105 protein-coding genes and 1 riboswitch (1 of these 106 only partly in view) are annotated in these 115,343 nt (G+C 38.2%); of the genes, 55 read left to right on the forward strand and 50 right to left on the reverse strand.

Annotated elements, in window-relative coordinates; all coding sequences use genetic code 11:
- Positions 1-115 precede the first annotated feature (115 nt).
- A complete protein-coding gene (locus tag JET18_RS04450; RefSeq protein WP_202089403.1) occupies positions 116-1,450 on the reverse strand; it encodes a peptide-N-glycosidase F-related protein in 1,335 nt (444 codons plus the stop codon).
- A gap of 281 nt (positions 1,451-1,731) precedes the next feature.
- Here JET18_RS04450 and JET18_RS04455 point away from each other — a divergent pair, with 281 nt between their 5' ends.
- The 11 genes from JET18_RS04455 to JET18_RS04505 all read left to right on the forward strand — a co-directional run bounded on the left by JET18_RS04455 (position 1,732) and on the right by JET18_RS04505 (position 12,179).
- Positions 1,732-3,027, forward strand: coding sequence for a hypothetical protein (locus JET18_RS04455; RefSeq protein WP_202089404.1), 1,296 nt, complete (start codon positions 1,732-1,734; stop codon positions 3,025-3,027).
- A gap of 347 nt (positions 3,028-3,374) precedes the next feature.
- Complete coding sequence (locus JET18_RS04460) at positions 3,375-4,379, forward strand: AAA family ATPase (RefSeq protein ID WP_202089405.1); 1,005 nt, start codon at positions 3,375-3,377, stop codon at positions 4,377-4,379.
- The gene (locus JET18_RS04465; RefSeq protein ID WP_202089406.1) at positions 4,379-4,837 is read left to right on the forward strand and encodes a GNAT family N-acetyltransferase; all 459 of its coding nucleotides are present in this window, start codon (positions 4,379-4,381) and stop codon (positions 4,835-4,837) included. The genes JET18_RS04460 and JET18_RS04465 overlap by 1 nt, the downstream gene beginning before the upstream one ends.
- Positions 4,838-4,946: 109 nt before the next feature.
- On the forward strand, positions 4,947-5,810 hold the full coding sequence (locus JET18_RS04470; protein WP_202089407.1) for a DUF58 domain-containing protein: 864 nt from the start codon (positions 4,947-4,949) through the stop codon (positions 5,808-5,810).
- A gap of 43 nt (positions 5,811-5,853) precedes the next feature.
- Complete coding sequence (locus JET18_RS04475; RefSeq protein WP_202089408.1) at positions 5,854-6,750, forward strand: BatD family protein; 897 nt, start codon at positions 5,854-5,856, stop codon at positions 6,748-6,750.
- Entirely contained in the window at positions 6,743-7,735 is a 993-nt protein-coding gene (locus JET18_RS04480) for a VWA domain-containing protein (protein ID WP_202089409.1), read from the forward strand. The genes JET18_RS04475 and JET18_RS04480 overlap by 8 nt, the downstream gene beginning before the upstream one ends.
- Positions 7,735-8,742: a vWA domain-containing protein gene (locus JET18_RS04485; protein ID WP_202089410.1), complete on the forward strand. Its 1,008-nt coding sequence runs from the start codon at positions 7,735-7,737 to the stop codon at positions 8,740-8,742. The genes JET18_RS04480 and JET18_RS04485 overlap by 1 nt, the downstream gene beginning before the upstream one ends.
- A gap of 101 nt (positions 8,743-8,843) precedes the next feature.
- Positions 8,844-9,593: a tetratricopeptide repeat protein gene (locus tag JET18_RS04490; RefSeq protein ID WP_202089411.1), complete on the forward strand. Its 750-nt coding sequence runs from the start codon at positions 8,844-8,846 to the stop codon at positions 9,591-9,593.
- Positions 9,593-11,332, forward strand: coding sequence for a BatD family protein (locus tag JET18_RS04495; protein WP_202089412.1), 1,740 nt, complete (start codon positions 9,593-9,595; stop codon positions 11,330-11,332). Before JET18_RS04490 ends, JET18_RS04495 begins: the two co-directional genes overlap by 1 nt.
- 44 nt (positions 11,333-11,376) lie before the next feature.
- Complete coding sequence (locus tag JET18_RS04500) at positions 11,377-11,979, forward strand: MarC family protein (RefSeq protein ID WP_202089413.1); 603 nt, start codon at positions 11,377-11,379, stop codon at positions 11,977-11,979.
- 5 nt (positions 11,980-11,984) lie between these two features.
- Positions 11,985-12,179, forward strand: a complete 195-nt coding sequence (locus JET18_RS04505) for a hypothetical protein (RefSeq protein ID WP_034728849.1) — start codon at positions 11,985-11,987, stop codon at positions 12,177-12,179.
- 256 nt (positions 12,180-12,435) lie between these two features.
- Here JET18_RS04505 and JET18_RS04510 read toward each other — a convergent pair whose 3' ends face one another.
- From JET18_RS04510 to JET18_RS04550, 9 genes are all read right to left on the reverse strand, one after another.
- Positions 12,436-13,398, reverse strand: a complete 963-nt coding sequence (locus tag JET18_RS04510; RefSeq protein WP_202089414.1) for a chorismate-binding protein — start codon at positions 13,396-13,398, stop codon at positions 12,436-12,438.
- A gap of 23 nt (positions 13,399-13,421) precedes the next feature.
- Positions 13,422-14,312: an outer membrane beta-barrel protein gene (locus JET18_RS04515; RefSeq protein ID WP_202089415.1), complete on the reverse strand. Its 891-nt coding sequence runs from the start codon at positions 14,310-14,312 to the stop codon at positions 13,422-13,424.
- A gap of 7 nt (positions 14,313-14,319) precedes the next feature.
- Complete coding sequence (locus JET18_RS04520) at positions 14,320-15,396, reverse strand: RNA polymerase sigma factor (protein ID WP_202089416.1); 1,077 nt, start codon at positions 15,394-15,396, stop codon at positions 14,320-14,322.
- On the reverse strand, positions 15,396-16,391 hold the full coding sequence (locus tag JET18_RS04525) for a hypothetical protein (protein ID WP_202089417.1): 996 nt from the start codon (positions 16,389-16,391) through the stop codon (positions 15,396-15,398). Before JET18_RS04525 ends, JET18_RS04520 begins: the two co-directional genes overlap by 1 nt.
- 100 nt (positions 16,392-16,491) lie before the next feature.
- Positions 16,492-16,923, reverse strand: a complete 432-nt coding sequence (locus JET18_RS04530) for a PaaI family thioesterase (RefSeq protein ID WP_202089418.1) — start codon at positions 16,921-16,923, stop codon at positions 16,492-16,494.
- Between the two features lie 54 nt (positions 16,924-16,977).
- Positions 16,978-17,586 carry a 1-acyl-sn-glycerol-3-phosphate acyltransferase gene (locus JET18_RS04535; RefSeq protein ID WP_202089419.1) on the reverse strand — a complete coding sequence of 203 codons (609 nt, stop codon included), beginning with the start codon at positions 17,584-17,586 and terminating at the stop codon, positions 16,978-16,980.
- A gap of 318 nt (positions 17,587-17,904) precedes the next feature.
- Positions 17,905-19,311 (reverse strand): amidohydrolase family protein, encoded by a 1,407-nt coding sequence (locus JET18_RS04540; protein WP_202089420.1) that lies wholly within the window; start codon positions 19,309-19,311, stop codon positions 17,905-17,907.
- 132 nt (positions 19,312-19,443) lie between these two features.
- The gene (locus tag JET18_RS04545) at positions 19,444-21,162 is read right to left on the reverse strand and encodes a PspC domain-containing protein (RefSeq protein WP_202089421.1); all 1,719 of its coding nucleotides are present in this window, start codon (positions 21,160-21,162) and stop codon (positions 19,444-19,446) included.
- A gap of 11 nt (positions 21,163-21,173) precedes the next feature.
- Positions 21,174-21,503 carry a PadR family transcriptional regulator gene (locus tag JET18_RS04550; RefSeq protein ID WP_202089422.1) on the reverse strand — a complete coding sequence of 110 codons (330 nt, stop codon included), beginning with the start codon at positions 21,501-21,503 and terminating at the stop codon, positions 21,174-21,176.
- Positions 21,504-21,799: 296 nt separating this feature from the next.
- Here JET18_RS04550 and JET18_RS04555 point away from each other — a divergent pair, with 296 nt between their 5' ends.
- Together JET18_RS04555 and JET18_RS04560 are read left to right on the forward strand one after the other, a co-directional pair.
- The gene (locus JET18_RS04555; protein WP_202089423.1) at positions 21,800-22,483 is read left to right on the forward strand and encodes an XAC2610-related protein; all 684 of its coding nucleotides are present in this window, start codon (positions 21,800-21,802) and stop codon (positions 22,481-22,483) included.
- A gap of 11 nt (positions 22,484-22,494) precedes the next feature.
- Positions 22,495-23,085, forward strand: coding sequence for an HD domain-containing protein (locus JET18_RS04560; protein ID WP_202089424.1), 591 nt, complete (start codon positions 22,495-22,497; stop codon positions 23,083-23,085).
- A gap of 688 nt (positions 23,086-23,773) precedes the next feature.
- On the opposite strand, the gene JET18_RS04565 is transcribed toward JET18_RS04560, so the two are convergent.
- From JET18_RS04565 to JET18_RS04585, 5 genes are all read right to left on the reverse strand, one after another.
- Positions 23,774-26,035, reverse strand: a complete 2,262-nt coding sequence (locus JET18_RS04565; protein ID WP_202089425.1) for a glycoside hydrolase family 3 C-terminal domain-containing protein — start codon at positions 26,033-26,035, stop codon at positions 23,774-23,776.
- Between the two features lie 322 nt (positions 26,036-26,357).
- The gene (metQ, locus tag JET18_RS04570) at positions 26,358-27,176 is read right to left on the reverse strand and encodes a methionine ABC transporter substrate-binding lipoprotein MetQ (protein ID WP_202089426.1); all 819 of its coding nucleotides are present in this window, start codon (positions 27,174-27,176) and stop codon (positions 26,358-26,360) included.
- Positions 27,177-27,255: 79 nt separating this feature from the next.
- Positions 27,256-27,912, reverse strand: a complete 657-nt coding sequence (locus JET18_RS04575) for a methionine ABC transporter permease MetI (protein WP_202089427.1) — start codon at positions 27,910-27,912, stop codon at positions 27,256-27,258.
- The gene (locus tag JET18_RS04580; RefSeq protein WP_202089428.1) at positions 27,905-28,933 is read right to left on the reverse strand and encodes a methionine ABC transporter ATP-binding protein; all 1,029 of its coding nucleotides are present in this window, start codon (positions 28,931-28,933) and stop codon (positions 27,905-27,907) included. Before JET18_RS04580 ends, JET18_RS04575 begins: the two co-directional genes overlap by 8 nt.
- 20 nt (positions 28,934-28,953) lie before the next feature.
- Complete coding sequence (locus JET18_RS04585) at positions 28,954-29,949, reverse strand: EamA family transporter (protein ID WP_202089429.1); 996 nt, start codon at positions 29,947-29,949, stop codon at positions 28,954-28,956.
- A gap of 511 nt (positions 29,950-30,460) precedes the next feature.
- Between JET18_RS04585 and JET18_RS04590 the strand changes: the two genes are divergently transcribed.
- The 4 genes from JET18_RS04590 (at position 30,461) to JET18_RS04605 (ending at position 33,469) form a co-directional block, all read left to right on the forward strand.
- Positions 30,461-30,763: a GNAT family N-acetyltransferase gene (locus JET18_RS04590; protein WP_202089430.1), complete on the forward strand. Its 303-nt coding sequence runs from the start codon at positions 30,461-30,463 to the stop codon at positions 30,761-30,763.
- Between the two features lie 121 nt (positions 30,764-30,884).
- Positions 30,885-32,495, forward strand: coding sequence for a Na+/H+ antiporter (locus tag JET18_RS04595; protein ID WP_202089431.1), 1,611 nt, complete (start codon positions 30,885-30,887; stop codon positions 32,493-32,495).
- A 66-nt stretch (positions 32,496-32,561) separates the two neighbouring features.
- Positions 32,562-32,873 carry a hypothetical protein gene (locus tag JET18_RS04600; RefSeq protein WP_202089432.1) on the forward strand — a complete coding sequence of 104 codons (312 nt, stop codon included), beginning with the start codon at positions 32,562-32,564 and terminating at the stop codon, positions 32,871-32,873.
- Positions 32,874-32,884: 11 nt separating this feature from the next.
- Positions 32,885-33,469 (forward strand): Crp/Fnr family transcriptional regulator, encoded by a 585-nt coding sequence (locus JET18_RS04605; RefSeq protein WP_202089434.1) that lies wholly within the window; start codon positions 32,885-32,887, stop codon positions 33,467-33,469.
- Positions 33,470-33,513: 44 nt separating this feature from the next.
- Here JET18_RS04605 and JET18_RS04610 read toward each other — a convergent pair whose 3' ends face one another.
- Both JET18_RS04610 and JET18_RS04615 read right to left on the reverse strand, forming a co-directional pair.
- Complete coding sequence (locus tag JET18_RS04610; RefSeq protein WP_202089435.1) at positions 33,514-33,897, reverse strand: acyl-CoA thioesterase; 384 nt, start codon at positions 33,895-33,897, stop codon at positions 33,514-33,516.
- Positions 33,898-34,013: 116 nt separating this feature from the next.
- A riboswitch (cobalamin riboswitch) is annotated at positions 34,014-34,192 on the reverse strand.
- A gap of 53 nt (positions 34,193-34,245) precedes the next feature.
- The gene (locus JET18_RS04615) at positions 34,246-35,043 is read right to left on the reverse strand and encodes a hypothetical protein (RefSeq protein ID WP_202089437.1); all 798 of its coding nucleotides are present in this window, start codon (positions 35,041-35,043) and stop codon (positions 34,246-34,248) included.
- Between the two features lie 393 nt (positions 35,044-35,436).
- On the opposite strand from JET18_RS04615, the gene JET18_RS04620 reads away from it, so the two are divergent.
- Entirely contained in the window at positions 35,437-36,507 is a 1,071-nt protein-coding gene (locus tag JET18_RS04620; protein WP_202089442.1) for a GEVED domain-containing protein, read from the forward strand.
- 149 nt (positions 36,508-36,656) lie between these two features.
- Here JET18_RS04620 and JET18_RS04625 read toward each other — a convergent pair whose 3' ends face one another.
- Complete coding sequence (locus tag JET18_RS04625; protein WP_202089444.1) at positions 36,657-38,804, reverse strand: endonuclease MutS2; 2,148 nt, start codon at positions 38,802-38,804, stop codon at positions 36,657-36,659.
- 97 nt (positions 38,805-38,901) lie between these two features.
- On the opposite strand from JET18_RS04625, the gene JET18_RS04630 reads away from it, so the two are divergent.
- From JET18_RS04630 to JET18_RS04640, 3 genes are all read left to right on the forward strand, one after another.
- Entirely contained in the window at positions 38,902-39,411 is a 510-nt protein-coding gene (locus tag JET18_RS04630; RefSeq protein WP_202089445.1) for a GNAT family N-acetyltransferase, read from the forward strand.
- 46 nt (positions 39,412-39,457) lie between these two features.
- On the forward strand, positions 39,458-40,459 hold the full coding sequence (locus JET18_RS04635) for an acyltransferase family protein (protein ID WP_202089446.1): 1,002 nt from the start codon (positions 39,458-39,460) through the stop codon (positions 40,457-40,459).
- Positions 40,460-40,640: 181 nt separating this feature from the next.
- A complete protein-coding gene (locus JET18_RS04640) occupies positions 40,641-41,282 on the forward strand; it encodes a uracil-DNA glycosylase (RefSeq protein WP_202089447.1) in 642 nt (213 codons plus the stop codon).
- Here JET18_RS04640 and JET18_RS04645 read toward each other — a convergent pair.
- Positions 41,269-41,784 (reverse strand): hypothetical protein, encoded by a 516-nt coding sequence (locus JET18_RS04645; protein WP_202089448.1) that lies wholly within the window; start codon positions 41,782-41,784, stop codon positions 41,269-41,271. The two genes, JET18_RS04640 and JET18_RS04645, sit on opposite strands and share 14 nt — an antisense overlap.
- A gap of 238 nt (positions 41,785-42,022) precedes the next feature.
- Complete coding sequence (locus tag JET18_RS04650; protein ID WP_202089449.1) at positions 42,023-42,514, reverse strand: DUF456 domain-containing protein; 492 nt, start codon at positions 42,512-42,514, stop codon at positions 42,023-42,025.
- Between the two features lie 123 nt (positions 42,515-42,637).
- Between JET18_RS04650 and JET18_RS04655 the strand changes: the two genes are divergently transcribed.
- The 11 genes from JET18_RS04655 (at position 42,638) to JET18_RS04705 (ending at position 53,219) form a co-directional block, all read left to right on the forward strand.
- Positions 42,638-43,906 carry a mechanosensitive ion channel family protein gene (locus tag JET18_RS04655; protein WP_202089450.1) on the forward strand — a complete coding sequence of 423 codons (1,269 nt, stop codon included), beginning with the start codon at positions 42,638-42,640 and terminating at the stop codon, positions 43,904-43,906.
- 143 nt (positions 43,907-44,049) lie between these two features.
- On the forward strand, positions 44,050-44,769 hold the full coding sequence (locus JET18_RS04660; protein ID WP_202089451.1) for a pyridoxine 5'-phosphate synthase: 720 nt from the start codon (positions 44,050-44,052) through the stop codon (positions 44,767-44,769).
- A 122-nt stretch (positions 44,770-44,891) separates the two neighbouring features.
- Entirely contained in the window at positions 44,892-45,671 is a 780-nt protein-coding gene (locus JET18_RS04665; protein ID WP_202089452.1) for an alpha/beta fold hydrolase, read from the forward strand.
- A 116-nt stretch (positions 45,672-45,787) separates the two neighbouring features.
- Positions 45,788-46,033, forward strand: coding sequence for a microviridin/marinostatin family tricyclic proteinase inhibitor (locus JET18_RS04670; protein ID WP_202089453.1), 246 nt, complete (start codon positions 45,788-45,790; stop codon positions 46,031-46,033).
- Between the two features lie 41 nt (positions 46,034-46,074).
- A complete protein-coding gene (locus tag JET18_RS04675; protein WP_202089454.1) occupies positions 46,075-46,311 on the forward strand; it encodes a microviridin/marinostatin family tricyclic proteinase inhibitor in 237 nt (78 codons plus the stop codon).
- A 49-nt stretch (positions 46,312-46,360) separates the two neighbouring features.
- Complete coding sequence (locus JET18_RS04680) at positions 46,361-46,591, forward strand: microviridin/marinostatin family tricyclic proteinase inhibitor (RefSeq protein WP_202089455.1); 231 nt, start codon at positions 46,361-46,363, stop codon at positions 46,589-46,591.
- Between the two features lie 83 nt (positions 46,592-46,674).
- Entirely contained in the window at positions 46,675-47,631 is a 957-nt protein-coding gene (locus tag JET18_RS04685; protein WP_202089456.1) for an MvdC/MvdD family ATP grasp protein, read from the forward strand.
- Positions 47,624-48,628: an MvdD family ATP-grasp ribosomal peptide maturase gene (locus tag JET18_RS04690; protein WP_202089457.1), complete on the forward strand. Its 1,005-nt coding sequence runs from the start codon at positions 47,624-47,626 to the stop codon at positions 48,626-48,628. The genes JET18_RS04685 and JET18_RS04690 overlap by 8 nt, the downstream gene beginning before the upstream one ends.
- A 519-nt stretch (positions 48,629-49,147) precedes the next feature.
- The gene (locus JET18_RS04695; RefSeq protein ID WP_202089458.1) at positions 49,148-50,161 is read left to right on the forward strand and encodes an NAD-dependent epimerase/dehydratase family protein; all 1,014 of its coding nucleotides are present in this window, start codon (positions 49,148-49,150) and stop codon (positions 50,159-50,161) included.
- Positions 50,158-51,927, forward strand: a complete 1,770-nt coding sequence (locus JET18_RS04700; RefSeq protein ID WP_202089459.1) for an AMP-dependent synthetase/ligase — start codon at positions 50,158-50,160, stop codon at positions 51,925-51,927. The genes JET18_RS04695 and JET18_RS04700 overlap by 4 nt, the downstream gene beginning before the upstream one ends.
- Positions 51,928-52,160: 233 nt before the next feature.
- On the forward strand, positions 52,161-53,219 hold the full coding sequence (locus JET18_RS04705; protein ID WP_202089460.1) for a diphosphomevalonate/mevalonate 3,5-bisphosphate decarboxylase family protein: 1,059 nt from the start codon (positions 52,161-52,163) through the stop codon (positions 53,217-53,219).
- A gap of 546 nt (positions 53,220-53,765) precedes the next feature.
- On the opposite strand, the gene JET18_RS04710 is transcribed toward JET18_RS04705, so the two are convergent.
- Positions 53,766-54,428, reverse strand: coding sequence for a DUF2461 domain-containing protein (locus JET18_RS04710; RefSeq protein WP_202089461.1), 663 nt, complete (start codon positions 54,426-54,428; stop codon positions 53,766-53,768).
- Between the two features lie 749 nt (positions 54,429-55,177).
- Here JET18_RS04710 and JET18_RS04715 point away from each other — a divergent pair.
- From JET18_RS04715 to JET18_RS04755, 9 genes are all read left to right on the forward strand, one after another.
- Entirely contained in the window at positions 55,178-56,872 is a 1,695-nt protein-coding gene (locus JET18_RS04715; protein ID WP_202089462.1) for a DEAD/DEAH box helicase, read from the forward strand.
- Between the two features lie 150 nt (positions 56,873-57,022).
- Entirely contained in the window at positions 57,023-57,661 is a 639-nt protein-coding gene (locus JET18_RS04720; protein WP_040998750.1) for a DUF47 domain-containing protein, read from the forward strand.
- Between the two features lie 20 nt (positions 57,662-57,681).
- Positions 57,682-58,824, forward strand: a complete 1,143-nt coding sequence (locus JET18_RS04725; protein WP_202089463.1) for an inorganic phosphate transporter — start codon at positions 57,682-57,684, stop codon at positions 58,822-58,824.
- 103 nt (positions 58,825-58,927) lie between these two features.
- A complete protein-coding gene (locus JET18_RS04730; RefSeq protein ID WP_202089464.1) occupies positions 58,928-59,899 on the forward strand; it encodes a polyprenyl synthetase family protein in 972 nt (323 codons plus the stop codon).
- A 78-nt stretch (positions 59,900-59,977) separates the two neighbouring features.
- Positions 59,978-60,937 (forward strand): GSCFA domain-containing protein, encoded by a 960-nt coding sequence (locus JET18_RS04735; protein WP_202089465.1) that lies wholly within the window; start codon positions 59,978-59,980, stop codon positions 60,935-60,937.
- Positions 60,930-61,457, forward strand: a complete 528-nt coding sequence (locus JET18_RS04740; protein WP_202089466.1) for a DUF4269 domain-containing protein — start codon at positions 60,930-60,932, stop codon at positions 61,455-61,457. Before JET18_RS04735 ends, JET18_RS04740 begins: the two co-directional genes overlap by 8 nt.
- Before the next feature lie 4 nt (positions 61,458-61,461).
- Positions 61,462-62,226, forward strand: a complete 765-nt coding sequence (locus JET18_RS04745) for a TatD family hydrolase (RefSeq protein ID WP_202089467.1) — start codon at positions 61,462-61,464, stop codon at positions 62,224-62,226.
- A gap of 9 nt (positions 62,227-62,235) precedes the next feature.
- Complete coding sequence (locus JET18_RS04750) at positions 62,236-63,411, forward strand: hypothetical protein (protein ID WP_202089468.1); 1,176 nt, start codon at positions 62,236-62,238, stop codon at positions 63,409-63,411.
- A 446-nt stretch (positions 63,412-63,857) separates the two neighbouring features.
- Positions 63,858-65,792, forward strand: a complete 1,935-nt coding sequence (locus JET18_RS04755) for a S8 family serine peptidase (protein WP_202089469.1) — start codon at positions 63,858-63,860, stop codon at positions 65,790-65,792.
- A gap of 78 nt (positions 65,793-65,870) precedes the next feature.
- Here the strand turns inward: JET18_RS04755 and JET18_RS04760 are convergent, their stop codons facing one another.
- The 6 genes from JET18_RS04760 to JET18_RS04785 form a co-directional block, all read right to left on the reverse strand.
- A complete protein-coding gene (locus JET18_RS04760; RefSeq protein ID WP_202089470.1) occupies positions 65,871-67,169 on the reverse strand; it encodes a DEAD/DEAH box helicase in 1,299 nt (432 codons plus the stop codon).
- Between the two features lie 86 nt (positions 67,170-67,255).
- Positions 67,256-67,744 carry a DUF6438 domain-containing protein gene (locus JET18_RS04765; RefSeq protein ID WP_202089471.1) on the reverse strand — a complete coding sequence of 163 codons (489 nt, stop codon included), beginning with the start codon at positions 67,742-67,744 and terminating at the stop codon, positions 67,256-67,258.
- 64 nt (positions 67,745-67,808) lie between these two features.
- Entirely contained in the window at positions 67,809-68,597 is a 789-nt protein-coding gene (locus JET18_RS04770) for a hypothetical protein (RefSeq protein ID WP_202089472.1), read from the reverse strand.
- 3 nt (positions 68,598-68,600) lie between these two features.
- Positions 68,601-69,584 (reverse strand): GTPase ObgE, encoded by a 984-nt coding sequence (gene obgE, locus JET18_RS04775; RefSeq protein WP_202089473.1) that lies wholly within the window; start codon positions 69,582-69,584, stop codon positions 68,601-68,603.
- A gap of 64 nt (positions 69,585-69,648) precedes the next feature.
- Positions 69,649-70,227: an adenylate kinase gene (locus tag JET18_RS04780; RefSeq protein WP_202089474.1), complete on the reverse strand. Its 579-nt coding sequence runs from the start codon at positions 70,225-70,227 to the stop codon at positions 69,649-69,651.
- Between the two features lie 156 nt (positions 70,228-70,383).
- Entirely contained in the window at positions 70,384-70,938 is a 555-nt protein-coding gene (locus JET18_RS04785) for a phosphoribosyltransferase (protein WP_202089475.1), read from the reverse strand.
- Positions 70,939-71,355: 417 nt separating this feature from the next.
- Here JET18_RS04785 and JET18_RS04790 point away from each other — a divergent pair, with 417 nt between their 5' ends.
- Positions 71,356-72,954, forward strand: a complete 1,599-nt coding sequence (locus tag JET18_RS04790) for an ABC-F family ATP-binding cassette domain-containing protein (protein ID WP_202089476.1) — start codon at positions 71,356-71,358, stop codon at positions 72,952-72,954.
- A gap of 353 nt (positions 72,955-73,307) precedes the next feature.
- Here the strand turns inward: JET18_RS04790 and JET18_RS04795 are convergent, their stop codons facing one another.
- From JET18_RS04795 to JET18_RS04810, 4 genes are all read right to left on the reverse strand, one after another.
- Positions 73,308-74,240, reverse strand: coding sequence for an alpha/beta fold hydrolase (locus tag JET18_RS04795; protein WP_202089477.1), 933 nt, complete (start codon positions 74,238-74,240; stop codon positions 73,308-73,310).
- A gap of 123 nt (positions 74,241-74,363) precedes the next feature.
- The gene (locus JET18_RS04800; RefSeq protein ID WP_202089478.1) at positions 74,364-75,440 is read right to left on the reverse strand and encodes a reverse transcriptase family protein; all 1,077 of its coding nucleotides are present in this window, start codon (positions 75,438-75,440) and stop codon (positions 74,364-74,366) included.
- A 169-nt stretch (positions 75,441-75,609) separates the two neighbouring features.
- Positions 75,610-75,936 (reverse strand): hypothetical protein, encoded by a 327-nt coding sequence (locus JET18_RS04805; protein WP_202089479.1) that lies wholly within the window; start codon positions 75,934-75,936, stop codon positions 75,610-75,612.
- On the reverse strand, positions 75,923-76,777 hold the full coding sequence (locus JET18_RS04810; RefSeq protein ID WP_202089480.1) for a phosphoribosyltransferase-like protein: 855 nt from the start codon (positions 76,775-76,777) through the stop codon (positions 75,923-75,925). The genes JET18_RS04805 and JET18_RS04810 overlap by 14 nt, the downstream gene beginning before the upstream one ends.
- 156 nt (positions 76,778-76,933) lie before the next feature.
- Here JET18_RS04810 and JET18_RS04815 point away from each other — a divergent pair, with 156 nt between their 5' ends.
- Positions 76,934-78,220 (forward strand): adenylosuccinate synthase, encoded by a 1,287-nt coding sequence (locus JET18_RS04815; RefSeq protein WP_202089481.1) that lies wholly within the window; start codon positions 76,934-76,936, stop codon positions 78,218-78,220.
- 373 nt (positions 78,221-78,593) lie between these two features.
- Here the strand turns inward: JET18_RS04815 and JET18_RS04820 are convergent, their stop codons facing one another.
- Positions 78,594-79,676 carry an endonuclease/exonuclease/phosphatase family protein gene (locus tag JET18_RS04820; RefSeq protein ID WP_202089482.1) on the reverse strand — a complete coding sequence of 361 codons (1,083 nt, stop codon included), beginning with the start codon at positions 79,674-79,676 and terminating at the stop codon, positions 78,594-78,596.
- Between the two features lie 130 nt (positions 79,677-79,806).
- Between JET18_RS04820 and JET18_RS04825 the strand changes: the two genes are divergently transcribed.
- The gene (locus JET18_RS04825; RefSeq protein WP_202089483.1) at positions 79,807-80,247 is read left to right on the forward strand and encodes a nuclear transport factor 2 family protein; all 441 of its coding nucleotides are present in this window, start codon (positions 79,807-79,809) and stop codon (positions 80,245-80,247) included.
- Between the two features lie 68 nt (positions 80,248-80,315).
- Entirely contained in the window at positions 80,316-80,693 is a 378-nt protein-coding gene (gloA2, locus tag JET18_RS04830) for an SMU1112c/YaeR family gloxylase I-like metalloprotein (protein ID WP_202089484.1), read from the forward strand.
- A 2-nt stretch (positions 80,694-80,695) separates the two neighbouring features.
- Here gloA2 and JET18_RS04835 read toward each other — a convergent pair whose 3' ends face one another.
- Positions 80,696-81,079: a DUF1634 domain-containing protein gene (locus tag JET18_RS04835; RefSeq protein WP_202089485.1), complete on the reverse strand. Its 384-nt coding sequence runs from the start codon at positions 81,077-81,079 to the stop codon at positions 80,696-80,698.
- On the reverse strand, positions 81,079-81,909 hold the full coding sequence (locus JET18_RS04840) for a sulfite exporter TauE/SafE family protein (protein WP_202089486.1): 831 nt from the start codon (positions 81,907-81,909) through the stop codon (positions 81,079-81,081). Before JET18_RS04840 ends, JET18_RS04835 begins: the two co-directional genes overlap by 1 nt.
- 73 nt (positions 81,910-81,982) lie before the next feature.
- Here JET18_RS04840 and JET18_RS04845 point away from each other — a divergent pair, with 73 nt between their 5' ends.
- The 3 genes from JET18_RS04845 to JET18_RS04855 all read left to right on the forward strand — a co-directional run bounded on the left by JET18_RS04845 (position 81,983) and on the right by JET18_RS04855 (position 84,227).
- On the forward strand, positions 81,983-82,546 hold the full coding sequence (locus JET18_RS04845; protein ID WP_228728484.1) for a DUF1543 domain-containing protein: 564 nt from the start codon (positions 81,983-81,985) through the stop codon (positions 82,544-82,546).
- Between the two features lie 45 nt (positions 82,547-82,591).
- Positions 82,592-83,704, forward strand: coding sequence for a 5-(carboxyamino)imidazole ribonucleotide synthase (locus JET18_RS04850; RefSeq protein ID WP_202089487.1), 1,113 nt, complete (start codon positions 82,592-82,594; stop codon positions 83,702-83,704).
- 328 nt (positions 83,705-84,032) lie between these two features.
- Entirely contained in the window at positions 84,033-84,227 is a 195-nt protein-coding gene (locus JET18_RS04855) for a bacteriocin-like protein (RefSeq protein ID WP_202089488.1), read from the forward strand.
- Positions 84,228-84,277: 50 nt separating this feature from the next.
- On the opposite strand, the gene JET18_RS04860 is transcribed toward JET18_RS04855, so the two are convergent.
- The 5 genes from JET18_RS04860 to JET18_RS04880 all read right to left on the reverse strand — a co-directional run bounded on the left by JET18_RS04860 (position 84,278) and on the right by JET18_RS04880 (position 91,450).
- The gene (locus JET18_RS04860; RefSeq protein ID WP_202089489.1) at positions 84,278-84,913 is read right to left on the reverse strand and encodes a hypothetical protein; all 636 of its coding nucleotides are present in this window, start codon (positions 84,911-84,913) and stop codon (positions 84,278-84,280) included.
- A gap of 24 nt (positions 84,914-84,937) precedes the next feature.
- Positions 84,938-85,648, reverse strand: coding sequence for an SH3 domain-containing protein (locus JET18_RS04865; protein ID WP_202089490.1), 711 nt, complete (start codon positions 85,646-85,648; stop codon positions 84,938-84,940).
- 32 nt (positions 85,649-85,680) lie between these two features.
- Complete coding sequence (locus JET18_RS04870) at positions 85,681-87,804, reverse strand: cation:proton antiporter (RefSeq protein ID WP_202089491.1); 2,124 nt, start codon at positions 87,802-87,804, stop codon at positions 85,681-85,683.
- Positions 87,805-87,812: 8 nt separating this feature from the next.
- Entirely contained in the window at positions 87,813-88,379 is a 567-nt protein-coding gene (locus tag JET18_RS04875; RefSeq protein WP_202089492.1) for a hypothetical protein, read from the reverse strand.
- Positions 88,380-90,544: 2,165 nt separating this feature from the next.
- A complete protein-coding gene (locus tag JET18_RS04880; RefSeq protein ID WP_202089493.1) occupies positions 90,545-91,450 on the reverse strand; it encodes a DMT family transporter in 906 nt (301 codons plus the stop codon).
- A 245-nt stretch (positions 91,451-91,695) separates the two neighbouring features.
- Between JET18_RS04880 and purE the strand changes: the two genes are divergently transcribed.
- Positions 91,696-92,199: a 5-(carboxyamino)imidazole ribonucleotide mutase gene (gene purE, locus JET18_RS04885; RefSeq protein WP_202089494.1), complete on the forward strand. Its 504-nt coding sequence runs from the start codon at positions 91,696-91,698 to the stop codon at positions 92,197-92,199.
- Positions 92,200-92,256: 57 nt separating this feature from the next.
- Here purE and JET18_RS04890 read toward each other — a convergent pair whose 3' ends face one another.
- The 4 genes from JET18_RS04890 to ahcY form a co-directional block, all read right to left on the reverse strand.
- On the reverse strand, positions 92,257-93,783 hold the full coding sequence (locus tag JET18_RS04890) for a BspA family leucine-rich repeat surface protein (protein ID WP_202089495.1): 1,527 nt from the start codon (positions 93,781-93,783) through the stop codon (positions 92,257-92,259).
- Positions 93,784-93,909: 126 nt separating this feature from the next.
- Positions 93,910-94,302, reverse strand: coding sequence for an inner membrane protein YiaA (gene yiaA, locus JET18_RS04895; protein ID WP_202089496.1), 393 nt, complete (start codon positions 94,300-94,302; stop codon positions 93,910-93,912).
- 752 nt (positions 94,303-95,054) lie between these two features.
- The gene (locus JET18_RS04900) at positions 95,055-95,852 is read right to left on the reverse strand and encodes a hypothetical protein (protein WP_202089497.1); all 798 of its coding nucleotides are present in this window, start codon (positions 95,850-95,852) and stop codon (positions 95,055-95,057) included.
- A 102-nt stretch (positions 95,853-95,954) separates the two neighbouring features.
- Complete coding sequence (gene ahcY / locus JET18_RS04905; protein WP_202089498.1) at positions 95,955-97,268, reverse strand: adenosylhomocysteinase; 1,314 nt, start codon at positions 97,266-97,268, stop codon at positions 95,955-95,957.
- 166 nt (positions 97,269-97,434) lie between these two features.
- On the opposite strand from ahcY, the gene JET18_RS04910 reads away from it, so the two are divergent.
- Complete coding sequence (locus JET18_RS04910) at positions 97,435-97,965, forward strand: HugZ family pyridoxamine 5'-phosphate oxidase (RefSeq protein WP_202089499.1); 531 nt, start codon at positions 97,435-97,437, stop codon at positions 97,963-97,965.
- A gap of 418 nt (positions 97,966-98,383) precedes the next feature.
- A complete protein-coding gene (locus tag JET18_RS04915) occupies positions 98,384-98,998 on the forward strand; it encodes a 4'-phosphopantetheinyl transferase family protein (RefSeq protein ID WP_202089500.1) in 615 nt (204 codons plus the stop codon).
- On the opposite strand, the gene JET18_RS04920 is transcribed toward JET18_RS04915, so the two are convergent.
- Entirely contained in the window at positions 98,979-101,243 is a 2,265-nt protein-coding gene (locus JET18_RS04920) for an FUSC family protein (protein WP_202089501.1), read from the reverse strand. The genes JET18_RS04915 and JET18_RS04920 overlap by 20 nt on opposite strands.
- A gap of 636 nt (positions 101,244-101,879) precedes the next feature.
- On the opposite strand from JET18_RS04920, the gene blaCHM reads away from it, so the two are divergent.
- On the forward strand, positions 101,880-102,638 hold the full coding sequence (gene blaCHM, locus JET18_RS04925; protein ID WP_228728485.1) for a CHM family subclass B1 metallo-beta-lactamase: 759 nt from the start codon (positions 101,880-101,882) through the stop codon (positions 102,636-102,638).
- Between the two features lie 376 nt (positions 102,639-103,014).
- Here blaCHM and porV read toward each other — a convergent pair whose 3' ends face one another.
- Positions 103,015-104,178 carry a type IX secretion system outer membrane channel protein PorV gene (gene porV, locus JET18_RS04930; protein ID WP_202089502.1) on the reverse strand — a complete coding sequence of 388 codons (1,164 nt, stop codon included), beginning with the start codon at positions 104,176-104,178 and terminating at the stop codon, positions 103,015-103,017.
- A gap of 60 nt (positions 104,179-104,238) precedes the next feature.
- Complete coding sequence (gene porU, locus JET18_RS04935; protein ID WP_202089503.1) at positions 104,239-108,138, reverse strand: type IX secretion system sortase PorU; 3,900 nt, start codon at positions 108,136-108,138, stop codon at positions 104,239-104,241.
- 164 nt (positions 108,139-108,302) lie between these two features.
- Here porU and gldJ point away from each other — a divergent pair, with 164 nt between their 5' ends.
- Positions 108,303-109,904: a gliding motility lipoprotein GldJ gene (gene gldJ, locus JET18_RS04940; RefSeq protein ID WP_202089504.1), complete on the forward strand. Its 1,602-nt coding sequence runs from the start codon at positions 108,303-108,305 to the stop codon at positions 109,902-109,904.
- Between the two features lie 62 nt (positions 109,905-109,966).
- The gene (locus JET18_RS04945; protein WP_202089505.1) at positions 109,967-111,238 is read left to right on the forward strand and encodes a UDP-N-acetylmuramoyl-tripeptide--D-alanyl-D-alanine ligase; all 1,272 of its coding nucleotides are present in this window, start codon (positions 109,967-109,969) and stop codon (positions 111,236-111,238) included.
- Between the two features lie 95 nt (positions 111,239-111,333).
- Here the strand turns inward: JET18_RS04945 and JET18_RS04950 are convergent, their stop codons facing one another.
- Entirely contained in the window at positions 111,334-111,939 is a 606-nt protein-coding gene (locus JET18_RS04950) for an NUDIX hydrolase (protein WP_202089506.1), read from the reverse strand.
- A 36-nt stretch (positions 111,940-111,975) separates the two neighbouring features.
- On the opposite strand from JET18_RS04950, the gene JET18_RS04955 reads away from it, so the two are divergent.
- Positions 111,976-112,365 (forward strand): SRPBCC family protein, encoded by a 390-nt coding sequence (locus JET18_RS04955; protein ID WP_202089507.1) that lies wholly within the window; start codon positions 111,976-111,978, stop codon positions 112,363-112,365.
- Between the two features lie 232 nt (positions 112,366-112,597).
- Here JET18_RS04955 and JET18_RS04960 read toward each other — a convergent pair whose 3' ends face one another.
- The 3 genes in view from JET18_RS04960 to JET18_RS04970 are tightly spaced (at most 1 nt apart) and all read right to left on the reverse strand, a layout consistent with a single transcriptional unit that may run on beyond the window.
- Positions 112,598-113,641, reverse strand: coding sequence for an anhydro-N-acetylmuramic acid kinase (locus JET18_RS04960; RefSeq protein ID WP_202089508.1), 1,044 nt, complete (start codon positions 113,639-113,641; stop codon positions 112,598-112,600).
- A 1-nt stretch (position 113,642) separates the two neighbouring features.
- The gene (lptC, locus tag JET18_RS04965; protein WP_202089509.1) at positions 113,643-114,239 is read right to left on the reverse strand and encodes an LPS export ABC transporter periplasmic protein LptC; all 597 of its coding nucleotides are present in this window, start codon (positions 114,237-114,239) and stop codon (positions 113,643-113,645) included.
- A 1-nt stretch (position 114,240) separates the two neighbouring features.
- Positions 114,241-115,343, reverse strand: the 3' portion of a protein-coding gene (locus JET18_RS04970; protein WP_202089510.1) for a hypothetical protein. It continues 223 nt past the right edge of the window; the window shows 1,103 of its 1,326 coding nt (coding positions 224-1,326); its start codon lies off the right edge, out of view; its stop codon occupies positions 114,241-114,243.

Consider the following 115,343-nt stretch of genomic DNA (forward strand, 5'->3'; position numbering starts at 1 on the left):
AAGCTAAGAGGCAGAGCTGGAAAATCTTTGTGTTAAAAAATATAACAAAATAAGCCCTTCCTATGAATAATCAAAGAAAGGGCTTGTATAGTTTTCAGATCAGAAGATTAAAATTTTACTTTTTAATGATTTTATGTTTAAAAGTTATTCCATCCTTCAGAACAATATTTAAAAAGTAAACACCTGGCGTATATGGCGAAAGATCTATTCCGTTTTTGCCATAGTTTTCGGATAATTTTCTTCCGTCGATCCCGAAAAGACTGATTGAAACCACATCTGCCTTCGATTTTACATTAACGAAATCAGCCGTAGGATTTGGATAAATGCTTACATCCACTGTTTTTACATCCTTTACCCCCAAAGCTGCATTGCTTTTACCCTGCATATAAACGGAAAGATAAACATCTCCCTGCTGCTGGTTGAAAACAGCCGTTGGTATGGTATGTTTCAAAGTGTGATTTCCCGCTGCTATTGTTGGCATACTGAATCCTCTGATAGGAACAGAATTTCCTGGACACCAGTTGTTCCATGAAGTCCATCCCGCAAGTGTTCTAGGAGTGGCACCGTAAATTCCATTACCCTGTGTGTTATACACTCTGAAGGGTTCGCATGAAATTCCTCCCGGCGTATACGTCAGCATCTGTACATCATCTATATAGGTATAATTTTGTCTTCTTACATATTCTTCACCGCCGCTGTTGGCGCCATGAGGAGTAGAAATTACATAGAAACGGGCATTGGTAACAGCATTAGGCAGATTGAAGCTGACAATCCTTACTGTTTCTCCCGTAACATCGGTGCTGTTATAGTTATTTAGTTTATTATAGGTTAAGATAGGTGCCAGCGTGTTGAAATCTGTTGCCGTTGCTCCTGAATCTGTGGAGAAGAAGTTCAGGGTTCCTGCAAACACATCGTTTCTGCCGCTGCATCCTGCCACCTCATTCTGTGCAGCATAAGGAACACCGAAAACATCCAGTTCCATATACATATCATGGGTGGTACGCAAAGCTGTATCATGAAATATGCTGTACAAATTGCTTAAATCATAGGTGAAGGGAACTTCCAGCGGTGAACGGTTTTTGTTCATAAACGGAGTGATATACCTGCCTACTTCGATTCTCTTTACATCGGCATCATTGACCGTATAAGTGGGTTGGTTTTTGGGAACCATCGCCAGAAACACACTTCCCAGACGGTCATAGTTATCACACAAAGCTCCGATAGTTACCCTCATGGCAATTTTTGCTTTAAAAGAGTTGAGCTCCGCATCAGTAAGTTTCCTTGCGTATCTGGTATTGGAAAGCCGGATTAAACCAGGAGGAACAGGATGGGATACTGTGGGTGCATAACCGTCATAATAAACAGCCTGTGAAATCACGTCGATCCTGTTGGTCTGTGATTTAAAGAGTCCTGCAAAAAGAATACTCAGAAAAAATAGCTTTTTGTACATATTACTAGCATTTGATACAAATATATTAAAATATATGGTTTAATTTGATTTTGTGTATTATATTTTTAAAATAAACCTTTGTTTGTTGTTGATTATGTAAAATTAATTGAAATTAAAGTGTATTTTTTTAATGTAAAATGACAAAATTGATTATTTTTATACATTACTTGTTAATTTTTGATTTAAACCATTAATATCTGTAATTAATTCATCAGATTTGTTATAAAAGTTAAATTTTTATATTTAAATTAGCAACGCATTCTGCATTGAATTTATTGATTATGAAAAAAACTCTACTTCTATCTTTGTTATTGATCATATCGGTGTTTAACGCCCAAATACACATTAACACTTCAAGTACAAGTGTTGGAACCGCACCCATAAGCAGTTTCTTTTCCTATTCTTATGTTCAGCAGATCTACCTTAAACAGGAGCTTAATGCCAATGCTGCAGGAAATATTACAGGTTTATCCTTTTATGTAGATCCTTCGGCAACCATTACCGAATCTTCAAACTGGAACGTTTATCTCGGGCATACCACAAAAACAGCATTTACATCCGGTACAGACTGGGTTCCTGCTGCTCAGCTGACTCAGGTTTTTTCAGGAAATGTAACGGTGAGCAACGGGAAAGTTGATGTTACTTTTACAACACCGTTTGCTTATAATAATACAGATAACTTAGTCATAGCCGCAAAAGAAAATTCTCCAAGTATTGATATCAATAACTTTGATGAAGCTTTTCGCGTATATAATCACCTTCCAAATTCTACCTTGTTCTATAAAGGGGATCTTGCTGTTGTGGACCCTGCAACGCCTCCGGGAGGAATCAGAGCAGATTACAAATCAGCGGTTAGTGTTTTGGGATTGGCACCTAAGCCGACGCCTGCATGTCCTTTTGTGACGTATCCGCTGAACAATGCAGACTTCATTGTTTTAAACCCGAATTTTAAATGGCTTGCCGCTTCAGGAGCAGACTCCTATAAAGTTTCTTTAGGCACCACAGCAGGAGGTACAGATATTGTTAACCAGCAGGTGGTAACAGGAACTAATTTTACTCCACCAGCCGCCTTGAATAACAATACAACATATTACCTCAGGGTTTCTTCAGTTTCAGGAAGCATCGAATCTTCAGGCTGTTCGGATATTATGTTCAAAACAATTCCTCCGGTACCTGCCAATGACGCATGTTCAGGAGCTTTTGCTGCTTCAGCTTTTCCTTATACCTATACCCAGACTGACGCCATGTCTGCAACCAACAATGCCGGATTTATTACCTCATGTGCTGATGCAATGAATGACGGAACCTGGTTTAAGTTTACCGGAGATGGAGGCCAGTTTACAGTGAAAATAACAATGCCTACCGGAAGCACTTACGATCCTCAGATGGATATATACAGTGGCGCATGCGGTAGTTTTACCTGTGTAAAAGCCATGGATAACGGTGGCGGAGGTGCAGCTGAAACATACACCTTTACAACCACCGCAGGAACGGAATATTTCATTAATGTTGGAGCTTACGAAGAAACGGTTGATATGCCGGAAAATGTATTTACCATTACAATTACCAAACTTTAGATGGTGAATTGTCAATCGTCAATAGTGAATTTTTATAAGAACATATATTCACAATTGACCTGCACAGCAGAATTGACATTTGACCATTCACTTGCGTAGCAAAATTGACAATTGACTTCATAATTCACCTGCGCAGCAGAATTGATATTTGACTCAAAATTCACAGCAGATTATCGCTGCAACATTCTGTCTTTTAATTATTTTATTCAATATAAGTCCGGTTGTATTCAGCCGGACTCATTATTGATATGGGAATATTTAACAAACTTTAACTCAAAAATGGCATTCATTATGTTGATTAATGCCAGTATTTATCAGAAATTTACCACTTATTTTTAATTAAAGTTATGTCAGATACATATCAAGCCGAAGATATCCGCCAGTTGACGGAAAAAGTAAAAGAAAAAAACTACTTGTTTTCCCTTCTGAGGCAGGAAATCAACAAAGTGATCATTGGACAGGAATATATGATAGACCGCCTTTTGGTAGGCCTTTTGGGGAACGGACACGTTCTTCTGGAAGGAGTTCCGGGACTGGCAAAGACTTTAGCGATCAAAACCCTGGCTGAAGCCGTTCACGGTGAGTTCTCCAGGATACAGTTTACACCCGATCTGCTTCCTGCAGATGTGGTGGGAACCATGATCTTCAATATTAAAGACAATGATTTTTCTATAAAAAAAGGTCCTGTTTTTGCCAATTTTGTACTGGCGGATGAGATCAACCGTGCCCCTGCAAAAGTACAGTCAGCTTTGCTGGAAGTGATGCAGGAAAAACAGGTAACGATTGGTGATGAAACCATGAAACTTCCGAAACCGTTTCTGGTATTGGCTACCCAAAACCCGATTGATCAGGAAGGAACTTATCTGCTGCCGGAAGCTCAGAGTGACCGTTTCATGCTGAAATGCAAAATAGATTATCCTAATTTCGAAGATGAAAGAACCGTGATGAGAATGGTTTCCACTTCCCATCAGCCTGTCATCAAACCGGTGATATCTCTGCAGGATATTGTGGATGCCAAAGAACTGATCAATCAGATTTATCTCGATGAAAAGATCGAAAAATACATCCTGGATATGGTTTTTGCGACGCGTTATCCTGAAAATTATGGACTTTCTGATCTTAAAAACTATATCGGATTCGGAGCTTCTCCAAGAGCATCCATAAACCTGGCGATTGCATCCAGAACGTATGCATTTCTGAAGGGAAGAGCTTTTGTGATCCCTGAAGATGTGAAAGCTCTGGCGCAGGATGTGTTGAGACACAGAATCGGGCTTACTTTCGAAGCTGAAGCAGAAGAAATTTCCGCAGAAGAGATTGTCAGCAGAATTTTAGCAAAAATCCAGGCACCGTAATGAGTGAAGTAGTGATCAGAAAAGCGGTTCAGGAAGACTGTGCTCCTATGCTGGAGCTGATCCGTGAACTGGCAGAATATGAAAAAGCACTTCATGAAGTGACTTTAACTTTAGACGAATTTATCGAAGACGGCTTTGGGAAATCTCCGGTATGGGGAGCTTTTGTAGCTGAACTGAACAACGAAATTGTAGGAATTTCCTTATATTATGACAGATTTTCAACCTGGAAAGGAAGAAGACTGTATCTTGAAGATCTTGTCGTAACTGAAAAAATGAGAGGAAAACAGATCGGAAAGTTACTTTTTGAGGCCACTCTGGAATACGGAAAATCCAATACATACAGCGGCATGGTGTTCCAGGTATTGCACTGGAATGAGCCGGCTATTAATTTTTATAAGAAATACAGCCCGAAATTTGATAACGAATGGCTGAATGTTTCAATTGAAATGAGGGAGTAGAAGTTAGAGGTTAGAAATTAGAAATTAGAAGTTAGAGGATGGAAGCGTAATTCACCACGCCACCCGGACACGAACCTCGTAACCAGCAACCCGAACTCCGCAACACACTATGGAAATAAAAGATATTGTAAAAAAAGTAAAGCAGATAGAAATCCGTACCAGAAAGAAGACGGAAGCTTCACTTATGGGGCAGTATCACAGTGCTTTTAAAGGGCAGGGGATGACTTTTTCAGAAGTCCGCCCGTACCAGTTCGGAGATGAGATCCGAAGAATCGACTGGAACAAAACCGCCCGTTTCCGCGAACCTTTTGTGAAAGTAATGGAAGAAGAAAGAGAGCTGACCATGATGATTCTGGTAGATATCTCAGCTTCCATGGATTACGGGACCAAAGGCCAGCTTAAAAGAGAATATGTGGCAGAAATTGCTGCAAGTCTCGGATTTTCGGCTGCAGGAAATAATGATAAAGTAGGTTTGATTCTGTTTGCAGATAAAGTATATAAAGTTATTCCGCCGCAGAAAGGAAGGAAGCATATTCTTTCCATTATCAGCAATATCCTGACCGCGGATTATGTCCCGGCCGTATCGAAGGTTGATAAGGCAATGGAATACATGATGGGGATTTTCAAAAGAAAGTCTCTGGTTTTTCTGTTTTCGGATTTTGAAGATACCTATGATTCAAAAATGCTCCGTGTGGCTTCCAAAAAGCATCAGCTGCTGGGCATGAGGATTTATGATGAAAAAGACAACGAAATTCCTGATGTAGGCTATGCTCTTTTATATGATGCCGAAACAGGAAAAGAGGTTTGGGCCAATACTTCCAGCGCAAGATGGAGATATACATTTGCCGAAGCCCAGAAGCAGAAAGTCCGTGCTCTGGAGGAAGATTTTGCCAACAGCTCGGCCAGTTTTATGAATATGAGCACCGGTGCGGATTATTCAAAAATGCTGTATAATTATTTTCAGAAGAAGTAAAATTTAAATAACAAAGGCCAGGCCTTAACTCTATTATTTGAAATTGAAAAAAATACTATTCATACTTTCTTTTTTAATCTGTGGAACCGCTTTTTCGCAGATCCTGTCTTCCAATCTTGAGAAGAAAACCCTCGCATTGGGTGAAGTGAACCGTTTGGTTATTAAAATTGATAATGTTCATGAGCTGCAGGTGGTTTCTGCACCTAAAAACGAATTGCTGCCTTTCCATTTTGAGGAGATTAAAGACAGCATCGGACAGAACCAGAATTTATACGAGAGAAAAATTGAATTTTCAGTGTATGAAGAAGGGAAATTCACTATTCCTGAGCTGGAATTCAATGTAGGCGGGAAAATTCTGAAAACCATTCCTTACGAGATTGATGTGATCAATACGGCCCAAAAGGCAGACCAGATCAATGATATCATGAACAATAAGGAAGTAAAACTTGAAACAAAGGATTACTGGGAACTGTATAAATTTTATATTCTTGCAGCCTTAGCGGTTATCGCACTCATTATTGCAGTCATTATGTTTATCAAATGGGGCAGGAAATCAAAGAGCTCACCGGTGGTGGCTACCAACCAGACCTTAAAAGAACTGGATTCCCTGAAAAAGAAAAAATACATCGAAGGCGGGAATTTCCGTTCGTTCTATGTTGAATTAATAGAAATATCGCGAACATTTATTGCGAAACAATACCATCTTCCGGCGGATGTTCTGCTTACGGACGACCTTATCGACGTCATGAAAAAGAACAATACCATTTCTCAGGAGAACGAGAAAATAGTGGAAGAAGTATTTTTAAGGGGAGACCTGGTGAAATTTGCCAAAACCTTCCCCGATCAGACGACTATGGAAAAAGATTTTGCAGATATCCGGGATTTTGTGAAAAGATCATCAAAGGATTTAGAATTTGAAAACTTAAGAAAGGATGTTTAATTTTGAATTTTACAGTCCGTGGTTCCTGCTGCTTTTTCTGTTGTTCATCCCGCTTCTGGTTAAAGATGCAGGAGGAAAGAAAAAGAAGGGAATTAAAGTTCCTACTGTCCAGAATATGGCAGACAGCGGGGGAATTCTTGCTGTGCTGGCTTTGCTTAAAGTCTCGAAATACATCATTCTTTCTGCGCTGATTATCGCCATGGCGAGACCGAGAACCTTCACGGTTTCCCAGGACAGGGATGATACCAAAGGCGTTGATATTATGCTTTCCATTGACGTATCCCTGAGTATGCTGGCTAAAGACCTTACTCCCGACAGAATCACCGCATTGAAAGATATTGCCGTGAAATTTGTCCAGAAACGCCCGAACGACAGGATCGGGGTGGTGGCCTATGCTGCGGAAGCATTTACGAAAGTGCCGGTAACTTCGGATCATCAGGTCGTGATAGACGAAATTAAAAACCTTAATTCTGCAGGTCTTGAACCCGGAACAGCTATTGGTGAAGGACTTTCCGTAGCCGTTAATCATCTTATTAAAAGTAAAGCTAAAAGTAAGGTGGTGATTTTGATGACGGACGGGGTAAGCAATATTCAGAATGCCATCCCGCCGCAGCTTGCTGCAGAACTGGCCAAGAACAACAATATAAAAGTATATTCCATCGGGATAGGAACCAATGGTTTTGCCCTGATGCCTACTTCACAGGATATTTTCGGAGATCTTATTTTCACTGAAACAGCAGTGACTATTGATGAAAATACGTTAAGAGAAGTAGCTCAGCTTACAGGCGGAAGATACTTCAGAGCGACTTCCAACAGCAGCCTGGAGGAAGTATATGACGAGATCAATCAGCTGGAAAAATCTGATATCAAGGTTTCCAAGCTGTATAATTATGACGAATATTTTAAAATCTTCCTTTGGATCGCACTGGGAATGCTGTTCTTTGATGCGTTGCTGCGATGGGTAATCTATAAATTTTTAAGCTGATGAGTTGGTCCCTGGGAAATTACTGGTATTTACTTTTGCTGCTGCTGTTGCCGCTGCTTTCATTCTTTCTGATCCGTTTTCTGAGATGGAAAAAGAAAAGAAGGGAAATTTTTGCAGACAGCCGCTTTCATGATCAATTATTTGAAAACAGGTCAGGATTTGTAAAATTCTTTCCTGCATTATATCTTTTGGGAACTCTTTTCCTGATCTTTTCCATCATCGATCTGTTGAACGGTTCGGAGGAGGTGAAAACCAACCAGAAACTGAACAATGTGATCTTTATGCTGGATGTTTCCAATTCTATGAATGCGGAAGACGTTGAACCCAGCCGACTTTTAGAAGCCAAGAATCTGATGATCCAGACAATGCAGAAGATGAAGAATGATAAGATCGGAATTGTGATTTTTGCGGGTGAAGCGGTTTCCATTATGCCGCTTACTACAGATTACGGCTCTGCGGAAACCTATATCAGTGCTGTGGAAACCAATTCCATGAAAGTTCAGGGAACTGATTTTTTAAAGGGAATGCAGGCTGCTGCGGAAAAGTTTAAAAATGTAAACAAAGGTTCAAGGAAAATCATTCTGCTGAGTGACGGCGAGGATAATGAAGGGAACGACAATGCTGCCATCAGACTGGCTAATAAAGAAGGAATATCCATCACATCCGTAGGCATTGGGACAGATGAGGGAGCACCCGTACCTGAATATGTGTTCGGACAGCTGATGGGCTACAAGACCGATATGGATGGCGGAACGGTAATCTCAAAAAGACAGACGGAAGCCCTTAAAAAAATGGCGGAATCCACGGGAGGAGATTATATCGACGGAAATAACATCAATGAAGCTCCGGATAAGATCATTGATGCGATGAATAAAAAATCATCCTCTGCACAGACTTTGGTGAGATCTCAGAACGCCAATCATTATTATCAATATTTTTTAATTGTATCTATTTTCTTTTTCTTTTTAATTTATATATTGAACCCGAAAAAAGATCTCAATGTATAGATTTTTATCTATTGTTTATCAAGAATTTAAATAATACTTTAACCGAACTTTAACAAATAAAAGTCTGTTTATTAACATATAAACGAATAATTTTGCAGTTAATGAATACTAAAATCATTTTTTTATCGTTTCTTATTGCTTTCTGCTTCTCAAACGTCATGTCTGGGCAGGAAAACTACAGAACTTTGGTTTATGAAGGCAATCAGAAATTCAATGGTAAAGACTATGACGGAGCGTCTTCTAAATACATGGAAGCTTTAAAAACCAATGAAAAGGATTTTACAGCTCACTATAATCTGGGGAATGCATTGTATAAAAGCAAGAAATACGAAGAAGCTAAAGCAGAATTTGACAAGGCACAGAAGCTTTCTCAGACACTGCCGGATAAAACTGCGGCTCTTCATAACCTTGGGAATACCTACATGCAGATGAACCAGCCGGAAAAAGCAGCTGACTATTATAAGCAGGCCCTGAAACAGGATCCTTATAACGAAGCCACCCGGAAAAATTATGAAATTGCCAAGCTGAAAGAAAAAGAAAAACAGCAGCAACAGAAAAACGAACAGAATAACTCAGGAAAAGGCGGCGGCGGAAATGATCAGAATAAAAATGACGATCAGAAAGGCGACCAGAAAGATCAAAAGCAGGATCAGGGAAGCGGCCAGCAGAATGAAGGGAAAAGTGACAAAGGAGATACTCCTAAAGACAACCAGAATGATGAAGGGAAAATGCCGAAAAACCTTGAAAACGCCATATTAGATAAAGTAAGCGAAAAAGAAAAAGAAACCGCCAGAAAAATCTTAAACAAGAATTCTTATTCGGTGCCGCAGAGCAACGAAAAAGATTGGTGATGCAGCAGAAACTGATTTACATATTATTTATTTTTGCATCCGTAATTTCTTACGGACAGGTTAACCTTTACATGGAATCTGATAAAGCAGAATACAACGGAAAGGATATTGTAAATCTTACCATTGTTCTTGAACTTAACGGGATAGACCTTGAACCGCAGACCCGTTTTCAGCTTCCGGATCTTTCCAAATTCAATATTATTGGAAGCGGATCCGTAACCAATACGGTCATTGATCCAGCTACCAACACGCTTATTACCCAGAAAGTATCCAGAATTGCTCTTGAGCCTAAGAAAAAAGGGAAAATCAAGATCGGTTCGGTATTGGTAACGCTTAATAACAGAATCTATAAAACAGAGCCTTTTGACGTTAACATCAAGGATATTATTGACAGAAGATCTCTGGCAAGCAATGTTTCCAATGAGGTGTATCTGAATATGGAAATTGAAGACCGCGAGGTGTATCAGGATCAGCCCACAGTAGCTGTATTGAGAGTATATTCTAAAAGCATGGACAACTTCAGAAAAGTGAAGGACGTTCGTCTTCCGAGTCAGGAAAATATCAATGTACACACTATAAGCCTTAATAAATCTGAAATTGATCCTACGGGAGCCGGAAATATGGCTTCCCAGATTGTAGCGGTATTTATGGTATTCCCGAATGAAGCAGGGTATGTGGAAGTTCCGTCCGTATCTGCATCGGTAAGCTCTTATTCCAATAAAAACAAAATTGTTTCCAATAAAGTAAAGCTAAATGTAAAGAAACTTCCGGAAGGATCCCCTGAATGCTTTAAAAATGCAGTGGGGAATTTCAGCGTGAATGTATATAATGCTTCAAAGGAAAAAGTAGAGGTTAAAAAGCCTATTCATGTGATTGTAAAAGTTTCGGGAGAAGGAAACCTTCCTGATATGTACCTTCCGAAGATTGTTTCATCTCCGGATTATGAAGTTTTCAGCCCGAAAATCACGACCAACGTAGCTCCCGGAACTACAGGGATGAAAGGAGAGATCTTCGCCAATTATGTGGTGGTTCCTAAAAAACCGGGTGCCATTTCCATCCAGACCGAACAGTTTGCTTTCTTTGATCCGGCCAGCCGTGAGTATGTAGACCTTGGGCAGAAAACCCTTGCATTGAATGCATTCTCCCATGACCAGATCCTGGAATCCCGTACAACGGTTGAAAAAGTAAACGAATACACGAACACGCTTTTAGAAACGGTAGATACACCGGTTCTGAAAACGACTACCCTTAAAGTAAAAGAAAAAAGCAAATTCCACTGGAATATACTTTTAACCAATATTGCAATTCTGATAGGGCTTGTTATTGTCTATCTTCTATTTAAGACTTGGCAAAAAAAACGAGCGCTAGTTAGAGAAACGGCATCTCCGAAACCTCTTGGTTCTGTGGCTGAAACGGAAAGAGAGATCAGAGAAAAATTAAAGACAGACATAAACGATTATTTCAGTTATCTTGAAAATTTAAAGGATAACGGAGATTATACCCGGTTCTTCGATACTTTGGAAGAGATGGATCTGGATCTGAGAAAGCAGTATAATCAGACTTCTTCAGAGGATTTCAGAGGATTTCTGGAAACCCAGAAAGGTTCTTCAGTTGCGGAGGAATACAGAAATTTATCCCAGAGAATTCAGATAGAGAAATATTCACCATTAAAATCAGCAGAAGGGATAGACGAACTTTTAAAGGCTGTTGTTAATTTGTATTCACGTATTAGCAAATAATCATTTATTTTTCATATTTTTGCGAAATTATTAATTACAAAGAGATGGAAATATTCAATGATTTCTCTATTAAAGAGATCTTTACATGCTTTATGGTTCTGTTTGCCGTAATCGATATTATCGGCTCCGTTCCTATTGTGGTAAGTCTTCAGCAGAAATTCGGACAGATTGAAGCGGGAAAGGCCTCCCTTACTGCAGGAGCCATTATGATTGTTTTTCTTTTTGTAGGAAATAAAATCCTTAAACTTATCGGGGTAGATGTGAACTCGTTTGCGATTGCCGGAGCTTTTGTGATTTTTATCATAGCCCTTGAGATGATTCTCGGAATTGAGATCAATAAAACTACTGAAGCAAAGGCTGCATCCATTGTCCCTATTGCATTTCCTCTGGTAGCAGGAGCAGGAACTCTTACAACGACCTTATCCCTGAGAGCTGAATTTCATGATATTAATATTATTTTAGGAATTGTTCTCAATACAATTTTCGTATATTTGGTGCTGAAATCAGCGAAGTGGCTGGAAAACAAAATGGGGGAGGCTACCTTGTCTATTCTTCAGAAGGTTTTCGGGATTATCCTTTTAGCGATTTCAATAAAATTATTCACCGCTAACTTTGCCCAATTGGTGCAGAACTATATTAATTTTTAAGAATCATGCAGAAGTTTTATAAAGTATTTCTAGTTGTGTTTATCGTCTTTATCGCCATCAATCTTTATGCATTGGACTGGCAGACGGATCTTTTATCAGAAGATAACCTGAAGTTTGTATTTTCAATCGCTTCAGCAGTTCTTGGTCTTATTTTGCTGTTTGTACTGGATACATGGAGCAGAATCGGAGTGAAGAAATAATTTAAGAATCACATTATTCTATATATAACCTCTTTCAAGTGAAGGAGGTTTTTTTGTTGGTGAATGGTGGCTTCGGTTGCCTCAGCCACCAACCATTTTCCCTGCATTATTTACAACTGACTAAAGCAGATAATGCGCGAATATTACTGGGTGGCTGAGGCTCCCGAAGCCACCAGTGCAGCGTATAAAATCTTAGTATCAATTTAAAAATAAAACGAAGAATAGTCTTGGGGAGGCTCCCGAAGCCACCGCCGCCCTAAAAAACCAGATTTTTTAAAATCGCTTCAGATTTCAGTTCCGTCTCCGTCCATTCTTTTTCCGGATTGCTTTGTGCTGTGATTCCGCCACCTGCAAACACGTGTACAGAATCCCGGTATAATCTTGCGCATCTGAGGTTCACAAAATACATAACGCTTTCCTCTGTTTCCACTTTACTATAACCCGCATAGAACTCTCGCGGGAATTTTTCAAGTTCTTGGATGTTCTTTTTGCAGAAGTCTTTTGGAATACCACATACCGCCGGAGTAGGGTGAAGGTCATTGATCAGGCTGTCGAGGTCTTCAGGCTGTATTTTAGCTTTAAAATCTGTGCGGAGATGCTTGATGTTGCCTGAAATATGATCATATGTTTCCGACTGCTCTATATTTTCTGAATAATTCCCGAGAATGTCTTTGATGTATGAGGTTACAGGTTTCTGTTCCTCAATTTCTTTTTCAGTCCATTCCTCAGGAACCGGAAGTGTACCTGCAAGGCTCATGGTTTCAAACTGATGGGTCGTTTTATTGAATTTTCCCAAAGTCTCTGAAAAAGCACCCATCCAGGCGTTCTGCCCATCATTGAAAATGTATCTGAATGCATTGGGATACGAAGCACACAGCTTTTTAAAACTTTCCTTACAATCGATTCCGTTAAAGCCGGTGAATATTTTCCTTCTTGAGTAGACGAGTTTAGGAAGGTCATGATCTTTAATGACATCAATGACCTGATGAAGCGTCTCTATATATTCGTCTTTGGTTTCTTCTTTGAAATGACTTTCATCTTTCAGCAGATTTTCATTCGTAATGGTATCGTGCTCAAACTGCGCGGAAGCATTGATGATATTACCTTCAAAAATAATCTGCCTCAAGAGATCAAAAGACTGAAAACTCACGGATTCTTTGTCTTGTTGCAGATCAGTTGAATATACTATTTCGTCGAAAGGAAGTTTGAAATAAATCATTAATTATAGATAGGTTTTGAAAATCACCAGCTGGAAATGGTATAGGAAATTCCCAGGTTGATTTTCCTTTCAGCAAAGGTATTATTAGTCTTAAAAATGTCAAAATTAAAAGCAGAGTTTTTTAACGAAATATTCCTCATTTTGTATTCCTGATACTCTAAAGACAGAAGAAATTTGCGCATGATCCGGTATTGGATTCCAAAAGAATATCCGAAGTTGATTTCTTTGGACTTAAAATCATCCAGCTTGTTCAGAACATTATTTTCAGGGACCATAAACTGCATCTTGTAGACATTCTGATTGGCCAAAATACCTATAAAAGGTCTGAATTTTTTCCATTCGTAGAATAATTTCAGCTGTAATGCATATTCCAAATGTTTATCATTGAATTTTTGGAATAGAAGCGGCTGCCTGTCTTCTGTAAAATAATATCCGTCCAGCCAGGTTTCTGCTTTGTTGGTATCAAGGCTAAAAGTAGAATTCCAGTAATAAATATGGGCAGAAAGCATCAGCGAAAATCGTTTATAAATACTTCCTGAAATCCAGATTCCTGCATTGAACCCAGTCTGCTGGCTCTTTTCAGATGATTCTTTAGCCCAGCTGCTGTTTTTTAAACCCATTCCGGTCTCCGCACCAAACTCGAATTTTTGTGCTTTAATCTTTAATCCTTTTGTTGTGTCTGTGATTGTAATATACTCAAATTTTGGTACCTCAGGAACCGTATTCATATCAGAAATCACCAAAGGTTCGGAATGGATACCAGCCGGTTTTATTTTTAAGGCTTTTTCTAAATAAACGGTATCATAAACAATGACTTTCTCGTACACATAAAGCGTATCTGTCTTTTTTCTCTGGGCATTAAGCGGATACAGAATAAGAAAGAAAATGATGAGGATTAATTTTTTTACAGCCATAATGGGTTTATCTCTCAATATAAATAGTGTCTCTCTGAATAATTTTTTTCACTACAATCACTTTATGAGAAGCGGACTCAGCAGAATCCTTTTTTATTATAGTTTTTGAAGATACTAAGTTTTTTGTTTTGAAAGTTGAGGAATTATTTGTTTTTATATCTTTCCTGGTTTCTGAATTTGATTTCTGAGAGATTGTGCTATGTTTTAAAGCTTCTTCCGGATCTGTTTTAGTTTCATTGGCTGAGGAATATTTTTCTTTTGATTCAGGAGCTGAGATCTTGGAATGGAGTGCTCTCATTAAAGACCTTTTTGGATTAAATAATAAAACAGATCCAATGATAATAATGAAGAGAGTAGATCCGATAACAATTTTTTGTTTCCAAAAGTTGTTTGATGAAAATGAGATCGTATGAAGCGGAATATCTGAAGGAATTTCAAAATTTTTGGATGGTGAAATTGCAAAATCTGAAAACTTACTTTTAAAAGTCTGTGCCCACAACAGCCCTCCAAATCCCAGGAAAATTAAAAGCTGCGAAGTTTTGTTTTTTTGAGTTTCACTGGTGATAAAATGAGTCGTCAAATAATTCTGAACAAATTTTTTTGCTCTCATTAAATGTGACTTTGAGGTGTTGACAGGAATTTTCAATACGCTTGAAATCTCCGCATGTGAATAGTTTTCAATATAATATAGGTTGAAAACCGATTTGTGATGAGGTGGCAGGCTGTCTATAGATTTTAAGAGTTCTTCTCTTGTAAAATTGTAAGCTAAAATGTGATTTGTTTCGTCAATTACAGAGGATGCAAGCATTTCGGTAGAGGTATCTGAGATTTCTGATAGTTCGCTGGTAAGGAAAATTTCTTTACTGGATTTCCGGAGATATTGTAAAGCATTATTGACTACAATTTTTTTAAGCCATGCAAATAGAGTCTTTTCATCTTTAAGCTGATGATTTTTCTGTATGGCAGTAATGAAGCTATCCTGCACAATATCTTCAGCCGTGCCAATATCCTGTACATATCTACGGCAAATCCCCAAGAGTTTTGGGGAATTTTCACGATATATTTTTTGCCAGTTGAACTGCATCAGTTTTGTACCACAAAAATAGAGGTAAAAGCATTTCCCGAAGGAACATTATTAGCGGTGTGTACTATATGTTGTGTTTCTATTCCATTTATGAAAATCTTCTGGGCAATATTAAGCGAACCTACCTGAGAAAGCATTTGACAAATCATATATGTATTACCTGCCAGTACCTTTAAATCTGTTATATCATTATATCCGTTAGGATTATTTATTGGAATCGTATTTCCATTCTTATAATAAGCCTGTCCAAAAAAAGAATAGATATCATTATTGTCTAGCACTATATTTACCCGGCCTCCGGAAGATGGATAATGATTGGTATTAGTAAGCAGGTTTTTATAGTAAGAAGTATGGGCATTGGTATCATGGATAACCATAAATATACCGTTTGTATTAGATTCTATACCATGTGCCAATGAATTATTTTGTATAATGGATGTATAATTATTATTTTTATAGTAACCAATTTCCGAATTATTAGGAGCCGGATATTTTATGACAGGAACATAAACATCACTGTTATGGACCGTGATATCAGTAAGGTATCCACCGGTATTAGAGTTTGTCTCTGTGAATAACACATTTTTTACTCCATTTTTCCAGTAACAATGCTCAATGGGATATATAGTGGTTCCTCTTATATTTCCTACTATATAGATGTCATTATTTATCACATAAAAATTTCTAATCCGTATTGTACTGTTAGGAGGTGCTCCTAAATATGTGGAAAAATCATATTTTGTATTATTCTTCCAGAAACTTCCGTCTGCAAAAACGTACACATTGTTATTTTCAACAATTATCTTTTTTGGATCTATATTATTGCCATTTACCAGATCTACTTTAACATTATTTTTCCAATAACAAGCTTTATTATTTTCTCTGCCTGCGACATAAACATCAAATGATGCCACATTTTTTTGCACGGGATCAGGATCAGTATCCTGGCAAGAAATCAGAAAAGTAAGTAACAATAGTAAAAATAAGTTTTTCATAATCTTTTTTCTTATAAGATGCAAGAAAAGAAAAAGGTTGCAGTTATGATACAAAAAAAGCTCAAAAAAATTGAGCTTTGTATTGTATGGTGTTTAAAACTTATCTGTTGATGATATTATTCGTCATCGTGGTATGATTGATGAGGGCTCCTTTTTCATCCCTGATCTCAATTTCAGAAACATGCATGGTTTTTCCTTTTCTGATGAAACGTGCCGTAGCCGTTATGATGCCGTCTTTTTTACTTTTAAGGTGATTGGAATTGATATTCGTTCCTACCCCGTAATATTTACTCCCGTCGATGAACAGATTAGACAGGCTTGACCCTAAAGTTTCTGCCAGTACACAGCTTGCTCCTCCGTGCAGGATTCCGAAAGGCTGATGAACCTTTGGCTGTACAGGCATAGTGGCTGTTAATGTTTCATTTTCTACATCTACATCGATGAACTGTATTTCAAGCGTCTTTGCTAATGTTACACCCTCGCCCCAGCTGTTTAAGAAGGTAAGGAGTTCTTCTTTGGTTTGCCCTTTCATTTTTTATAATTGATAAGTGATGATTAATAATTGTATGAGAAAAAGTAATTTTTCCTAGCTTCTAGCTTCTGTTTCCTCCTCATTTCCGGATCCCATAATATTAGGGTTCCAGTTGGCAGGAATTTTAGGGACGATGTCGTTTTTCACATAATAATCCTGAATCTCGTTCATGATCTCAGAAAAAGGAACGGAAGCAATTCTTTCATACGGAATGGTATAACCCAGATATACAATGTTTCTTTTGAAATCTCCGGCAGCAAGAACAATAGGAACTTTGGCAGCCAGTGCCATGTGGTAAAATCCTTTTCTCCATTTCGGAACCCAGCTTCTGGTCCCTTCCGGTGTGATAACAAGACTGAAATCTTCTTTTTCAAACTGTTTGGCAACGAAATTCACCAGATCATTCTTCTGGCTTCTGTCGATCCCGATGCCTCCCAATCCTTTTACCACGCTACCGTACCATGCTTTGGTATGGGCATCTTTAATGATGATTTTCAATGGCTTTTCTAAAGACCAGTACGCAAGATTTCCCAATAGGTATTCCATGTTATGGGTATGGGGTGCTACCACAAGGATACAGCGGTTAAGGCTACTGGCATCACCTTGCAGGACTACTTTCCAGCCCAGCATTTTTAACATTAATTTACCTATCAGTTTTCTCATATATCTTTAGATTAAAAACAAAAAAGTATAACCAATCTGGTTATACTTTACAAATATATTGAAATATTATCGCTCTTAAAACAAACCGCTGATTAAATCTGCGATCTTCATTACAATTTCTAGTGCAACTTGTACCATGGTTAAAGGGTTTTTAAATGATTTGGTTAATTAATTTTTAACTATACGAAGGTATAATAAATTTTTAACATGAAGAATAAAATAATCTCTTTTTTTATTCCACCTAAGAGAAGAAGAGTATGACTTTCAAACGATTGTCCAGATTTCTTATTCTCATTATTAGCGATGACTCTTTATTTTTTAAAGTTCTTTTCTTTTTTTCCAGTCGTACTTATTAATATTTTTAAGGTTACGTTTGGCCAGATCGGAAAGCATCTTATCGGTTTTTCTTTTATCAATCCATTTACCATCAAAGAAAACCCCGGAAATTTTTCTTGTATTCTGTATGTTATCGAGAGGATTATCGTCCAGTAAAATAAGGTCTGCATATTTTCCGACTTCTACTGTGCCTATTTTATCGCCAATGCCCAGCCAGCTTGCGGATATCCTGGTAGCAGAATTCAATGCTTCCAGAGGGGTTAATCCCGCTTTCACCAAAAGCTCGATTTCATCATGAAGAGAATATCCCCAAACAACACCGGAGCATCCTGCATCTGTACCGGCAACAATAGGAATCCCTGCTTCCTTAAACGCTTTTACCAGCCGGTTGTTAAATTGTATCATTCTTTCAAGATAAGCTATAAATTCAGGGCTTGTACGATTGTGATATTGGTTTGATGTTAACCATTTATTCTGCATGAGCGGATGAATATAGCGGAACCCCTGGAGCTTTTTAATATTTTCTAAGGAGCGGGCCTGGTCAGCTATCCTTTCAATTACAATTAAAGTTGGTGAGAACCATGTACCATTTTCTTTTGAAAGCCGTACAAACTTCTGAATATCCTGATCACTATAATTTTCAGATTGTTTGGCGAATTCTTCGGCATGTACAATCATATTAAAATTAGGAATAAAAGCTTCTTCTGTTTTACCTTTAAAAGCATCAGGAATATGACCTAAAACCTTCATATTTTGCTTTCCTGCTTCTTCTGTTATTGCTTTGAAGGTTTCGATATTAAGATCCGAATATACTTTAATAAATTCATATCCTTCTGCTTTGGCTAACCGAACTGTTTGCCGCCCATCGGATGGTGTATTTGCAATCCTGCCGGAGCCATTTCCACCGTTGATTAATGCGGCCAGAGCTATCCGGGGGCCAATTACTTTTCCTTTTATGATTTCGTTTCTTTGGGCAAAGTTTTCTGTTCTTGCATTGAGGTCAAATATTGTAGTAACTCCATTGGCTATATAAGGAAGCATAGCATCTTGATGATCAACAAGGAATGTGGCTCCCTGTGTAGGATAAGCTGATCCGTAGTTAATATCCGCAAACCCATGGATATGCATGTCAATTAAGCCGGGAATAAGCCATTTTCCTTTGCCATTAATAATTTTGGCAGAACCGGGAATTACTCCGTTTATGGCAGTTATTTTTTTGCCTTTAATGAGAATATTTGCATTTTTAATGATTTTATTTTCTAAAGTCATTGTGATAATATTCACATTTTTTACGACAATGGTAGTTTCCTCAATTTTTTCCTGTGCTTTTAAAATGATACCAACAGACAATAACAGTACTATAAATAAGTATTTTAAAGATGTATGCATGATCTGTTTATTTAAAAGATTAGAAAGTATGGAATAAATAGTAGCGCTTTCCCTATTTCATTCTGAGAGAAGAAGAGTGTGAATTTCAAACGGTTGCCCTACATTCACACCTTCTGCACTCTCTGAAGTTAATTATTTAGTTTGTATGGAAATTTCGTCTTTACCGTCCTTGATTTTGATGTCTACATTTTTGTTCATCTTTTTGATGCTGGACTTCATAGAATCAATAACTACATCAGCCTGGTCTTTTGGAACTTTTTTCCCGTTGATGATAAGGCTGTCTTTATCATCAGAGTTATATTCAATCGTAGAACCGTTTACAGAAATCTTGTTCTTTTCGATTCTGATTTTTCCGTTCTCGTCTTTATCCTGGTCGTCATCGTTGATCCCGTCACCGTTCAGGTCTCCGTCAAAATCAATTCTGTCATGTTTTGAAGGAAGTACCACTGTTTTTATTGGAACTACCAATTCATAATTGATGCTGTAATCTCTGAATCTGTGCTCGTAAGGATATTTTACGTAGTTCGGAAGAATTATTTTGTTGTTTACAATTTCTACAGGAACGCTTACATTCAATGGAAGGTTGTATCCTTTAGCTTCTTTTTTAATAATTAAATAAGGAGTTTTGATATCTGCCTTTCTTGTTACGTCTACATGAATCCAGTCTTTTTCGAATACAGAGACTTTATCAGAATAAAGATCGTCGTCATAAGCTTTGAAGTTCTGAGGAATCGTTACCTGCTTCACATCTACGTAGATACTGTCTGATTGTGTATTGATTGCCACTTCTTCCGTATCTTCTTTATGACCTTTTAAGAACATTTCTTTTTTCGCCATGCTTACTCCGAAATAAGTTCCAAGTCCGATTAACAGAAGGAAAAGTCCTCCGATAACCCATCCGATATTTCTAAGTTTGGTTTTTGGTGAAAATATCTTGATGCTCAATAAGCTGAATAGGATAGTAGGGATTAAACATCCGATGATCATGATGGCCACCAAAACTTTATCCAGACCGTTATCATCCATATAGAATCTCATTTCATTGGCACCCGGAAAATCTGCATCCAACCCGAATAATCCGAAGATCACAAATATACCGATGATGCTTCCTATAGCCATTAGTACGAAGATTCCTCCTACAAAGTATTTCAAAATATTCCATACTCCGCTGCCTGCATTGTTGATATAAGGCTTGGTTTCGTTGTACATTTCTCCGACCCTCTGAGTAGATTCATTGGCAAACTGTACCAATTTATTAGACTCATTCTTAAGATTGTCGAAGTTCATAGGCTTTCCCTTCATTTTCAGGTAATCTGCAGCTGTTTCTGCTTTTGGAAGTACGATCCAAAGAATCACATAAAGAAGGCCGATCAGTGAAGAAGAAATCGCTGCCGTGAAGATACCCAGTACGAATATTCCCAGCCAGATGGCTCTCATAGCAGTAATATCCATTCCTACATAGTGGGCAAGACCTGCACATACTCCGGCAACCTTTTGTCTTTCAGGATCACGGAACAGTTGTTTTTTGTCTGTATATTCAGCACCTGCCTGATGCGTTTTTTTGGTGTTCTTTTCAGAATAGTAAGCCTCTTCCTGTTCTTCGATTTTTTCCGGAGTCCCGATCTGTGCAATTACTTTTTCTACGTCTGTATCGTTGATCACTTCACGTTTTCCTAAAGAATCTCTGAAGATCTCTACCATTCTGATTTCTATATCATGCATTACCTCCTCCTCCTCTGAAGCGTCCAATGAGCTTCTCAGTGCATTCAGGTAATCGCTGAGCTTTATATATGCGTGTTCTTCTATGGTAAAAGAAAAACCTGCGAGTCCTATTGAGAGTGTCTTGTTCATAGCTTTGTTTTTTAAATTTTTTGAGTGATTTGGTTTACTGAATCTGTTAGCTCAGCCCATGTATTTTGAAGTTCGCCCAAGAAAAGTTTTCCTTTTTCTGTGATCTGGTAGTATTTTCTTGGTGGTCCTCCTGTAGATTCTTCCCATCTGTAGGAAAGGAACTCGCCATTTTTCAGTCTTGTAAGGAGAGGATAGAGGGTTCCTTCCACTACATCCAGTTTTCCTTTTTTAAGTTCATCTATTAAGTCGGAAACATACATTTCACGATGATTGATGAGACTTAAAATACAGAATTCCAGAATTCCTTTACGCATTTGCGCTTTGGTATTTTCAGTATTCATCTTTAATAAGTTTTGTTAATTAGTTATAGGGTTCAGAATAATGTTCCTAGCTAGTTGAACCTATTCTTATTTTACATTACAAAGATATGTAATTAAAATGGTATTATGCAATACAAAGTAGTGAATTTTTTTATTAAAAATGATTAATGTGTTGATTTTCAGTTAAATAATTTTTAATGCAAAATTGATCGACAATTAATTTAACTTAAAATAAGGCTGAAAAACTTCAATTTCGGAGTCTGATTTCGTATTTTTGTTGTGAACTTTTCTGAAATATCAAATTAATATTCTGAATAATGACCAATATTTCTATATTTTACAGGACTTTATCTGCCTTACTGCTGCTGGGACCGCTGTGTTTCGGGCAATACCGCTTTAAGATCAATGATGCATCCAAAAAATACAATGCAGACATTACGGTTGAAGAATGCCAGACGGACGCCTGCCGGAATAAAGCAGAGATTGTATTGTCCGGTAAAAGCGGCGAGAAACTCCAAACGCTTGCTTCCGAAGATTTTGTCATGTATTTTAAAGAAGGATTAAAACCGTCAAATACCGGTACAGTAATCTTAACCCACGAAATGATTCATGATCAGCCTGTGGTTTTTGGAGATTTTAATTTTGACGGAACGGAAGATGTCGCGATAAGAAATGGCAGCGGTGGAAACTATGGCAGTGCTTCCTTTGATGTCTATGTTTTTAATTCCACAAGAAAACAGTTTGTTCCCAGTGCCGAACTTACTGATATTGCAAGTTCCTATCAGGGAATGTTTGATGTGGATGCCAAGCGGAAACGTTTGATCACCTACGCAAGATCAGGAGCTTCCCTCCATTATACCTACGAATATCAGGTGATTCCCAATAAAGGAATAGATATGGTCTACGAGAAAATCAGTGATTTCAATGATGAAAAAACAAAAGTGACCGTAAAAGAAAAGATTAACAACAAATGGATCGTTAAAAAATCATCCAAAAAATAAAATAAAAGGAAATGAAGATACAGAAGGAGATCGATTTTATCCTGGCAGTAGATGCCCTGAAAAACGTACAGAGAAGAAATTACAATGCCGATGATTCCAGAAGGGAAAACACAGCAGAACATTCATGGCAGATCATTATTCTAGCCCAGATCCTGTTTCCCTATGCTAAAAACCGTGCGGATATCGATCTTTTAAGAGTGATAAGAATGCTTTCCATTCACGATCTGGTAGAAATAGAAGCCGGAGATACCTTCCTCTTTGATGAAAAAGCCATGGTGGGAAAGTTTGAAAGAGAGAAAATTTCAGCCCAGAAGATCTTCGGAATCCTGGATGAACCTTTGCGTACTGAGTTTTTTGAGCTGTGGCTTGAATTTGAGGAAGAGAAAACTCCCGATGCTATTTTTGCCTGCTCTATTGACAGAATTATGCCGTTTATTCTGAACTCCCACACCTCAGGAAAAAGCTGGACGGAAGCCGGTGTTACTGAAAAGCAGATCAGAAATATGCTGGAAAATGCCATTACAAGAGCTTCAGATGAGATGGGAGAGGCGTTTGAAATGCTGCTGAACAGAAGTCTGGATACGGAGAAGGTTGTGAGATAAAACTGATAGAGGTTTAACACTTTGTATTTCCTTGCTAAGCACTTGTGCCTTTGTTTATCTTATCTTTAAAGAAATAAAAATGAATTCTTAGTTTTTCCTTGTGTTTAATAATCGCAAGGGCAAACAAAGTTTTTGAATTAGAAAATTTTAAATAAGATAAACAAAGGCATTTCATTTAAAAAAGTAAAACAAAAATATACGCTCGCTTTCAAAATGGAAAATGTGTCGTAATAGAATAGTTTCGGGCGGCCGGAGGCCGCCCGAAACCTCTAAACTCTTTGTATTTTCTTGCTAAGCACTTATGCCTTTGTTTATCTTATCTTTAAAGAAATAAAAATGAATTCTTAGTTTTTTCTTGTGCTTAATAATCGCAAGGGTAAACAAAGTTTTTGAAGCAGGAAATTTTAAATAAGATAAACAAAGGCATTTCACTTAAAAGAGTAAAACAAAAGTATACGCTCGCTTTCAAAATGGAGAATGTGTCGTAATAGAATAGTTCCGGGCGGCCGCAGGCCGCCCGAAACCTTCAACTCTTTGTATTTCCTTGTTAAGCACTTGCGCTTTTGTTTATCTTAAAAATCAAAGTTCAGCTACTAAAAAACTTTGTATAGCTTTGTGTTTAAAATAAATTTCAAAAGAAAAAGCAGGTTCACCGAACCTGCTTTTATATTATCATTATTTACAAAAATTATTTCAGCGTAAACTTCACCTTAGTTTTAATCGCATCCGAAGAATTCCCGATCTGCGCTTCAAAATCTCCCGGCTCAGCAGTCCACTCATGCTTCTCTGCGTCAAAATAGCTTAACGCTGTTTTATCGATCGTAAAACTCACTTCCTTTTGCTCACCGGGATTTAAATATACTTTTTCAAAACCTTTCAATTCCTTGGCAGGACGGGGTACAGAAGCTTTCAGGTCACTGATGTACAGTTGTGCGACTTCAGCACCGGTCTTTTTTCCAGTATTTTTTACACTGACCGTGAAGGTGATGGTATCACCTGCAGAAATTACCGTTTTATCGGCTTTTGCTTTTCCAAATTCAAAAGTGGTATAGCTCAGACCATGTCCAAAACTGAATAGTGGCTTGATTTTTTTCGTATCATGCCAGCGGTAGCCCACAAAAATACTTTCGTTATACGTAATATTAATAGGGTTTTTCTGGTCTTTTCCTTTTCCGGCTGCCAGTTCATCTTTCTGGCCCGGATATTCTCCCAACTGATGCGCTGAATTATCTTCAAGCTTTACAGGGAAGGTAAACGGAAGCTTTCCTGATGGATTGGCATCACCCGCAAGAACTGAAGCAATAGAATTTCCAGCTTCAGAACCAAGATACCATGACTGAAGAACAGACGGAACCTCTTTGATCCACGGCATAGCCACTGCATTTCCCGAAACAAGAACTACAGCAAGATTTTTATTTGCTTTTGCCAATGCAGAGATCACATGGTCCTGGTTATAAGGAAGTCCATAGCTTTTTCTGTCGTTGCCTTCGCTGTCCTGGAAATCCGATTTATTCAGTCCGCCTACAAAAATAACGTAGTCAGAGTTTTTGGCTAATGTTACAGCTTCATTCAGTAACTCATCTGCAGAACGCTCATCCTTTAAATTCTGTCCGGATTTTACCCCGTTGTATTCTCCTCCGATATCACCTACATATCCTCTTGCATACTGCACATCAGCCTGTTTTCCAAATCTCGCTTTGATACCATCCAATGGAAGGGTTTCATATTTTACTTTTAAAGAAGACGAACCGCCTCCTACAGTCATAATTTTAATGGCATTTTCACCGATAACCGCAATCTTTTTTGCTTTATTCAGATCAATAGGAAGAATGTTCCCCTGATTTTTAAGCAATACAATTCCTTCCTCGCCAATTTCTTTTGCCACAGCTTTATGTTCCTCAGAAGCTATATTTCCGAAAGGTTTATTCCTGTTCATCGTGGTTTTATATGCCAGACGAAGCAGTCTTGTCACCTTGTCATCAAGTTCCTGTGTCCCGACTTTTCCAGCTTTGATAAGGTCCAGATAAGGTTTGGCTAAATAATAATTGTCATAGGCATTTTTCGTTCCTGCAGAAAGACCGTTGGTCCAGCTTCCAAATTCCAGATCCAGTCCGTTATGAATGGCCTGCTCTGTATTATTGACAGCGCCCCAGTCGGAAACAACAACCCCTTTATAATTCCATTCTTTTTTCAGAATATCATTCAAAAGATATTGATTCTGGCTGGCATACTGGTTTTTGTACATATCATAGGCACCCATGATCGTCCATGAATCCCCTTCAGTCACAGCGGCTTTGAAAGGAGGAAGATAAATTTCGTAAAGAGCCCTGTCATCAACATTCACATTGCTGGTATGGCGGAACATTTCCTGATTGTTTAAAGCAAAATGCTTCACAGAAGTAGCTACACCATTAGACTGTACCCCTTTGATATAAGGAACCACCATTTTTGAAGTCAGGTAAGGGTCTTCACCCATATATTCGAAATTTCTTCCGTTCAGTGGAGTTCTGTAGATATTAACGCCGGGTCCCAGAAGAATATCTTTTTTCCGGTACCGGGCTTCCTCTCCTAAAGCTTTTCCGTAATTCCAGGACATTTTTTTGTTCCATGTTGCAGAAAGAGCCGTCAGGGCAGGGTAGGCGATGATAGAGTCATTCGTCCATCCGGCCTGGTCCCATTCATCCCACATCACTTCAGGACGTACCCCGTGAGGACCGTCTGTAGTCCAGAATTCAGGAATTCCAAGTCTTGGAACACCCGGTGAACTGAATTTTGACTGGGCATGAAGCATAGCCACTTTTTCTTCCAGGGTCATTCTGGAAAGAGCATCCTGAATACGCTGCTCTACAGGTTTTGATTCATCTAAATAAACAGGTTGAGTATGATTCTGAGCCATATACGAAGCAGCAATAAAAGTGAATAAACTTACAATGGCGGTTTTCTTTAACATAAAATGCCTTTTTATTGATTAACAACAAAAGTAAGTAAAATTTTTATTATCTCAAATTGAGAAAATAAATTTTAATCAATAAATTTTGTTTGGATTCGGGGTCCGGGTTCCGAGTTGCGGGATGCGGGTTTAAAAGTTGTGGAGCAAATTGTAATTTTATACAGTCTGAACTAAAAAACTCATATTTAGTATTTTGAAACCATTACTCTGAAATTTTGTCTCTGCAACCCCCCGAACCCCGAACCCCGTATCTCGAAACCTCGGAACCTTGAAACTTTGTATCCGGAACACTCATCACTCATCACTTATAACTTATCACTCATCATTTCGGGTCCTCCCATCCCTTCACCGCGCCGCCTTTGAAGATCTCCTCCGCTTTTTTTACTACTTCCGCAGATTGGTAAGCTTTTACAAAGTTTTTTACTTTATCAGAGTTTTTATTGTCATGTCTTGCTACGATAACATTGACGTAGGGAGAGTCTTTATCTTCACTGAAAACGCCCTGTTTTTCTGCATTCAAACCTGCCTGTGAGGCAAAATTATTATTGATCACCGCAATGGCAACTTCTTTGTCATCCAGTACTCTTGGGAGCTGTGGAGCTTCAATTTCCAGGATTCTCAATTGCTTCGGGTTTCCAATAATGTCTGTAACTTTTGGCAGCAACCCGATTCCTTCTTTTAATTTCAAAAGACCATTTTTCTGAAGCAGTAGGAGTGATCGTCCGCCATTGGTAGGGTCATTCGGAATAACGATCGTACTTCCGTTCTGAAGCTGGCTGATATTTCTGATTTTTTTTGAATAGGCTACAATAGGATAAACAAACGTATTTCCTACCACAGCAAGTTTGTAGCCTCTCTGTTTAGCCTGTTCATTCAGATAAGGCACATGCTGGAAAGCATTGGCTTCAATATCTCCGTTACTTAAAGCTTCATTCGGAACCACGTAATCATTGAAAGGAATCAGTTCAACTTCAAGATTGTATTTTTCCTTTGCTACTTTTTTGGCAGCCTCGGCAATTTCTAATTCAGGGCCGTAAGTAATTCCCACTACAATATGATTGGGATCATTTTTCTTTCCCGAACATGCATTAAATAGGAGAAGTCCAGCCATTAAAAGGCCTAGTATTTTTATTTTTTTCATTGGAATTTTATTATTTTAAAAAACTCTTAAAGGTGGCTGATATTAAGGTGGCTGAGGGACTCGAAGCCACCGTCAGGAGTTACCTATGATCAAATTTCTTCGCCAGTCTATCCCCCGCAAACTGAATGATAAACACAAGAGCAACCAGCAGTATTAATACAGCATTCATAATCACGGCATCATAACCGATGTAGCCATACTGATACCCTATCTGTCCCAATCCGCCTGCTCCCAGCGCGCCACCCATTGCAGAATAACCTACCAGAGTGATCAACGTGATTGCGGCATTATTGATCAGGGAAGGAAGCGCTTCAGGAAGCAATACTTTCTGAATAATCTGTAACGGGGATGCTCCCAGCGCCCTTGCTGTTTCAATCAGCCCATGAGGAACTTCCAGAAGGCTGTTTTCCACCAATCTTGCAATGAACGGAGCAGCTCCGACGCTTAAGGGAACCAATGCAGCATTCATCCCGATCGAAGTTCCGATGATGACTCTGGTGAAAGGGATCATCCATACAATCAGAATAATAAAAGGAATAGAACGGAAAATATTAACCAGAATAGAGATAATTCTGTAATAGGCTGTATTTTCCAACAGCTGGCCTTTTCTTGTTAAAAATAATAGAATTCCAACCGGAAGACCGAGAACAAAACCAAAAAAACCTGAAACAAACGTCATATAAACCGTTTCCCAAAGCCCCTTTCCCAAAAGAGAAATAAACGTATCACTAAGCATATCCTTTTACTGTATTTTGAATTTTATTCTGGTTAAAATAATAGATGGCTTTTTGATTGTCTTCCGCCTCTCCCTGAAGCTGAAGCAGCAGTTTTCCGAAGTTTGAATTCCCCAGATATTCAACATCTGCTTTCAGAAGTCTGTAAGGGATTTTATAGTGGTCATAAAGGGTTGAAAGAAGTTTTTCAACGCTGATATTTTCATTAAGTTCTATTTCTACCAACGGAAACAAACCGTTTTGCGGTTCTTTCTGAAGTTTTTTATTAAGTTCCTGAGGTATGGTCATGATATCTGAATTTATAAATTGGCGGATCACAGGATTTTCTTTATCTGAAATGATCTCGCTTAATGTTCCTTTTGCTAATAATTTTCCTTTGTCTATAACGGCTACATGGTTGCAGACTGCTTTGATGACTTCCATTTCGTGGGTGATCAGCAGAATGGTGATGCCCAGCCTTTGATTAATATCTCTTAAAAGCTGCAGAATCGATTGGGTAGTAGCCGGATCCAGCGCACTCGTCGCTTCATCACAGAGAAGAAGGTAGGGATCATTGGCTAATGCCCTGGCAATGGCAACCCTCTGTTTCTGTCCTCCTGAAAGGCTTTTCGGATAATCATTCGCTTTATCTTCCAATCCTACAATCTTCAGCAGCTCGTTGACTTTTTTGCGGATCTCCTCCTTGCTCACATGATCCAGCTCTAAAGGAAGGGCTACATTATCAAAAACAGTTCTCGAAGAAAGAAGATTGAAATGCTGGAAGATCATTCCTATTTTTTTCCGTTCACCAGCCAATTGTTTTGAATTTAAGTGGGTGAAATCCTTTCCGTTGATAATGATCTGGCCTTCTTCAGGTCTCTCCAGAAGATTTACCGTTCGGATCAGGGTGCTTTTTCCGGCTCCGGAAAATCCTATGATTCCTACGATGTCTCCCTTCTCTATATTGAGACTGATCTGATCCAGTGCTTTGAAAGACTGCTTCTTTTGATGAAATGTTTTTGAAATGTTTTTGATTTCTATCATTTTGAAAGTATAGTTTTAATTTAAATAGGCTGGTACGGTCTCACCGTTTTATGGACAAATCGTCTGAGTCTTCTTATTTTTACTTTTGAGCGTTTTGATAACCTGAAATATTTGGTCACATTGGTAAGCAGTACACCTAATAATATGATGGATAGCCCGTACAGCTGACTTCCGTTAATCGTTTGTCCTGCGACGATCCACCCCGCAAAAACGGTTACTATAGGATTAATATAGGTATGCGTACTCACCAAAGCCGCCGGTTTTACAGAAAGAAGCCATATGTAAGATAAATAGGCAACAATAGATCCGAAGAACACTAAGAACAGCACGCCGGCCCACGCAGATGCCGGAACATTGGAGAATGAAAAACCATGCCATTCTTTTCGGAATGCTGCAATAAGAAAGGAGGCAACCCCTGCTGTGATCAGCTGTTGAGCAATATTCATAAAGGTGGATTGCGATGCCGGATTTTTCTTGGAATATAAAGATCCCAGAACCCATGCTACCGAACTTAATGCCAGAACAATGAATGCTGTGATTCTAAGATTCCCGTTGACCGCCTGGTGGGATGCGCTGGAGACACTCCCGTTTAAGAACAGTATCAGTCCTGCAAAACCTATAATCAGCCCAATTGGAATGAATTTATCGGAGAAGTAATATTTCCAGTTTTTCTTATCAATCGCAATAAACCAGAAAGGACCTGTAGCAATCGCTATGGCTGCTTCAGAAGCAGAAACATACTGTTCTCCCCATGCAACGAGGCCCGTTCCTCCGGTAAGGATCAGTATTCCGGTGATGGCATTTTTTTTCCAGTTGATCAGAGAGCTTGCTTTTTCACCCCTGGCCAGAAGCCAGCCTATCATCAGAAGTCCGGCCGCTAAAAATCGGAATCCGGAAAGAATGAAGGGAGGAAATCCTTTCAATCCAAAGGATATAGCCAGAAATGTTATTCCCCAGATCACGTAAATATTGATGAATGCTACCGGCACCAGCCAGCTGTTTTTAGAACTGCTCATTGTGTATGTTTTTGTGCGATGTTTGTTAAAATAAAAAGGCCCTACAACGTGGTAAGGCCTTTGGAATATGTCATATAAAAGTAAGGTCAGCCACGGGTTTTCTGATGCATAGGCATACAGTTATACATCATCATAGTTTTGATGGTCTGTTTATTTATTAACTGATGTTGATGTCCTTGTTTCATTGTAATTTCTTTTCCTGAATACGGTTGCAAATATAAGGCATATATTTTTATTAGTCCACTAAAAAAGTAGACTTTTTGAATAAAAAATGTATGATTAATTTTATTTTGTTGATTATCAATTGTTTGTGTTTGTCGTGTGAATCGTATTTAATATAGGAAAGAGTCGGAAGGATGAAAAGCAAAAGGGTAAAATAGCGATTTAGCCTAACATCGTAATGGTTTAGCTGTTTGGCAGTTTCGCCTAAAAAAACGAAATTACCATAGATCATCACCTATTTTTCGAAAAGATACTAATTTTGAATGATTAATTTAAAAAACCAGAAACAATGGAAAGAACAGAAGTAGTTTTAGGAAAAGTGAGAGGAGAAATATTACTTTTCTCGGATGATAACAAGGCCGGAAAAATGGATATTTCTATTATCGGAAAAAAATTAACCGTTTACCATACAGAAGTTAATCCTGAATATGAAGGGAAAGGTTTTGCCAAAATATTACTCGACAGGCTGGTTTCCTATGCCAGAGAACATGATTTGAAAATAGTTCCGCTTTGTCCCTATGTGCACCTACAGTTCAAGCGTCATCCGGAAGAGTATAATGATGTTTGGCTGAAAGAGGAGGGAGAGTTATGAGTTATGAGTTATGAGTTATGAGTTATGAGTGATTCTGCGACTCAATTTAAAATTAAAATTTAATAAACATACAAGATAGTAAGTCTGAAATCTGACATCTTATGTCTAAATAAAAAAAACTATGCACGAACAACTCCTTTTAATACTGGGACTTCTCTTAATCGTCATGATGCTGGTCATGCTGGCGCAGCGTATTAAAATTGCTTATCCTATCTTTTTGGTTCTGGCGGGACTGGGAATCAGTTTTATTCCCGGAGTTCCGGTGTTAAAGCTGGATCCTGAAATTATTTTCCTGATCTTCCTGCCGCCGCTTTTGTATGAAGCCGCCTGGTATACTTCATGGAATGATTTCTGGAAGTGGAAAAGAACGATTGGATTATTGGCGTTCGGGCTGGTATTTCTGACTTCTCTGGTCGTGGCTTTTGCTTCACAGGCTTTAATTCCGGGCTTTACACTCGCTTTAGGTTTTTTGCTGGGAGGAATTGTTTCACCGCCGGATGCCGTTGCGGCAACAACCGTTTTAAAAGGTTTAAAAGTCCCAAAACGAACCATTGCTATGCTGGAAGGGGAAAGTCTGATCAACGACGCTTCATCATTGATTGTCTTCAGGTTTGCCCTGGCCGCAGTTATGACAGGTGTATTTTCCATGCAGGAAGCCACAGGACAGTTTTTTCTGGTAGCCGGAATGGGAGTGGTGGTAGGAATTGCCGGAGCGCATATTTTCTACGCTATTCATAAGTTTCTTCCTACAACGCCTGCCATTGATGCTGCGCTGACGGTAATGACGCCTTATATTTTGTTTTTGAGTGCGGAACATTTTCACTTTTCAGGAGTCATGGCGGTGGTAAGCGGTGGATTGTTCATGTCTTTCAGGGCTCATGAGATGTTTAAAACGGGAACCACAAGAATCAATATGACAGGGGTCTGGAATACTTTGATTTTCGTGATGAATGCTTTGGTTTTCGTATTGATCGGTCTGGAACTTCCTGATATTATCCATGGATTGGGGGAAACTTCTGTGATGGAAGGAATCAAATATGGTTTGATCATCAGCGGAATTGTTATTGTTGTCCGTCTTTTATGGATTTATCCTGTAGCTCACATTCCGAGATGGCTGAGCAAAAAAGTAAGACAGGATCCGAGTCCCGGATGGAAAAATCCGTTGATTATCGGCTGGGCAGGAATGCGTGGCGTGGTTTCTCTCGCAACGGCTTTATCGATTCCTGTGATGATGAATGATCAGACAGATTTCCCGATGCGGAATTTAATCATCTTCATCACCTTTGTCGTTATTTTTGTCACACTGGTTTTCCAGGGATTAACGCTTCCTTTGATTATTAAATTAACGAAAATTGAAGAACTCGATCCTATTTTGCCCTCGCATGAACAGCAGGCGGGAATTCAGATCAGACTGGATCATCTGGCCGTGAACCGTTTGAACGAAAAATATGAATCGGGTTTAAGCAGCAACAGCCTGATTGAAAACCTGAAGACAACGCTTGAAAATGATATCAGCCTTCACCAAAGCCATCTGAGCTCGCTGGAAATGTGTTCCAACAGGCAGAATGATCTGAAGGAATATCATGAGATCATGTTGGATATCTTCGCATTACAGCGAAAGGAATTGTTTAAAATGAAACGGGAAAAACAATTCAGCGACGGCGAAATCCGGAAAGCAGAATCACAGCTGGATCTGAATGAACTGAAAATTACAGGAAATAAGCACTTGTAATTGAAGGAACAGCTTTTAAGTTTGAATCAATGTTCAAATGAATGTAAAAACGAAAACAGATAAAAAATGAAAACACTGAATTTCTTAGTGATTGGAAAAAATCAGGAGATACTGGACACCTTAAAGCGCATCATCGAAAATAATGAAGGCTGGCTGGCGGATATTAAAACGGATGAAACCGAAAGCTATGATTACATACAGGATAATACGGTAGATATCGTTCTGCTGAGTTCCGGTCTGGAAGATCAGTTTGAAAAGGAGATTAAAGTTTTTTGTGAACATCTGGATAAAGAAGTGAAGGTGATTGATCATTATGGCGGCGGAAGCGGACTTCTGAAGAATGAGGTTTACCATCTTTTTCCTCACTTACAGCCGTAAATTTTTAACCTATGCTTGAAAATATCATTAAGAATGTTACCCGGTTCGTTGATCTGAATGAAGAAGAAAAAGAAAGATTCACCGATCTTTTAACCCATGAATCTGTACCTAAGAAAACGGTTTTGCTGCGGGAAGGAGAGGTCTGTAAGTTTGAAGGGTATATTCAGAAAGGATGTCTGAGAATGTACTGCGTTGATGATAAAGGGGTTGAGGTAACGGTATTATTTGCGGTAGAAGACTGGTGGATCAGTGATATTGCATCATTTCAGGAACAGCTGCCTTCAAAACTGAATATAGAAACACTGGAAGATTCCGAAATCTTCATGCTGAATCCTTCAACGAAAGAAAAATTACTGCAGGAAGTCCCGAAATTTGAAAGGGTTTTCAGAACATTGGTTCAGAGAAATCTGTTTACCCTGCAAAATCGTCTGGTAGATACGATTTCAAAATCTGCCTCGGAGCGGTATCTGGAATTTATAAAAGTATATCCTACCATTCCTAAAAGGGTAGCGCAGTATTACATTGCTTCGTACCTGGGAGTTTCTAAAGAATTTGTAAGTACGATCAGAAAGCGTTTAGGCTCAAAGGAAAAATAAGAGGTAAGGGTTTCGGGCGGCCGGAGGCCGCCCGAAACCTCATATTACATAATTCTGATCGGCTTCTTGAGCTCATCAATCGCTACAAAAGTGAAGTCGCCTACAATAGCTCTTTCCCTTTCATAAGAATACATCTGTTCGGTATAGATTTCTACATTCACCTTCATACTGGTTTTTCCGACGTGGGATACTTTCCCGATAAGCTCCACAATGGTTCCGGCAGGAATAGGTTTTTTGAAATCGATTTTATCGCTGCTTACGGTTACCACTCTTTTTCTTGCAAAACGGGTTGCTGTGATAAAAGCTACTTCATCCATCAGCTGCATGGCTGTACCTCCGAAAAGGGTGTCGTAGTGGTTGGTAGTATTCGGGAAAACGGCTTTAAAAATTCTGGTTTCGGATGCTGCAATTCTTTCTTCTGTAGTCATATTTCATTATTAAATTAATGCGAAATGAAATACTATTAAAATAACAGAACATGGCCAGGAACCATAGGAATTCCTGAAGTAGTCCATCAGATCAATAAACTTCAAATCGCGAAAGTTTTTTGTTTAAGAAATAGGCAGGTCTCCTGACTTGTAACATCTTTTACCTCCTTCCCGTGCTCTGCACAGTGGACTTTTGATAAAGACTTCAGTTACTTACAGTTGCGCGACAGTCCGTGATTTTCACACGGTTCCCTTTTAATCTGCGGTAGGCAGAACCAGTTTCTGTGATGAATTAGCGTTAAACTTTTTCAGAGGCAAAAATAAGAATAATACAGAGAAAAACGGCAATTATTCCGGACTATTGTAAATAATCTGGCTCATTACCCTTCCTTCCTTGATCGCCCAAAGCGTTACATACCTGTTTTCACCGGAGCCGTTGATCATATAAAGGTAGATATGATCATTATCGAGAGCCGTCACCCCTACATTGTTGAAATCCATGGTAGGCTGGAACATGTTTTTAATGGCTTCCCTTACAAAAACAGAACCTCTTCCGGGCTGCTGTACCCGGATGGATTTAATTTCAGTCATGCCTTCAGGAAGGCCGTCCTTGATTCCCCAGGGTTTGATTTTATCGATTGTAAGGATCTTTCCGTCCGCATCTTTTTCCTGCTTTCTGTAGCCGGCGTTGGACGGATAAACGTCAATCACCACCTTTGTTCTTTGTGCTGTCGGTATTTTAGGATTGCTGTTGTCGGTGAAAATAAGTGATTTCCCGTTCTTGGATTTGGAAGGGGTAAACTGAGGAAGCTGATCGATGTAAGCAATACGCTCCTTATTCACCATTCCTTCCTTTTCAAGGTTTTCATACCTTACAAACGGCTTTTCGTCGTCCTGTTTTTCAGGGTATTTAATCCAGATCCATTCCGTTTCTCCCGGAGCAGGTTTTACATAAACAAATACATCACCTTTACGCATTCTGATCTTATCTACGATTTTTCTGTAGTTATCCTTGTGGACACGTACATTGGCGTAGCCTTCCTCAGCCTTTACCACTCCAAAAGGAACTTTATTCTGCCCTTTGAAAAATGCTGTGGAAAAAAGACTGAAAGCGGACAAGTACAATGCTCTGTTTACGGAAATCATTTGATGAAATTTTTTGATCCCTCAAATATATAAATTAAATGCTTTTTTGCTCCTTAAAATATAATGGTATTTGATTAAAATTATTAATCTTCTTTAAAAAGTCTGAAAAAATCTTAATGACAGATCTGGGATTGGGTGTTCCTGGATATATTTTTCGAAATTTTGTGGTTAAAACTCTACGTAAAATCATTACCCTGAGTTCGGTTTTAAGTGGATCAATGACTGAATGAGAATCGGGGTGCTACATCCTTGGGATTTAACCTCAAAGTAGCTGTTTTCAAAAGTACTAGGAAATTTTTATCTTTAAAAACTGAAAATGTACTATTTACGTGTTAAGAATACGTAAATAATTTGAATTATTTTTTTCATAAGAAAACCATCAACAAAATAAATATGATCAAGAATCTACTTTTTATGTTTCTGTTTTTTTCAGGAGCAGCACAATTTCAGGCCGCCAGCAGAATGGAAAACATTTGCGAAGAATCTGCCTTTACTGTTCCAACGAACTTAGCGGCTACCAATATTACCTTTACTTCTGCTCATATCACCTGGGATCCTATACCCGGAGCTACAGGTTATACGGTGAGATGGAGGGTCCCATCATCTGCGGTATGGTCCTCGATGAGTATTCCTGCCGGTACCACTTCTGCTGATCTGAATAATCTTACACCCTGTGTGGCACAAATAGTTCAGGTGATTGATAATGCATCCGGAGATGTATCTTTTCCGTTAACCTTCTATACCCATCTGAATTATTGCAGATCCTATTCTACGAGCCTGGGAACAATGTATTTATCAAACGTTAAGGTAACTCCTGCCGCAGGACTTCCGGCTATGGTATGTTCTTCAGCGATGACAAGCCATACAGATTTCCGTCCGAACCCAACCTACCAAATACAGCTTGGGGTGGGGTCCCTCAATAATATTTTATCGGTAACACCCAGCTGGACAGGAGCACCTTTGGCATCTTACGTAAAAGCGTGGATAGATTTTAATGCGAATGCAATTTTTGAAGCTTCGGAAATGATTGTTTCTACAACGGTAGATTCTACAAATCCTAAAGCCTTTATATTTAATGTTCCTTCTGATGCCAGCATCACCCAGTGCGGAACAGCGATGAGGGTAATCATCAGCGAAACAGAACCTGCTGGTCCATGCGAATTATTTATGTATGGAGAAGTGGAAGACTATGGAGTAACTTTTGTGAACACGAATCTTGCTGTAGATGAATCTGCGAAAACCAAAGAAATCAGCATCTATCCCAATCCGGTTTCCGATGTTTTGCACATTTCAGGACTTACTGAACCCACCGACTATGAAATTTTTTCAGTTTCGGGACAGAAAGCAGGAGAGGGAAAGACCTCTGGAAATACTTTGAATGTAAGCCACCTTACCAAAGGAATTTATTTTATTCAACTTAAAAATAAAGAAACACCAACCCGTCTGAAATTCATCAAAAAATAAAAAACAAAATAGCGCTGAAAAAATCAGCGCTATTTTTTTATAAAGTTAAAAGTCGTAAAATCTACCCATAAGTAAAAATCCAACCCGCAATTTTCACATCACCACCACATCATCAAATCAACACATCAACCCATCATCCCATCACCAAATCAAATCCTCTCCAGCTCATCCGCATTAATCGTCGTCTTAAAAGTCCCGTAATTCACCGTCACTTTATTCTTGGAGATTTTCTCAATGGTTCCTACACTTGTACTTCCCGGAATACGGACACGCTGGCCTTCTTTCATCCAGACGGCACGGTCGGTTTTACGTTTTTCTTCCAGTTTTTCATTGGTTTCTGCGATTTTTTCAATCACTTCTTCCTTTTTAAGCTGCTGTGTGATCTTTCTTTTAACCACCTGAAGACGTTTGGATTCATCTTTATCAGCGCCTATTTTCCTGAATTTTTCCTGTTCAAGGATCTTTACAAAATCTTTGACCACATCTTTTCTGGATTTTCCTTTTACATAACTGTCGATGAAGGTTTCAATTTTATTTCCGAACTGAAGTTTACGGTGTTCCTCCTCATACAGTTTTTGGAAATTGAAAAGCTTTTGCTGCAGCTGGTCATTCAGTTTCTGGAGATTGTCACGTTTGTCTTCCACGGATTCTTTTCTTTCCGCAAGATCGGTTTTCAGTTTTTCAACCTCAAATTTTTCCTGCTGAAGCTTTACAATCGTTTTATCCAGGTTTACAATATCATGTTCCACTTTCTTTTTTGCGGCATGAATAATGAATCTTGGAATTCTGTTTTTCTCAGCGACCTCAAAAGTAAACGAACTTCCTGCCTGTCCCACTTCCAGTTTATACATAGGTTCCAGCGTCTCTTCATTGAAAAGCATGGCTGCGTTTTCAGCATGCGGAAGCTGTTCTATAACCAGTTTGATATTTGTATAGTGCGTGGTAATGATGGCAAAACTTTTCTTATCATAGAAATATTCCATGAAGCTTTCCGCCAGGGCACCACCAAGTTCCGGATCAGATCCTGTCCCGAATTCATCAATAAGAAGCAGGGTATTGGCATCAGCCTCACGGATAATTCCGGCCATTTTCTTAAGTCTTGATGAATATGTAGAAAGATGATTTTCAATGGATTGGTTGTCACCAATATCCGTCATGACTTTTTCAAAGAAAAACATTTCAGATCTCGGATGAACCGGCACCAGAATCCCGCTCTGGATCATCAATTGAAGCAATCCTACCGTTTTCAGGGTGATGGATTTTCCGCCTGCATTCGGACCTGAGATACAGATAATTCTGTTCTGGTCAGTCAGTGACAGCGTCTGTGGATGAATAATCTTGTTTTCTGCTTTATTTCTCAGCCACAGCAGCGGATGGAATGCATCTTTCAGTTTTAAAGTTTTGTGACGGTTGATCTTCGGAAGAATTCCGTTCACCAGTTCTGCAAATTTTGCTTTCGCTCTGGTAAGATCAAGGTCAAAAATATAAATCTGGTATCTCCACAGCTGAGGCTGGAATTCTGCCAGTTCAGCCGTAAGTTTTCTGAGAATCTTATCAATCTCTTTTTTCTCTTCCTCTTCATTTTCGCGCAGCTTGAAATAATGCTTTACAACGCTGTCCGGCTGGATGTAGGTAATGGAACCTGTTTTGGAAATTCCTAAAACTCTTCCCGCCACTCTTTTTTTGAACCCGGATTTTACCGCTAAAACCCTCATATCTTCAATGATTGTTTCCCGGATATCATCCAGAAATTCGCTTTGTCCGTAATTAAACAGCGCACGGTTGAAATTTTCCTGAATGGCTTTTTTAGCATGTTGAATTTCAGCTCTGAGCTCCTTTAAAACAGGAGACGCATCACTTTTTACTTCCCCGAAACGGTTAAAGACCTTATCAACTTTGTCAATGATCTCTTTCTTAAACTCCAGCTCAGAAACATCACCTATCAGATGAGGAAAGGTTTCGGGCATGGTTGGGAAAAACTTTTGAAGTTTTCCTATCTGTTCAGTTAACGTTTTTATTTTGATGAAAGCACTGTTTTCCAGACGGTAATTCTCAATCAGCATTAATTTCAGCTCACTTTCGATATCTTCATACTCATCGAACGGAATTGCATTTGAACTTTCAAAACTCGAAAGATATTCCGACGTTTTTTTCAGTGAAAGTTCCGCCTCGTCAATTTCCATGGGACGAAGTTGAAGAATTTTGTCTCTCGTTTTCGGAGAATACGCAAATGGAGAGATTTCCGCGAGCAATTGCGGAAACTCTAATTCGTTTAAATCTTCTTTATTTATATACACACTGCAAATTTAGTGAGAAAATGTGAATGTTACTTGAAAATGAGATAATTTGAGAATTTGAAAACGGGCAATGCATTCATTTTATTAAATTTGAAACATGAAACTGGAAACCGAACGCTTAATTTTAAAAAACATCAACGAAACCCATGTTGAGGATATTCTGAGAATTCGCAGCAACGAAGTCACTAATCAGTTTGTGCAAAGGAATTCTCCCAAAAACAATTATGATGCCCTGCAGTTTATTTTAACGATAAAAGAGAGAACGCAGAATAATCAGACTGTTTATTTTGGAATTGCCTTTAAAGATCAGCCCAATCTTATTGGAACCATCTGTCTCTGGAATTTTTCAGAGGACCGGAAAACGGCTGAGGTAGGCTATGAATTATTACCCGATTATCACAGAAAAGGAATAATGTCCGAGGCTTTAAAAGCTGTTTTAGAACTTGGTTTTAATGAGCTGCATTTACAGGAAATTGTTGCCATTACCAGCCAATTCAATGAAAACTCGAAAGGTCTTTTGCTGAAGCACCATTTTGCTTTGGAAGAAGGGAAGGAGGATGAAGGTTTTCCGGATAATATTATTTTCAGTTTAAAGAAAAACAAATGATTTTTTATTCAGATCAATCAGAACTGCAGTACTTTTATTGGGTAATATGAGAAACGAAATAAAATCATTGACCGGGCTTCGGGGTATTGTGGCATTATGGGTAACCGTTTTTCATTTCAGTTTTTTCGAAAATTATTGGATCCGGTCTGTGGTTGGAAAAGGATATGTTGCGGTGGATATATTTTTTGTCCTCAGTGCTTTTCTGCTTACGGTTTCTTACTCGGATAAGTTTAGGAATCTAAGTACTGAAGTTGTTCAAAGGTTCTATAAAAAAAGGGTCAACAGGATTTATCCCGTTTATTTTACCTCCGTTATTTTTATTGTTTTGTTTATTGCAGACAATGTATCGCTGTCTGAGTTTTTGGTCAATGCCGGATTGTTACAGTGCTTTTTTAATCCCAATTATTCTCTGAACGAAGTCTATTGGTCATTAAGTACGGAATGGATATGCTACCTGATATTTCCTTTTCTGCTCTGGATGATCCTTAGATACAGAATTAACGGCTGGATACTGGTCGCCGCGGGCTTGATTTTACGGGTGATCCTTCCTTATCTGCCGGATATGTACTGGGATGATGCTCCACTTATCGGAAACAGATCTGCACAGTACCTGGATGTTGTTTTTGGGGTGAATTCTTTAATAAGAACCATATCCTGTTATTTTCTGGGAATAGGCATTGCTTTTCTGCCGGAAATGAGGTGTAGGAAAAATAATCTGTTTATTTATGGAGTTGCAGCTGTATTTTTTCTGCTGCTGTACACAGGGCGTGGAGTGTTCTTCGTACCTCTTTTATCAGCACTTATCATCAGGCACCTTTATTCGGAAAGAAAAAGTCTGATCAAAACATTCCTGGAAACCAGAGTTGTTTATTTTTTAGGAAATATTTCATACTCGCTGTATATCATTCATTATATTGTGAGGAGACAAAAAATAATCCTTGTTGATTCTTATCTTCTCAATAGTTTTCTACTGATCGGATTTTCAATACTGCTGTCCTATTTTTCCTACATTCTGATTGAAAAAAGAATAAAAATATTTAAAACCTAACCCCACATCCTCACATTCCCACATCAACATATCATCAAATCATCAAATCATCACATCATCACATCAACCCATCATCAGATTTGGTATTACTGGAATAAAAGAATATTTTTGTAGTATAGTGAATGGCAAAGTATGAATGCATTGCCCCATGAACCCATTTTCAAATTATCAAATCAACCCCATGACCTGGACAGAAGTTTTAGCCCCGATAAAGAACACCGAATATTTTACCACCCTTTGGGAAAAAGTAAAGCAGGAATATGCATCAACCCAGGTTTTTCCGCCGAAAAATAAAATATTCAGGGCGCTGGAAATTACGCCTTTTGAGGAGGTTGAAGTGGTGATCATCGGGCAGGATCCTTATCATAATGATTACCAGGCTAATGGTTTGTGTTTTTCCGTTTCAGAACAGGTAGCGGCACCGCCTTCCCTGAAAAACATTTTTACAGAACTGAAAGATGATCTGGGAGTTGAAAGAACATCAAAAGAACTGGACGACTGGGGAAAACAGGGCGTACTGTTACTGAATGCTACTTTAACCGTCCGTGCCCATTCTCCCAATTCACATAAAGACCTGGGCTGGGAAAAATTCACAGACTTTGTCATCAAGGAAATTTCAGATAAAAAACAAAATGTAGTCTTTGTTCTCTGGGGAGCTTTTGCACAGAAAAAAGCCGAACTCATTGATCCGGCTAAGCATTTTATCTTAAAATCGGCGCACCCGTCACCGTTTTCTGTTTACAGAGGTTTTTATGGAAGCAAGCCTTTCTCGAAGATCAATGAATACCTGATCTCAAAAGGAAAGAAGCCTATTTCCTGGTAGAACCGGAAGTATCAGAACCTTCTTTTGTGAATTGGATCCCGATTCTGTATTTTCCTTCCAGAGCTTTTGCCCCGCCTTCAGATTTTGGAAATGGTGATACTTCTTTCAATGAAATGGTATATCCGTTGTACACTTCAGATTCGTGGTAATTTCTTCCTGCATTGTCCGAAGTAGCCAGCTCTAAAACCATAGGTCTGGAATACGTTCCCATCACTTCTACCTGAGCTACTGCCACGCCTGCCCAGATACAGTTCACTCCCTCAGGACAGCGGCTGTCTTCAGAAATACCTTTGAAAGTGACGCTCATTTCATACTCTTTCAGGAATTTATTTTCACCCTGATTAAAATAAACGATGCCGTCTTTCTGTACAGGATTTTTCGTTCCTTTTGTATTGGAAACTATTTCTCCGGAATCAGATTCCGTGGTTTTCGTCTTCTTTTGGGCGTTGCATCCCGCTAAGGTCAGCATTCCCACACTGAATATGATGGCTTTGTGAAACATAATTTCTTTTTTAATATTTGCGATGAAACTTAAAATAACTTGTGTTCGGGATAAGGCATTTTTGTTTATATAATTAGGTCAGGAAGCTTGAAGCCGGAAGAGGGAGGTTATTGTAGTCCAAAAGCAGAAATACACCGCGGTTTTATTAATTTTTTAATCCGCTTCAATACATTTAAAGGCTGCTATTTAATATTATTGTCTGGTAGTAACTTCCATCCTCTATCTTCCATCTTCCATCCTAAATAACATCAAGCATATCCAATACTACTACCAAAAACATTGCCACACCTACCACAAGGCTGAAACCTGTTCCGTAGATGAAACCGATAAATGCTCCTTTGGTAGATCTCAGCGCCTTCTTCATGTCCTTGCTGTCATGAAGAAGCTCCCCGATAAATACCCCCGCAAACATTCCGATCAGGAATCCCAGTGGAATAGGAATGAAGATCCCTACAATGGTTCCTACAATGGAGCCAATGCTTCCCCAGCGTGTTCCTCCGTATTTTCTGTTCGTTTTCGCAGGGATTACATAGCTCAGAACTGCAGAAATAGCGGTAAGGATACCGAATGCCCAGATGTAGATCATCGGCAGATCCGCATTGGTCCCGAATTTATAGATCAAAAGACCGCAGATGCTTAATAAAAGTCCCGGAAGAACAGGCAGAAATGTTCCCAGTATGCCCAGAAACAGTAAAATAAGACAGAGAATATTAATTAAGGTTGTATCCATTCTTTAAAATTATCAATGCAAGATAGGAAAAAAGAAGATTTGCGGAAGAGTTTTCAAAATTTGGGCTAAAAATTGATTGTCAAATACTAACATCATCATCCTTAATTTTATAAATTTGCTGTAATGAAAGACGAAATACAAGACACTAAAGGTTTTTTACAGGAAATCAGTGATCAGCTTTACATCTACATCAGCCAGGTGACGCCCGGCGGAATGGATTGGGTAGTGCATATTATTGTAAAACTGGCGCTGCTTTGTGCTGTATTTCTGGTAGTGGATTTTGTATTTAAATTCGCCATTAATTTTGTTTTCAGATTTTTTAGAAGTGATGAAAAATATCCTATAATCCGGTCAGTCTACCAATCGAAGATCTCCAATTCCGTTGCTCATTTTGCTGCGCTTTTGGTCGTTGGAGGCATACATCCTTCCATATTTCCTGCAACAGCCCTGCCCAAAACCAATATTTTTATCAACAGAACCATCAATTTAGGTTTGGTGCTTATCCTTGCCGGAATGCTGTACAGATCATTAACGGGTTTCAGATATTATTTCACCATAAAACAGGATTTCTATAAAATCATGGCCCTCAATGCCATCTCCGAAACCGTGAAGATTTTAGGAATATTCGTCTTTACAGTCGTAGGCATCTGTGTGATATTCGGGATCAAAGGAACAACCATTGTAGGGAGTCTGGGAGCCATTACTGCTGTGCTGGTACTCGTGTTCAGAGATACTATTTTAGGGTTTGTCACGGGAATACACGTCGCCACGTCTAAAAATCTTAAAGTAGGAGACTGGGTAAGCATCCCGAAATACAGTATTGAAGGAAATATCACGGATATCAGTCTATTGACCACGAAAATCACCAATTTTGATAAAACGGTCTCCACTATTCCTACTTATGATTTGCTGACAACAGAAATCAAAAACCTTCAGGTGATGTCCGAATCCAATACCAGAAGAATTAAAAAATCCATTTATTTTAATATCAATTCCTTTAAATTTTTAAATGCTGAAGATATTGAACGTTTAAAAGATATCAACCTGATCTCTGATTATATTGAAGAAAAAACTTTGGAGATCGAAAAGGAAAAACAAAGCCTGGAGCATAATGATAAAACCATCAACGGAAGACAGCTGACCAATATCGGCGTTTTCCGATATTATGCACAGAAATATATAGAAAATGACCCTGATATAGATCAGAACGGAGCCAAAATGGTCCGTCAGCTGGATATTACACCGCAGGGACTTCCCCTGGAAGTATACTGTTTTGCCAATGATTCCAAATGGGAGCATTTTGAACAGATTCAGGCGGATATTTTCGACCACCTGCTTGTTGCTTCAAAAGAATTTGATCTTCAGGTGATGCAGGTAAGCGTTAAAGTTTAAGAAAAGAAGTTAGAAGCTGGAAATTAGAAGTTAGAGGATGTGGGCGTTTTTTTATCTGTAATAAGTACTACAGAAGTACACCCAAAAACTAACTTCTAACCTCTAATATCTAATTTCTCAAAAAAATAACATCTCAATAAAAAATGACAAAATTAAGCGTAAACATTAATAAAATTGCGACATTAAGGAATGCAAGAGGAGGCGAAACACCAAGCGTAACAGAAGCAGCCGTGAAGATCCAGGAATTCGGGGGACAGGGAATTACCATCCACCCAAGGCCGGACGAAAGGCACATCACCAGAAAAGATGTCTACGATCTGAAACCGCTGGTTACCACTGAATTCAACATTGAAGGAAATCCCCACCGCTCTTTTATTGATATGGTTCTGGAAGTAAAACCGGAGCAGGTAACGCTGGTTCCCGATGCAGATGACGCTATTACTTCCAATGCAGGCTGGGATACCAAAAAGCATCTGGATTTCCTGACGGAGATTATTTCAGAATTCAAAAATGCAGGAATCCGTACCTCTATTTTCCTTGATCCGCTGCCGGAACTGGTAGAGCATGCTGCTAAAACCGGTGCTGACAGAATTGAACTGTATACCGAAGCATACGCAAAAAATTACCTTACCAATAAAGAACAGGCCATACAGCCTTATTACGATACAGCCCTTGCTGCTACGGAATTCGGTCTGGGAATCAATGCCGGGCATGATCTGAGCCTTGAGAATTTAAAATATTTTGCAGACACGATTCCGAATCTGCTTGAAGTTTCCATCGGGCATGCTTTGGTGTCTGAAGCGCTTTATATGGGACTTGAAAATACGGTGCAGGCTTATTTGAAAAGACTGGCTGCGTGGTAAAATAAGAAGTTAGAAATTAGAGATTAGAAGTTAGTGGCAAAGATTCTTTTAAATTTATCCCTAATCCCTAATCCCTAATCCCTAATCCCTAATTTCTAACCTCTAACTTCTAAATCAAAAAAATGGAGATCTTAAATTCAAAAATATTTGGCGAAAATCTTACATCAACGCCGCTACTTGTATTTCACGGACTGTTTGGAATGCTCGATAACTGGGGAAGTTTCGGGAAAGACCTTGGAGAATATCTTCCGGTACACCTTATCGACCTCAGAAATCACGGGAGAAGTTTTCACTCTGAAAGCATGTCGCATGATGATCTGGCAGATGATATTGCCCGTTATATGGATCACTACGGAATTCAGAAAGCCCATGTTTTAGGACATTCTTTGGGAGGAAAAGCGGTGATGCAGTTTGCTCTGAAGTACCAGGAAAGAGTGGATAAACTGATTGTTGTAGATATTTCACCGAAAGCATATCCTCCGCATCATCAGGGAATCATAAAGGCACTGGAAACGGTTGATTTTAACACCGTAGGCTCAAGAGGAGAAGTAGAAACGGTTTTGAGCCAGTACATTCCTGAAAAGTCCACGATTCAGTTTCTGGCCAAGAACTTATATTGGGATGACAACAAAAAGCTGAACTGGAGGTTTAACCTTAAAACATTATCGGAAAAATATAACGAATTTGTTTCGAATGCTGTAAAATTTGGAGTGTTTGAAGGAGCGGCTTTATTCATCGCCGGCGAAAAGTCAAATTATATCCTTCCACAGGATGAATACGGGATCAGACAGCAGTTTCCGAAAGCTGAAATTGTAACGGTGAAAAATGCAGGACACTGGGTTCAGGCTGAAAATCCGGTAGATTTCGCGAATGTAGTCAAGAAATTTTTAGATTTAGGTTAATTTATTTCCGTCTTTCAATTGGTTTAGTTAAAATTTTCTTAAAATAAGATAATATTTCCCCACGCGTTGAAATTTTTTGTACTTTAGTTTTACATAAAAACTAAATATATTAACTTATGGAAAAGAAAAACTCAAAAAAACCATTCTTTGCTTCATTTTTAGAGAAACAGGTTAATGATCCTGAGAAAATTCAGGGAGGAGGGATTACTACACCCACTACTGATGTACTTACTGTACCTGCAAGAGATGTGGTGACAACATCGCCTTTTCTGGACAACGCCACAACACCGCTGAGAGATCAGGTAGTGACGATGAAATATCCGTCTGACAGTGATGAATCCGGAGACCTGGAAATTTTGTAATCAAGATTGCAAAGAACAAAAACTAATCAAACTCAATAATTATGAAAGACCAAAATTCAAAAAAGAAGCCATTTTTTGCTTCATTCCTGGAAAAGCAAATTCAGGATCCTGAGAAAGTTCAGGGAGGAGGAATCATATCCTCTCCGGACAGCGATATTATTACAGCACCTTCTATAGATAATATCACAAGACCCGTTTTCGACAACGTAACGACACCAAGCAAGGATCTTTTGGTTACCATGAAGTATCCTTCCGACGGTGATGAATCTGTTCTATAGATTTCCGTACATGGAAATACCATCATATTCTAAACCAAACTAAATTATTATGAAAGACAAAAATTCAAAAAAGAAGCCGTTTTTTGCGTCATTCCTGGAAAAGCAGCTTAAAGATCCTGAGACTGTGAAAGGAGGAGACAGTGGAATCATCACCATTCCTGAAAGAGATGTTATTACCAAGCCGTCTGTGGATGTGGTAACTTCTCCGAAAGATGATATGATGCATACACTGAAGTATCCATCAGACGGGGACGATGATGCTCCAACTGTACCGTTTTAATAAATGAAATATTAAATCGTATTAATACAATCATATCAAAGGAAACTTACCATTAAGTTTCCTTTTTTAATAAAAACCGGCACATGATTCTCTGCATTACCCACTCAAAGGATTTTTATAATATCGATATCTTTTTTGAATATCTTACCTCCAGAAATATTCCTTATTTCAGATTGAATTCTGACCGGATGAACCATCTCCAGAAGATCAGTGTGAATGAAAACTCATTTGAACTGACTGATGAGTCAGGAAATACCATTCGTTCCAAAGATATCAAAGCAGTATGGCACAGAAAAGCCTGGGGAATAAGCGTTCCCGAAGAACTGGATGAAGATTACAAAAAAGTATTCCTGGGCGGATACGCAAATCTCCGCTATAACCTGATCACTGTTTTAGAAGACATTCCGTGGATCAATCCTTTTGAAAATGAACGGAAGATCGATGGAAACAAAATGCTTCAGCTGAAAATAGCGGAAAAGAATAATTTAACCATTCCCAAAACCCTTTTCTCCAACGATGAAGAGAAGATCATTTCCTTTTTTCATGAATACTGCAATGGAAAAGCCGTGGCCAAACTTCACAGCCTTACCGCAAAGACCATGAATGGTGAAAACCTGATCTCCACCATGATCATTGAAGAAGATACCCTGGAACATATTTCAGATATTGCCTACTGCCCAATGATCTTCCAGCCCTACATCGATAAAGAATATGAATTGAGAATCGTCTGTATAGCCGGAGAATTTTTTACCGGAAAGATCAATAACAGTGAAAATGCAGACTGGAGACTAGCCCAGGGAGATTACGCCTGGTCAGCCTATGAGCTGCCGGAACATGTAAAAACCGGCCTCGCATCCATGATGGAAGAAATGGGTCTTTACATGGGAGCCATAGACATGATCAAGGGAAAAGATGGAGCCTATTATTTCCTTGAAGTCAATCCACAGGGAGAATGGGGAATGCTGCAGAAAGAGCTTGGTTTTCCCATTGCCGAAAGAATTGCCGATAACCTTATAAAAAGAATCAATATCCATGAATAAAATACTAATCATTACGCATACCCAAGATAATTTTTCAATTGAAAAAGTAACAGAATATATAGAAAAGAACGGCTGCGAGGTCATCCGTTTCGATGTGGATCTTTATCCGATAGAAAACAAGCTGTCCACAGTTTTCCAGGATGGGGAATGGGTGACTACTCTTGAAACCAAAGATGCCAGATTCCGTCTGGATGATATTGCCGCTGTTTGGTACAGAAGAGCCTATAATATCGGAAACGGGGTGAAAGAGGAAATGGATAAGAAATTCTATGGCGCTGCAATGGGCGAGATCCGTAACACGCTTTTCGGATTTATAGAGTCTGTAGATGCTTATGCATTGGGAAAACCGGGCGTTTACAGAAGGCTGGACAGTAAAGAGGAACAGCTTAAAATTGCCGTTAAATTAGGACTGAAAATTCCTGAAACCTGTCTTACAAACAACCCTGAAGAAGCCAGACAGTTTATCCTTAAACATCAGAATGTTGTGGCAAAAATGCAGACCGGTTTTGCCATTTATGAAGACGGTGTGGAAAGCGTGGTCTTTACCAATGTGGTTAACGAAGACAAGCTGGCAGAGCTGGATTCCCTGGTATATTGCCCGATGCAGTTCCAGAAAAAAATCGAGAAGAAAAAAGAACTTCGTGTTACCATTGTGGGGCAGGATGTGTATGCTTTCGAAATAGATTCTCAGCAGTCCGAAGATGCTAAAGTCGACTGGAGGAAAGACGGGGTAAACCTGCTTACCAAATGGGTCAGAACAGAGCTCCCTGCAGATGTGGAAGCCAAACTCCTTGAACTTCTGGACGTTTATAATGTAGATTACGGAGCAATAGACATCATTGTTTCCCCGGAAGACGAATATTATTTCATCGAAATCAATGCAGCAGGAGAGTTTTTCTGGCTGGATAATTTAACCGAAGAAAACCTTATTTCAAAGAGTATTGCGGATGTTCTCTGCGACAAAGCTCCGAGAAGAAACAATATGGTTATGGCTTAAAAAATCATAACTAATTCAATACTTAAAAGCCCTTTTGTTAATCTGAAGGGCTTTTTTGTTATAAAATATCCTGCAAAAAACCATTAAGGAGCTTTAAGTTTTTAAGATTATTAAGAATAGCTTCGCTTTAAGACAGACAGCTTAAAAAAAATCACTTGATTTTTTCTTAACTAATCTTAGTCTCTTCATTAATCTTAATGTTTCAAAACAACATGCAACTATCAACTCGTGTTTTACTAAAAACTTAAATGTACTTCCTATGCGCAAAGCATTTAACTTTAAAAAATACTTAAGTGTTAAAGAGACTTTTGCCCCTTTTGTGGTTAAAATTATTTATCACGTATTCCATTAGCTCAAAGAAACACTGTCAAAATGATAATATTGGTTAAATTAAGTGGAATTCTGCTTTAAAAATCGCAAATTTGCATAAGCAGTTTTTCATACAATCCTTAGAGAAAATGAAGAATTGCCGGATCGGAAATATTATCCTATTTTAGTCAGCAATCAAGTAAATAATTAATGATTTTTGTAACGGGTGCAACCGGAATCCTGGGAAGGGTGATCGTTTTGGAACTTCTGAAAAAGGGGAAAAACGTGCGTGCTTCCAAAAGACCGGGCAGCAATTTAAACGATGTAAGGCATTCTTACAGTTTCTACACCGAAAATCCAGATGATTTTTTTAATAAAATTGAATGGATAGATGTAGATTTTGACGATATTAATGCTCTGCAGGATGCTTTAAAAGGCGTTGATGAGGTATATCACTGTGCCGCAAAAGTAAGCTTCCATCCTCATGACGAAAAAGAAATGTACCGGACCAATGTGAAAGGAACGGAAAATTTGCTGTTTGCCTGTGAAGGTTCAGGAGTGAAAAAATTTCTTCATGTCAGCACCATTGCTGTTCTGGATATTTTTAATGAAAAGGGAGAACTGGATGAAAATTCTGAATTTAATCCCAAAGATGAGCATTCCGCTTATGCTATTTCCAAGCACCTTGCTGAAATGGAAGTCTGGAGAGCTTCTGCAGAAGGCCTGAACACCATTATCGTGAATCCCGGAATGATTATCGGGAGTGGAAACTGGGGCCAGAGCAGCGGGGATATTTTTCCGACATTTGAAAAGAATGGTTTCACGTTTTCAGGCGGAACAAGCTATGTAGATGTAAAAGATGCGGCTAAAATCTCTATTGAACTGATGGAGAAAAATGCTTTCGGGGAACGTTTTATACTGATTTCCGAAAATAAGAGATATGCAGAACTCGGACAGCAGATCAGATCGCAGCTTGGTTTAAAAGAGGCGAAAATTCTAAGCAGATTTCAGCTGAATCTGGGAAGACTGGCCAATATTCTTTTCGGCTGGCTGATTCCGAAACTGAGAATCATTACAAAATCCAATATAGAATCCATATCAGCACTCAATACCATTTCCAATCAGAAAATTAAACAAGAGATTGATTATCAGTTTATTCCTGTGAAGGATAGCGTTGATTTTCACCTTAAAAATTATATTAACGACAAAAAGCTGAATTCATGAATCTTGCAGCAGCAATTATCCTTAAAAATGTAGAAAAACATCCGGTAAAATCGGCGATAGGCTTCAAAAAGAAAGAGGAAGCCTGGAAAGAACTGAGCTGGAAAAAACTGAGCGAGATCGTTTTTAAAACAGCTAATGCGCTGAAAGAAAAAGGAATTCAGGAATATGATAAAGTAGCCATTTATTCAGATAATTCGTCCGAATGGATGATTTTTGACCTCGCCTCTATGGCGATTGGCGCGGTCACGGTTCCCATTTATTCTACCAATAATGCGGAACAGGCAGAATATATCTTTAATGATTCGTCTGCAAAAGCGGTTCTCGTGGGAAGTCAGGAACAGTATGATGCCTGTCTTGAAATTCTGCAAAAAGAGGGAAGTACGCTGGAAACTATTATTGTTTCTAAAAAATCGGTTTGGATCAAGAAGGAATTCAACAGTTTTTATCTTGAAGATTTCATTGCAAAATCCTCGCCTAAACTGGAGATCTGTCCCAAAGAATATAATGATACAGCGACTCTTATTTATACGTCCGGAACTACCGGAACCCCGAAAGGTGTGATGCTTACCCATGGAAATTTCATCAAAGCATTCGATTCCCATTTTGAGTTTTTTAAATTTAAAAACTTTGAAGAAGAACTTTCGCTGGCATTCCTGCCTCTCACCCACGTTTTTGAAAGAAGCTGGAGTCTGCTTTGTCTGTATGGCGGAGCAAGAGTATATTTCCTGGAAGACCCGAAAAACATAGCGAAAGCACTCGAAGAGGTGAAACCGACCATGATGTGCGCCGTTCCGAGATTTTTCCAGAAAGTTTATGCAGGCGTTTTGGAAAAAGCCGAAGAAGGTTCATCCATAAAGAAAAAGATCTTCGATTGGGCGCTGGCAACAGGCTGGCAGACAGCAGAACTGAGACGAAATGAAAAACCGGTTCCTTTTGGATTAAAACTGAAGGAATCCGTTGCAGATATGCTGGTTTTCAGCAAAATTAAAGAAAAAATGGGTGGCAGACTATGGTTTTTACCTTGTGGAGGTGCCTCCCTGTCCCCGGAAGTCACAAAATTCTTTGATTCGGTGGGTATTCATGTAACGGTAGGCTACGGACTGACGGAAACAACGGCTACATTGACCCTTTTCCCTTTGACCCATTTCGAGCATGGAACCAGCGGAAAACCGCTGCCGGGTGTAGAGATCCGCATCGGTGAGAGCGATGAGATCCAGGCCCGAGGAAACGGGATCATGAAAGGTTACTACAATAAACAGGAAGAGACACAGAAAGTTTTTACAGAAGACGGATGGTTCAAAACCGGAGATGCCGGAAAATTTGATGACAAGGGAAACCTGATCATCACAGACAGGATCAAAGATCTGATGAAAACATCCAACGGAAAGTACGTGGCACCGCAGCAGATTGAAAATCTTCTGACCAATAATAATTTTATCCAGCAGATCATGCTGGTGGCGGAAGGAAGACAGTTTGTTTCTGCCCTTATCGTTCCCAATTTTGAGTTTCTGCAGGATTTTATCAAAAAAAATAATATTCCTTTTACCAATTGGGAAACCGCAGTGAAAGAAGAGAAGATCATTGCTTTATATAAAGACAAAATTAAAGAATTACAGGTTCATCTGGCAGATTTTGAAAAGGTGAAGAAGTTCACTTTGATGCCGGCTGAATTTGACATCAATACCGGAGAAATTACGCCTACATTGAAGGTTAAGAGAAATGTGGTGCTTAAAAAATATGCGGATATTATAGAGAAAATGTATTAGAAATAGAGCTTGATCGACCACAAAAGACACAAAAGCTTTTATTGAAAAACTTAAGTTAAAAAAATTAATGTTTTGAAAATAAAAAGCTCACATAAGATGAAAATCAAAGATTTTCGGAAACTCAAGTGGTTTTGAATATGCAGCTTTATTTAAACTTAAAAATAACTAAAGTGTTAAGATTCTTTTGTGCCTTTTGTGGTTAAAAAAAGAATTTTATTATTTTAAATCAGATTATGACAACACAAGAATTTCTGGGAAAACAAAATTTTACGATCACTAATCAGACAGTTTCAGAAAGCTGTCCGTCCAATATTGCTCTGATTAAATACTGGGGTAAATATGCCGGTCAGATTCCCGCAAATCCAAGCATCAGCTATACTTTGAATCACTGTAAAACCAATACCTCCATGGAGTTTCTGGCAGATGAGCCTTTCTCTGTGCAGACTTTTCTGTCGGGTAATGAAGAAGTGAAATTTGCTGAAAAAATTGAAAAATACTTTAAAAATATTGAACAGTATCTTCCATGGATTTTGAAAGGCAAGTACATCATAAGAACAGAAAATACCTTTCCGCACAGTTCAGGGATTGCGAGTTCCGCTTCAGGATTCGGAGCCATTGCCAAGTGTCTGATGAAGCTGGATGAAATGTTTTCAGGAAGAGATTCTGAAGAAATTTCCCTGAGAAAAGCATCATTTCTAGCCAGACTAGGAAGCGGCAGTGCCTGCAGAAGTTTGTACAACGGGCTGGTAGTCTGGGGAATATCGGATGAGGTGGAAGGAAGCTCAGATCTGTTTGCGGTAAAATATCCTGATACTGAGATTCATGATGTATTTAAAAACTTCAATGACTGGGTTTTACTGATCCATGAAGGCCAGAAAAGTGTTTCCTCAACCGTAGGACACGGCCTGATGAATACCAACCCCTATGCAGAAAGAAGATTCCAGGAAGCAAGAGAGAACTTTGTTCCTATGAAGGAAATTCTGAAAAATGGAGATATGGAACGTTTCATCACATTGGTAGAACACGAAGCACTTACCCTTCACGCCATGATGATGATGAGTGAGCCAGCTTTTATCCTGATGAAAACCGGAACAATGGAAGTGATAAATAAAATCTGGGATTTCCGTAAAGAAACCGGTCTTCCTCTGTTCTTCACGCTGGATGCAGGAGCCAATGTCCATTTGCTGTTCCCGAATAACGGATCAGAAGATCAGATCAAAACCTTCATCGAAAACGAATTGCTTCAACACACCCAAAAGAATGGAGTAGTGAAGGATATTATGATATTCTAAAAAAGAAAAACAGGCAATTTCTCACTGAAATAGGCATAAACATCTGTGTAATCTGTGAAATCTGTGGTGGAAAAAAAACTCCCGCAGATTTCACGGATTACGCAGATTTTTTTAGATAAAGCTTTTCATAAAGACATTACTGAAAAGACATATTCAAAATTATTGAAAGGTTTCCTTAGTTTAAACCAGATCTCAAAAGAATGGGGTAGTGAAAGATGTAATGAAGTTCTAAAAAATAAGCAGTTTCTTACTGCAAATAAAATATGAAAATCTGCTTAATCTGTTAAATCTGCGAGATATTTTTACTCGCAGATTTAACAGATTAAGCAGATTCTTTTTACTGAATAGGTGTGTTGGGAAATTATTGAAGGGTTTCCTGAGGTTAAACCAGATCTCAAAAGAATGGAGTCGTGAAGGATATTATGATATTCTAGAAAAGAAAAACAGGCAATTTCTCAATGAAATAAAGCATAAACATCTGCGTAATCCGTGAAATCTGTGGTGGAAAAAAACTCCCGCAGATCTCACGGATTAAGCAGATTCTTTTTATTGAAAAGGCGTATTCAGGAAATCATTGAAAGGTTTCATCAACTTAAAGACCTTTGTAAGATTCTTCGCCGCATTTTTATCCAGAATTTCCTCGTCTTTCAGAGAATAAACGACAATGAAATTTTTTAACTTCAGATATTCTCCCATAGGATCTTCCTTTTCAAATCCCTGAGGAACTTTTTTCAGTTTATCATCCTGATCCAGCTCCGGAAAATGCTTTTTAAACTCCTTATTGTTGATGATCTTAAGAAAATCGTCTCCATAGAGCGAAATTTCTTTCCGAACCTCTTTCAATACTGATGATTCCGGCATATAGATTCCGCCCGCCAGAAAAGATTTTCCCGGCTCCATATGAAGATAGTAGCCGCCTTTCTGACTTCCTTTGCCCATGCCGAGAGAAGCTCCGAAATTGGTTTTATAAGGTGATTTGTCTTTTGAAAACCGGGTATCCCTGTAAATTCTGAACAGTGATTTTTTTCCATCAATTTTACCCAGTTCTTCATCAAATCCGGACATTTCTTTGATCAGGCTGTCGAGGAAAGCAATGACATTTTCCTGGGATTCTGTGTACACCGCTTTGTTTTCATTGAACCATTCACGGTTGTTATTCAGGGCAAGATCTGTCAGGAATTTCAGGGTTTCGGGCTTTATACTATTCATGTTTCGGAAATTTAATATGATCATATTTAATTAAACCTGTTGTGCATTTTTTTTTGGTTTTGTATTTCAAAAATAAGTGAAACGCCTTTGTTTATCATAACTTAAAGAAATTAAAATGAATTCCTAGTCTCTCTTTGTGTTTAATAATCGCAAGGCAAAACAAAATTTTTGAATTAGAAAATTTTAAATAAGATAAACAAAGGCATTTCATTTAAAAAAGTAAAACAAAAATACACTGCTAATTATCAGTTGGTTAAAATTTATTTTAATACATAACGGTTTTGACTAAGTTAAAAAATAAACTTTTGCTGACCAAAATTAAATGTTAATGACAGAATTTTCGATGAAAAAGCGTTCATTTTTATGATACTAGAAAAAATAATTTAAATTTTAAAATGAACGTAAATCAGGCATAAATTATACAGTATGAATAGATTAGTGAAACTCCACCAAAGCTGATGGGTACTGGAAACAGACTAAAAAGAACCGGGATCTGCTTTGAGCTGAAAATTTACATTGAATGGCACTATTTTTGAAAATTCATAAATAATACTGAAAAAATCAATCCAATTTAATAAAAAAAAATAATGTTTAACATGTTTTTAATATGAAGGCCATTTTTTTGGATTTAATTTTTTAAAAATTAAAAATATATTAAAGGATTCTGAATTAAACTTTACATATTTAGAACTTTATTCAAAAACAAGTCAAATATTTATTGTATCTTTGCAAAAATTTTAAAATATTTAATGAATTTATTTACGGAGTCCAATTTAAGTCCTGATATTCTTAAGGCAGTTGGCGAACTGGGTTACGAAAGCCCGACAGAAATCCAAAAACAGACTATCCCTTTCATTCTTTCAGATATTCGCGATTTGATCGCACTTGCGCAGACAGGGACAGGCAAAACAGCAGCGTTTTCGCTTCCGATTTTGGATATGATTGACGAAACGAGTCGCAAAATCCAATTATTGGTGCTTTGTCCGACACGGGAATTATGTCTTCAGATTTCAAAAGACATAAAAAACTATTCCAAGTACATGAGAGACATCAAAACCACAGCGGTTTACGGTGGAAGCAGTATTATGGATCAGATTCGTTCTCTAAAGGAGAAACCGCAGATTATTGTGGGAACTCCGGGAAGAGTAATCGACCTTATCAACAGAAAAGCACTTGATTTTTCTGCTATTCATTGGTTAGTTTTAGACGAAGCTGATGAAATGCTTTCTATGGGTTTCAAAGATGAGTTGGAAACAATTCTGAGCGAAACACCGGATACGAAGCAGACTTTCTTATTCTCGGCAACGATGAATAAAGAAGTGGAGAGAATTTCTAAAAATTATCTTACGAATCCTCACCGTATTTCTGTAGGTTCTATTAACGAGGTTAAGAAGAACATTAAGCATGAATATTACGTAGTAGGATACCGTCAGAAAAAAGAAGCTCTTAAGCGATTGATTGATGCGAACCCGAACCAGTATTCTATTCTTTTCTGCAGAACAAGAATGGAAACCCAGGAGGTTGCTGATTTCTTAATGCAGAACGGTTATGCGGCAGATGCCCTTCACGGGGATCTTTCACAGGCGCAGAGAGACACGGTAATGAAGAAATTCAGACTGAAGAACATCGATATCCTTGTAGCAACAGACGTTGCAGCAAGAGGTTTGGATGTAAACTCTTTAACGCACGTTATCCATTATTCTTTACCAGATGATCCTGAGGTATTCGTTCACAGAAGTGGAAGAACCGGTAGAGCTGGGAAAGACGGTATTTCAATGGCCTTAATAAAGCCTGAAGAAAGCAGAAAACTGAAACAGATCAGATCTGCAACCAAAATTGATATCGTTGAGAAATTTATTCCAACAGGGGATGATATTATCAAAGCTCAGGTTGAAGGTGTTTTTGAAAAACTATTTACAGAGCACGAAGAAGATATCTTCGAATTCAACGACAGCTTAATCCCTGATTTAAGTGCGTTCACAAAAGAAGAACTTGTACATAAGTTATTACAGTTCCAATTGAAAGATCTTGCTCTTTACTACAAAGATAAGCATGACCTTGCTGAGCAGAAACTGAGCAGCAGAGATGATGACTATTCAAGAAGAGACAGAGACCGTGACAGAGGAAGAGATCGTGGTGACCGCGACAGCAGAAGCAGAGACGGTAGAGAACGTGGCGGAAAACCTAGAAGAAAAGATGAAAACATGGTACGTTTCTTCTTCAATTTAGGGAAAAAAGATCAATTGAAGAAGCTTGATGTTTTGGATATTATCAACAAAGCTACAGCCGGAAAAAGCAAGAAAAGAGCTGAAATCGGCGATATTGAAATTTTAGAGAAATTCTCTTTCTTTGAAGTAGAAAAATCATTCCAGGAAAATGTGATGAGCAATATTCCTTCGATGAAATTCAAAGGAAAAGAAATGAGAGCTGAAGTGGCAAACTAAGGCATCTCAATATAATATAAAACCGGCTTTTGGCCGGTTTTTTTATTTGATAATCAGGTGTTAATCGAATGTTAACAAAACTTAATGTTATATTGTTTCAGGGCAAATCCTTTTTTAGGAAATTTGCACTCAAATTATAAATACATAAAAATGGGAATTGGTAATATTTTCCACGCTTTTCAACCGAAAGATAAAATTTTCTTTGTGCTTTTCGAAAAAGTAACAGAGAACCTAGTTGCAATGTCTGAAGACTTTAACAATGGGATCAAAGATTTCGATCTAAATGACGACACCATGTTAAAAAGAATGAGCGACTACGAACACAAAAATGATGAACTTACGCATGAGATCTTCGTTGAATTAGGAAAAAACTTCATTACACCGTTCGACCGTGAGGATATCCACACACTGGCTACAGGTCTTGATGATATCGCGGATTATATCTACGCTTCTACAAAATACATCTTCCTATACAAATCGCCTGAAATGAAGGCCTATTCAGATTTCTCATTACTGATCCACAAAGCTTGTCTTGAGATCCAGAATGCGATGAAAAACCTTAAAGGTTTCAAGAATATGGACCAGGTAAAAGAAGCTTGTATCAAAGTAAACTCTATTGAGAACATTGCAGATGACCTGCTTTCCAACTCAATGGTAGATTTATTTGAAACCAATGATGCGATTAACATTATCAAAGTTTCATCTGTACTTAATTATCTTGAAATAGTAACTGACAAAGCAGAAGATGTTGCCAACACGATTGAGAACATCATGATTAAATACGCTTAATACAATTATAACTCACAGAAATGGAATTTCCGATTTTACTTACGGTTATTATTGCTTTAGCTTTAATTTTCGACTATATCAATGGTTTTCATGATGCGGCCAACTCCATTGCAACCATTGTTTCTACCAAGGTTTTAAGTCCTTTTCAGGCTGTACTTTGGGCGGCTCTTTGGAATTTTGCAGCTTTCTTTATCGCTGCTTATATTATTGGAGAATTTAAAATTGGTAATACGATTGCCAAAACGGTTAATGAAAACTTTATTACATTAGAAGTCATATTTTCCGGTCTTATCGCTGCGATAGCCTGGAATCTTTTAACATGGTGGTTTGGTATTCCATCCTCATCATCTCACACCTTGATCGGTGGATTTTTAGGAGCTGCCCTGATGCACGCTTTTATGATGGATTATCACGAAGTTGTAACTACTCAACCTGATTTAGGAGCATGGGACACTATTAAAGCAGCCTGTTCTCAGGTTGCCCAGCAAAGTGTTGTTAAATTTGACAAAGTGATTCCTATCTTCCTGTTCATTTTTATGGCTCCGATTATTGGGATGATTATTTCCATCATTATCACTTTAATTATTGTTCATCTTTACAAAAGATCGAATCCGTATAAAGCAGATAAATCATTCAAGAGACTGCAGTTGGTTTCTTCAGCTTTGTTCAGTTTAGGACATGGTTTGAATGATGCACAGAAAGTAATGGGTATTATTGGAGCAGCGATGATCTACTATCACGTTAATATGCTTCAGGATCCTGTTTATGTTAATATCGAATCTGCAGCCCGTTTCGATTATTTTGCACAGCATTATATCTGGGTTCCTTTGGTTTCCTTCATTGCTATTGCACTGGGAACTATGAGTGGTGGTTGGAAGATCATCAAAACAATGGGAACTAAGATTACAAAAGTAACTTCACTGGAAGGAGTAAGTGCTGAGACTGCAGGAGCAATCACTTTATTCATTACTGACCATTTTGGTATTCCTGTATCTACTACGCATACTATCACAGGTTCAATCATCGGGGTAGGATTAACGAAGAGAGTTTCTGCCGTAAGATGGGGAATTACAGTAAGCCTTCTTTGGGCCTGGATACTGACGATTCCTATTTCAGCCATTGTTGCAGGAATTACTTATCTTGCAGTAACGTTTCTGACTTAATTTAAACGTTTACATACATCATATAAACTTTGTCCTCCGGGGCAAAGTTTTTTGTTTTATAAAGCCTTGAAAAATTGTATTTTTGTTCAAACTATTAGATTTTATGGAATTTTTAGACAGATACCAGCAGATTGTTGCTGAAGCCATCACTAAGTATACTTTCAAAGACAAGCCTGCGGAACTCTATGATCCGATGAACTATATCATTTCCCACGGCGGAAAGCGTCTTCGTCCTATTATGGTACTGATGGCCTGCGACCTGTTCGGAGGAGATCTTAAACAGGCTATAAAACCTGCACTGGCTATTGAATTCTTCCATAATTTCACCCTTATCCATGACGATATTATGGATGAAGCGCCTTTAAGAAGAAATAAACCTACCATCCACACCCTTCACGGGATCAATGTAGGAATTCTTTCCGGGGACGGACTGATGCTGAAAGCCTATAAGTTTTTTGAAGATCTTGAACCTGAAATTTTCAAAGCATGCATCAGGATATTTACCCATACCGGACTTCTTTTGTGTGAAGGCCAGCAATATGATATTAATTTTGAAACCCAGGAGAATGTAACCTACGATGATTACATTCGAATGATTACTTATAAAACGGGAGTGCTGAGTGCTTCTTCTTTTGAAATAGGAGCGCTTATTGCAAGGGCCAACTTCAAAGATGCCAAAGCGATTTTCAATTTCGGAAAACACATAGGTATTGCTTTCCAGATTATGGATGATTATCTGGATGTATTCGGAGATCAGGCCCAGTTTGGGAAAAAACACGCCGGAGATATTTATGAAAACAAAAAGACCATCCTTTACCTTCTGGCCAGAGAACATGCTACGGAAGAGGAGAGAAAAGAGCTGGATCACTGGTATGGCAAGAAAACCGATAATATCGATAAAGTATACGGCGTTGAAAAAATCTTCAGAAGAACCAAAGTAGACGAAAAAGCATTGCGTCTTATTCAGAAGCACAACGAAATCGGACAGAGCTACTTGGAGAAAATCAATATTCCTGAAGACAAGAAAAAACCATTTGCCGAGCTGGCCAATTACCTGTTGAGAAGAGAGAGCTAATGCGAGAATGTACTGATGTGTTGATTTGCAGATTGACGATCACCGTATCAACACATCAACACATCATCATATCAATTTATGAAATTCAGAACTGAAGTAGACATTCCAAAGTCGGAGAAAAAGATCCATGTTGAAGATAAAATATTTTCAATAGGATCGTGCTTTGCTTCGGAAATGACGGATCTTCTGGGTCAGGGACAGCTTCAGACGGTGAATAATCCGTTTGGAACTATTTTTAATCCTTTCTCCATCAGCAATGCGGTCAAAAGGCTTCACGATTCCGAATTTTATACGGAAGATGAGCTGATTACTTTCAATGACGAATTCATCTCTCTGGATCATCACAGCAGCTTTGACAGAAGATATATTCACCAGACCCTGAATGTGATCAATGCCGGAATAGAAGTTGGAAACAGGTTTCTTCAGGATGCAGGCTGGGTGATTATCACATACGGAACTTCATTTATTTATGAATTTACCCCAAAGAAAAAGCTGGCGGCGAATTGTCATAAGATCCCGCAAAAGTTTTTTGAAAAACGGCTGCTTTCCCATCAGGAGCTTACCGATTCTATCTATAATACGGTTTTAAACCTGAAAGATATCTGCAGGGACGACGTACAGATCCTGTTTACCGTTTCTCCGGTCCGCCACACAAAAGACGGAATGATAGAAAATCAGCTGAGTAAATCCAAACTGATTACCGCGGTTCATGAAGCTTTAGAACAGCTGGAAAACTGCCACTATCTTCCTGTGTATGAAATTCTGATGGATGATCTCCGGGATTACCGTTTTTATAAAGAAGATATGATTCATCCTACTTCCCAGGCTGTAAATTACATTTTTGATAAGTTCGGGGAATCTTATTTTTCAGATGAGACCAAAAGTTTTATCAAAGAGAATTTTAAGATCAGCAAAGCACTCGAACATACAACGGATGACGAAAAAGATCCGAAGTACATTGAATTCAGAGAAAAACTGACCGAAAGAATCGAAGCTCAGCGGGAAAAAGTAAGGCATAAAATATTTTTGGATGATTGATTTTACAAACATTGAGTATCTGAAAGCCGGAAATAAAAAGCAGAAAAGGGCTTATGAAGTTCTCAGAAAATATAAAGTCTTTGAGAAATTAAAACCTTATGCTCCGGTACTGGCAGGGACCATTCCCATTGGAATTGATATTGAAAGCAGTGATCTGGATATTATTTGTGAAGTAGATCTTAGGTTTGAAGAAGACTTTTTAGATGATATTGCCTTGGGCAGATTAATTCCGGGTGATACTGATGTAAAGGTTGAAAATATAATAGTACACGGAGAAAAAAGCATTGTTCTGAACTTTATGCTCGATGAATTTCCCATAGAGATTTTCGGACAGAATAAACCGTCCACAGAGCAGAATGCTTACCGCCATATGCTGGCAGAATACAGGATATTACAGGAAAAAGGAGAAGATTTTAAACATAAAATAATAGAACTTAAAAATCAGGGAATCAAAACAGAACCTGCTTTTGGTCTGCTGATGGGATTGGAAAATCCTTATGAAGATCTGTTAAAATTTTAAGAAAATGATTGATACACATACGCATTTATATGCAGAAGAATTTGATGAAGACAGAAAAGAAACCATTCAAAGGTCTTTAGATAAAGGCATTAATAAGTTTTACCTTCCCGCTATTGATTCGGAATCCCATGAAAAAATGCTTCAGCTGGAAACGTATTATCCGGGGCAGATTATTTCAATGATGGGACTTCATCCATGTTATGTAAAACCGGAATCTTGGGAAAACGAACTGGAAATCGTTAAAAATTACCTTGATCAGAGAACATTTCCCGCGATAGGAGAGATTGGGATCGATTTATACTGGGACAAAACTACGCTGGACATTCAGGTGAAGGCTTTTGAGCAGCAGATCGACTGGGCAATAGAAAAAGATCTTCCTATTGTCATTCATACAAGAGAAAGCTTTGATGAGACTTTTGAAGTGCTGGAAAGAAAAAAGCATCCTAAACTTAGAGGTATTTTCCATTGTTTTTCAGGAGATCTGGAACAGGCAAAACATGCAATAGATCTGAATTTTATCCTGGGAATCGGAGGTGTTGTCACCTTTAAAAACGGAAAGATCGATCAGTTTTTGAATGAAATTCCTCTGGATAAAATCGTTTTGGAAACAGATTCTCCTTATCTCGCTCCGGTTCCGCACAGAGGAAAAAGAAACGAAAGCTCATATCTTGATCTGGTGGCCGGAAAGCTGGTGGATATCTATGGTAAAGATTTTTCGGAAATCGACAGGATCACTACGGAAAATGCAGTAACAATATTTGGAAACTAAACATTTCAGATGAATAAAGTTTTAACCATTACAAAAAATAGCAATGTAAGCAGTTTAATGATGTTTACGATCTATTTTGTGGTTAATTTTTTGTTCCTGACAAAATATGGTCTCAGGCAGTCGTTTGTGCCACTCAGCATTTTGGTTGTTGTATTTGCGGCTGTACATCTTTTAATTTTTCTTCTGAGAAAGAACCCATTGCTGACGGAAAAGGTGAATGTAAAATGGGTCTATCTGCTTACAGGCATTTTTACCATTGTCTATATTGCATTCTGCTACATCCTGAAAGATCCTTATCATGTGAATATAGACCGGTGGCAGACGATTAACTTTTCACTGGAGTTCTGGACCCACGGAAAGTATATCTATGATACAAAGAATTTCATGGGGAATTTATCCTCCTATCTTCCGGGACAGTTGCTGCTGGCTCTTCCTTTCTATCTTTTAGGCAATGTAGGTTATCTTCAGGTGGCTGCTTTTTTGCTGTTTTCCTATACTATTCTGAGAGAATTTAAAAGTAATTTCATCAGATTCACGGCGATAATGATGCTGGGTATATCGTTATCCTATATGTATGAAGCGGTCTGCAAAAGTGATTTTATCTCCTCTTTCATTTTCTGTGCAGCATTCATTCTTTTCTGGCACAGTAAATTTAAAAGTGATTATTTTCAAAAACCGGTTTTGCTGGGCATGTGCCTTGGGATTTTATGCCTTACCCGCAGCGTGGCCGTTATTCCGCTGATTATTTTTTTATTGAAACCATTCTTAGCTGCTGGTAATAATCATAAAATTAAAACAGCAGGAGCATTTGTGGTTACAGTAGCTGTATTATTTTTATCCGTATTTCTACCGGCTGAAAATCTCGATTATATTATTCATTATAACCCTCTGATCCTTCAGGGGCAAAGCAATAAATGGGTCATGGTTTTTTTTCTTTTACTAAGTGTATTTTTATCATTCTATGTTAAAAGCATTCATGATGTATTTTATTTTTCAGCGTATATAGTATTCTTTTCAATGTGTTATTTTGCAATGGAAGAGTATTTGACATTTGGATATGGATTTCAACACAGTCTGTTTGCTACTACGTATCTGGCTGCGTGCCTGCCCTTCAGCATTATTGGTTACTGCTTTTCTATTGATACATGGACAGATAAGCTGACCGACAATAATCATAACGCTTAAACTTTTAATAACTGAAAAGTTTTATCAGCTCATCATCCTTTCAATACTTATTTTCTGCAGGTTAGTTCTTTTCTGGTTTAAGGTATCCCGAAAGTCTTTTGATAATCTTTATCAAGCATATTTGCTTTTCTGTCTTTCCTCAAACTTAAAATTTTTCTTGCCCAAAATTCTTCTTAAAATGATGAATTTAATATCATGAACAGTTAATAAAAAGATCTGTTTTTGGTGTTAAATTCACATCATTGAGAAATTTTATTGTTAGCTTTTTAATTGCTAATGATTTGATTTTCATTTGTTTGTAAAATAATTATTGTTAATGGTAATGGAGTGGCAATTGAAGATTCGTTTTAAATAATATCTTTGGAAAGATCGAAAATAAAGCTTTATCCAGATCCTGTATTTCATGTGAGAAATACGGTCTGTACATTCTTAATACCAAACAACTTATGAAAAAAAAGATTATTCTATTAGGCGCCGTTCTGGCCGCCGGGGTATCCGTGATGAAAGCCCAAACCCGTGAAGAACTGGCACAAATTGTAAAAGGAACCAATGTTTCCGAGCTTCAGAAAATTGCAAAAGAGAGTGAAGAGCAATTCATCAAGGAAAAGAAGGAAGCTCTGAATTTTGCGGAGAAAAATAATATTCCAGTGATTATCCATGGCAAAGACGGATCTATGTCCGAACTAATGAAATTAATAGATGGAAAGCCTGTTTATTATACCAACAACAACGTAGCAGCCGCGAAGTCTACAAGAGCCAATCATCTGCATCAGGGAGGGAGCTTAGGCCTTAGTCTTTCCGGTGCAAATATGCAGGCAAATGTCTGGGATGGTGGGGCTGTCCGTACTACACACCAGGAGTTTGGGACCCGCGTGACAATTGGTGATGGTATTACAGCATTAGATGCCCATGCTACCCACGTTGCAGGAACAATAGCAGCAGCAGGAATAGATGCCAATGCCAAAGGAATGGCTCCTAAGGTTAAAATCAAATCATATGACTGGAATAATGATGACTCTGAAATGTCTGCAGCTGCTTCAGGGGGGCTTCTTATTTCGAATCATTCTTATGGATATAGACCTGATTTAATATACCAAAATGGTTTAGGATGGGTATTTGGAGCTTATGTTGACAAATCCGCTAAATGGGATGAAATTCTTTTTAATGCTCCTTACTATGTCGTATGTAAAGCAGCAGGAAATAGCGGAGGAAGTGGTTACAATACAAGCCCTTTAGGAGGAAACTCTTATGTTTTTGACAATCTTAGTGACAACTCTACCTCAAAAAATGTAATTGTAGTAGCTAATGCAAATGATGCAACCATTGCATCCAATGGAAATTTAACATCTGTAACTATCAATTCATCGAGCAGCCAGGGACCTACTGATGACCTCCGTATCAAACCGGATATTGCAGGGAATGGAGAATTGGTTTATTCAACGTTATCTGGTTCCGATTCTGATTATACTACTTATACCGGGACCTCTATGGCTTCTCCCAATGTAACAGGAACCCTGGTTTTGGTGAATGAACATTTCAAAAATGTAACCGGAAATTATATGCTGGGAGCGGCTTTAAAAGGTCTTGCCCTCCATACTGCGGATGATGCAGGATCTACAGGTCCTGATGCCAGTTTTGGATGGGGGCTTCTGAATGCGAAAAAAATGGCTGAAACTATTAACAACCGTAATACAACAGCTCTTATTGCTGACAAAAGTTTAGCGAATGGTGCTTCTGAAACAGTTAATATAACTTCTGACGGTGTTACTCCGATAACAGCATCCATTTCATGGTATGACCGTCCCGGGGCTGTGCAAACATCTTCTTTAGATCTTAACAGTACAAAAAAGAGACTGGTTAATGATCTTGACCTTCGTATTGTGAGCAGTTCCAATAGCAGCATAAAGTATCCATGGACTCTTACATCACGCTCTGCCAATGCCAAGCAGGATAATAGCAGGGATAATTTTGAACGTGTAGATGCCGGAATACTTCCTGCAGGACAATATCAGGTTACCATTAAGCATAAAGGAACATTAACAGGCGGTTCACAGAACTACACACTGATTGTTACAGGAAAGAAATCCGATACGGCAGCTAAGGCAGCTTCTCAGACTAAAGCATTATCAGAAGTCAGTACAGGAAACCTGATTTCCGTGTATCCAAACCCTGCTAAAAACGAGATCAATGTACGTCTTGAAACCAAAGGTGAAAAATCATTGACGCTGAGTGTTTTTGATGCTTCCGGAAAGCAGGTGATCAGCCAGAATGCTGCAGACGGTGTTAATAAAATTGATATTTCACGTATTCCTGCCGGAACCTATATTTTAACGGTAGATGGCGGAAAAGAAAAGCTTACTGAAAAATTCATCAAGCAATAATATCATATCATTCTAAATTCTTACGGAAAGAGGCTGTCTGAAAATCAGGCAGCCTCTTTATTTTTCAAATTTTTACCCTTATTTTTTTCGGGTAAAATTCTTATTCTTAGGTTTCTTGAATCCTGTACCTGAAGAGCTTCCAGCGGATTTATTGCTGTTATTCTGCGGTTTTGGAGATCTCGGAGGTCTTCTGTCGCCACCGGCTGCCATAGGCTTGTTATTGGAATCTCTTTTCTGGGCCACAAGATTATCAGTATGGAACGGGTGATCTTTTACCACAGGAATTTTCTTCCCGATCAGTTTCTCCGTATTTCTTAAATTTAAAAGATCAAGGCTGTCTACAAAAGAAATTGAAGATCCTTCAGCTCCGGCTCTTCCCGTTCTTCCGATTCTGTGAACATATGTTTCAGAAACGTCGGAAAGTTCGAAATTGATCACATATTTCAGTTCATCGATGTCAATACCTCTTGCAGCGATGTCTGTAGCGACCAGAATCCTTGTTTTTCCGGACTTAAAATTATTCAGGGCATTCTGTCTCGCGTTCTGAGACTTATTCCCGTGAATGGCTTCTGCTGAGATATTGTCTTTCTGCAGTTTTCTGGCAATTTTGTCCGCACCGTGTTTCGTTCTGGAAAATACCAGGACAGAATCAGCGATCTCGTTCTCCAGAATATGAGAAAGAAGGTTCAGCTTATTATCTTTATCTACAAAGTAAACTGCCTGCTTGATGGTTTCTGCAGTGGAAGAAACCGGAGTCACTTCTACTTTTACAGGATTATTCAGGATAGAATCTGCCAGTTTCTGGATCTCAGAAGGCATGGTTGCAGAAAAGAATAACGTCTGTCTTCTCTGTGGAAGAAGTTTGATCACTCTCTTTACGTCATGCACGAATCCCATGTCCAGCATTCTGTCAGCTTCATCAAGTACAAAGATCTCAATGTTTTTTAAGCTGATGATTCCCTGAGCGATAAAATCCAGAAGTCTTCCGGGGGTTGCTACCAGGATATCGATCCCTTTTCTAAGGGCAGCTTCCTGATTTCCCTGCTTTACACCTCCGAAAATAACGAGCTGTTTTAACGGAAGATATTTTCCGTATGCATTGATGTTTTCCTCAATCTGAATAGCCAGCTCTCTTGTCGGCGTTAAGATTAAGGCTTTTATATGATTATTCCTGGTCTTATTATTTGATAAATTCTGAAGAATAGGAATCGCAAATGCTGCCGTCTTTCCTGTTCCTGTCTGTGCGCATCCTAAAAAGTCTCTGCCTTTTAAGATTTCAGGAATAGATTTTTCCTGAATGGGTGTTGGATTGGTATATCCCTGTTCCTGGATTGCTTTTGCAATAGGTTCTATTAAGTTTAGGTCTGTAAAATTCAAATGAACGTTTTTTTTAATTTAAAATAAAATTCCCTCAATGTGAAGGAATTATAGGTTGCAAAGGTAGTCAAATATTTTTAAGCGGATCAGTTTACTTTTGTCCACTGCTGGTTATGTCTCAGATCCTCAAAAAACTGATAGGCTTTGCTTAATTTTTCACTGCCTTTTTTGCCGTAGTCTTCCACATTTTTTGAAGTTCCGTCCGTGAAACCAATTCTCAGATAAGAACTTGGAAGGTCACTGATGTTTTTTGAACCATAATTATTTTCCAGATTTTTAACATCAAGATCATTCAGAAGAACGATGAGTTTTTGATAGTCTGCTTCCTTGATTACTGCTTTAAAAGTCCCTTCACGAGGCTTTGAAAACTCCCCTTTGGAAAAATCTTTGGAGAAGTTGAAATGCTCTGCTTCCAGAATGGCTGTTCTGTCGGGAGCAATCGTTAGCTTAAAAATAGGGCAGGATCCAAAGCATGCTCCGGCTTCATACTCAATAGTTGTATATTTAGAATCGGCTTTCTGTGTGGTGCACGACAATAAAAATATAAATGCACAAAGGCTTAGTATATATTTCATAATGGATGGTTTCCCGGGGTTCTTTCAATAATTATTCCAAATGAAGGTTTCTTCAGTACGGAAATTATTCCAGGGATGAAACACAGCAGCCTTTACTGAATGATAATCTTAAAAATACAGATTCGCTATCCTTTGATTCATAATATTTTGTACGCTTTTTAGACGCATTGTAATACGAATAGCTTTTTATTTCCCCTTTGTCAAAAAGTATTTTATTTTTGAAGAATAAAGGTTCCATATCATAAAGGATATTGTTATTGAAGTCATTGTTATTATCAGCAATATCCAGTTCAATAACGCCTAAATTCGTTTTTCTTTTTGGGTTGACAAGATGGTATTTATAATGAACCATATTGTTTTCAGTACGCTTTTCAACAAGCTCTAAAACCTGATCCGTTTTTGCTTTTTTTCTTTTCTTAATCTCGGAAATTTCAGTCTCAAGTGGAATATCACCTTTGAAATAATCAAAGTTTCCAGGCTGGATCTCCTTATTCTCATCCTTGATCAAAACGGGCAGAACCGGATTGGTATTTCTTTTTAAATTGTAAATAACCCCATTTCGGCTGTTATTAAAAGAAAGAACAGATAAGTCCGCATCATTTACATAATACTGAATATCCTCACTGGTTTCGTTATCTGAACGCTGATCTCCTGTTTTATCGGAAATGAATGTATACTTCAGCCTTTTATTGAATTCAAACTTGAAAAATGCCTTATTATTTAAAGGTGCAGATTCATCCGGTCTCGGTGTTTCCACGAATGAATCACTGTCCTGAGCATAAGCAGAGGCAGGCAGCAGTAACGAAACAAAAATAACAGCGGGTGCTGCTATTTTGTATAATGAGTGTATCATTTTCTATCCGTGAAGTTTTTTCCAGACGGCGTCTTTCAGTTCTACAAGGCCTTCTCCCGTAACACCGGAGAAGAATAATGGTTTTCTGTTTTCCGGAAATTCAGCGGAGATTTCTTTTTTCAGCTCATCATCCAGAAGGTCGGATTTGGAAATCGAAATGATGAAATCTTTATCCAGAAGTTCAGGATTGTATTCCGTTAATTCATTTTCCAGAATTTTAAACTCCTGGAAATGGCTTTCAGAGTCGGCCGGAATTAAGAATAATAAGATGGAATTTCTTTCAATATGTCTTAAGAATCTGTGTCCTAAACCTTTTCCTTCCGCTGCACCTTCAATGATCCCCGGAATATCAGCCATTACAAATGATTTGTAATTTCTGTAATCCACAATACCCAGATTGGGTGTCAGGGTGGTAAATGCGTAATTGGCGATCTTAGGTTTGGCAGCTGATACAGACGCAAGAAGTGTAGATTTTCCGGCATTTGGAAAACCAACTAAACCTACATCGGCCAAAATTTTAAGCTCGAAAACTACAAAACCTTCCTCACCATCCATTCCCGGCTGTGCATATCTTGGCGTCTGATTGGTAGAGGATTTGAAATGCTCATTTCCTTTTCCTCCCTTTCCTCCCTGCATCAGGGTGATTTCCTGCTTGTCTTCAAGGATTTCGCCGATAATTTCTCCTTCTTCATTTTTAGCGATCGTCCCGATAGGAACATCAATATAAATATCAGAACCGTCAGCACCGGTCAGCTGGTTTTTCGCTCCGTTTTCACCACGGTCCGCTTTGATGTGACGGGTGTATCGAAGTGGAAGTAAAGTCCATTCCTGAGCATTTCCTCTCATGATGACGTGTCCGCCACGACCTCCGTCGCCTCCATCCGGACCGCCTTTAGGAATATATTTTTCACGGCGGAGATGGGCAGAACCTGCGCCTCCGTGTCCGCTTTTACAATGGATCTTTACGTAATCTACAAAGTTAGACATATAGTTTGTGTTGCGGGTTGCGGGTTACGGAACTCCATTTGGAATCCCGCACCACGTATCCCGATTATTTTATTTTTTCTACTTCAGCGAAAAGCTTTTGGGAAATTTCGTCAATTTCTCCAATTCCGTTTACTTCAACATATTTTCCCTGTTGCTTGTAAAGTTCAGCTACTTCTGCTGTTTTAGTATAATATTCTTTAATTCTGTTTTCAATGATCTCTACATTGCTGTCATCAGATCTTCCGCTGGTTTCTCCTCTTTTCAGAAGTCTTTCCACTAACGTTTTATCTTCCACTACCAAAGAAAGGCAGATGTCGATATCGTCATTCAGTTGCTCTTTTACGATCTTTTCCAAAGCTTCCGTCTGTGCGGTAGTTCTCGGGTAGCCGTCGAAGATAAATCCGTTGGTATCCGTTGGCTTTTTCAGCTCGTCGATCAGCATATCCGTTGTTACCTGATCCGGAACCAATTCTCCTTTATCAATGTAAGACTTAGCCAGTTTTCCAAGTTCGGTATCATTTTTCATGTTGTATCTGAAAAGGTCACCTGTTGAAATCTGCTTTAAATTGAATTTTTCGATCAGGTTTTGAGCTTGCGTACCTTTTCCACTTCCCGGAGGGCCGAACAGAACAATGTTTATCATAATGTTAAAGGGCTTTTGGCGGTGGGCAGCCAGCTTCTGGATTTTACCAGCGGTCTAGCCTGCTTTTAGCCTTTAGCGTTTTTAAGTTATTATTAAATGAATTTCTTTATTTTACTTTTTTTAGGCTAAAAGCTATCAGCTAATAGCCAACAGCGTTTAATGGTTGATTTGTCCTTCTTCCAGTTGATACAGATTCGAAAGGTTTCTTCCTAACTCATCATAATCAAGTCCGTAGCCCAGTACAAATTTGTTCGGAATTTCCTTTCCGATATAATCCAGCTTAAAATCCTTTTTGTAAACATCCGGTTTCAATAAGAAAGAAGCCAGTTTTACAGATTTCGGACGCTGTGTTTCCTTGAAATATTTAAATAAGCTTTCAACCGTATTTCCTGTATCTACAATGTCTTCCACAAGGATGATGTGACGGTCTCTCACGTCTTTGGTCAGTTCCATTTTCTGGTAAACAATTCCTGTAGATTCTGTTCCTACATAAGAACTCATTTGGATGAAAGCAATTTCGCATTCGCCAGGATAATATTTTAAAAGATCTGAGAAGAACATGATGACACCGTTCAGCACCCCGATGAAAACCGGAACCTCGTCTTTATAGTCTTCATAAATCTTTAAAGCTGTTTCTTTTACAATTTCCTGAATTTCGTCTTCCTTCAAGTAAGGAACGAAAGTTTTGTCGTGGACTTTAATGCTTTCCATAAAAAATTTTAGTAGTCGGCAAAGTTACGTTTTTTTGATTAAAATCTTTTCAACTTTTATTACGGATTTAATAAACACTTTGTTTAAAAGGGCGTATCGAAATAATTCAGATCTGAAATCTTCTGCTGCATGAAAGAATTGCAACAAATATTAGATACATCATCCTTTTTAAAGAGGTTGATTTTAATTAAAAAAATTCACTAATCATTAAAAAGTTTGAATTTTATCATAAGTTATCCTGAATTTTCACCTGTGAATTTGATTTTTTTTGCCTGAAAAAAATGCATAATTAATAATTTACTATCTTTGTCCTTCCAAAACCCGATTATATCATCATGTAGGATTCAATTTCTTTTCGATTGTATTAAACAGTAACTGTGTGTTACTGGTATTTAATTATTACTTAAAAAAGAAATTATGATTGTATTACAAAATATATCCTACGGGTTTCCGGGAGGGAATCTCCTTTTCAATTCTATTCACTTCACCTTACAGCCCCACACGAAATCTGCATTAGCCGGAAGCAACGGTGTCGGAAAATCTACGCTCCTGAAAATTATGGGCAGGGAAATTCAGCCGTTGGAAGGAAATGTTACCATAAAAGGTGATGTATACTATGTTCCACAAATGTTTGGGAATTTTGATGATCTCACCATAGCGGAATGTCTTAAGATCGATCAAAAACTGAAGGCGCTTGAAAAAATCACCAGCGGTGAAGTGGATGAAGCCTATTTTGAAACTTTAAACGACGACTGGGATCTTGAAGAAAGATGCCGGAATGCATTGAATTACTGGAAACTGGAAGACCTTGAACTCAACCAGAAACTTGAAAGCCTGAGTGGAGGTCAAAAAACAAAAGTTTTCCTCGCTGGTATTCAAATCAGTCAGCCCGACATTATTATTCTGGACGAACCTACGAATCATCTGGATCTGGAAGGAAGAAAACTTCTGTACAGCCTGATCGAAAAAACAGATGCCCAAGTGGTGATGGTAAGCCATGACCGTGCTTTGCTGAATTTCGCCGATACTATTTTTGAATTAAGCAATCAGGGAATAGCTGCATACGGTGGAAATTATGATTTTTATGCTGAACAGAAAGAAGTAGAAGAGGAAGCACTTCAGAACGATATTCATGCTAAAGAACGCGCCCTGAAAAAAGCAAAGGAAAAAGAACGGGAAACCATGGAGCGGAAACAGAAACTGGATGCGAGAGGAAAACAAAAGCAGGAAAAATCCGGTGTAGCAAGAATTATGATGAATACGATGAGGAATAATGCTGAGAAAAACAGCTCCAAACTGAAAGGAATTCATGCCGAAAAAATAAGTGGCATTTCCGGTGATCTCCGTGACCTCCGTTCTTCACTGAAAAATGCTGACCAGATGAAAGTGAATTTCAACGATTCCAATCTGCATACCGGGAAAATCCTGATCAATGTGGAAAATGTCAATTTCAGATATGGCAGCAACAATTTGTGGAAGGAGAATATAAGTGCTCAAATTCTGAGCGATGACAGAATTTCCATCAAAGGTTCAAACGGTTCCGGAAAAACAACTTTGATCAAACTGCTGATGGGCAGCCTGAATCCGTCCGAAGGAACAATATCGAGGTCTGAATTTAATACAATTTATGTAGACCAGGAATATTCTCTGATTGGGCAGGAAATAAATGTTTATGAGTTTGTTCAGCAGTTTAACGATAATGCCATGCAGGAATCTGAAGTGAAGACTTTGCTGTCCAGATTTCTGTTCGGCAAGGAAACCTGGGATAAAAAATGCGGATTTCTGAGTGGCGGGGAACGTTTGAGACTGCTGCTTTGCGGACTTTCGATCAGCAGTAAGGCTCCTGACATGATTATTCTGGATGAACCGACGAATAATCTGGATCTTCAAAACGTAGAAATTCTCACAAATTCTATTAAAGATTATCACGGGACATTGCTGGTGATTTCACATGATGAAATTTTCCTTGGAGAGATTGGTGTGGATAGGGAAATTGTATTGAGTGGAATGAAATAATCCTTTGCTTTTTTACTTCCACAGATTTCGATGATGTTTATAGTTTGTGCTAAACCTTATAGGTTTTTAAAACCTATAAGGTTTGAAAATAGTCATATTTTTTGTTGGTTTATCGCAAAGACGCAAGATTTAAAACATAAAAACTGTTTTTAGGGCGCAAGAAAATCGAAGATTTTCAGCAAGGGGAATGGTTGAGATTGCTTCGTCACTGTGCTCTTCGCAATGACAGCGGTACTCAATTTTATCGCAGATAAAATCCTTGCGTCCTAATCACTTAATAAAAATAAAAAACTTCGCGTCTTTGCGGATTCCAACAAACTATGTGTAAAATTTGAATTCCACAGAACCTTATATTATATGTATTTTATGATCCAATTACTGATATCATTGAAAACCTCTTCCCTGATTTCCTCGTTAAGGATCTCATGACGCATTTCAGGATAAATTTTTGTATCAATATTTTTAAATCCATCCTGTTTTAAATTGTCGGCAGTTTTCATAACGCCTTTTCCAAAATCTCCTATCGGATCATTCTGACCACTGATAAACAGGAGAGGGAAAGACTTTGAAATGGAATCTGCCCAATGTCTTGCCGTAGCTTTTTTGTAAATGCTGAACAATGCATAGAAAGCATTATTACTGAAAGGAATTCCGCAGAGCTCATCTTTCGTAAAAGCTTTTCTGTTGGCTGGATTTATACTGAGCCAGCTTGTATCATCAAAATCCTTGTCTTGCTTAAAATGTTTGTTGTTGACCTTATTAAAAAGCGTGTTCAGATAGGTAGGATGCTTGGGGGCTATTTTATTGGCCAAAGAAAGATAGCCTTTTATGAGACTGATTCCAGCCAAAGGACCTCCGGTTCCAACGATAACAGCTCCGGTAAATTGACTGCTGGCTCTCTGAAGAAGGCATCGTGTAACAAATGATCCCATGGAATGACCAAGAACAAAATGAGGAATATCCGGATATTGCTGGTGAAGATAATCAGCCATGGTTTCAGCATCCGAGATCAGTTTTTCATCAGGTTGATCCAATTGGAAAAAGCCGATGTCTTTTTTATCTTTCACAGATTTTCCATGTCCCAGATGGTCGTAGGTGAGTACAGCAAATCCGCGGTCCGCAAAATATCCTGCGATTTCTGCATATCTTCCGCTGTGTTCCTGCATGCCGTGGATGATGAGTAAAGTCGCTTTTACTGGAGCTTCACTGGGTATGAATAGAGTGTGAAAGAGTTTTGTTTGATCAGTGGAAGTTTGAAAGAAGTAGGATGGTTTTTGTGAAATCATAATTAGAGGTCTTAATTATTACAAAAGACAACCAAAAATATATAAATAATTAAATGTGATATAATTAAGTTTTAAGGTGCAAATAAAAAACTATCAAAGATTAGAACAGAACTTTTCCGATAATTAAAGAATTAAAATATTCTTTTTAAGTTCAACTAAAAAATCTTTATATTTTTTTAGTTCTGCATCATTAGGATTTAGATTTAATGCATATTGTATTCTTCCTAACAGATATGAAATATAGTATTCTCTTGTTTCTTGAGTTTTTTCTATGTGACTTTCAATTCCATATTTTATAATAAAATACATCACTTTTCTTATGTCGTTTCTTTCCTTCCTAGGAAGCTGTAATTTTTTATTAACAACTACTCCAGAAATTATTTGAGGAACATTTTGTTTCATGTAGTTTATTTTCTCATCATTCAATTCTAAATTATACTTCTTTAATTGAGCATTCACAAATTCAACTAATTCATTCTTTACAATTAAATCACCTGAAAATGCCATGTCATCAGCATATCGAGTATATTTTAGTTTTTTTTCAGAACAATAATTTGCGACATCATTGTCAAAATCAATCAAAACTAAATTAGAAAGATATGGACTCGTAGGTGCTCCTTGTGGTAAATATCTAATAGAGGTATTATTTTTTTTTTCAACATTTACGTCTGTGTATGTACATAAACAAGAAAGATATAAAGCAACATCTTTTGAATATCCGATTTTGGAGAAATAATTATGAATTAAATTGAATTTTATTGATGGGAAGAAGTCTTTTATGTCTAATGTTAATACTTCTTTTTCATTTGAATGAAATCTTAAATACTCTTTGAATTTTTTTTTAGGAATATAACTTTTACAAAATTTACTAACTTTTTGTTTATATAGAATCTCTTTTAGAATAAAATATTGAATCTCTTTTAAACTAGGTAACGGCTCTGAAATTTTTCGGCTCTTTCCATTTTTTTTTTCAATTTTGAAATGCCTGTAAAAAAATTCAGTTGATAAAATTGCTCTAGATAAATAATCGTGTTGATATCCAACTAATCCAGACAAATGATATGAATTGTAAATTATTGGTAAATTATTATTTACCAAATTTTCACTATATTTTAAGCATTTTATTATATTTTCTTCCGAATAAGCACTATTAAGGGCTTTTTCTCTAAAAATTTTTTTATAACTCTCAAAGTCTTTCATATAATTAGAATTATTTCCTTTATGTTTGGGAGGCTATGCTCCCAAACGGAAAAATGAGCTTTAATAAAGCAAATATCGTAGCAGAGCGGAGATTTTGCTTTATTACAAGCTCATTGAGCTTGAAATTATGTTCCCAAATCAGGGTATGTGACATCACATCCCCATATTTTTAAAAAAAGATTTTGCTTTGGTCAGGTAAATATACAAAATCTATATCTATTTTTTCCTCTAATTTAGATTTTGATTCTTTTACAATCCATTCATCTTTATTTTTTGATTTATATGTAATTGATAATTTTTCAAATAAATTTTCGCCTTTTTCTGTTAAAGTAATTTTTTGATCAACATAGTTAAGAATATTTTCAGTGGTTAAGTTTTTTATATTATTTACTATATCAATATAACTGATATTATTTCGGACTAACTTTGTTAGAGCCCCATTAAATTTTAAAATGTATAAAAGCTGATACAAATCAGTGTTATTAAGCTTTTTCATATCTTGGAAACGGAGGGTTCGTATCTATGTTTTTTTTATATTTATTCCAAAAAATTGGAAATGTATTATCCGGAGTTCGCAATAATGTAATTAAACTTTCTGATTCTTGGAATCCTAAAGAATATTGTTCAAATTTTAAAAAAATTCTATTTTCAATTTTTCTCATGATCTGTTTTTTGTTTTCAATGTCTTCACCTACATTATAGTCAGTTATACCTTTTAATATATTAAAATTATAATATACCTTGTATTTTTTATTAATTCTATCTAATGTATCTTTTCTAATCGCAATAGTTAGAATTCTAAGATTCTCAACAAGTAAAGTATTTATACTATTAACTTCTTTAATGCATGCATGAAGAGTTTCACCACTTCCTATAAAATCATCAACCAATATAAAAACATCGGATTTTTTAAATCTTAAATTTTTTAAATCAATAAAATTATTAATATCTTCAAATTTAAACTTTTCTCCGTTAGGAATAGTTTCTAATAGTGACTTCATTAAATAAGAAACAAATGATCCACTTTTCACTTTAAATTGATGTTTGTCTTTTATAATTGGGAATGCATAAATGTTTGTATTTCTATGATTTAAATCAGAAATTAAATTAATTAACAATGCTCTACATTTATTGTAATAATCATTTAGAGATATCCAATGAAACTCTCTTAACAATTCTAATATTAATAAGTATTCACTTTTATCCTCTATTATCTTTTCTGAAAATTTACTTAAAGAATTGAAAACATCCACATAGTTTTCTTTTTGCTTCCAGTTTTTTTGCTCAAAAATCTTATCTAATTCTAGTAAATATGTAGCAGCATCTTCTGAATCCATTTATAATTTTGTCTTATAACTTTATCAAATATATGCATTATTCAAAATTAATCAAGTATTACATTTTCCACCCCACCCAAAAATAAAATCCCCTCAGAATTTGCCCAGCCTATTTTTAAAAAGTAATTTTGCATGAATCTAAAATAATAGTAAAATATGTCAACTTACGTAGTTGTAGGTCTTCAGTATGGAGATGAAGGTAAAGGAAAAATCACGGATGTTTTATCGGCTAAATCGGATTATGTAGTTCGTTTCCAGGGTGGAGACAACGCTGGTCACACGGTTTATGTAGGTGAAGAGAAATTTGTTTTGCACCTTCTTCCTTCAGGGGTACTGCAGTGCAAAGGGAAGTGTATCATTGCGAACGGAGTAGTGGTAAACCCAAAATCTTTCATTAAGGAGGTTGGCCAGATCGAGAGCAAAGGTTTGAGAACTGACCACATTTTTATCAGCAGAAGAGCGCATGTGATCATGCCTTACCACATTCTTTTGGATACTTACCGTGAAGAAGAGCATGGCGGAACTCAGATCGGGACTACTAAAAAAGGAATCGGACCTTGTTATGAAGATAAAATAGCAAGAGTAGGAATCAGAATGATTGACCTGCTGAATCCTGAAATTCTAAGAGACAAAATCGAGAAAAACTTAAAAATTAAGAATTCTCTTTTTGAAAAATATTACGGAAAACCAACTTTAGACGTTGAAGAAATCTACAACGAATTTTTAGAGCTTGGAAAACAGCTTCAGGACAGAATTGTTGATACTGAAGTTGAATTGAACGAAGCCATCAGAGACGGTAAAAACGTTTTATTCGAAGGAGCCCAGGCATTGATGCTTGATATCGACTTCGGTACTTATCCATACGTAACTTCATCTTCTCCATCTACAGGAGGAGTTTGTTCAGGAGCAGGAGTACCTCCTACATCGCTTAAAAACCTGATTGGGGTGGCAAAAGCATACTGTACAAGAGTTGGAAACGGACCTTTCCCATCTGAACTGGATAATGAACTGGGAGAAAAAATCAGACAGATTGGTGGTGAATTCGGAGCAACTACAGGAAGACCGAGAAGAACAGGTTGGTTAGATCTTGTTTCTTTGAAGCATGCTTGTATGATCAACGGAATCAATAACCTGGTAATTACTAAATTAGACGTTCTTACAGGGATTGAAAACCTGAAAGTGGTAACTCATTACAAAACTGAAGACGGAAAAATTATCGATTATTTCACTTCTTCAACTGAAAAATTATACAACTACGAGTCTATCTATAAAGATTTACCGGGTTGGAACGAAGATATCACAAAAGCAAGAAGCTATGATGAGCTTCCTGACACTGCTCAGAAATACATCGAGTTTATTGAGGAATATCTAGGAATTAACGTATACTTAGTTTCTGTAGGTCCTGAAAGAAGTCAGAACATTATTAGAAAAGAATTATTCTAAGAATATACTTATTATATAATTTAAAGGCCGTTTCACAACTTATGAAACGGCCTTTTTTATTGCTTTATTTAAATCTTCATTTTCTGCAAAATTTGCGAGAAACATATTAATCCATCGATCTTATAAATTCAATGTTTTTTCTCCAAATTAATACCTGAAAAAAATATACACAATCATCTGTGAAAATCCGCGAAATCTGTGGTTAAAAAAATCTGCTTTATCTGCACAATCCGCGTGAAATAAAATTTTAAACCATTAAGATTCTTTAAGTTTTTAAGAGTATTAAGTTTGAGCTTCGCTTTAAGGCATCTTAATGTTTCAAAAAACTATACGCAATCATCTGTGAAAATCTGCGAAATCTGCGGTAAAAAAACTATCCTTCAGTCACAATCGCATCACGTTCTCCATCTTCCTCTTTTCCCTCCTGTATCATTTCCTCCGCTTCCGCCTTCTCCTCTGAATTGGCTTCTTCCACCTGATCTTCCTGTTCATCATTGTGATGGTCTATGAAAAACTCACAATACACCGGAAGGTGGTCCGATCCAAAATTTTCCAGCGTTTTAAGCTCCTTAATGAAAATATCTTCACTATGGAACATCAGGTCGATAGGAAATCTCAAAAGACGGTATTTGGCGTGAAATGTTGAGACAAAAGAATGTCCGATCCGGGGATCAATCAAATGGCTGGTTTTTCTGAATAAGATAGAGGATTTTGACCAGGCGACATTATTAAAATCTCCCACTACAATCACCGGTTCTTTGATGTCTTTGATACGTTTTGCAGCACTCAGAAGGTCTCCGTCCCTTTCTTTTGAGGTTTCCTCTTCAGTAGGACTTGGAGGTGGCGGGTGTACTCCAAAGAATACAAATGAAAATCCGTCTTTTGTCTTCAGATGAACCTCAATACTTGGAATATCATCTGCCACGAAATAGTGTGTCTGTGCACTTTTAATCTCTAATTTAGAATAAAAATGCATTCCATACGTGTTTTCCAGTGTTACTTTATGATGGAACGGATAGTCTTTTTCAAGGACTTTCATGGCATTTTCCCAGTCTCCATTGCTTTCCATGGTCAGAAAGACTTCGGGTTGATATTTTTCAATGAGTTGAATAAACCGGTTATATTCTTTATTAAACTGATAGACATTGGCGGAAATAAAATGCAGCTTTTCAGAAGACTGATGTTTCTGCTGATGCTTTTTCACCGGATAAAGCGGCGTGTATTTTATAAGGGTAACCCCGTGATGAACGAACAGCAGGAGTAAAAGTCCCTGTGAATACCACAGATGCTGTGGCTCAGCGATCAGCAAACCCAGAATAAAAGTAATCAGTACAGCATAAGTAATCTGGATCTTGCCAAATTCCGGAACTCTGAATATCCAGTGTGAATGCTGGATCTTTGGAAGTATGGTTAACAGGACCAAAAGCGCAATTAAAAACAAATAAATTCCCCACATAATAACAAATCAACGGATAAAAATAGTTTATTTTTCATAGAATTGAAATGATTCATTTTTAAACTTTGTTAATTTTAGCAGGTTTCAATATTTTCCTTACTTTTATTGTATTGGATTAATCAAAATTAAAATGAATAAATTAGCTGTTATTGCCGTGCTGTTCTGTACTTTCTGTTTCGGGCAGCAGAACCAGGATATAGAAAAACCGATCCGCAACCTGTTTTTAGGGATGAAGAATGCAGATCCTGAACTGATGAAATCTGCCTTTGCAGAAGGAGCTATTCTCCAGACCATCACCAAAGAAGGGACGGTAAAAAACGAAAATATTCAGGAATTCGCTGCCTCAGTTTCCAAATTTTCAAAAGATGATCTCGATGAAAAAATTATTGTAGAGGCCGTTCATACAGACGGCAGTCTGGCAAGTGTATTTACTCCGTATTCCTTTTATTTTAAAGGAAAATTTTCACATTGTGGTGCCAACAGCTTTCAATTGGTTAAACTGCAGAATGAATGGAAAATTCAGTACATCATTGATACCAGAAGAAAAGAAAACTGTAAAGAGATAAAATAGATTTAAATGATTTTTTTCAGGCTGTGTCTACGGTTTTGAAAAATGTATAAGAAATAGTAAAAGATAAAATGAAGATCCATCACATTGCCATTATTGGTTCAGACTATGAAGTATCCAAAAAATTCTATACCGACATCTTAGGACTGAATATCATCCGCGAGGTTTATCGCGAAGAAAGACAGTCTTACAAACTTGATCTCGCCATCGGAGACCATTACGTAATTGAGCTTTTTTCCTTTCCTGATCCTCCGCCAAGACCTTCCCGCCCCGAATCATGCGGTTTGAGGCATCTGGCTTTCTCTGTGGAAAACGTAGGTGTTAAAAGGGAAGAACTCATCGCAAAAGGTCTCATCTGCGAAGATATCCGCATTGATGAATTCACCGGAAAAGAATTTTTCTTTACCCAGGATCCTGATCAGCTTCCGCTGGAGTTTTATGAAATGTAAAATTAATGGGCGTACCCTGTAAAGAAACTGATCGCCATAATAACAAGGACAATCGAAGAAATGACTACATAAACGTAGTCTTTTTCTTTTAAATACCCGATTAGCGCGAAAATAATTCTCACCAAAGGCGTAAAGATCAGCAGCAAAATTCCCAGCTGGATAATAGCCATTCCTTCACCCTTGCATAAAGAGTTCCAGAAATGTCCCCAAACCTTTTCAGATGAGGTGCCTATATCAAGGCTGGTGTATTTTTTAGGCATTTTAAAGCCTTCAAGAAACAGTTTGATAAATCCTATCAATGACGTAATCACAGATAAAATAACCCCCAGTCTCAGAAGATTTCCTACCGAACGGTTCAGATCCACATCTGTAAAATTCTTTCTCATTATCTGAAGCTTTTGGTAATACCGTTATACATCATATATACAGACAGGATGGTAATCACAATGGCAAAGAATACTTTTAATTTCTTTGTTTTGGAAACCATCAGCGTTTTGGATCCTATGAAACTTCCTACCACTACACCGATCAGTACCGGAGCTACGATCACCGGAATGATCTCTCCTCTCTGGAAGTAGATCAGGGCACTGGCTACAGCGGTTACACCGATCATAAAGTTACTGGTCGTTGTAGAAACTTTAAACGGCAGCTTCATCATATTGTCCATGGCCAATACTTTAAGCGCACCGGAACCGATTCCTAAAAGTCCGGACATAGCCCCTGCAAACATCATCATTAAAAATCCCGGAACCGTATTTCTTGCAGAATAGCTTTTTAAAACGCCTTTGTCAGGAAAAGTTCCGTAGAGTTTCAGTTTTTCTTCAAGGCTTCCCTTGATCAGAGGTTCCTGGTGGTCCGGTTTTCCTTTAAGATTTAAAATAACGGTCAAAAGAAGAATACTGGCGAAAATAATCCCGATGGTATTGGGATTAAGCATTCCGGAAACCAAAGCTCCCATAATGGCTCCTGCCGTAGTTCCGATCTCCAGAAACATGCCTATTCTCATATTGGTAAAACCTTCTTTCACAAAAGCTACCGCAGCACCGGAAGATGTACCGATCACAGAAATTAATGAAGCACCAATGGCGTAATGCATCGGAACGCCGAAACCCAGCGTTAATAAAGGGATTATGATAACTCCTCCTCCCAAACCTGTAAGTGAACCTAAAAGACCGGCTGAAACTGCGCCGAGAAACAGAATGATGATTTCTGACATGCTACAAATATAAAACTATTGTGGTAGTCTGCCAAACGTTTAAAAAAGATAAATTTGACGTATTTTTGCAGGTATGAAAAGTGAACTGAAATTATTTTATATCATTCTCGGTGCAACGCCCAAGGGCAGGAATATCGAGCAGCATGACGTTTTTTTCGGGATCGCAGAAAATCTTAAAGATCTCGTTCCCGATATAAAGGATTTCTGGAAAGAAGCCGAAGGAAAAATACATTTAGACTGTCATCAGGAAGTGAAATTTGCAGACGGGTATGAAGTGAAGATCGTTGAAAAAACAGATCAGAAACCTGAAGACCAGCTTTATTTTCTTAATCTGGGCGGTTATAAAAAAGGTTTTTTTGAGGAATTTCATGAGCAGCATCTGATGGTAGGAAAATCAATGGGAGAAATCATCAAAAGAGCAAAAGCTACCGAATTTTATGCAACAATGGGGTTTGAAGGTGCCGTAAGTCATGTGGATGACAAGCATGGCGTTGACATTGATGATATTTTCAATGTGAATGATATCCTGCCGGAAAAAATGAAAGAAAAGTATACCATTATTCTGACCAAATCTGATGCAGAGAATCAGGAAAACCCAATGGGATTAGGCTACCTGAAAATTGATAAAATTCAGTAAAAACCTTCCGGTACATCAATTTAATAGAAAAAATAAAAAGTAAGAATGAAAATAGGAATTTTAGGAGGCGGACAATTGGGAAGAATGCTGATTCAAAGCGCACTGAAATACGACGACGAATTTTATACGCTGGATCCGGCTTCTGATGCCCCATGCAACACGATCTCACATTTTACACAGGGAAATTTCAATGACTATGAAACCGTCCTGAATTTTGGGAAAGACAAGGATGTGGTAAGTATTGAAATAGAACATGTGAATGCAGATGCTTTGGCAGAACTTGAGAAACAGGGCATAAAAGTAGTTCCGAATGCCGCCATTATCAAAACCATTCAGCAAAAGATCCTTCAGAAGGAATTCTATAAAATACACGATATTCCGAGTCCTGAATTTCAGGTAGTATGGAACAGTGATGAAAAGATCATCATGCCGCTGCCTTTTGTTCAGAAAATGAATACCGGTGGTTATGACGGAAAAGGAGTGCAGGTGATTAAAACTGAAAATGATTACCAGAATTTATGGAAAGAAGCTTCTGTAATTGAGAACCTGGTTGATATCGATAAAGAACTTTCCGTGATCGTTGCCAGAAATGAAAGCGGAGAAACCAAAACCTTTCCTGTAACGGAAATGGTAGCAGATCCAAAACTGAACCTGCTTGATTTCAATATCTGTCCTGTATTTTTAAGTGAGGATATTCAGAACCAGATCGATTCTATTACTCAGAAATTTCTGAATGCGGTAAATTCACCAGGGCTTTTTGCTATTGAACTATTCCTTGACAAAGAAGGAAAGGTTTGGGTGAATGAAACCGCTCCAAGATTACACAATTCCGGCCACCAGAGTCAGGAAGGTAATGCCAATTCCCAGTTTGAACAGATGTACCGCGTGGTGAAAAATTTACCATTGGCAGATACAGATGCATTGGGATTCAGTGGGATGCTGAACCTTGTGGGAGCAGAAGGCCATGCAGGAAAAGTAATTTATGAAGGCATGGAAGACGTATTGAAACTTCCGAAAACCTACGTTCACCTTTACGGAAAAACGGAAACCAAGCCCGGAAGAAAAATGGGCCATATCAATGTACTGGCTGATTCCAGAGAAGATTTGATGGAAAAGCTGGTGAAAGTAAAAAGTATGGTGAGGGTAATTGCTGAATAAAATAAATAAGATTAAATATAATCGGCTGCGATAATCATTGCAGCCGTTTTTTTATGGATGAATTTTCTGAACTTAAAGAAATCAAAGTGTTTTTCGCCTGACCATCTCCATGTTTTGCATCATCTTTCATCTTCAGAATGAAACTTTATTTTATAAGAATGTATTATGATATCTGCCGGAGTATTAAATGGAATGGGGAATAATGGGTTTTTATTTGTTTTTATATAATTTAACAGAAAAAATCTCTTAAGATTGAAATAAAACATGTATTTTCATAACGCAAAATCCGAAAATATAAAAATTCGGAAAAAAACAAATACTATTTATTATGAAAAACTTAAAAAAAATCTCAAGAGAAGCTTTAAAATCTGTAAAAGGCGGAATTACTCCGGAATGTGCCCAATGGTGGAGCTCAGGACGACCTTATTATCCAAATCAGGCAGCGTGTCTTCAGTCTCCGGACTTTGACCCTGACAATAATTTTGGTTGTCATAATGCTTGCGGACGTTGGTACGTACTATAAAAAAACTTATTTAAACAGTTACAAGTCGGAGGAGAAATCTTCCGACTTATTTATTTAATATCTTTCTCACTTACTTTCTCAAAAACCTTTTTCTCCTCATTCCATACGAAAGCATGGTAATACACATTCTCGGCTTCATTGGATTCCCGGCAGATGCTGGCAATAAACAGTCTGCTGTCCGGGTAGAAAATTGCCCTGTCATCGGCAAACAGGCAGGAGGTTTCTTCTCCCAGCGGAAGCCCGTAGATTTTTCCGTCGCGGACATCCATCATCATTCCCATAATACAGCTGGCACCACATCCGAAAATAACGGTAATATAATAGCTGGCAAAATTAGGTGTTCCCGCTTCGTAGGCGTCCTTAATCCTTGTTCTGAAATTGTATGCACCTTCATCACTGGAAAAATCCAGTTTTGCTTTTTTGACGAATTTATAATGGGCAGAGGGAAATTTGCTGAAGGTAAAATCCTCGGAAACAACTTCAGGTTCTGCGCGGGGTTCTTCGGTTTTTATATTTTCCGGTTCATCTGCCGCTGCTGTATCGGTTTTCAGTTCTTCCGGGGGCATTGCTGCAACGGTGTCAGCTACGGCGGATTGTGAAACTTCTGTTTTTACAGCTTCTTTCTTCTCTTTGCACGAAAATAAGGCTAAAGCTATCAGCGGTATGAGTAATGGATTGATTTTCATGTATGTTTTTTTTAATATTTTCTGTTAAAAAGGCATGATGAGGTTTTTTCCTTTATACACTCCTTTTGCTATTGTAAAAAGAACGGCATAACCTCCGGCTCCATCCGAATTCACCATATTGATGTACAGCGTTTCATGTTCTGAATCAAAATAGCATGTAGCAGATTCGGTATTGATATTAAACAGATTCTCAACTTCTTTTGGTGATATTTGAAGTGTTTTCCCGCCTGTTTTCACAGTGATCAATTTATAATGGGTCTGCGGAATAGTCCCATCCGTTCCCCAGATTTGCTGACCTTTAAACTTATCTTCAACTTTATAACCGTTGTGGTCAGTGATAGAAAAATACTTTTTGTTCTGTGCGTAATTGAAAGGTTCAGATTCAATAATGACAGTGATATTTTTTGAGTTAAAAACCACTTTGTTTTCATTCATAGAAACCGCGGGAACCGATTCGTAGGATTCTATATATTTAATTCTTGAACTGTGAATATATCCTGAAAGGGTTTTCCCGTTTCTATTGGTGTAATCAGCATTAAGCCAGCTTTTACTGTCTTCAGGACTGAAAATATAAAGGATCTCATCCGAATTGATCTTTCCCACAATCTCACTTTTCACATCTGCTTCTTTCCTCAGGTTCACATAGCCGTCTTTATCAACGATTTTTGCAAACTGAGCAAACGTACACTGGAAGCTTAGCATGGCGGCCAGCAGAATAATTGTCTTAGTTTTCAATGATGTTTTTTATCAGTTTAAATTAATCCTTTTTACTTGAAAATCTTCTGGATTACATTTCCTATTTCCATAAAATCATCGTGATTCCCTACAGAACGTATCTCAGGGCTGTTTTCGTCAAATTCAGAGAATGGGAAGATCAGCAGATAATTATTGTCACTTAAATAGCGGTTCAGCAGTTCAGGAATCATCCTCATCCGTGGAATATAAGATTGCATCCCGCGTTTTGCCATCAGAACGATCAGAGCTTCATCTTCTTTCAGTTCTGCCGCTGTTTTTTCACCATCCTGCCAGGTGCTCATAATGATGAATTCAGCTTCTATATTGGCTTTTTTGTTAATTCTCTGGAGGATATTCAGGATATTTTCCGGAGCATAAAAAACGATGGTGGCACCGGAGTTTCTCGCAATATTCCATACCCTCAGCAATGCATGAAAGAATCCGGCTTCTTTGTGGGCATTTTCCGGGATCATCACTGCATATTTTTTGATGGTGGAAAGCGGTTGTGCGGCATGATAAACCAGCACATTCGCATCGTCATTCTGAAGATATCCGTTATAAAGATTGTACACAAAAGAAGGGGAGAAGCCTTTCTCATCCTCAAGCCCGATGATAAGGTCTGTAATTTTCTGCTCTTTAATCACATTTTTAACGCCGTTGATCACGTCATTGTCATACCTTTTTAAAGTCTGCATTTTAACATCAGCAGCGGAAGCAGCATCAGCCGCCAGGTGAAGAAGTTTTTCAGCATTTTTTACAGAGGATTCATTTTTATCTTCATTAATTACATTTAACGCAAACAGATTTTCCGTATTTGAATGGGCTTTGATCAGGATTCCCAGATTCACCATTCTGTCTACTGTTTCCTCATGATTGATCGCCAGCAGGATGTTTTCTTCTTCATGGCTGTTGCCGGAAACCGTATCGTCATTATCACTTTCTGCAATCTTTTGGGCACTTGCCATGGAAATGAAAGAAGAGATTGTACATGAAATAAGGATCAGAAGAATACTTCCGTTCAGAACGTGTTCATTCAACAATCTTACGGGTTCTCCTGTTTCTGTTTCGGAGAGGATGATATTGTATCCTACCATCACGGAAGCCAGTGTTGCCGCTGCGGAAGCTGAGCTGAGTCCGAAAATAAGTTTTCCTTCCTCTTTGGAAAGCCTGAATGTTTTTTGAGTCATTACCGCCGAAAGATATTTTCCTCCAATGGAAGCGACGAGCATAATGGCTGCTACTTCCAGCGTTTCCCAGCTTTTAAAGAACACTTTGAAATCGATAAGCATTCCCACACTGATCAGGAAGAAAGGAATAAAGATGGCATTTCCTACAAATTCTACACGGTTCATCAGCGATGAAGTATGAGGAATAAGTCTGTTTAAAGCCAATCCGGCAAAGAATGCCCCGATAATAGCCTCCACACCTGCCAGTTCAGCCAGCAGTGCGGCCAGATAGATCATCACAAGAACAAAGATATATTGGGAAATCTTATCATCCACTTTTTTGAAAAACCAACGCCCTATAATCGGGAATACAATCAGGACGATCAGGGCAAATACAATAAAGGAAACGGAAAGTTTTACCCAGAATTCTGTACCTACATCGCCCTGCGACATACCTACGATCACGGCAAGGACCAAAAGCGCCAGAATATCGGTAATCATGGTTCCACCGACTGTAATATTGACGGCTTTATTTTTTGCAATGCCTAATTTACTCACCAAAGGATAAGCAATCAGTGTATGTGAAGAAAAAAGACTGGCAAAAAGGATGGAAGTAAGTACAGAGAAATGCAGCAGGTAATAGCCACCGAGATAACCGAGAACAAAGGGAACAATAAAGGTGTACAGCCCGAAAGTAAGGCTTTTCCACTTGTTCTTTTTAAAATCGCCCATATCGATCTCCAGACCTGCCAGGAACATAATGTAAAGAAGGCCTGTAGTTCCCGTCACAACAATGCTGCTGTCTCTTGCCAGGATATTAAAACCATTCGGACCGATCACGGCTCCGGCAATGATCAACCCCAGCAGATGCGGCACTTTGATTTTGTTCAAAAGAAGGGGAGCGGCAAGGATGATGACCAGTACCAACAGGAATTTTAATACCGGATCTTCAATGGGAAAACTCAGATTATGTATACTCAGTAAAATCATAGGTGTTTTTATTTGGTGGAACGTACTAATTCAACGGAAAACTTAGCAGTACAGCCGTTGTTGACTGTAATGGTTCTTGTTCCTTTGAGTTTATTATCAGAAATATCATTAAGCAGAACGTTCATTTCTACTTTTTTCTGTGACGTGGAATCTGTTTTGAAATTAAGGCTGATCTCGTTATTTTCAAACTTGCCGGAATACAGGCGTACCAGATTATTATTGTTGATGATTTTTGTGGACAGGTGGATAGAATCACTGTCGAATTCCCAAACATCCGTTCTTTGGTCGCCCACTACATAATCACTGCAGTTGGATTCCGTACAGATGACTTTTCCGTTCCAGGATCCGGAAATTTCTTCCGGCCACAATACAATCTTAACAGAATCTTTTTTTGAGAAAATACTGTCTCTCATTTTTAAAAGAGACTGATATTCAGCTTCTTTTTTTGCAAATGTTTTTTCTTTTTCTAGCAATTGTTTTTCCCTTTCCGTCAGGTTTTTTTCTTTTTCCTTATAATCACAGCTGATCAGGAGAAAGGAACCTACGAAAAGGATAAAAAGTGTGTTTTTAAGCATATTGTCGGTGTTGGTGTAAACAATATAGGAAAAAATAAGGGAAATATCAAATTACTGCCCTTCAAATCGGCTTAAACAGGAAAAAAATAAGGTTTTTATTTTCCCGCAGATTCTACAGATTAGACAGATTTTAAAAACATTAAGATCAATGAAGAAGAGAAGAGTAGTTAAGAAAAAATCTAAAGATTTATTTAGTGTTGTTCTTAAAGAAGAGCCATTCTTAATATTCTTAAAAACTTAAAAAATCTTAATGGTTCAGATGTTTTAAGATGAAGGCTAATAGTTTTCTTTGGGTCTTTTGTGATTGTTTTTTTATTTCCCGCAGATTTCGCAGATTTTTACAGATCTTACAAAGACTGATGTTCCAACAATGATAAAATCGACATAGGAAAATGGAGCGTTAAAAAAATAAATTCTGTGAACGTTAAAAAAATTCTACTGTCTGAAGCGCGAGATCTATTCTGAATCGAATAACCCATATTGAACTCGCGCAAGTTTTAGAATTTTTAGAGAACAGGATTTATTTTTAGCGGAAGTTTCCCGGTCTTGAATTTTTTATTCTTTTGTTTCAAGGCAAAAGAATATTTAGAGAAAAAAATGCTTTTTGATATGTCTCGCACAGATTTTACGGATAATGCAGATTTTTTAACCAAGGATTAACTTAGAGACTAATCTCTGGAAATTGTTGGTTATCGCAAAGGACGCGAAGGTTTTATTTCTTCTGTGTGCTTTAAGGCGCGAGGATTTTATCGAAGATAAAATTTAATGCTGTTGATTTATTAGTTTTACTGGTAATTTTATGATCGTTTATTCTCTCGTAGATTTTTTTACCACAGATTTTCACGGATTAGCACAGATTTTCTGAAAAGATTGTTTTTTACAACTTTGATAGAACTGACTTCGGAAAATGGAGCGTTAAAAAAATAAATTTTGTGAACGTTAAAAAAATTCTACTGTCTGAAGCGCGGGATATCTACAGAAATGAAAAAGCAACAGTACATCCGCGCAAGTTTTAGAATTTTTAGAGAGCAGAATTTATTTTTAGCGGAAGTTTCCAGGTCTTGAATTTTTTATTCTTTTGTTTCAAGGCAAAAGAATATTTAGAGAAAAAAAATTGCTTTCTGATATGTTTCGCGCAGATTTTACGGATAATGCAGATTTTTTAACCAAGGATTAACTTAGAGACTAATCTCTGGAAATTGCTGGTTATCGCAAAGGAGGCGAAGGTTTTATTTCTTCTGTCTGTTTTAGGGCGCAAGGATTTTATCGAAGATAAAATTTAATGCTGTTGATTTATTGGTACGTTTACGGGTAATTTTATGATAGTTTATTCTCTCGTAGATTTTTTTACCACAGATTTCCACGGATTAGCACAGATCTTCTGAAAAGATTGTTTTTTACAACTGTGATAAAACTGACTTAGGAAAATGGAGCGTTAAGAAAATAAATTCTGTGAACGTTAAGAAAATTCTACTGTCCGAAGCGCGGGATATCTACAGAAATGAAAAAGCAACAGTACATCCGCGCAAGTTTTAGAATTTTTAGAGAGCAGAATTTATTTTTAGCGGAAGTTTCCCGGTCTTGAATTTTTGATTCTTTTGTTTCAAGGCAAAAGAATATTTAGAGAAAAAAATGCTTTCTGATATGTCTCGTACAGATTTTACGGATAATGCAGATTTTTTAACCAAGGATTAACTTAGAGACTAATCTCTGGAAATTGTTGGTTATCGCAAAGGAGGCGAAGGTTTTATTTCTTCTGTCTGTTTTAAGGCGCGAGGATTTTATCGAAGATAAAATTTAATGCTGTTGATTTATTAGTTTTACTGGTAATTTTATGATCGTTTATTCTCTCGTAGATTTTTTTACCACAGATTTTCACGGATTAGCACAGATTTTCTGAAAAGATTGTTTTTTACAACTTTGATAGAACTGACTTCGGAAAATGGAGCGTTAAAAAAATAAATTCTGTGAACGTTAAGAAAATTCTACTGTCTGAAGCGCGAGATCTATTCTGAATCGAATAACCCATATTGAACTCGCGCAAGTTTTAGAATTTTTAGAGAACAGGATTTATTTTTAGCGGAAGTTTCCCGGTCTTGAATTTTTGATTCTTTTGTTTCAAGACAAAAGAATATATGTAAAAAAAATCGGATAGTTTTTTACTTTTACTCTACCTTCTGTTTACTAAACATTCCCGGCTTGTAATTAATAATAAAAACCCCGCAGATAATCATTACTGCTGCCAGGATAAATTTAGCGGAAATTTTCTCATCCATGATCAGCCAGCCCAGAAATATGGCAATGACGGTATTGATATAGGCCAATATGGAAACCTGTACCGGTGAAATTTTGGTTAAGGCATAATGGAAGGCGAAAAATGCAGCCACAGATCCAAATACAGCCAGATAAAGCATCGCCGAAATACTTTTTAAACTCCAGTTTCCGAAATTATAATTCTCTGAAAACAGGAATGCAAAAATCACCTGTACCACTCCTGCAAACAGGAACTGATAGAAAAGATTCAGGGTGATATTTCCGCTCTGGATATTAAACTTTTTGGTGAAAATAGTTCCGGAAGCCCATCCGGCAATAGCACAGAAAAGGAAGATCATTCCCGTTCTGTATTGCGGATTGGCAAGATCCTGAATGCCATCCCAGAAAATAAAAAGAATACCGCTGAAACACAATAAAACACCCGCCATAGCCCGGAAACTGAACTTCTGCAAACCTACCGCCACACTTCCTAAAAATACCAGAATAGGCGAACAGGCACTGATGAGTGAAGCGAGACTGCTGGAAACCGTCTCCTCAGCAACAGTGGTCATTCCGTTGGCAACAACCAGCATCAGTGAAGCAAAAACAACCTGATAGCCCAGATTTTTCCAGCCGACCCATTTGAACTCTTTCCTCGACAGAAGAACGAGAAGCATGATGAGGGCAGCCAGAAACTGACGGATTCCCGCAACAAACCATGCAGGAATAGTTTCTACGGCAACACGGATAGCCAGAAATGTAGTTCCCCACACAATGGCAACAGTGAGAACGGCAAAAATAAGTTTGTAATCTTTCAATGTGAATGCTTGGTATAACAAACAAATATACCCGTTATAAAATGAAAAATATGGGTACAGTTGTTTGGATTTTTAAAGATACAGATGATTAATAGTGAATAGTGAAAATTTAATAGTGAAAAATGAAAAGAGGATAATGAAGAGGTTGTTAGGATTGTCAATTAATAAGTTCCAGCTTCTCTTTTCCGGCTTCCATCCTTTTTGGCTTAAATTTTTTATCTTTGAGGATCTAATAAAAATTGAAGATGGTAGGAATTATTATGGGCAGCCAGAGCGATCTGCCGATTATGGAACAGGCTGCAAATTTTTTGAAAAGCCTTGATATTCCGTACGAACTGACGGTAGTTTCGGCGCACAGAACTCCGGAAAGAATGTTTGACTACGCGAAAACGGCCAAGGAAAGAGGCCTTAAAGTAATCATTGCAGGAGCCGGAGGCGCGGCACACCTTCCGGGAATGGTAGCAAGCTGCACGACTTTGCCGGTAATCGGGGTTCCGATTTTGTCCAGTAATTCTATTGATGGCTGGGATTCAGTATTGTCTATCCTTCAGATGCCGGGTGGAATTCCTGTGGCAACGGTAGCATTGAACGGAGCTTTAAATGCCGGAATTTTAGCGGTAAAAATTCTGGGAAGTGCGGATGAAGCAATCACTGAAAACCTGCAGAAATATCAGGATTCTCTTAAAGATAAAGTATTGGGAACAGTGGATGATATCAAAGCCATGCACCCGAATCATTTTGATCTGTAAATAACACGCACACCAATAAAAAAAATCGCCCTATCAGAAGATAAGGCGATTTTTGTTTTATTTCCTGATCAATTTAAAAGACCGGATTTTTTCCTTTGAAATAAGCTGCAGCATATAATTTCCCGGTAGTAAAGATTCTACATTGATGCTATCACCTTTTATATGGTCTTTCATTACTATTCTGCCTGATGCATCCAGGATGATGTAAGAAATGATTTCCGGCATATTCCTGATAAAAATGCTATGATGCACGGGGTTGGGATAGATAGACCCGCTTTCTTCCAAATGGGAGTCTGAAACAGATAATACCCGGCAATCTCCAGGCAGATCATAAGTGAAAATCCAGCCTTTAGCAATCAGGATATTTCTTTTATCAACCACATCCGAAGAATAGGTAAGCGGTTGCAGCGGGCCCAGATTAATATTATCTGGTGTATTGGTATTCATGGCCCATCCGGAGAGGGTTTTGCTGTAATTGGTACAGTTAATCCCCGAATTATAAAAAACCGTGTGCGCATCGATAAGAAATGGAAGATTCCAGCTTTCCAGACTTTGATTAAAGTGGACCGCTCCTGTAAACATGGTATTCATAGTAGTCACTTTGCTGGTTTTCCATGAATCAAGAGGCTGGTTGAATGCGGTACAGCCATGAAACATATGGGAAATATCAGTGGCGTTGGAGATATTCCAATTGTTGAGCGGCTGATTAAAATTGGGGTTGAAATGAAAGAGGAAGGTCATATTGGTCACATTCGAAGTATTCCAGTTGTTCAAAGGCTGATTAAAATTAAGTGTTTCAGCGAACATATACTGCATACTTGTAACATTTGATGTATTCCAGTTATTCAGATTCTGATTAAATTTTTTGTTGTTGTAAAACATGTAACTGAAATTCCCGGCAGATGAAGTATCCCAGGAGCCTATTGGGGCATCAAAATTATCCTGTGATGAAAAAGGAGGACTGGCAAACATATATTCAAAATTTATGATGGACGATGTATTCCAGGTGTCCATTGATGGGTTTCCCGCAAACTGTCTGATATTGTAGAACATATAGGAAGCATCAGTAGCCAGGGAAAGATCAGGAGAGTCGGATGCAGTCAGCTGCAGGGAAGGGCAGTTTGCAAATGCACTCTTCATAGAAGTCCATGGAATATTTCCCCATTGAACTATTTCCATAACCTTATCAATATTTCCGTAATGAGTCCATGAGTTGCCTACGTTGGTGCCGAATCGAATCTGTTTGAATAGACCGTTTCCGTTGCTTACTTTTACTTTATAAGTGGCATTGGCAGGAATGGGGTTCAGAGGAGCTCCGAACTGAATCAGTACCTGTTTATTCGAATTGACATTCACCATGGTACCATTATGCTGAGGGTAGTTTACTTCTTCCCACGTAATGGTGTAGTTGTCACCAATTCCCGGAAACCATATTTCATTAACTCCTGCCTGTACAGGAGCATCTATAGTGACGGAGTTCAGTGGCTGGAGATTGGGTTTCCAGATTGTAATAAATTCATCCTGGGCCTTAATTGATTGAAATAATAATGTTATTGAAATAAATAATAGAATTTTATTAATCATATATTAGTTTTTTGGAAATAAATATATGTAAATTAATAAAACTCCGCAAATAGTGAAAAATCTATTCCCGTATTCTTATTATATTGCTGTTAATAAAAAAACGCTTCAATATCTGAAGCGTTTTTATTAGTCCTGGGCCATATTGTCCCGGGTATTTTTTTGAACGGAAATGGCTCCGAAAAGCGCCAGAAGAAATGCAAATGCATAAAATCCTTTTTCACTGGGAAGGATGGTGGCATTCCAAAGGCCGACTGCCAGAAGTACAATAGATGACAGGGTGGCAAACCAGCAGATCCCATAATAAATATCCGTTACCGGAATATTTTCCAGCCTGTCACGAACTGCTTTCTGCAGAGAGACTACGGCAAAGAGACCATACAAAAGGATGGTGAAATAGTATCCCTTTTCGTTCAGCTGCATCTCTGCTCTTGCAAGACCAACGATAAAGCCGACCATCCCTGCGCCTAATGCTACCCACGATGCCGCAATGAATGCATTTGATACTTTTTGTTTTTTCATGAATTAATGTTTTGTTTAAGGGGTAAATATATTCATTTTTTCTAAATATAGATCTTACAAAAGGGAAATATGGGAAAAACCCGGAATAGATTTCTTATTTGGCCTTAAGTTTTGGCTAAAGCCGGATGATTTTGTTTTATGATAAAACGGACTAAAGTCCGTTCCTATTGAATATCTGTAAGAATGGTGATCTAAAAGTCACAATCCATAATTTTACCCATAGTTCCAATAGCAGCAGCTACTTATCAATTTAAACCTGTCAGAACGGAAATATGGGGAGAACCCGGAACAGATTTCTTATTTGGCCTTAAGTTTTGGCTAAAGCCGGATGATCTTGTTTTATGATAAAAACGGACTAAAGTCCGTTCCTATTGAATACCTGTAGGGATGATGATCTAAAAGTCATAATCCATAATTTTACCCATAGTTCCAATAGCAGCAGCTACTTATCAATTTAAACCTGTCAGAACGGAAATATGGGGAGAACCCGGAACAGGTCTCTTCTTTGATTTTGAGTTTTGGCTAAAGCCGGATGATTTTGTTTCATGATAAAACGGACTAAAGTCCGTTCCTTTTGAATATCTGTAAGAATAGTGATTCAAAATTCATCATTCAAAATTCCACACCTTCTCTCTAGCCCCGATAGCAGCGGTTACCCCACAGCGGGAAGGGTTAAGCTTTGGGGCGAGGAGTATGAGCGGATAGCGGGATCAGCTCATAAAAAAACTCCCCGGATTGGAGAGTTTACTATTTTATTGAATGATATATTCGTAATTATACTGAGCGGAAAGGCTTCCGTTGGCTTCTTTTGAAATAACCTGAACAGGTAAACCGTAGCTGTTGTAATGTATGGTAGAAGTTCTGCTTTGTGTCTGTTCCCAGGCGCCAGTGCTTTTGTGGCTTATCTTTTCTGTCAGATAATTGTTTTGGCTTATAGCGTAAGCTCCTCTCATCGTGATTCTTAGATATTTGTTGGTATGGGTGTACGGGTTCAGTTTGTCATCATAAGTGAAAACAGTTTTGGTATTGAAAATGAATCCTCCCTCTGAAGTTTCTGACGAAATATTGTTTCCATTATAAGTATAAGTGTCTACAATAGGATGGGAACAGTCCGGGGATTGGCAAAGGGTGGAAGAGATGATCTGTCCGGCGGCATTGTAATTATAGGTAATCGTTCTGTTGTTATCCGGGTTTGCATAGATTGCTTTAACGTTTACCAGCTGTTCTCCGTTATAATTAAAAGCAGAATAGTATTCCAGTGTCTGGTTGGTATTGTAATAGTTTATTTTTACAGGTTTTCCGTTACTGTATTCAAATGTGGAAGTTCCTGATGGTGACACTGTTTTTATAAGTTCACCCTGGTTGTTGTATTCAAGGGTCTGTGTGCTTGTCTGTGGCTGGGACGGGTTGTCATAGTAAACGATCGTGATTTTACTTAACAATACCTTGGGTTCGAAAGGAGTATTGATGCCATCATTATCATCATTGCTGCTGCAGCTGTTAAAGAATACAACAGAGCTCATCAGTCCCAGAAATAAGTACTTTTTCATGCTATTTTTTTACCCGGCAAAAATAAGGAATGTTCCATACCTCTGCATAAAAAAATCCCACTATCTTGAAATAGTGGGATAATATCATATTGTATTGATCTCTTAGTATCTGTAGTATTCAGGCTTGAATGGCCCTTTTACATCTACACCGATATAATCAGCCTGTTCCGGAGAAAGAGTTTCCAGTTCAACGCTTAATTTTTTAAGGTGTAAAGCTGCTACTTTTTCATCAAGATGCTTTGGAAGCATGTATACTTCATTTTTGTAAGCAGCAGAGTTGTTCCATAATTCGATCTGAGCCAGAGTCTGGTTAGAGAACGAGTTAGACATTACGAAACTTGGGTGTCCTGTAGCACATCCAAGGTTTACCAGTCTACCTTCTGCAAGGATAATTACTTCTTTACCTTCGATGGTGTAGATATCTACCTGAGGCTTCACTTCAGATTTCGTGTGACCGTAGTTTGTGTTTAACCAAGCCATATCGATTTCATTATCGAAGTGACCGATGTTACAAACGATCGCTTTATCTTTCATTTTAAGGAAATGCTCTCCTCTTACAATGTTGAAGTTACCGGTAGTCGTGATTACGATATCTGCGTTATCTACCACAGTATCCAGTCTTTTTACTTCGTAACCGTCCATTGCAGCCTGAAGCGCACAAATAGGGTCAATTTCTGTAACCGTAACGATAGAACCCGCTCCTCTGAAAGAAGCAGCAGTTCCTTTACCTACATCTCCGTATCCGCAAACTACCACTCTTTTTCCTGCAAGCATCACGTCTGTAGCTCTTCTTACTGCATCTACAGCAGATTCCTTACATCCGTATTTGTTGTCGAATTTAGATTTAGTTACCGAATCGTTTACATTGATGGCAGGCATTACCAAAGTTCCGTTTTTCATTCTTTCGTACAGTCTGTGTACACCTGTAGTGGTTTCTTCAGAAAGTCCTTTGATATCTTTTGTGAATTCAGGATATTTATCGAAAACCATATTCGTTAAATCTCCACCATCATCAAGAATCATGTTCAATGGTTTTCTGTCTTCCCCGAAGAATAATGTCTGCTCTATACACCAGTCAAAATCTTCCTCGTTCAGACCTTTCCATGCATAAACAGGGATTCCTGCAGCAGCAATAGCAGCAGCAGCGTGATCCTGGGTAGAGAAAATATTACAAGAAGACCATGTAACTTCAGCTCCTAAAGCTACCAATGTCTCGATAAGTACGGCAGTCTGGATGGTCATGTGAAGACATCCGGCAATTCTTGCTCCTTTTAAGGGTTGAGACGGTCCGTATTCTTCACGGATAGACATCAGACCTGGCATTTCTGCTTCAGCAAGGGTAATTTCTTTTCTTCCCCATTCTGCTAGGGATATGTCCTTCACTTTGTAAGGAACGTATTGTGTTGTAGTACTCATATGAATGAATAAATTTAAATTCAGTTGATAACGAAATGCAAAATTACAATTAATAATTTAGATAAAAAAACGGCAGATCGGGTTCCGTTTCATGAGATTATACAGGATTTAAAGTTATTTAGTCTTAATATAAATAACTACTTTTGCTGAGATAAAATTTTATACTATGAATCATACCCATACTCAGGAAGATGCCAACAGAAAAGCAAGACCTGTCGCCCCCAAAGTTAAAGAACTGATAGACCGTACCCAAAGTGTGATTTTGGCTACCGTAGATGCGGAAGGAAATCCTAATTCCAGCTATGCTCCTTTTGTACAGGTAGATAATACCTTTTATATATTGGTTTCTTTCATGGCAAAGCATACCAAAAATCTTGCCGACGGAAGAAAAGCTTCAGTTATGTTTATTGAGGATGAGTCTGCTACCAAACAGATCTATGCCCGTGAACGTTTAACGATCGAAGCAGCACCTTCCCGGATCGAAAGAGATTCAGAAATCTGGAACACCGTTGTTACCAAGCTGAAAGAAACCCACGGAAAAGTAGTGGATGTGATTGCTGATATGCAGGATTTTATTCTTATTGCTTTACAACCGGTAAAAGGTTCTTATGTGAACGGATTCGGAAGCGCGTATTTTGTAGATGAAAATCTTGAGATTCTTGAGCACAGAAATGATGTGAATCATCAGTCTAAATAATAGGAAGGGAAGATGGGGGGTGTTGAGGTTGAGGCTAAGGCTAAGATTGAGGTTAAGGCTCCCATCTTCCGTCCTTTCATGATATTTTCTATTCCTTCATTTTCTAATTGATTCAGAGAATTTATTGTTGAGGTCTGCCATTACCTCCATCTTCCGGCTTCCATCCCAGCCTTTACATTATATTTTCTATTCCATCATTTTCTAATTGATTCGGAGAATTATTTTTGATGACTGCCATTACCTCCATCTTCGGGCTTCCATCTTCCATCCTTTACATTATATTTTCTATTCCATCATTTTCTAATCATTGCAGAGAATTTATTGTTGAGGTCTGCCATTACCTCCATCTTCCGGCTTCCATCCTCCGGCCTCTTTCAACTTCCACATCTTTTCACTACTTTTATCGAATAAAAAAACGATGCCCCTTTACCGAGATTTTTCAGATGATAATGCCACGATCCTTGTATGGAAATATGATGAAAGCGAAGAACTTGATATCAATGACCTTCTGGAACCTGAAAATGCCGAAAAGGTAAAAGATTACCATCCTAAAAAACTCCTGGAGGTATTGATGGTGCGTAAACTTTTAAAAGGTTTAAAGCCTCACTCCAAGATTTTATATAAAGAAAGGGAACCGTTCCTGTCACCTAAAGATGCGGAAATTTCCATCACCCATTCCTTTCCATTTGCGGCAATTGCTGTTTCCAGAAACAAAATCGGGATCGATATTGAAAAATTCAATCCGAAGATTTTAAGGGTTATCGATAAATTCACCTACGAGAATGAAAGAGGATTTATTCCTGAAGATAATGCTCCGGCCTTTTATACCATTATCTGGAGTGTGAAGGAGAGTATGTACAAGATCCACCACTCGAAATACTGGTCACTGAAGAAAAACTACGAGGTAAAACCATTTGAACTGAAGCATCTTTATAAAATAAGCTGCAGGGTTTATGACGAGCAGTTTTCGGATGAGTTCAAGGCAAGGGTTGAGTTTTTTGACGATTATTGCTTTACGATTGTGGAAGAGTAGGATCAGCCTCGCTTTTGTATTTTTCGATTACTTTCCTCTGCTCTTTCGCCACATCATAGATCAGTTCCAGAATATCATGGATGTTTTTCAACTCGGTTAAATGCGAAATCTTATCAGGATCTCTCCGGTCAACAAGATCATTTTCCTCGATTTCTGTTTTCCTTTTCAGGATCATATCTTCAATGGACGAATCTTCAGGTTCCAAACGGCTTTCCATTTTTAAAGCCTCGTTGATCTCGTTTCCGTTCAGCAAAACAGACGTCTGCTGCATTTCTGCTTCAATTTTTCTGCTCCAGCTTTCAGCATCTATTTCAGGATACTTTTCGTTGTTCTTGGAGTATTGCGAAAGCGAAGCGGTATAGGCTGTAACCAGGTGTGAAGTCGCCACAAACTGATGTACAACTTCCAGTTTCTTTTGTTGGTTCTTCGGCTCAGAGATCATTCTCTGGAAGTTATCGGAAAGATTGGCCAGTGAAATGATGGCATTTTTACGTTTTACTTTATAATCTTCGATATCAAAATTTCCGTTCAGGAATTTGGAAATCACACTTTCGAAATAGATCAGGTTGTCAGCCGCAGATTTTTTCATCAGGTCAAGGTTCTGGGTATGTTCCCAGACCGGCAGAACAATATAAGATACGGCAAAAGCGATCATTCCGGCTATAATGGTATCCAGGATTCTGTCTTTGAAAATAACATCTACGTTTCCGGGATTTAAAAAGTTAAAGCTTAGGAATACATAAATTGTCATAAAGAGGACCGCCCAGAAATATCTGCCTTTAAGAAAACTGAAACACATGATCATGCTGAGAAGCAAAACCGTAAATAAAATACCGTTAATATGAATAAAATGGAGGATCACATAGGCGATGACAGCTCCTGCAATTGTTCCGTACAGACGGAGAAGATTCCGTTTCTTGGTGATGGAATAGGCCGGTTTCAATATCGCAGTGATCGTGATCAAAATCCAGTAGGTATGACCCAATCCGAGGAAATCAAACATAGAGAAAAGATACCCCACAAGAAGAGCCGTGGTAATTCTTATCGCATGCCTGAAATGTGAAGAGGACAGTGAAATATTATTCCTTAAAACCTTAAAGTTCAGTTTTTCTTCATTAGGCATGAACTTTTTCAGATCCAGACCTGTGGAAAGACTTTTGGCCAGTTTTACATCCTGCGAGAATACTTTATAGATTTCATTGATTTCCTTTGTAATCTCATTGATACGCATCAGGATCTGGCGTAGAATCATGAAATTTTCCAGATTATCCGGGTTCAGCTGTTTGTTGCGGAGCTCAAAATAATGGAAATTCAGGTTTTTCAGTTCATGATCCAGATCAAAAATGGATCTTGCTCTGGTTCCGCTTTGAAGAGCGATTCCGATATTGGTGATTTCTTCGGCAAGAAGGTTGAGGTAATCGTGGATATTCACCAGGATCATGCTGTCTTCAAAACTCTGCTGCAGCTTCTGATAATCACTTTCCGAGGTCATCAGCTTTTCATGAAGATCCATGGAATTCAGGAACATCAGCATGAGAAGGCGGCTGGTTGTTGTAGATTCGTTAACGATGGTTCTTGTTTTAAAAACGGTTTCCCTGGTTTCTTCCTGAAGGTTTTTGATCCCGATCTGCTTCGCAATAACCTGAGTGGTCAGTTTATCAAAATCAGGATTTTTCTGGTAATAATTAGCTTTGATTTTTAAAAATTCGGCAAGCTGAAGATAGTTTTCCCCGATCATCTGTCCCGCCAGTTTATAAGGCTGGATGGTAGTGACAACGAGGAAGATCAGCAGAAACCAGATGCATCCGGAGGCGAAGATCAGCAGACTTTTAAAAATATTTCCTCCTGTAAGATGTCCGTCAATAAAAATCGCCAGCACTACAAGAGATAAGGAACCCACGGCGGCAAGTCTTTGTCCGTAAACTCCGATCAGGGAGAAAAATATCCCGAAAACAATAATTTCCAGGATCACCAGCACTTTGAAATTCATAACAAGGCTGGCAATAAGCGCCACAAAAACAAAGCAGAAAATAGCAAAGGTCAGTGCATTTCTTCTTCTGATAAAAGGTCCGGGCTGGTCGCAAAGGGCTACAAAACTGGTTCCCAGGGGAAACAGAAAGTATTCTTTCAAAATTCCGAAATGGGCGAGAACTAAACAGGGCAGGACAGTTGCCAGCGTAATTCTGATTGCAGAATACACATATTGGCTGGTAACGAATTTTTTGAGCTCTGCTGAATAGTTCATACTGCAAAATTACTTATTGGAAACAAGAAAAGCCTTATAAAAAGTAGACTTTTGCAAACTTATATATTATATTTCTGTTATTATTTGTCAATTGGTAATTAGATAGCAGATGTAAGATATCAAGCATTAGACACAAGACAATGAGATTGAGGAATGAGGATTTTGAGATTTTGTGAATGGTCAATAAGGTGAATGGTGAATTTTCCAATGGAATTATTGACAATTGACTTGCGCAGCAAAATTGACATTTGACAGGAATACTGTGAATGGTGAATCGTCAATGGTGAATTTTTCCAGCCACAATATTCACTATTCACTTGCACAGCAAAATTGACATTTGACAGGAATACCGTGAATTGTGAATCGTCAAAGGTGAATTTTTCCCAGCCATCATATTCACTATTGACTTGCGTAGCAAAATTGACATTTCACAACAATAAGGTAAATGGTAAATTCTTCATTTAAAATTTTAAAAATTTATTTTTTATGGTTGAAGGTTTTCATGGCATCTTTTTTCTTAATTTAGTTTTTCCGGGGAAACATTAACTGCTTTATTTTGACATTGAATGAAAATGTCCTGATCAATCCTGTTTTGTTACCTTTTCTGTCATTTGAATATTAAAAACAAAAAAGCACATGGAAATCACGATTAAAAGCCTGTTCATCATTTTATTTTCTTTCGCCATCGTAAGCTGTGGTCCGCAAAAAACAGACTCATTTAAAGCAAAAGAAATTTATAAATCGGAGAATTTAATTATTACCCAGATTTCGGAAAATTCTTTTATCCATACTTCTTATAAACAGACGAACGACTTTGGCAACGTTCCCTGTAACGGGCTTGTTGTAAAAAATAATAATGAAACGATTGTTTTTGATACTCCGATTAATGATAAAAGTTCAGAAGAACTGATACAGTGGATCAATAACCACCTTCATGCAAAAATCAATGCCGTCATTCCAACCCACTTTCATGATGACAGTATTGGCGGGCTGCAGGCGTTTCATAATCATAATATTCCTTCTTATGCCTATTCCAGAACTACTGAACTGGCAAAGGAAAATAATTTCGTTATTCCTAAAAACAGCTTCAGTGATTCTGTAGTTTTAAAGGTGGGTAATGAAGAGGTTACTGCGAAATTCTTTGGAGAAGGACATACTAAAGATAATGCGGTGGGCTACTTTCCTGCCGAAAATATACTGTTCGGAGGCTGTTTATTAAAAGAACTTGAAGCCGGGAAAGGTTATCTGGGCGATGCCAATGTTCCGGCGTGGTCCGAAACCGTTGAAAAAGTAAAGCAGGCATATCCGGATGTGAAAATTGTGGTTCCGGGCCATGGAGATTATGGGAATGGAAAGCTGCTTGATTATACTATTAAATTGTTCAAAACTCAATAGAGGAGAGGTTAAGGTTTTGAGAGTCCGAGAGTCGGAGAGTTATAGGGTGAGAGGGTTTTAGAGTTTTGGACTGTTTGTCAGTTGCAGGTTGCTAGTTTCTGCTAATTAAGTTAATGAGTTATCGTCTGAAATCTGGTGTCTGAAATCTAAAATTTTGGTTCCTGGATCTTGGCTTTATCATTCACTATTCACTTGCGAAGCAAAATTGACATTTCACAACAAAAGTGTGAATTGTGAATCGTCAATAGTGAATTTTTCAACGGATTATTGACAATTGACTTGCGGAGTAAAATTCACCATTGACAAAAAAGTCTTCACTATTGATCATAAAAAAAGTCTCATAACCATGAGACTTTTTTTATATATGATAATGTTCTTAATAATCTACGTTCGATGTTTCATCACCAATGTTCCAGGTAAGACCAAAACGAAGGGTGTTATCCAAAGCTGTATTGATTTTTGACATATTGATCAGATAAGAAATATCAAGTCCGAAAGAACGGTATTTCAATCCGATACCTGCTGTTGCGAACTGTCTTGCTCCCTGCTCTTCGCTTTCGTGGAAGTAACCTGTTCTTACTGCAAATGCGTTGTCATAAGAATATTCCAAAGCACCACTCATCATGATCGAGTTTTTGTTTTTGAAAGATTTTCCGATTCCGGCCATTACTCCTACGTTAGGAATTTCATATATCGGCTTTCTTGTATTCGGGTCTATTCCTGCATATTCCGATCCCGGAACAAGGATTTTTGAACCTTCTACGCTCAATCCGATTTTGTTCATGTCATCTAAATACATATCGTATCCAAGTCCTAATCTTGCCATGGTAGGCAGGTAAGATCTGGATTCTTCATTTCCTGTATAGTCCAGTTTCGGACCTAAGTTCTGGATAGCCAGACCCGCGTTGAATTTACCGTCATAACCTCCGATACTTGAGAATCTTGGAGAGGTATAGTATGCAGAAACGTCTACAGCAAAAGAGTTGGCTGCTTTAAGCGTAGTATCTGTGTTGAACCCTCCGGCTAAATCTGAACGGATGAATCTACCGGTAACGGCCATTGAGTATGAGTCAGAAAGTTTCAGACCGTAAGCAACGTCGATGGAGAATTCATTAGGTTTTGATGTACCCATAGAAGCTACTTCAGACCCTACCAATTGAGTAAGGTCTACCTCACCCATGTTGAAATAATAGATACTGGCAGAGATGGTAGATCTTTCTTCCTGTCCCAGGAATTTATGGAACGCACCATATAACAGGAATACATCATTGGTCAGTTTTCCCATATAAGGAGTATAGTTAAGACCTACGGAAGAACTTGTTCTGCTAAAAGGATATTTTGCCGCATTCCAGAATTGTGAAAATGCATCCGGTGAAGTTACCACCCCTTGGTCTCCCATACCTCCAGCTCTTGCATCTGGTGCAATTCTTAGAAAAGGAGCTCCGGTCAATACTGGATTTATTTTACTTAAATCTTGCGAATAGCCTAAAAAACCAGCACTTAAACCAAATCCCAAAAGCAGTTTAGTAGTTAAATTCATATGTTGTCTTTTATATATTATCAGTTTTTTATAAATATTATTATCTATGTATTATTTAAATTATTTCAAAAGTACCATTTTTTCTACAGCTGTAGCACTTCCTTTGCATTTTTCTTGATTTTGACTTTTTGCAAATATCTTAAAAATATACGTACCTTTTGCAACAGTTGACCCAAAATCATCTCTTCCGTCCCATTCTATTGCCTGACGTGGCGTTCTAAAGCCCTGTAGGAACGGTTCTGCGATGACAGCCTGAGATAAAGTTCTCACTAATTTTCCTGTTATGGTGTAAATCTGAACATTCACATCCAAAATATCATCACAGTTGTGTTCAAACTGAACATAGGTTTTGTTGGTAAACGGATTCGGCCAGTTGAGCGGTCTGTTGATCACAAGGTGCTGGTCAGCTTCATCCTTAACCTCAAAGTTTAACGTAGCAGTTGTCGAATTATTGTTTATATCCCAAACTTTAAATGTTAACTGGTGTTGTCCTATCGCAAGGTTTCTGAAAGGGTAGGTTACATTCCCCTTCTGATAATCCGCAAGACTAGGGCTCAGACATCCGTTTCCTTCTCCTGAAGCGAAGAAATCATTCAGAACAACCGTGTTGATAATCTGGCCGTCAAGATACACTGTAATGTCGTGGCCTACACCAGATCCTGTAGAGTTGATTCCCGTATCATCCGTTACACATGCTAAAAGCATAGGATTCTGATTCGTGATTCCACCGTCTGCAAAATTGGTATTGTTCATATACAGTTTTACTTTTGGCGGCTCATTATCATTAATTCCGTTCGGGTTGATGTCTCCTACCTGTACAGCCTGATTATTGAATACATCTGAGACTTTATTATCAGCGTAGCCTAATATTCTTCCCTGTCCTACAGCATAGTTGATGTCTTTAGGAACATAGAACTCTACCGTGAACACACCGTTTACAGCCGTTCCCGAAGCCTTAACGATAGCACTTCCTTCTTCTGTGTAATCCATTACCGGAGCCAGTACTCCGTCATTATTAAGGGTCTTTTTGTTTAATCTCTTATCAAAAATATGGATGGATACTCTTCCGTTGAAGGTTGTATTTACGGTTCCGTTAGGATTGTTGATGTGGCCTTTTACTTTAATAAAATCCAGTCCTCTGATAAGTCCCGGTACCGGAGATTCAATACCGTCAATAACCAGCTGTCTCTGAGGTCTGCTCAGTTTCATGGCCGGATCTCCAAGGAAATTTACCTTCAGGTGGTCAATATTGGCTCCTTTTTGTTTTTTAGCATTTAAATGAGCGTATCCTAATGTTTCAAAATCATCATTGACAAGTTTGAAAATATTCTTTGTATAGGTATCTGTAAAGAGACGTCCGTAATCTACTCCAATAGCACGGCTGGAAGTAATCATCGCAGCAGCACCTCCCTGTTTCAGTTTAATGAACTGCTCTCCTGCAGAAGAAGTCCCCGGTTCATCCCATAATGTAAATTCACAGGTAATGGTTGATACCAGCGGGAATCTGCTGTATACATTAGAAAAATTATTGGCATTCTGGATCTCCGTACTGGTTAATATCCTTTCCTGAGCCCATCCGTTGATCCCTCCATGCCCGAAATAGAATAAATAAAGACTGTTTCCGATATCATTGGAGATCGCCTGCGTTACCTGTGGATATCTTTGTCCTGCTGCAGTACTCTGAGCCGGGAAAGCATCCATGTATAGCTTTCTTACGTTATATTCTTTCAGTTCCAGCTGGCCCGGCTGTTCAAAAATAGTAGACAGAGTGTTGTTCATCACTTCATGGAAAGGGCTTCCCCCGTCCTTATCATCATCCACTACAAAATCAAGCTTCATTCTCCATTCCCCGAAAGGAGAAGACTGTCCCGGAAGCGCATTATAATAGGCAAGCGTTTTGTTCATCATATCTGCCGCTTCCGTTGCATTGGCTGCCGGAATTCTTCCTACCGGAATATCAGGTAAATTATTTTCGATGAACTCGGTGGTCTGCGGCTGTGTCATCACAATATAATCGTCCGTTACGAAAGAGCCTACAAAATCTGCAGAATGCTCTCCCTGGTAGCTGGAAACAATATTGGAATTGCCGGATATTCTGTTTTTATAATCAAAAGAGGCATCCCCTAAAATAAATACATATTTAAGTCTTCCTCCCGTATTAAGTTTTGTGATAAAATCTCTTATAGCAGTAAGATCCCTGCTTCCGCTTCCGAATTCATTATAAATTTTGGTAGGATCTACAATTTCTACGGTATAATTGTTTTTGGTCTGGTGATAGCTGGCCAGTCTTTGAGCCTGTCCCATCATTTCAGGAACGGTCAGGATCAGGTAATCCACATTCTGAAGGGCAGAAAGATTCTGGTTCGCCACTCTTTCCACATATAAAGGACTGAAAGCTGCATCCGCTCTGAACGCTACAAATTCATTATTAAAGTTCGGGTCAGCCGCAATATAACCAAAGTTAAAGCTTCCGGCACCCGCCTTGTTTACTCTTCTGTTGGCATTGGTAATATCAGTCACATCCCATACCTGTTCCATATTGGTGGCATTGGAGATCCCGAAACCATAACTGTCATTGGATCCGCTGGCTATGGAGAAATCCCTGAAACTCATCTGCGATCCGTTGAACGTAAGATTTTCCTTATACTGTACTTCCACATAATCCAGGTGGAAAGTTCCGTTAGGATTTACTGAAATATTAGGGGAGTAGTTAAACGTAATCTGGTTTCCGCTCAGATTGGATATGATTCCTTCATATTTCAGCTGGTGAAAATCATAAGCGTAGGTTGCTGTATTGGCGGGAACGCTCTGTACGGATGGATTTTGGTTGTTAATCTTAAATTCAACACTGTTTTGCTGTGCCCTGTAGCCTGCAACGCGGGTTCTGAACTTAATAACATCACCACCCTGTATAGGTGAAGCAGTAGTGAATGTCACTGCTTTGTCTGTATTGAACGGGGCTTCTTCTACCCATATTCTTCCTACTTTTAGCAGGTTTCTCTGATCGTTATTAACGACCTGGTAATTGTCATATCTGGTAATTAAATTTCCAGCCGGAAGATTTACGTCTACCGGTTGTACCCTTTTACCCGGACCTTTATCGAAGTTGATAAAATAATATGAAAAATCTTCATAAATATTTTTCAGGTTATTGCTTTGGTCGGTTCTTGTATCTACTCTTTTGAAACCGTTTCCATTTGTATTATCATAAAGATTGTATCCGTTCGGTCCCTGAGCATAAAACAGGGCATAGTCTCCGTCATTCCATACATTGTCTTCTTCACCCACCACCTGAATGGCATTTTCCTGAAGTGCGCTGTATTTCGTGTCCTGATTGTATTCCGGAAGCATAACCCCTCCGTTACCGTAAATTCTGAAATTTTTCGGATTTACAGAAGCCGGATTGATTCCGTTGTCTCTTAAAAACTGGGCTGTAATTTTAAATATTCCCGAACGGTCTACTTTTATTTTATAAAAACCTCCGCTTGAAAGAGGGTTGGCAGTAGTTCCTACCTTATTGGCCGTCCCGGATCTGAAATTATTCGAAGCGCCTGTTTCAGAAATATTGAAAGAAGAAAGTCTCTGAACACGGCCTTTAACATTCTTAAATAATGCAACACTGATGCTGGCGTACCTTTCGCCCTCCAGTGTATAATAGGCTACATCTGCCACCTCAAAATCAGGCAGACGGCTCTTGTCAAGATCATATAAATCCTTATTGGAAACACTTTCCCAGGCAAGATCCGAAACTTTCAGCTGCTTTTCTCCTATTTTTTGTGTAGTGATGATAAAAACATTATTTTGGCTGAACGAAAAACCTTCATTTTTGAAATTTGGAAGATTTAATTTTGTGTCACCAAAATCCTGGATTTTTGAGCCTTCCCATTCTATGGCTTTTCTCTGGGCCCAAAGTGTTGATACAAAAGAGAATAGTAATAAAAAGGTGATTTTTTGTTTCATGTTTATTATTGAAATTTCTGAATTACAAATAAAATGAAAATTTTAGAATTAAATTGTGATACAATAAAATTAATTTGTTAACGTTTTTCAAAAAAATCAAATGTTTACTTGATTTATTGAATAATTTATTTTTTCTTTGTACTTTGAAAATATTTATATCGACTATGAAAAAACTAAAGTTGTTTTCATTAATAGCATTAAGTTCTACACTTGCATTAACCAGCTGTGGCGGATCAGGGACCAGCAAAGGAGGCGGTACTAAAAAATTTGTCAGCAAGACGGGTTGGAAACCAAACGAAAAACAAGGTTGGTTTTTTGCAGGAAAGCAACAAAAACAGAAGGGGTGGCCAGGAATGGTATATGTAGAAGGTGGAACTTTTACAATGGGATTAGTGAAAGATGATGTTATGCATGATTGGAATAACACACCGCGCAGAATGCAGGTAAGTTCATTCTTTATCGGAGAAACAGAAATTACTAACTACGAATACCGCGAATACCTTACATGGTTGAAGTACGTATTTCCACCAAGTGACCCTAGCTTTAAGGAGATCTACAACGGCGCACTGCCAGATACTCTTTTATGGGACAACAAACTTGCTAGAAACGATTATAATGAAACTTATCTTCGTTCTCCAGAATTCGATTACTACCCGGTAGTAGGGGTTTCCTGGACGCAGGCGAACAGATATTGTGAATGGCTTACAGACAGAGCGAATGAAAAAGCTTTGATGCAGGCCGGAGTTATTGCTAAAGATTTGTATATCAACGAATCCAATAACCAGGGTGGAACAGCATTCAACATGGATAAATTCAAATCGAATGATCCGGAAATGCAGGGATATATCAACGAGAAAAGAATGCAGCAAAAATCTGGTATGAAAACGACCAACCAGAGACTTCTTTCTGCAAACAGAGCTCCAAACTCTTCAATGGTTCAGAAGTTCAGACTTCCTACCGAAGTGGAATGGGAATATGCTGCTCTTGGTATGGCTAAAAACAGAGAATACAACCAGTACTTAGGGAAAAAACCTGAAATCGAAAGATTAAGAGGTACTAAGGGAAGAGATAAAGGAATGTTCCTTGAAAACTTCAAAATGGGAACCGGTGACTATTCAGGAATCTCAGGATGGAAAAATGACGGATCTGCACAAACTGCAGATGTAAGACAATATCCTTCTAACGATCTTGGAATCTACGGTATGTACGGAAACGTGTCTGAATGGACTGCTGACGTATACAGACCTATCATTGATGAAGATTTCAGCGATTTCAACTACTACAGAGGGAATATGCCTCAGGCAGTGGTAAGAAACGGTGACGGAACTTACAAAATGATCGACGAAGGAAGCATCAAGTATGACACATTAGCTGACGGCAGATTGGTATACAGAGGACTTCCAGGACAGTTTGAAAGAGAAACTATCGCTGACTACAGAAACTACAGAGATGGTGACAGACAGTCTTCTTTAGAATATTACAGAGCTTCAGACTCAGCTTCCGCTTATGATATGTACAACTCTCCTAAGAGCAGATTTGTAGTAGATGGAGGAGGAAAAGTAAAACTTCTGAAAGATACCAAAGACAGAACTTCAGCATTATCTAATGATGTAAGAGTGGTGAAAGGTGGTTCTTGGCAGGATACAGCGTATTGGTTGGATCCGGGACAAAGAAGATACAAAAACCAGGGGAAAGCTTTCGGATGGATTGGCTTCCGTGTTGCACAGGATGCTAGAGCTAGCGATAAGAGCAGAACTAGAAGATAATATTATCAAAATACTTATAAAAAACCTTCCGGATTTCCGGAAGGTTTTTTTATTTTTGAAGTATGAATATAGAACAGTTTTATCCTTTATTTTTAAAGTCAGATAAAGTAACGATCGACAGCAGAAAAGTAGGCAGGAATGATATTTTCTTTGCCTTTTCCGGTGATAATTTCAATGCGGCAACCCTGGCTGAAAAAGCGGCAGATGACGGAGCTTTGGCCGTGATCGTAGAACAGCAGGAATTTGAAAATAAGGAAAAAAATATCTTCTATGTTCCGTCTACACTGGAATTTCTTCAACAGCTTGCCGTTTACCACAGAAATCAGCTGAATATTCCAATCATTGGGCTTACGGGAAGTAACGGGAAAACGACGACCAAAGAAATTATCCACGCGGTTCTTTCAGAGAAATTCAATGTGCAGTATACCTACGGGAATTTAAATAACCATATCGGAGTTCCGCTGACGATTCTTTCTATTAAACCTGAACATGAAATGGCGGTCATTGAAATGGGAGCGAACCACCAGAAGGAAATAGAACTTTTATGTACCATTTCACAGCCGGATTTCGGGTATATTACTAATTTCGGGAAAGCCCATTTGGAAGGTTTTGGTGGATTTGAAGGCGTGATTAAAGGAAAATCCGAGCTTTATGATTATCTGAAAAATCACCAGCGTACCATCGTAGTGAATGAAAATGATCCTATTCAGAAAGAAAAAACGGAAAATTATACGCCAAAAATTACTTTTGGAAATGAAGATTCGGATTATCAGTTCGGGCTGTTTTCAGAAGAACATTTTGTAGGACTGGAATTTCAGGGCGAAAAAGCCGTTTCAAAACTGACCGGAGAATATAATTTTACCAATTTATGTGCGGCAGCCAGTCTTGGTCTTCACTTCGGGATCAGCTTTGAACAGATCAGACATGCCATCGAAAAGTATACGCCGACCAATATGCGTTCGCAGGTTGTAAAAAAAGAGGGGAGAACACTGGTACTGGATACCTACAACGCTAATCCAAGCTCTATGACTGCTTCGCTGCAAAATTTTGTTACCTTCGGGGGAAGCAAAACCGTTATTATCGGGGATATGCTTGAGTTGGGTGATGAAAGTGAAAAAGAACATCAGAATATTCTAAAACTCGCCCTGGAACTGGCATTTGACCAGATTATTACGGTAGGAAAGCACTTTAAAGCTGTTAATCCTTCTGTCTTATCTTTTGAACATACAGCAGAACTGATAGAATACCTTCAAAACAACAAAATACAGTCTGAAAATATCCTGTTAAAAGGGTCAAGAGGTATTGCTCTTGAAAAATCCATAGAATTGATCTGATAAGAAAAGGATGTCTGAAGACGGGAGAGAGAAATTATTATACGGCTTCAGGATATAAGCGGGACTGAATATCTTCCAGCCTCCTTCCTCCATCATTATTTAGAATTCCAGAAATCTTTTACAATCAGTTTGATATTCTGGAACGTGCTTGGGAAAACTTCATCCTCAATCCGGGCGGTGTTTTTCCAGGCTACTTCAGTGATTCCTTCTTCTATCTGCGGTTTTGAAGTGTCTTCACCATCGAAATTCATTTCAAACCAATGCGTGCATTTAAGGATCTTTTCACCGTTTCTTTCGATGTAAATATGATAGGTGGTGTTGATGAATTTCACCAATTCCACATCCCTCAGACCGGTTTCCTCTTCAATTTCCCTTACAGCAGATTCCTCACGGGATTCGCCTTTTTCCATCTTGCCTTTCGGAAGATCCCATTTGCCCAGTCTCTTAATGAAAAGAAGCTCACCCTGAGGATTGCTCACAAGACCTCCGGCCGCTTCTATGATCCTGAAAAGCTTTTGAAATTCACTCCAGATCTCGTCAATATTCTCACCAAAAACATTCAGTTCTTTCACAGAAGTATTCTCTAAAAGATCCAAAGCGATTTCTAAAGTTGTGAAACTTTCATACCTGAGCTCTTTTTCAAGATTCTCAGAATGTTTAGACACCAATAATTTTTTTTCGTTCACAAAAACTTTATACATTTGTAAGAATTAAGAATTTAAATACAAAAATAAAAAATGAATTTAGAAGGACGAAAAATTATTGTCAATAAATCATCTAAAGAACTGTCTGAAATACTAAAAACGCCTGAAAACTATAAAGATTTTATGCCGGACGGTCTTCAGAAATTTGAAACAAGAGATAACGGGTTCAAATTCGGACTTCAGGGAATGCCGGAAATCGCTTTGAAAATAGAAGAGGTGAACGAGCAGAAAGCCGTTTTGAAGTCGGCAAGTTCAAGTCTTGATTTTTCATTAACCGCTACTCTGAATCCTGTAAGCGAAAACCAAACAGAGGTTCAGATGCTTTTTGACGGAAAATTCAATCCCTTTATCAAAATGATGGTAGAAAAACCACTTCAGAACTTTATCAATACCTTAACGGATAAGATCGAAGCTTACAAATAATAGAAGTCCTGAATTTTCAGGACTTTTTTATTGCTGTACGGTTACGGGATTATAGAGTTCCGGGATACGGGGTGACTTTGAAAGTTGGTTTTGTTGTTGGTGAGTTGCTGTAATTAAGCTAATGAGTTATCGTCTGAAATCTGGTGTCTGAGATCTGATATCTAAAACCTCGCTCCCTCATTCACCATTCACTTGCAAAGCAATTCACCATTGACATTATCTCCTTCCGAAATCAGCAGATTAAGCCAGAACTATGGTCCATCGTACTTCCTGTAGCAGAAGCCAGTACATTGATTTCATTATTCATCTTTAGAACACCCATGAAACCGAAGATCAGGGCTTCTTTATAATCAATGATTTCCTTTTCCGGAATGATGATCCCTGATTCTGTATTCTCCCTGATTTTTTCGATCAGGAAAGTATTGTAGGTGCCTCCGCCGGTGCAGAGAACATTCTGCAAGCTGTATTGATTAATAACATTCGAGATCTGCTGTGCCACATGTTCTGTAAAAGTGGCCATGGCATCTTCTGTGGATATACTTTCCAGGAGAGGGAAAATAAATTCTGTACACCATTCTATACCTAATGATTTAGGATGAGACTGGCTGTAAAAATCCAAAGCATTTAGTCTGGTTAAAAGATCTTCGCTGATATTGCCTTTTCTGGCCAGATCCCCATTTTCATCAAAGCTTTTATTGAATTTTTGAGCGAGTCTGTTCAGAACAATATTGAACGGAGCAATGTCAAAAGCGATCCTCTGATTGTTCTTTTTTAATGAAATATTAGAAAATCCTCCAAGATTAAGGCATGCATCATATTCGCTGAAAAGCAGCTCGTCTCCGATGGGAACCAAAGGAGCACCATTTCCTCCCATCAGGACATCCTGACTTCTGAAATCATAGATTACGGGTAGTCCGGTTTCTATTCTGATAGCTCTTCCATCTCCAATTTGAAGGGTGAATTTTCTTTGAGGCTGGTGAAAAACCGTGTGGCCATGAGAAGAGATCAGGTCAATATGATCAAGTTGATGATCACTGATGAACTGCTTAACTTTCTGTCCCAGATAAAAACCGTATTCGGAATGAAGCTCCAGTAATTCTTCAGAAGATAAATGGATAGAATGTCTAAGCCTGTTTTCCCAGCTTTCAGAATAAGGAATTGTTTCCGCTTTTAAGATCTCAAAATTCCAGCCGCGCTGCTTTTCAAAAGCGGCAAAGCATATATCCAGACCGTCCAGACTGGTTCCGGACATGAGTCCAATAGCCTGAATCCTCATATTATTGTGGTGTTTTCTTTTCTTCCAGTCTTTTTGTACTGAAGTCTCCCGAGCTGTTGAAGAAAGTATATTCGGAGAAATCATCTTTAGCGGTCATTCCATTGGCGCCTACAAGGGTAGAGCCGTCTTCCATGGTAACGTATACGGTATCTTTGGTGTAGATCCTCTTTTTCTTCTGATCCCAGTAGATGCTCTGCATGGCAAAACGCTGGCCTTCATTAGTCGTAATCCTTACGTCACCTTTTGCTTCGTAGAATTTTTTATATTCAAAAATACGGGCATATTTGGCGCTGATCTTACCGGGAACTTTGGGTTTCTTTTTATCATAGAATTCTATGTTGATTCCTTTTCTTGCAACAATATAAGGACTGTCTATCAGTGTATATTTTTCAATGATTTTAGCCTTTGCTTTTAAGGAAATAAACCCGGAATCACGCTGGATGATATTGGCATTATGGATGACCTCCGAAGGAAAGTTCTTGCTTTTGCTCCCTTTATTCTTGGTAAGGTCTTCTTCACAGGATGTCAGTATAAAAAATATAGCACAACTAAAAAGGCATGCTATATTTTTATATGATATTTTTTTTGAAAAATTCATTTTAGTTGTAAAGGTTCTTTCTGAACCATCTGTCAGCAAAATTGAAACCGACTCTCAGGTTGATGTAGTTCTGGTTGATCAGGTTGTTGTTAAGAGTTCCTCTTTTTCCAACTTCTACACCCAGTTCAAGACCACTCATTCTGGTGATGCTGCTTGTTTTGAACGGTAGCATTACTCCTGCAGAGATTCCAAACTTGTTGATGCTGTTTCCGTCTATTTTCAGGTTTCCTCTTTCGTAGAATGCTCCGTATCGGTAGATCACTCTGGAGAAATAGTTTCTGAAGTTGTTGTAATTCGGCAGGTACCAACCTCCGGCAGAGATTCTGTAGGTATCCTGGAAATCAAATGACTTCCCGAAATAAGAAATATCTTCTCCTTTTTTATAGTCAAGCTGGCCGGATAGGAACCAGTGGTTTTCGCTTCCATAACCAACCCCTAACGAGGCTTGCAGTGGAAGAAGGTTTTTAGAGCTTGTACTTTTTCTTTCTATAACCGTTTCTAAAATCTTGGAGCTTTCAGCAGCATCAGCATATAAATAGGTACTGTTCACATAATCAGTCGTCATATTGCTGGTATTTCCAAACGTAGCAGTAGCTCCGATGGTTAATTTTTTGTCAGTACGCGGATTCAGGCTCTGGTAGCTTCCACCAAGTGTGAAGTTAAAGTTCTTGATGCTGTTTTTCGTTTCATATCCGTTGATGTATTCAGCATCGGAGATACCGTCAGTACCAAAGGATTTTATTTCGTTCAGATCATAAAGATTTCCAAAATATAGATTGGCTCTCAAACCTACGGCGAAATTCTGGTCTATTTTGTAAGAAACCGCAGCCTGTGCAGTGTTCAAAGTTCCACTTCCCTTAAAACGGTTGGTATAATATCCGGTGAATGTTTCAACATTTTCTATCATTTCGTACCTTTTCTCCGTATTTTGAATGTCGTACGTTTTAGAACTGTAAGGCTGATAGGAAAGTCCCATTTTCACCTTTGGAGATAAAGGAAAAGCCAGTGCAATATTAGAAAGATACGTAGAATGTTTGGTAGACTTCGTATCGTTGTAATTTGTTTTGAAGTAATTGTTTTCGTTGGTTGCTTCCAGTCTGATAC

Source organism: Chryseobacterium endalhagicum (assembly GCF_016745235.1).
Taxonomy (GTDB): Bacteria; Bacteroidota; Bacteroidia; order Flavobacteriales; family Weeksellaceae; genus Chryseobacterium; species Chryseobacterium endalhagicum.

Excerpts from the sequence above, each read along its gene's own strand:
- JET18_RS04450 (WP_202089403.1), bottom strand. The coding sequence starts at position 1,450 with ATGTACAAAAAGCTATTTTTTCTGAGTATTCTTTTTGCAGGACTCTTT.
- JET18_RS04455 (WP_202089404.1), top strand. The coding sequence starts at position 1,732 with ATGAAAAAAACTCTACTTCTATCTTTGTTATTGATCATATCGGTGTTT.
- JET18_RS04460 (WP_202089405.1), top strand. The coding sequence starts at position 3,375 with ATGTCAGATACATATCAAGCCGAAGATATCCGCCAGTTGACGGAAAAA.
- JET18_RS04465 (WP_202089406.1), top strand. The coding sequence starts at position 4,379 with ATGAGTGAAGTAGTGATCAGAAAAGCGGTTCAGGAAGACTGTGCTCCT.
- JET18_RS04470 (WP_202089407.1), top strand. The coding sequence starts at position 4,947 with ATGGAAATAAAAGATATTGTAAAAAAAGTAAAGCAGATAGAAATCCGT.
- JET18_RS04480 (WP_202089409.1), top strand. The coding sequence starts at position 6,743 with ATGTTTAATTTTGAATTTTACAGTCCGTGGTTCCTGCTGCTTTTTCTG.
- JET18_RS04485 (WP_202089410.1), top strand. The coding sequence starts at position 7,735 with ATGAGTTGGTCCCTGGGAAATTACTGGTATTTACTTTTGCTGCTGCTG.
- JET18_RS04490 (WP_202089411.1), top strand. The coding sequence starts at position 8,844 with ATGAATACTAAAATCATTTTTTTATCGTTTCTTATTGCTTTCTGCTTC.
- JET18_RS04495 (WP_202089412.1), top strand. The coding sequence starts at position 9,593 with ATGCAGCAGAAACTGATTTACATATTATTTATTTTTGCATCCGTAATT.
- JET18_RS04500 (WP_202089413.1), top strand. The coding sequence starts at position 11,377 with ATGGAAATATTCAATGATTTCTCTATTAAAGAGATCTTTACATGCTTT.
- JET18_RS04505 (WP_034728849.1), top strand. The coding sequence starts at position 11,985 with ATGCAGAAGTTTTATAAAGTATTTCTAGTTGTGTTTATCGTCTTTATC.
- JET18_RS04510 (WP_202089414.1), bottom strand. The coding sequence starts at position 13,398 with ATGATTTATTTCAAACTTCCTTTCGACGAAATAGTATATTCAACTGAT.
- JET18_RS04515 (WP_202089415.1), bottom strand. The coding sequence starts at position 14,312 with ATGGCTGTAAAAAAATTAATCCTCATCATTTTCTTTCTTATTCTGTAT.
- JET18_RS04520 (WP_202089416.1), bottom strand. The coding sequence starts at position 15,396 with ATGCAGTTCAACTGGCAAAAAATATATCGTGAAAATTCCCCAAAACTC.
- JET18_RS04525 (WP_202089417.1), bottom strand. The coding sequence starts at position 16,391 with ATGAAAAACTTATTTTTACTATTGTTACTTACTTTTCTGATTTCTTGC.
- JET18_RS04530 (WP_202089418.1), bottom strand. The coding sequence starts at position 16,923 with ATGAAAGGGCAAACCAAAGAAGAACTCCTTACCTTCTTAAACAGCTGG.
- JET18_RS04535 (WP_202089419.1), bottom strand. The coding sequence starts at position 17,586 with ATGAGAAAACTGATAGGTAAATTAATGTTAAAAATGCTGGGCTGGAAA.
- JET18_RS04540 (WP_202089420.1), bottom strand. The coding sequence starts at position 19,311 with ATGCATACATCTTTAAAATACTTATTTATAGTACTGTTATTGTCTGTT.
- JET18_RS04545 (WP_202089421.1), bottom strand. The coding sequence starts at position 21,162 with ATGAACAAGACACTCTCAATAGGACTCGCAGGTTTTTCTTTTACCATA.
- JET18_RS04550 (WP_202089422.1), bottom strand. The coding sequence starts at position 21,503 with ATGAATACTGAAAATACCAAAGCGCAAATGCGTAAAGGAATTCTGGAA.
- JET18_RS04555 (WP_202089423.1), top strand. The coding sequence starts at position 21,800 with ATGACCAATATTTCTATATTTTACAGGACTTTATCTGCCTTACTGCTG.
- JET18_RS04560 (WP_202089424.1), top strand. The coding sequence starts at position 22,495 with ATGAAGATACAGAAGGAGATCGATTTTATCCTGGCAGTAGATGCCCTG.
- JET18_RS04565 (WP_202089425.1), bottom strand. The coding sequence starts at position 26,035 with ATGTTAAAGAAAACCGCCATTGTAAGTTTATTCACTTTTATTGCTGCT.
- metQ (WP_202089426.1), bottom strand. The coding sequence starts at position 27,176 with ATGAAAAAAATAAAAATACTAGGCCTTTTAATGGCTGGACTTCTCCTA.
- JET18_RS04575 (WP_202089427.1), bottom strand. The coding sequence starts at position 27,912 with ATGCTTAGTGATACGTTTATTTCTCTTTTGGGAAAGGGGCTTTGGGAA.
- JET18_RS04580 (WP_202089428.1), bottom strand. The coding sequence starts at position 28,933 with ATGATAGAAATCAAAAACATTTCAAAAACATTTCATCAAAAGAAGCAG.
- JET18_RS04585 (WP_202089429.1), bottom strand. The coding sequence starts at position 29,949 with ATGAGCAGTTCTAAAAACAGCTGGCTGGTGCCGGTAGCATTCATCAAT.
- JET18_RS04590 (WP_202089430.1), top strand. The coding sequence starts at position 30,461 with ATGGAAAGAACAGAAGTAGTTTTAGGAAAAGTGAGAGGAGAAATATTA.
- JET18_RS04595 (WP_202089431.1), top strand. The coding sequence starts at position 30,885 with ATGCACGAACAACTCCTTTTAATACTGGGACTTCTCTTAATCGTCATG.
- JET18_RS04600 (WP_202089432.1), top strand. The coding sequence starts at position 32,562 with ATGAAAACACTGAATTTCTTAGTGATTGGAAAAAATCAGGAGATACTG.
- JET18_RS04605 (WP_202089434.1), top strand. The coding sequence starts at position 32,885 with ATGCTTGAAAATATCATTAAGAATGTTACCCGGTTCGTTGATCTGAAT.
- JET18_RS04610 (WP_202089435.1), bottom strand. The coding sequence starts at position 33,897 with ATGACTACAGAAGAAAGAATTGCAGCATCCGAAACCAGAATTTTTAAA.
- JET18_RS04615 (WP_202089437.1), bottom strand. The coding sequence starts at position 35,043 with ATGATTTCCGTAAACAGAGCATTGTACTTGTCCGCTTTCAGTCTTTTT.
- JET18_RS04620 (WP_202089442.1), top strand. The coding sequence starts at position 35,437 with ATGATCAAGAATCTACTTTTTATGTTTCTGTTTTTTTCAGGAGCAGCA.
- JET18_RS04630 (WP_202089445.1), top strand. The coding sequence starts at position 38,902 with ATGAAACTGGAAACCGAACGCTTAATTTTAAAAAACATCAACGAAACC.
- JET18_RS04635 (WP_202089446.1), top strand. The coding sequence starts at position 39,458 with ATGAGAAACGAAATAAAATCATTGACCGGGCTTCGGGGTATTGTGGCA.
- JET18_RS04640 (WP_202089447.1), top strand. The coding sequence starts at position 40,641 with ATGACCTGGACAGAAGTTTTAGCCCCGATAAAGAACACCGAATATTTT.
- JET18_RS04645 (WP_202089448.1), bottom strand. The coding sequence starts at position 41,784 with ATGTTTCACAAAGCCATCATATTCAGTGTGGGAATGCTGACCTTAGCG.
- JET18_RS04650 (WP_202089449.1), bottom strand. The coding sequence starts at position 42,514 with ATGGATACAACCTTAATTAATATTCTCTGTCTTATTTTACTGTTTCTG.
- JET18_RS04655 (WP_202089450.1), top strand. The coding sequence starts at position 42,638 with ATGAAAGACGAAATACAAGACACTAAAGGTTTTTTACAGGAAATCAGT.
- JET18_RS04660 (WP_202089451.1), top strand. The coding sequence starts at position 44,050 with ATGACAAAATTAAGCGTAAACATTAATAAAATTGCGACATTAAGGAAT.
- JET18_RS04665 (WP_202089452.1), top strand. The coding sequence starts at position 44,892 with ATGGAGATCTTAAATTCAAAAATATTTGGCGAAAATCTTACATCAACG.
- JET18_RS04670 (WP_202089453.1), top strand. The coding sequence starts at position 45,788 with ATGGAAAAGAAAAACTCAAAAAAACCATTCTTTGCTTCATTTTTAGAG.
- JET18_RS04675 (WP_202089454.1), top strand. The coding sequence starts at position 46,075 with ATGAAAGACCAAAATTCAAAAAAGAAGCCATTTTTTGCTTCATTCCTG.
- JET18_RS04680 (WP_202089455.1), top strand. The coding sequence starts at position 46,361 with ATGAAAGACAAAAATTCAAAAAAGAAGCCGTTTTTTGCGTCATTCCTG.
- JET18_RS04685 (WP_202089456.1), top strand. The coding sequence starts at position 46,675 with ATGATTCTCTGCATTACCCACTCAAAGGATTTTTATAATATCGATATC.
- JET18_RS04690 (WP_202089457.1), top strand. The coding sequence starts at position 47,624 with ATGAATAAAATACTAATCATTACGCATACCCAAGATAATTTTTCAATT.
- JET18_RS04695 (WP_202089458.1), top strand. The coding sequence starts at position 49,148 with ATGATTTTTGTAACGGGTGCAACCGGAATCCTGGGAAGGGTGATCGTT.
- JET18_RS04700 (WP_202089459.1), top strand. The coding sequence starts at position 50,158 with ATGAATCTTGCAGCAGCAATTATCCTTAAAAATGTAGAAAAACATCCG.
- JET18_RS04705 (WP_202089460.1), top strand. The coding sequence starts at position 52,161 with ATGACAACACAAGAATTTCTGGGAAAACAAAATTTTACGATCACTAAT.
- JET18_RS04710 (WP_202089461.1), bottom strand. The coding sequence starts at position 54,428 with ATGAATAGTATAAAGCCCGAAACCCTGAAATTCCTGACAGATCTTGCC.
- JET18_RS04715 (WP_202089462.1), top strand. The coding sequence starts at position 55,178 with ATGAATTTATTTACGGAGTCCAATTTAAGTCCTGATATTCTTAAGGCA.
- JET18_RS04720 (WP_040998750.1), top strand. The coding sequence starts at position 57,023 with ATGGGAATTGGTAATATTTTCCACGCTTTTCAACCGAAAGATAAAATT.
- JET18_RS04725 (WP_202089463.1), top strand. The coding sequence starts at position 57,682 with ATGGAATTTCCGATTTTACTTACGGTTATTATTGCTTTAGCTTTAATT.
- JET18_RS04730 (WP_202089464.1), top strand. The coding sequence starts at position 58,928 with ATGGAATTTTTAGACAGATACCAGCAGATTGTTGCTGAAGCCATCACT.
- JET18_RS04735 (WP_202089465.1), top strand. The coding sequence starts at position 59,978 with ATGAAATTCAGAACTGAAGTAGACATTCCAAAGTCGGAGAAAAAGATC.
- JET18_RS04740 (WP_202089466.1), top strand. The coding sequence starts at position 60,930 with ATGATTGATTTTACAAACATTGAGTATCTGAAAGCCGGAAATAAAAAG.
- JET18_RS04745 (WP_202089467.1), top strand. The coding sequence starts at position 61,462 with ATGATTGATACACATACGCATTTATATGCAGAAGAATTTGATGAAGAC.
- JET18_RS04750 (WP_202089468.1), top strand. The coding sequence starts at position 62,236 with ATGAATAAAGTTTTAACCATTACAAAAAATAGCAATGTAAGCAGTTTA.
- JET18_RS04755 (WP_202089469.1), top strand. The coding sequence starts at position 63,858 with ATGAAAAAAAAGATTATTCTATTAGGCGCCGTTCTGGCCGCCGGGGTA.
- JET18_RS04765 (WP_202089471.1), bottom strand. The coding sequence starts at position 67,744 with ATGAAATATATACTAAGCCTTTGTGCATTTATATTTTTATTGTCGTGC.
- JET18_RS04770 (WP_202089472.1), bottom strand. The coding sequence starts at position 68,597 with ATGATACACTCATTATACAAAATAGCAGCACCCGCTGTTATTTTTGTT.
- obgE (WP_202089473.1), bottom strand. The coding sequence starts at position 69,584 with ATGTCTAACTTTGTAGATTACGTAAAGATCCATTGTAAAAGCGGACAC.
- JET18_RS04780 (WP_202089474.1), bottom strand. The coding sequence starts at position 70,227 with ATGATAAACATTGTTCTGTTCGGCCCTCCGGGAAGTGGAAAAGGTACG.
- JET18_RS04785 (WP_202089475.1), bottom strand. The coding sequence starts at position 70,938 with ATGGAAAGCATTAAAGTCCACGACAAAACTTTCGTTCCTTACTTGAAG.
- JET18_RS04790 (WP_202089476.1), top strand. The coding sequence starts at position 71,356 with ATGATTGTATTACAAAATATATCCTACGGGTTTCCGGGAGGGAATCTC.
- JET18_RS04795 (WP_202089477.1), bottom strand. The coding sequence starts at position 74,240 with ATGATTTCACAAAAACCATCCTACTTCTTTCAAACTTCCACTGATCAA.
- JET18_RS04800 (WP_202089478.1), bottom strand. The coding sequence starts at position 75,440 with ATGAAAGACTTTGAGAGTTATAAAAAAATTTTTAGAGAAAAAGCCCTT.
- JET18_RS04805 (WP_202089479.1), bottom strand. The coding sequence starts at position 75,936 with ATGAAAAAGCTTAATAACACTGATTTGTATCAGCTTTTATACATTTTA.
- JET18_RS04810 (WP_202089480.1), bottom strand. The coding sequence starts at position 76,777 with ATGGATTCAGAAGATGCTGCTACATATTTACTAGAATTAGATAAGATT.
- JET18_RS04815 (WP_202089481.1), top strand. The coding sequence starts at position 76,934 with ATGTCAACTTACGTAGTTGTAGGTCTTCAGTATGGAGATGAAGGTAAA.
- JET18_RS04820 (WP_202089482.1), bottom strand. The coding sequence starts at position 79,676 with ATGTGGGGAATTTATTTGTTTTTAATTGCGCTTTTGGTCCTGTTAACC.
- JET18_RS04825 (WP_202089483.1), top strand. The coding sequence starts at position 79,807 with ATGAATAAATTAGCTGTTATTGCCGTGCTGTTCTGTACTTTCTGTTTC.
- gloA2 (WP_202089484.1), top strand. The coding sequence starts at position 80,316 with ATGAAGATCCATCACATTGCCATTATTGGTTCAGACTATGAAGTATCC.
- JET18_RS04835 (WP_202089485.1), bottom strand. The coding sequence starts at position 81,079 with ATGAGAAAGAATTTTACAGATGTGGATCTGAACCGTTCGGTAGGAAAT.
- JET18_RS04840 (WP_202089486.1), bottom strand. The coding sequence starts at position 81,909 with ATGTCAGAAATCATCATTCTGTTTCTCGGCGCAGTTTCAGCCGGTCTT.
- JET18_RS04845 (WP_228728484.1), top strand. The coding sequence starts at position 81,983 with ATGAAAAGTGAACTGAAATTATTTTATATCATTCTCGGTGCAACGCCC.
- JET18_RS04850 (WP_202089487.1), top strand. The coding sequence starts at position 82,592 with ATGAAAATAGGAATTTTAGGAGGCGGACAATTGGGAAGAATGCTGATT.
- JET18_RS04855 (WP_202089488.1), top strand. The coding sequence starts at position 84,033 with ATGAAAAACTTAAAAAAAATCTCAAGAGAAGCTTTAAAATCTGTAAAA.
- JET18_RS04860 (WP_202089489.1), bottom strand. The coding sequence starts at position 84,913 with ATGAAAATCAATCCATTACTCATACCGCTGATAGCTTTAGCCTTATTT.
- JET18_RS04870 (WP_202089491.1), bottom strand. The coding sequence starts at position 87,804 with ATGATTTTACTGAGTATACATAATCTGAGTTTTCCCATTGAAGATCCG.
- JET18_RS04875 (WP_202089492.1), bottom strand. The coding sequence starts at position 88,379 with ATGCTTAAAAACACACTTTTTATCCTTTTCGTAGGTTCCTTTCTCCTG.
- purE (WP_202089494.1), top strand. The coding sequence starts at position 91,696 with ATGGTAGGAATTATTATGGGCAGCCAGAGCGATCTGCCGATTATGGAA.
- JET18_RS04890 (WP_202089495.1), bottom strand. The coding sequence starts at position 93,783 with ATGATTAATAAAATTCTATTATTTATTTCAATAACATTATTATTTCAA.
- yiaA (WP_202089496.1), bottom strand. The coding sequence starts at position 94,302 with ATGAAAAAACAAAAAGTATCAAATGCATTCATTGCGGCATCGTGGGTA.
- JET18_RS04900 (WP_202089497.1), bottom strand. The coding sequence starts at position 95,852 with ATGAAAAAGTACTTATTTCTGGGACTGATGAGCTCTGTTGTATTCTTT.
- ahcY (WP_202089498.1), bottom strand. The coding sequence starts at position 97,268 with ATGAGTACTACAACACAATACGTTCCTTACAAAGTGAAGGACATATCC.
- JET18_RS04910 (WP_202089499.1), top strand. The coding sequence starts at position 97,435 with ATGAATCATACCCATACTCAGGAAGATGCCAACAGAAAAGCAAGACCT.
- JET18_RS04915 (WP_202089500.1), top strand. The coding sequence starts at position 98,384 with ATGCCCCTTTACCGAGATTTTTCAGATGATAATGCCACGATCCTTGTA.
- JET18_RS04920 (WP_202089501.1), bottom strand. The coding sequence starts at position 101,243 with ATGAACTATTCAGCAGAGCTCAAAAAATTCGTTACCAGCCAATATGTG.
- blaCHM (WP_228728485.1), top strand. The coding sequence starts at position 101,880 with ATGGAAATCACGATTAAAAGCCTGTTCATCATTTTATTTTCTTTCGCC.
- porV (WP_202089502.1), bottom strand. The coding sequence starts at position 104,178 with ATGAATTTAACTACTAAACTGCTTTTGGGATTTGGTTTAAGTGCTGGT.
- porU (WP_202089503.1), bottom strand. The coding sequence starts at position 108,138 with ATGAAACAAAAAATCACCTTTTTATTACTATTCTCTTTTGTATCAACA.
- gldJ (WP_202089504.1), top strand. The coding sequence starts at position 108,303 with ATGAAAAAACTAAAGTTGTTTTCATTAATAGCATTAAGTTCTACACTT.
- JET18_RS04945 (WP_202089505.1), top strand. The coding sequence starts at position 109,967 with ATGAATATAGAACAGTTTTATCCTTTATTTTTAAAGTCAGATAAAGTA.
- JET18_RS04950 (WP_202089506.1), bottom strand. The coding sequence starts at position 111,939 with ATGTATAAAGTTTTTGTGAACGAAAAAAAATTATTGGTGTCTAAACAT.
- JET18_RS04955 (WP_202089507.1), top strand. The coding sequence starts at position 111,976 with ATGAATTTAGAAGGACGAAAAATTATTGTCAATAAATCATCTAAAGAA.
- JET18_RS04960 (WP_202089508.1), bottom strand. The coding sequence starts at position 113,641 with ATGAGGATTCAGGCTATTGGACTCATGTCCGGAACCAGTCTGGACGGT.
- lptC (WP_202089509.1), bottom strand. The coding sequence starts at position 114,239 with ATGAATTTTTCAAAAAAAATATCATATAAAAATATAGCATGCCTTTTT.